Raw genomic sequence first — 115,343 nt, 5'->3', positions numbered from 1 at the left:
GATTTACGAGCTGGTCAAGTCGTGCCCCCCGCTGGACGTCAATTCCGCCTATGCCTATCTGCTGCTGGCGACCCAGTTCCGTGACAGCTGTGCGGTTGCCACCAACGAGGAAGGGGAGATCGTCGGCTTCGTTTCTGGCTACGTGAAAAGCAATGCCCCGGACACCTACTTCCTATGGCAGGTAGCGGTGGGCGAGCAGGCCCGCGGAACCGGACTTGCACGGCGCTTGGTCGAGGCCATTCTGACGCGACCAGAATTCACCGAGGTACACCACCTCGAGACCACCATCACGCCTGATAACCAGGCCTCGTGGGGATTGTTTCGACGCTTGGCAGATCGCTGGCAGGCCCCGCTTAACAGTCGCGAGTATTTCTCCACTGATCAGCTAGGTGGTGAGCACGATCCCGAAAACCTCGTGCGCATCGGTCCGTTCGATACCACACGTATCTAGCTCCATCACTTGATGGCGAGGCGTGTACCGACGCTTCGCCATTCTCTCCTCATTCAGATTCACTGCTTACGAACCCGACAGGAGGTCACCAATGCAGACCCAGATCCTCGAACGCATGGAATCCGACGTTCGTACCTATTCTCGCTCCTTTCCGGTCGTCTTCACCAAGGCGCAGAATGCTCGCCTGACAGACGAGACCGGTCGCGAGTACATCGACTTTCTTGCCGGTGCAGGTACCCTCAACTACGGGCATAACAACCCGCACCTCAAGCAGGCGCTGGTCGACTACCTGGCCACCGACGGCATCATTCACGGTCTCGACTTCTGGACGGCCGCCAAGCGCGACTATCTCGAGACCCTCGAAGAGGTGATCCTCAAGCCGCGTGGTCTTGACTACAAGGTCCACCTTCCTGGTCCGACCGGCACCAATGCGGTGGAAGCGGCCATTCGTCTGGCCCGCGTGGCCAAGGGACGTCACAACATCGTGACCTTCACCAATGGCTTCCACGGCGTCACCATGGGGGCGCTTGCCACCACCGGTAATCGCAAGTTCCGTGAAGCCACCGGCGGCATCCCGACCCAGGGCGCATCCTTCCTGCCGTTTGATGGCTACATGGGCAGCGAGACAGATACGCTGGATTACTTTGAAAAGCTCCTGGGTGACAAGTCCGGCGGCCTGGACGTGCCTGCGGGCGTGATTGTGGAAACCGTTCAGGGGGAGGGCGGTATCAATGTCGCCGGGCTCGATTGGCTCAAGCGACTCGAAAAGATTTGCCGCGACCACGATATCCTCTTGATCATTGATGATATCCAGGCGGGCTGCGGCCGCACCGGCAAGTTCTTCAGCTTCGAACACGCGGGCATCACACCGGACATCGTGACCAACTCCAAGTCGCTGTCCGCGTTCGGCCTGCCGTTTGCCCACGTCTTGATGCGTCCCGAACTCGACAAGTGGAAGCCCGGCCAGTACAACGGTACCTTCCGTGGCTTCAACCTGGCCTTCGTGACCGCTGCAGCGGCCATGCGCAAGTACTGGAGCGACGATACCTTCGAGCGTGATGTCCAGCGCAAGGCACGCATCGTCGAGGAACGCTTCCAGAAGATTGCCGCCTGGCTGAATGACAAGGGTTACACCGCGTCGGAGCGGGGCCGCGGACTGATGCGTGGCATCGACGTTCAAAACGGTGAGGTGGCAGACAAGATTACCGCCAAGGCCTTTGAAAACGGCCTGGTCATCGAGACCAGTGGCCAAGACGGTGAAGTGGTGAAGTGCCTCTGCCCGCTGACCATCACCGATGAAGACTTGCTCGAAGGCCTCGATATCCTCGAGCGCAGTACTCACGAAGCGCTTAGCTGAGATCCTCAGGACCGGCTCATCCTGGCTTAGCCCAGAGATAGCCACGGCCTGATAAGATCGAGGGTCATGGTGGCACCAACGTCCCGAGGGATGGTGCACCATGGCCTGTCGAAACCCCCTGACAATGGAGTGTTCAATGATCGTTCGTAACTTGGAAGAAGCACGTCAAACCGATCGCCTGGTCAAGGCAGAAAACGGTAACTGGGACAGCACCCGACTGATGCTCGCCGATGATGGCGGTCAGTGCTCGTTCCATATCACGCGTATCTTCGAAGGCACCGAGACTCACATCCATTACAAGCATCACTTCGAGGCGGTCTACTGCATCGAGGGTGAAGGTGAGGTCGAGACTCTGGCCGACGGCAAGATCTGGCCGATCAAGCCAGGTGATATCTATATCCTGGACCAGCATGACGAGCACCTGCTGCGGGCCAGCAAGACCATGCACCTGGCCTGTGTCTTCACACCAGGACTGACCGGCAAGGAAGTGCATCGCGAGGATGGCTCCTACGCTCCGGCCGATGACTGAACGGTGTGATGGCCATAACAGCCAAGCACAACAGCGGCGCCCCTGGTGGGCGCCGCTGTCGTTTTGAGATCCCAACGTTGGCGCAGATTGAAACAAGACGCCGTCACTGACGTCGCTGCCAATTCGGCCACGACGTCTCGTTGGATCCGTCGCTACGTCAGGCAATTTGCAAATTGTGCCAAAAAGTTGGGCAGCCCCCCTATACTTTGCTTCACACCATCTGATGGAAGCGCTGACCATGCCTGCCCGTTGTCTTGCTGCCGACTACCGCTACCCCCGCCTGGAAGGGCGCCCGTCCCGTCCTTGGCTATCGGTGTTCGCAGCCCCGTTGCTCCTTTCGATCACGGCCTCCGCCCACGCCTCAGAGGGCGCAAGCAGTATCTATGTTCCCGGGGCCTATAACGATTTTGCTGCCGGGCTTGCTCCGCCGCCCGGCGTCTACGCGCGCAATGATCTGGTGCGTTACGAAGGGGAGATCGGTGCCAGACCTTTGGGCGGTAGACTGGATGCGGGCCTTGAGCAGACCCTGTGGTTCAACCTGCTGAAGCTTACCTGGGTCACAGACGTGGAATGGCTGGGGGCTACCTACATTGCTGGCATCAACATTCCCTATGTGTTTGATGTCAGCGTAGATCTCAACGCCGAATTTGCCGGGCAAGAGCGCTTCAGCACGGGCAGCAATGATGGCTTCGGTGACCCGTACCTGGTGCCCATTGCGTTGAATTGGGCCAACGGCGCGCATCACACCACCGCAGCGGTGGGAGTGAATATTCCGGTGGGACGCTACGACGAAGATGATCGCATCAATCTGGGGCGCCACTACTGGGCCATCGACCCGACAATCACCTATAGCTGGCTACCGGCAAGCGGCTGGGACCTGTCACTGACGGCTGGCATCCTGTTCAACTTCGAGAACGATGCCACCGATTATACGACCGGGGACGAATTTCACCTGGATGTGTTGGCCGCCAAATATGTGACGCCGGGTTTCGGCCTTGGCGTAGCCGGTTATGTCTACGAGCAGCTGGAGTCGGACTCCGGGCCGGTGCCCGACCGTCTGGATGATGGCTTCCGCAGCAGCGGAGCAGGGGTGGGGCCGGCCTTCATGAAGAGTGTCTCCCTGGGGCAGACACCGGTCACGCTGATCGGCAAGTGGCTTCACGACGTGTCCTCGGAAAATCGCTTTGACGGCGACACGGTCTCCTTGTCCGCCGCCTGGGCCTTCTAGAGCCCTTGAGCAGGGCTGGAAGGCTGCTTGAGACACGCTTCGGTCCAGAAACTAGCGCACATGCCAATGGTGATAGCCGCGTCACTTACCGAGCACCACATGACACCAGGGCGCTCCTGCTTGCGAGCGCCAGGCTCAGGCCAGGCCGTGCCCATATCGGCTCTGGAATTGCGGATTTACAACTATTGACACCTTGCGTGTTTCCGCTGCCCACCAAAGGTCACTGGTGGTGTCTGGCATCGGCGCGCTGCAGCTTGGACTCGCCGAGGCTCCGTAACTCGCCGAGATAACACTCGCGCTCATATGTCCCGTTGCTGGCTCACGGGAAGACCTTGCACTTTAGTCAAAAGATGTTATTTGCGACTTGCGATCTGGATGCTCAAGACACTACTTTGTCATACATAATATAACAACGTCAGGTGTGAGCCTGGCGCCGGACGGAGGGCCGCAGGGTAGGGGCATTCCTCCGGGCCAGAGATGACAACAACAGCAATAACGTCGATACGAGGTCTCGCCATGTCTTCTGCACGTCATGCCACCAACGCCGCCATTCTTGCTGCCGTTACTGCCAGCGTGGGACTTGTTGCTACCCCCGCCATGGCGGAACAGTGGCGGGGATGGAACATTCACCCACCGGAGTATCCCAATAGCATTGCGCTCGAGACCTTTGCCAAGCAGGTCGATGACAAGACCGACGGCAGGATCACCCCCAAGGTCTACCACAATGCCGTATTGGGAGATCAGCCCGACGCCATAGAGCAGACGCGCAATGGAGCGCTGGACTTCGGCAATTTCAACATGGGACCGATGGGGCCCATGGTGCCTGCGGCCAATGTGCTGTCACTGCCGTTCATCTTTGAAAGCGAAGAGGCCATGTATGAGCTGATGGACGGCGAGATCGGTGACCGCTTCGCTGCTGCCATGGAAGAGCAAGGCTTGATCGCTATTGGCTGGTTTGGCGCCGGATCACGCAGCCTCTACAACACCGATCATCCGGTGCAGACCCCTGATGATGTCAAGGGCATGAAGGTGCGGGTGATGAACAACGACCTGTACGTGGAGATGATCGACGCTCTTGGCGGTAATGCCACGCCGATGGCCTACGGGGAGGTCTATCAGTCGCTGACCACGGGTGTAATCGATGGTGCGGAAAACAATTTCCCCTCCTATGAGTCCAGCGGTCACTACGAGGTAGCCCGCTATTACTCGCTGACCAATCACCTGGTGATTCCAGAGTGCCTGTGCGTGGCCAGAAGTAGCTGGGAGCAGCTCTCGGCCGACGATCAAGCGGCCATCAGGGAGGCAGCGGCGATCGCCACCAGCGAGCAACGGGAGCTGTGGGCCCAGCGCACCGAGGCCAGCCGTCAAAAGGCGCTTGATGCCGGCGTCGAAATCAATGAAGTGCCCGACAAGACGGCCTTCCAGACGCTGATGGAACCGGTCTATGACGGCTTCCTGAGCGATAACCCCGACCTTGCATCTCTGGTCGATGACATTCGCGCGGCGCAGGCCGACTAACCTCACGGACGCGCTGACATCGTCAGCCCAAGGAAGCACTGACGACATCAGCCGAGCGCAATGACACGCAAGGCTCCGGAAGCGAAGAAGTCGGAGCCCATGCGGCATAGGTGAGGTGTTCGAGCACCGCGCAACGCAACAACTCATGCGCTCGGGCGATGACGCCGTGTTTCCTCTGCGATCAGGCTAGGCCGGCCCCTGCATGGGGCCGGCAGGGAGGTATCTGTGTGAAAGCACCCCATCAATCGTCTTCGGCGGAGCCAGTACCCAGCGCCTCGGAAGGGTCAACGTCGACGCGCCGCGGGGCCTTTCCGCCGGCGTCGCCTGAATCCCGCTCGATTCGCTATCAGCGGCAGCCGCCGGATACGCTGGACCGGCTGCTGGATAGCCTGGCCCACGGCTGCATCATGGTGGCAGGGGTCTTGCTGGTGTTTTTGATCATCACCTTCGGCTGGTTAGTGTTTGGTCGCTACATCCTCAATGACACGCCCACCTGGGTGGAGCAATCCGCCTTGCTGTGCGTGGTGTACATCACGTGCCTTGGCACCGCAGCGGGGGTTCGCCACAACGCTCATCTGTCCATCGATCTGTTCAGGGATGCCATGCCCGGACCGATAAAGACGCTGATGCACCATCTTGCTGACCTGTTTGTGCTGGCCTTTGGCGGTTTCATGGCGTGGCAGGGCTGGCTGTTGATGATGACCAACCTGGCCCGGCCGATTCCCATGCTCGGGCTTTCTGAAAGTTGGCGTGCGGCCCCCTTGGTGATCTGCGGCGTGCTGATGTCGCTATTCGCCCTGGTCAACATTGTCCGGCGTCTCGCTGGCCACCCGACATCCACACAGGAGACCTGAACATGGGACTGGCGATCGTCTTTGGGCTGTTCGCACTCGGGCTTGCGGTGGGTGCTCCCGTTGCCTTTGCGGTTGGGTTAGCTGCTGTAGGCGGCTTCCTCTACGAGGGCCTACCACTGTTTGTCGCGTTCCAGCGGATTCTCTCTGGTATCTCGGTATTTTCCCTGCTGGCGATTCCGTTCTTTATTTTCGCCGGCGAACTGATGCTGCATGGGGGAATTTCCCAGCGTCTGGTCAGGCTCGCCTCCGCTGCGGTGGGCCGTGTGCGAGGCGGACTGGGGGTGGTTAACGTCACCTCATCGATGCTGTTCGGCGGCATTTCAGGGTCTGCGGTGGCCGACACCTCGGCGCTGGGCTCCATTCTGATTCCGGTCATGAAGGAAAAGGGCTATGACGCAGACTATGCGGTCAATGTCACCGTCACCTCGTCGGTGGCCGGCGTCGTCATCCCCCCCAGTCACAACATGATTCTGTATGCCGTGGCAGCCGGTGGCGGTCTGTCCATCACCCAGCTGTTCATGGCGGGCATCGTGCCGGGCATCGTGATGTGCGCGCTACTGGCCTTGGCTGCCTATCTGGTCGCGGTGAAACGAGGGTATCAGGGCGAGCCTTTCCCCGGCTGGCAGGCGCTGGTGGTCAGCCTTGCGGCGGCACTGCCAGGACTTCTGACGGCGGTGATCATCGTCGGCGGCGTACTCTCCGGAGTGCTGACGGTGACCGAGTCCGGTGCCTTCGGTGCGATCTACGCCATCGTCATCACCGCACTGGTCTATCGCGAGCTCAACTGGGCCTCGTTCAAGCAGGCTGTCTACCAGTCGGTGCGAACCACCGCGCTGGTGATGATTCTGGTGGGCTGCGCGTCAGCCTTTTCCTATCTGCTCGCACTGTACAGCGTGCCGGAGCTGCTCACCGAGGCGCTGCTGGGCATCAGTGACAATCCCGTCGCCATTCTGCTGATGCTCAACCTGATCCTGCTGGCTCTGGGCATGATCATGGACATGGCCGCACTGATTTTGATCTGTACACCGATTTTTCTGCCCATCGCCACCCAGTTCGGCATGGATCCGATCCAGTTCGGCATCATGATGATGATGAACCTTGGCCTCGGCCTGTGCACGCCACCGGTAGGCGCCTGTCTATTCGTCGGCAGTGTGGTGGGCAAGATCAAGATCGAGCAGACCGTACGTACCATCTGGCCGTTCTATCTGGCGTTGTTTGCTGCGCTGATGCTGGTGACCTATGTACCGGCACTGTCCATGGCGCTACCCAACTGGCTGCAATGAACGCCCCTAGACCCACTGCAGAAGACGTCGGAGCATCGCCCATGAAGATAGCCAAGGTACAGACCCATCTACTGGATCATCCTCTTGACCAGGCCTTCGAAAGTGCCTCCATGCGCTTCGAGCGCCGCCAGCACTGCCTGGTCGAGATCACCTGTGAGGATGGCACCGTGGGGTGGGGCGAATGCCTGGGGCCCGCCCAGGCCAACGCGGGGGTGGTGGCCACCTATGCTTCGTCCCTCATCGGCACCAACCCCCTCGAGCATGAAAAGCGCTGGCTCGAGCTGTACAACCGGTTGCGCGATCAAGGCCAGCGTGGACTGACCATGACCGCGCTCAGCGGCATCGACATCGCCTTGTGGGATATCAAGGGCAAGCACTATGGGGCCAGCATTGCCGAGTTGCTGGGAGGCCGCTTCAGAGAGCGTGTAGAGGCCTACGCCACTGGATCCTTTCGCCGTGACGGCGTCGATCGCGTCAGCGATATCGCGGCAGAGGTCGCCGGCTATGCGGCGGAAGGCTTTAACGGGGTCAAGATCAAGATTGGCTTCAACGTCGAAGAGGACCTGCGGGTCATCGCTGCGGTGCGGGAAGCCATCGGTCCTCGGCGTCGCCTGATGATCGACGCCAACCACGGTTACGATCTGCTCGAAGCACTTGAAGTGGGACGTCAGGCGGCGGCCTTCGGGGTGGACTGGTTCGAGGAGCCGGTACTGCCGGAGCAGATAGCGACCTATCGCGCGGTGCGTGAAGGTCAGCCGCTGCCGGTGGCAAGTGGTGAAAACTGGCACGGCCGCTATGCCATGCAAGAGCCGCTCGCCAGTCGGGCCATCGACATCTGCCAGCCGGATATTTGTGGGGTAGGGGGCTTCACCGAAATGCGCCGGGTGGTGGACATGGCCGCGCTGCACGGCGTGCGGTTGATTCCCCATGTGTGGGGTACTGCGGTGTGTATTGCCGCCAGCCTTCAGGCCATGGCCGCGCTGCCACCCAACCCACCGAGACGCGAGCCTATCGAGCCCATCATGGAGTTTGACCGTACCCACAACCCCTTTCGGCAAGCCGTGGTGCTTAAGCCTTTGGAGCATGATGCCGGCTGGGTGTCGATCCCCGATGGTCCTGGGCTTGGCATCGACATCGATCGCGACGCCCTGACACGTTTCGCCCTCAAGGAGACAAACCTGTGATTCCGGCCAATACCCGTCCACTCGAAGGACGCCACCCTCGGCTGGTAGCCCCGGCAGGTGCTACCGACTGTCACGTGCACCTGTATCTCGAGGGCTTTGAAGCTCAGCCAGGCGGACCGCCGATCAAGGAACTGGCGACGGTCGACGACTTGCGTCGCTATCAACGCTGGATGGGGCTGGACCGTGTGGTCGTCACCCAGTCCAACGCTTACCAGTTCGACAATGGCGCCTTGCTGAGCTCCCTCGACCAGCTCGGCCTTGATAGTGCCCGTGGTGTGGCCGTGGTGGCCCCCGATACCTCGATGAGCACTCTGGAGCAGTGGCACGCGCGAGGCATCCGTGGTGCCAGGATCATGAACTTGCCCGGTGGCGCCGTGCCGATCGCTCAACTCAAGCAGATCGAGCCGCTGATCCGTCCACTAGGTTGGCACTTGATGGTGCAATTCAATGGCCGAGAGCTGGACCAGCACTTGCCAACCTTACAAGGCATCGACTGCCCGTACATCATTGACCACATCGGCAAGTTCATGGATCCAGTTCCCGCTGATGACCGCCGCGTAGACGCGATTCTGCGATTGCTGGATCGGGGCAATGCCTGGTTCAAGATCTGCGCCGGCTACGAATCGAGCGTGACCGGAGGACCCCACTACGAGGACGTGGGCGCGATTGCTCGAAGGGTGATCGCCCACGCGCCAGAGCGAATCCTGTGGGGCAGCAACTGGCCACATGTCGGCGTGCCACGGGAGCAATACCCGGACGACCCTGACCAGCTGGATATTCTGTTGAGCTGGGCAACACAAGCGCAACGTCAGAAGATCCTGGTCGATAACCCGGCCACGCTGTATGGGTTTGCCAGCTGAATGCTTGAGAACAGGCTTGTCGGCAGAGTAACGGTGGATGGACCGGGCCGTGAATGGGCATGAGCATCAGCACGCTCAGCCTGGCCGGGATTGAGATAACCGTCGAGACATTCAACGGGCGTACAGATCAAGGAGACTGACATGCTGAATCGACTACTGGTAACCGGCGCAGCGGGTGGACTGGGCCAGGCCCTGCGACCGCACCTGGGCCGTCTTGCTCGCCACGTTCGGCTGTCCGACGTGGCGGAACTACCAGGCGGGTCAACGGCAGATAACGAGGAAGTCGTGCGGGCAGACCTCGCTGATGGTGCTGCGGTCATGCGCCTGGTCGACGGCTGCGACGGCATTCTTCACCTCGGTGGCGTTTCGGTAGAGCGCTCCTGGCAGGAGATTCTGCCCGCCAACATCATGGGTACCTATCATCTCTACGAGGCGGCTCGGCAGCAGCAGTGCTCGCGCATTGTCTTCGCCAGCTCCAATCATGCCATCGGCTTCTATCCACGCACCGAACGTCTGGATGCCCGGGTTCCGCACAAACCGGACTCTTTGTATGGGGTGTCAAAGTGCTTCGGCGAGGACCTGGCCAGTCTGTATTTTGACAAATTCGGGGTGGAAACCCTCGCCGTGCGGATCGGCTCCTGCTTTCCAGAACCGGCCGACACTCGAATGCTGGCGACCTGGATGAGCGTCGACGACTTCGTGGCATTATTGGAGCGCGCCTTCGTTGCACCCAAGCTCGGCTATACCGTGGTGTATGGCGCATCCAACAACGCCGAGCAATGGTGGGACAACCGCGAGGCGGGATTCTTGGGCTGGGTACCCAAGGACAGCTCGGAGCCCTGGAGAGCCCAGACGGAGGCAAGGGAAGGGCGCCTGGACCCGAACGACCCTGCCGTGCGCTTTCAGGGCGGCAAATTTACCGCCCAGGGCCACCCGGATGATTGAACCAATGGGCACAGTGGCGCATCGCCAAGGCGGGCGACCCTGTACCAAATAATGAGGAATGTCGGCGGTGATCGCCTAAAAGACCCGCCGTCAACACCCTGTTACAATGACGCTTTGCGGAAAGACGTGCGTCCTGCATGCGCACTGAAGAGGAATCGACCATGGCAGCCAAGCCTGTACCCCGAACGGAACCGGTACCGCTCAACGTCAAGAAGCTGACCCGTGAGGGCAGCCTTTCCATGAATGTGGCTGACCAACTGGAGGGGTTGATCACCGCTGGCACCATCTCTGTAGGCGAAAAACTGCCCACGGAGAGCGGTCTGTGCGACTCCTTTGGCGTCAGCCGCACGGTGATCCGTGAAGCGGTGGCCCATCTGAAATCCCTGGGCCTGGTCGAGGCCAGGCGTGGGGTTGGCACCACCGTTATTCGCCAGGCGCCCGCAGAAGCCATGCCAGCGAAGCGCATCAGGCCGACCACCGTAGAAGATATCCTGCACGTGCTTGAACTGCGCTTGAACCTTGAGCCTGCGGCGGCGGCATTGGCCGCCGAGCGCCATGAGCTGGCGGATGTCGATCGGCTTAAAGAATCTCACCAAGCCTTCGTCAAGGCGCGCCAACAGCACAGTCAGGCACGCAACGAGGATTTCGACTTTCACCATGCCATCGCTCAGGCGACGCACAACCCGTTTTTCCCCCAGGCGCTGGAACAGCTGGATCTGAGCGCCATTCCGCGCTCGAAACTCGCGTCCAGCGAAGTCAATGCCGAATCCAGCGTGACCTATCTAAAGCGCGTGGAGGCGGAGCATCAGGACGTGCTTGACGCGATCCTGTCACGCCAGCCCGATGCTGCCAGAGCCGCCATGGCACGACATCTGGAGCGCGCCCGCGAGACCTACCAGCAGTTCAAGGAAAAAAAGTAGGAGGGTTAGGGAGTACGCTCGAACACCAGTGTGACTTCCCCGAGCGTCACACCGAACTTTGACATGGTGGTGCGATTGATCAATCGACCGTCTGGCTGCAGGTACATCCAGTCATCCATGGTGAAGGTGATGTCCCGCTCGCCGACACGAACCTCGAGTGGGTAGCGCATGTGGAAGGCGTGACCCGCCTGACGTGCCATGACAACGCCCTCGACGTCGCTGGCACGGCCTTGCCAGCGTCCACCGTCACCTCGCTCGAAGGTCCACACCCGACGGTCCTTTTCACCGTCCGCGTAGGTGAATCGCTCATCCAGGGTCAGGGTATCGCCGTCGACGCGACCTTCAATGTCGACGGTGAAGCGTCGCTGCACCTCGCCGCTGTAGTCTTGGACCATGCCCCAGGCTCGCGTCTGGCCGTCGAAGTACTCGGCGATATCGAGCCGCGGCGTCGTTCCAGCGTAGCGTGCGACGTCGACATTGGCGCAACTCACCAATATCAGAAGCACGGCCAGCCCGGCGACCCATCGGATTTTACTGTACATTGCAAAGATCCTTGTAAAAGTGTCGTACAGTAAATATAGGGAATAACGGGTGGGACTGCCATCAGTGAGCCATTCTTCAATAGTTCGCATAATCTATATTATGTTAAATACGCAGTGTGAAGGGAGATGTGGAAAGCATCGACCTGGATAGCCCAGACCCGAAAACGCTGGATCCAGAGATACCAGGCTTGATCCAGAGATACCAGGACTGGTGGCATACCTTGAGCTCAGGCATCGCCTTGGGTAGCTGCTTTAAGCCAGCGAATGGCCCGCGAATGGCCCGCGAATGGCGAGACAGCACTGAGCCCTACCCTGGCCCGTCCTTCATCAGGGATCAATGCCAAGAGATCCTTTGCACGCGATCACTTCCGCTCGAAGCTCGATCGCTGGTCTACCAGGAAATCAATCAGTGCTCGGATCTTGGCAGGCATGTGCGCTCGCGATGGCACGTACAGATAGAACCCGGAAAAAGGCTGACACCACGGCTGCAGTACCCGAACCAAGGTTCCGTCCGACAGTTGCTGACGGACGCACAGATCCAGATGCTTCACCAAGCCGACCCCTCTGACTGCAGCATTCAACATGCTGTCGTCATCATTGAAGATCACGTTTCCTTTGGGTTCAAACACCAGGCTTCGCCCGTCTGGCTCTGGTGAGGTAAAACCCCAACGATCGATCGCACCGCTTGACGCGAATCGATAACCCAGACAGTTGTGCTGGACGAGATCGGCTGGCGTCGTCGGGATACCGTGCCGCTTGATGTACTCGGGAGAGGCAACGATGGCCATCTCGATCGGCGGTGTCACCGGCACAGCCACCATATGCTCATCCAAGCTCTCCCCGAGACGCAATCCGGCATCCATCCCTTCGGAGACGATGTTGGAAAAGCCATCGTTCATGACGAGCTCCAGTCGCAACTTTGGGTAGCGAGCGAGAAATTCGTCCATTCGAGGTTCCAGCAACAGTCGGGACGCGACCCGGGATGTATTGATCCGGATGCCCCCCGACGGCTCCGCCTGGGCCTCGCCCACTTCTGAGACGGCCCGCTCAATGGACCCCAGAGCTGGCTTCAGCGAGTCATAAAGTCGCTGCCCTTCTTCAGTCAATGACATGTTCCGAGTGGTTCGATTCAACAGACGAACGTTCAGCTGCTGCTCCAGAGTCTTGAGCTGCTGGGACAGCGCGGCACGCGACACTTCCATCTCGGTGGCGGCCCTGGTGAAGCTGCGATGGCGGGCAATGTGGAAGAACCACACCAGTCCCGGGTATTGCGTGGGATCCAAGGGCATATTGGTAACCGTGACTTAACAGTCATGTCATTATAGAGCCGTTTATCGAAAACAGTAGAGCTCCTAATCTTGTCGGTATTGAGCGGTACACACCCGATGATCCCGATAGGAGCCTCAGCATGAAAAGCGTCAGCATCCCGACCCTCAACGGCCAAGGCACCACCCTCGCCGCGGATATTCATTTCCCTGCCGGCTTCGATGACGGCAAGGCTTATCCCGCCGTAGTGGTCTCGCACCCTGGTGGCGGCGTAAAGGAGCAAACCGCCGGCTTGTACGCCAAGCACCTGGCGGAGGGCGGTGTTGTGGCCATCGCCTATGATGCCTCGTATCAGGGTGCGAGCAGCGGCGAGCCCCGCCAGCTGGAGAACCCCCACGTGCGCACCGAAGACATCAGCGCCGTGATCGACTATCTGACTACCCAGTCTTACATCGATGCCGAGCGCATCGGCGCTATGGGGGTCTGCGCCGGCGGGGGCTACACCGCTAACGCCGCCATTAACGACCGCCGCATCAAGGCGCTGGGTACCGTGAGCGCGGTGAATATCGGCCAGATGTTCCGCAACGGATGGGATGGCAGCGTCGCCGATGCAGATGCCCTGCCGCTGATTCAGCACGGCTCACAGGCCCGTACCGAAGATGCTGGCAACGGTGATCTGGCCACCCTGCCCCTGGCACCGATGCGCCGTGAAGACGCGCCGAACGAGGAACTGGCAGAAGCCTGGGAGTACTACCACACCCCGCGCTGCCAGCATCCGAATGCGCCCGGCTTTATGACGGCTCGAAGCCTCACCCAGATCATCACCTACGATGCCTATCACAAGGCTGAGGCCTTTCTGACCCAGCCCCTGCAGGTGGTGGCCGGCAGCGCGGCGGGCAGCAAGTGGATGAGCGATGACCTGTATGCGCGCGCCGCCAGCCAGGACAAGCGCTTCCATGTGGTGGAGAACGCCAATCACATGTCGCTGTATGACGTACCCGGTTACGTCGAGGAAGCCGTATCGGTGTTGGCCCCGTTCTTCCGGGAAACACTGTAAAGCCAGAGCTTTCCAGAGCTATCCAGACCAATGAGAAGGCGGGCGCCAAAGTGCCTGCCGGGTGCTTCAGCTACCACTCTTCTGTCTGTCAAACCTCACCATTCGTGAAGGAGTCCGTCATGAGCCATGTTCAGAACGTCAGCTACCAGAATCTCGGCTGGGAAACCTCGGCTGATCTCTACCTGCCGCCGGCCTTCGATGAAAAACGGCGCTATCCGACCATCGTCAGCACCCATCCCATCGGCAGCTGCAAGGAACAGACGTCCGGCAATGTCTACGCGAAGGCGCTCGCCGAGCAAGGCTTCGTAGTGCTGGCCTTCGATGCCAGCTTCCAGGGTGCCAGCGGCGGCGCACCACGCTATATCGAAGACCCGGCGATTCGCGTCTCCGACATCCGTTTCGCCATCGACTATCTGGTCACCCTGCCCTATGTCGATGCCGAGCGGATCGGCGCCATCGGCGTATGCGGTGGAGGTGGCTACACCATCCATGCAGCGATGACAGATCATCGCATCAAGGCTCTGGTCTCAATCACGGGGGTGAACTTCGGTCGACTGATCCGCGAGAGCTTCAGCGAGTTCGACCCGATCGGCGCGCTTCAAGCCATGGCCCAGCAGCGCACGGCAGAGGCCCAGGGCGCACCACGTCACATCATCGACTATCTGCCGCCGTCGGTAGAGGATGGCCGGAACAACGGTATCAACGACATCGACGTGCTGGAGGCCACCGACTACTACAAGTCGCCCCGCGGCCAGCAACCCAATGGCGCCACCAGTGGGCTGTTCTCTTTCAACAGCGCCGCGATGGGCTGGGACGCCTTCCTGCAGGCGGAAGTACTGCTGACCCAGCCGTTAATGGTGATCATCGGCGACAAGCCCGGCGGCTTCGGTGCCTATCGCGATGGTTGGGAGATCTATGGCCGCGCCGTCTCAAAGGATAAGCATATTGTCGTCGCCGAAGGCTGGTCGCACTACGACCTCTATGACCAACCCGAACCGGTGCGGCAGGCCCTCGACGCCCTGGTGCCGTTCTTCAGGGAGCGACTGTGATCCCCAAGCGGTAATCCCCTGCACATCGCTCTCCCACGCTCGCTCCGGTGAGAACACCGGGGCGATCCCTCTACAAGGTGCACCTGGTGGCCTTGGACAACCCGCCAAGGCAGGCGAGGAAACCCACGTCCGGAAGGCCATGGATATGTCACAAGACCCTGCCAGGAATGCAATCCCCAATAAGTTATGGCACATCATCTGCACCACACCAGGATGGTTTCCTCGGCATGAAGGGGCCTGACAGTGCTGTAAAAGCCAATTGAGTATGAACCCGGCATCACTGAGCAGACAAGACAGCGCGAATATCGCTCAGTGATCCTGGTTCTGAACGAGAGCTGAAACCGATAATTGGCACAACATTTACCTTAGAGTGCTGATATACCGAGCGTTGCTGACGGCTTGGTCGGTAGCTATGTTCACTTACATGTTGCGAGGACGCCCGTGCTGGGCTGGATATGACGCACGGACTTCGCTCCTGCGACCTTCCCGCGACGCCGCCAGTGCGTCTCGCCTTCACCAACCACGCACCCAGCGGGACTTGAATCCTCCTTTCGCCCATGTGCCAGCATGGACAGCGCAGGCATCGCTCCTTATCATCCCTTCAATTTGGTTCATTCGGATGCGTCATTAGGGCGCAGGCCGTCAGCCAAACCTTTTTGCCGATGCCGATACAAGGACGCTAGCGTCATGCCTCTTCGACCGACCTGTATGATTCCTCTGGCCGCCGCTGTCATGCTGGGAGGCTGTGCTCTGGCACCGGTCGATACACAACCGCCCCCCGAGCCTCTTACGCCGGCAGAATTTCACGCTGAAATGCAGCGGCTGGAAACCCGCCTGGCCGGCCAGTGCAACATTACCGAGGATGTGCTGAGCGCCCAGCGCGCCCAGGACCTGCGCATGACCGCCGATATCCGTGAAGTCGGCAGTCTGCTCCGCGGCGTCCGCAGCGACCTTGAGGCATTGGACCGAGACACCTCACAGGCCAATGTTCAGGTTGCCCAGTGTGAGGCCTCTACCGAGTCTGGCATCGACAACAAGGAGCTGCTCGGGCGCAGCGAGTGGGTCGGCTTGCCCAACGTCGGCACGTATCTGAAGGCCAGAATCGACTCCGGGGCCAACACCTCGTCGCTGTCCGCCACCGATGTCACCACCTTCGAACGAGATGGTGATGAGTGGGTTCGTTTCAAGCTTGGGCTGAACGACAAGGACTCTGTGGTCGAATCGGTGCGAGACAAGTGGATCGAAGCACCGGTCAAGCGCAATGTCACCATCGTTCAGGCCAATGGTGAGGAAAGTCGTCCGGTGGTCAGCCTGCTGATGACCCTTGGTCCCATTCGTGAACAGGTAGAGTTCACCCTCAATGACCGTACCCACCTGAGCTACCCGGTGCTGCTTGGGCGGCGATTCCTGCTCGACATTGCCGTTATTGATGTGGCTCGCCACTACCTGCACGACCGCCCCGAATTCCCAGGAGGGGAATCCGCCAGCGAAGCTGCTGATGAAGAAGCGGCCGATCGTGATGATCAGGAACAGCCCTGACCGAACGCTGTGTGCCAGCCCTCAGCTGGCTGGCCTTTCGCTCCCGTTTAAGGAAGACCCATGTCCAGATTGCCCTTTTATCTGATCGTCGCCCTGCTGATGGTGGTCGGCATCGCTACAAGCATCCATCGCCACGTGGAATTCGAGGTGCCATGGACCCCGGGTGAACAGCGCCAGGTCTGGGAAATCGAGGCTCAGGTCACCTTTGATGGCGATGGCAAGCCGGCCAAGGTGGACATGGCTCTGCCCTCCTCCCAACCGGGTTTCCGGGTGCTGACTGAACACACCGCGTCCCCGGGCTACGGGCTTGCCTTCCTGCAGCAGGATGGCGCGCGCCGTGCGGAATGGTCCACCCGTGAAGCCAGCGGTGACCAGCGTCTCTATTACACGGCCCAGGTCCTGGTGACCGAAGGCGGACGCAAGGCATCAGAGCCGCCTCCGCCTCCGCCCGTCAGCGATGTGGCGTGGCAACGGCCCTACGATACTGCCGCCCAGCAGGTCATCGACCGTGCCTGGGACCGCTCCTCGGATGCCTTCACCTTCGCCCGGGAACTGCTGAGCGAATTTGCGGACAACCGTCAGGGCGAGAACGCCCGTCTGCTGCTGACTCAGTTTGATCGTGTCCCCCTCGCCGTCCGTCTGCTCAACCAGGCGGGAGTTGCCGCGCGTGAAGTCAACGGCCTGATGCTCGAGAGCGGACGCCGCCGCCAGAGTCTGACTTCCTGGATCGAAGTCTACGACGGTGACCAGCGCGCCCTGTTCAACCCTGCCACCGGTGAACAGGGCAAACCCGACAACCTGCTGATGTGGGAAAGCGCCGGCAACGCTGTTCTGGAAGTGGAAGGCGGCAGCGACTCGCGGATTTCCTTCTCCATGCTGGTCCGCAATCAGCCCGCTGCGGCAGCGGTCAGAAGCCAGCTGGCGGAAGACAGTGACACCCTGCTCAACTTCTCGATCCACAGCCTGCCGTTGGAAGAACAGGCGCTGTTCCAGACCATCCTGCTGATTCCCATCGGCGCTCTGGTGGTGGTGCTGCTGCGGGTACTGGTGGGAATCAAGACCTCGGGCACCTTCATGCCCGTGCTGATTGCCCTGGCCTTCATCCAGACATCCCTGCTGACCGGCCTGATTGGCTTCCTGCTGGTGGTAGCGGTAGGCCTGGTGATTCGTAGCTACCTGTCGCACCTGAATCTATTGCTGGTGGCGAGGGTGACGGCGGTGATCATAACGGTCATCGCCATCATCTCCATCTTCACGGTCTTGTCCTATCGATTCGGGCTCAATGCCGGCCTCACGATCACCTTCTTCCCGATGATCATTCTGTCCTGGACCATAGAAAGAATGTCCATCCTGTGGGAGGAAGAAGGCCCCAAGCAGGTACTGATTCAGGGTGGTGGCAGTCTGCTGACAGCGGTGCTGGCTTACCTGGCCATGAACAATCCCTGGATTCGCCATATCACCTTCAACTTCCTCGGGCTGCAGCTGATCCTGATGGCCTTCATCCTGCTGCTGGGCAACTACACCGGCTATCGCCTGCTCGAACTCCGGCGCTTCAAGCCGGTGACGGAGGACTGATTCATGCGTGATTGGACCAGCCCAGGCAAGCTGAGGGCCAAGGGGATTATCGGTATGAACCGGCGCAACATCCGCTACATCGGCCGATACAATAGCCGCAAGCTTTACCCCCTGGTGGACGACAAGCTCAAAACCAAACTGCTCGCTCAGGAGTATGGCATCACCACCCCCGAGTTGATCGGCACGGTGTCTACCCAGTTCGGCGTCAAGCGGATTGGCGACATGCTGGCGGGCCATAATGGCTTCGTCATCAAGCCGGCCAAGGGCAGCGGCGGCAAGGGCATCCTGGTGATCGAACGTGTCGAAGGCCGGCATTTCATCAAGCCAAGCGGCGCCGAGCTCGATATCGAGGACATCGAGAGGCACGTCTCGAACATCCTCTCCGGTCTTTACTCCCTCGGCGGAGCACCCGATGTGGCGCTGGTCGAGGCGCTGATCAACTTCGACACTTCCTTCGCGGCTTACACCTATGAAGGTGTGCCGGATATTCGCGTCATCGTGTTTCAGGGATATCCCGTCATGGCGATGATGCGCCTGTCCACTGCTGCTTCGGATGGTAAGGCTAACCTCCACCAGGGGGCAGTAGGCGTCGGCATCGATATCGCCAGCGGACGAGCTGTTCGCGGCGTCCAGTTTGACCGCGCGCGCACCGACCATCCCGATACCGGGCACGAGTTGGCCAGCTTGCAAATTACCGGCTGGACCACCTTGCTGGAGCTGGCCTCCGGCTGCTTTGAAATGACCGGTCTTGGCTACTTGGGTACCGATATGGTGCTCGACCGAGATCGCGGCCCGATGCTGCTTGAGCTCAACGCGAGGCCAGGCCTGGCCATCCAGATGGCCAACGGTGAGGGGTTGCGTCGTCGCCTGGACCTGATCGAGGCACAGACAACGTCGCGCAATGCAGCCGAACGGGTCGCCTTCGCCCAGCACCATTTTGCTCGCCAAGGAGAGCTGCAGGACAGCCCAGCCGAAGCCATCTGACCCGCCTGCTTGCTGGCTCGCACCTGAGCCAGCAGGTAGACTGACATCTGGATTTGCACTTTTAGGCCCCCATGACCGATACCGCCCTGCTGCAACAGGCTGAAGAACACTGCGCCCGACGTGGTGTACGCTTCACGCCGATTCGTCGCCGCGTGCTCGAGCTTATTGCCGACGCCTGCGGTGGACTGAAGGCTTATGATCTTCTGGACCGGCTGGCCAAGGACCATGCGGCCGCGCGGCCGCCGACGGTCTATCGTGCTCTGGAGTTTCTGATCGAACAGGGGCTGGTCCACCGCATCGAGTCCTCCAATGCCTATGTGGCATGCCCGTGTCCTGAGCATGCTCATCGCTTTCAACTGCTGATCTGCCGTCAGTGCGGGCTCGTGGAAGAACTGCATCTGGACGATATCAATGAGGAGTTGTCCGCACGAGCTCGATCCCTGGGTTTCAAGGTACAGCGTCAGACCATCGAGCTTCACGGCCTGTGCCAGCAGTGCCAATCCCGCGGCGACGATAGCTCAGCCCACAATGGAACCTCTACCCATTCCACCGACAACGGAGCCCCATGAGCGATTTCATGAAACGCCTCGAGAGCGAACCCAAGGACAGCTGCCACTCCCTCGAAGAGGTGCTGAACCACGTTCGTTTCAATGGGGACGGGCTGCTGCCTGCCATTGCCCAGCAGCACGATAGTGGCGAGGTGCTGATGATGGCGTGGATGAACCGCGAGGCCCTGCAGGAAACCCTGAGCACTGGGCGCGTATGCTATTACTCACGCTCGCGCAGCAAACTGTGGCGCAAAGGGGAGACCTCCGGGCAGCAGCAGCATTTGAGAAGCGCTTCGCTGGACTGTGATGGCGACACCCTGCTGCTTCAGGTCGATCAGACCGGACCTGCCTGTCACACCGGACGTCGTAGCTGCTTCTACGTGGGACTGGAGGACCAGCAGGCGCGCATCACCAGCGCCCCGCTGATGGACCCCAATGAGCTCTACAACAAGAAGTGATGCACGCCGTGGCAGTCAATCAAGCACTGCCCAGGTGAGCGATGGTAACCGGGTCGACCCTCACACGGGCGAGACGGGCACTCCGGCACAGCATGGCGCCCGCCCTGCTCCGCCGCCGCCCCTTCTACAGCATCATGCAGGCTGTTGCTGTGGCGAGGAGCATGCAGACGCCTCCCCCTCGGCTCCTTTGCAGCAGACACCTGGAGAGCTAGCACTCCCCCGTCAACAGGGGATCAAGCGCTGGCTGTCACTGCCACTGCTCGGTGTCATCCGTGTCTATCAGACGGTGATCAGTCCGGTGCTGGGGCCACGCTGTCGCTACTGGCCGAGCTGCTCTCACTACAGCCATGAAGCCATCGTCGTGCATGGCCCACTGCGGGGTGGGTGGTTGGCAGTGAAACGCATACTTCGCTGTCATCCCGGTGCCGAGGGTGGCATCGATCCCGTGCCGGGCGGGCCCAGTGAACAGCTGTGTCGCGATGATCCTGAGCTGGATGATCATTTTCGGCCTCGCCCTTAGCGGAACCTATAGGGAGACACTGCATAAATGCCTACGCAGACGAGTCGCGGCGCTTGGCGGGCCTACGCAACACTCCCTTGACTCTGCCAAGCCCGGCGGAGCGACAGCTTTCGTGTATCTCTAGCGCTCGACCTTGCCGGACCGTTACGCCGCCTCTTGCTCGGCGACGCGATAAATCCTCTGCAGCATCGCATTGAGTCCGTTACTACGGGTCGGCGACAGGTGCTTGTCGAGCCCCAGATCCTTGAGAAAATGAGGACTGGTGGCGAGGATGTCGGATGGCGTGCGCTCATTGTAAATCCGCAGCAGCACCGCAATCAGCCCAGATACGATAGCCGCATCCGAAACGGCAGCGAAGTGCAGCAGGTCGCCCTGACGCTCGTGGCGCATCCACACATTTGACTGACAGCCCTGGATCTTTAGCTCATCCCGCTTGTCTTCTTCAGCAAAGGGCGGCAGCGCCTTGCCCATGTCGATGATGTACTGATAGCGATCCATCCAGTTGTCGAACAACTCGAATTCTTCCAGCAGCTCCTGCTGGGCCTGTTCCGCGGTAGTGGTCATGGAAACTCCCTGAAATAGCTCGCGCCAGTATACCTTTACCACGCCCCCGGCGTCGTCCCTCCCGCGGCCACCCTTCTACTGCGAACATGAAGACCTACCGCGGACATGAAGACGACAGCGAGCGTGCTAGACTGTAGCCGCTTTACCCCCAGCGATGAATGCATGGTATCGCTATCGGCGATAAGCCAGGCTCGGAAACGCTCGACCATGCTCCATTGTCGGTAACATCGGATACCTGGCCACAACGTGGTGACTCGCTGTGATGCGTCGACTTGATGTCTCGGTCGTAATACATCGGGCATGACAACCCGGTTATAACGGCCGGGTATTCGCCACTCGTTCTGGCAAGTAGGTGTTAGCGGCCCGGTTTCACGAGCTGGGCTTTTCAGAAACGGGCTTTTCAGAGCTGGGCTTTCAGAACTGGGCATTTTAGAACTGGGCTTTAGCGCCGCCACGGAGTCTATATGGCAGAACACCCTCCCGAAGGACCGGGAAAACGACAGCCCCGCGACCGTCGGCTTGCCGCTCTCGAGAAGCAACTTGACCGCTACCTGGAAGACGCTCGCTCGCGCCATGCCTTGGCTGGCAAGGAAACGCCTGAGCACGAACGTGGGCTGACATCGCAGCAACTGGAAGACATCATCGCGCACCTGGCCGCCCAGCGACGGGCCAAGCGTGCGGCAATCCTGACCAATTTGCTTGACCTGGCGGACCGAGCAGGCACCACCGTGGGTGCATTGTCCTTGATCGCCCTGTTCTTTGCCGACAAGGACAGTCATGCCACCCTGGTCGTGGCCAACACCGCAAAGCCGCTATGGGGTGCCTGTATTGGCTTCGGGCTCGCACTCGTGGCATCCTATGCAAAGGCCCTGCTGACCTGGAGGGATAAGTAATGACCTTTCACATCGCCATGCTGATCATGCTGGCCGCCACACTGGCACTTGCCGTGGCAGCCTACCAGCTAGATCGCGGCTACAAGTCAGACGTCAAGGCACTGACCGAGCACGCCGATCGCTATCTCGCGCGTAAGCGCGGCCATTTCAGGCCCTGAAACCGTTCTGTCAGATTGTTCCTGAAACCAGTCCTCGTAGAACCCAGCCTCTGAAATCCCAGCCAGACGCCTGGCCATGCTGGCCATGGCTAACGCGTCAATCGGTGCAGGGACTGCTGACGGTGCCACTCTTCATCTTCCGAGTGAAGGTAGATCGCCGTTGTGTCCAGGCGTGAATGACGCGCAGTCTCAGCCAGGTAGCGCAGCTCCACCCCGGCCTGGGCCTGATGGGTCAGCCCGGTATGCCTCAGCCAGTGTGGCGTAGCCTCGCGCAGTTGGGCAACGTAGCGCGCCTCACCGCCCTCCTCTTCCAGCGCCTCTGCTGCCTCGCGAAAGGTCTGGCGAATCATCCGATAGAGCTGGTTGTCGCCCAGCGGTGTCTGGCCATCGAGTCGACGCAAGATCGGACCTTGCGCTGTGCCCAAGGCATCTGACACTCCATAGAGCGAGCGGGCTTCCTCCAACAGCTCCTGCATGTCTGGTGGTACCGGAATCTGGGCAAACTTTTGCCCCTTGCCGACGACCTGCCACCACCACCGCCCCTCTCTCGAAACGATGTCATCAAAGCGTGCGGCGCTCATTTCGCTGATGCGCGGGGCCAATAGATAGCCAAAACCCAGTATCAGCCTGCGCCTGAACCAAAGGTAGCGCATGCGCTGCGTCGCCAGTAAAGGCAACGGGCGACTCGCCCAGGACCATAGCCAGTCCCATAACGCACGCTCCAGATAGCGTTCGATCCTGCGCTGGCCATTATTGAGCCTCCGCCGCTTGTCGCGCATCAATCGAAACGGATTGCGCGACAGCCAACCGGCCTCCACCAGCCAGGCCATCATGCCCTGCAGGATCACCAGGCTCTGGCGCCGACTCGACGGTGACAGAGGCCCGCGAAAGGGCCTCCAGCGTGGATCTTGGCGCGGCCTGGTCGGCCCAACCCAGTGCTCCGCAGGCACCGGGTTGGCCAGGAATCGTTCGAACTCGTCGATGTCGGCGCGACGCAAACCCGCGAGGACCTGCTGGCGCTCGGCCAGCCACAGCAGCAGCCGCTCAGCCTCCCGTCGGTAGGCCCTGAGGGTTTGCGGGCTTGCCGCGTACTCCTGCAACCAGCAGGTGACAGCCTCCCAGTCGTCATTAGCCTCGATTAGCGCGCCTGGGCGATCCGCCTCCCGCGCTGCCAGCCACTGAGAAGACTCCGCGCGCCAGGCAGCCATGCCACCTCCGCCAGATCTGTCGTTATCTGCCATTGATAAAGCCCGTCACCACCATGGATTGAACTCCCTCCCTGCCCCTTCCATGCTGCCCCTACAGCGACAATTATTCAAGATAAGGCGCGTAATCTTGATTTTTCAGGCGTTATCATAAATATTATTACGTTTACGTATGTAGTGTAATTACACTAGAATCGTCGCATGCACAGCGCTGAGGCGATGGGCCGCGGTCGCCGCCGTGGCCAATGGACACACTGGATCGTAGTCAGCACCCCCGCATTCAGGCATGATCTGCCGCTGGCGCTAACATGCCCGCTCAAGGAGACCCCGATGGCCCGCACAGGGATTACCTACGACGACGTACAGCGAGCGGTGGACACTCTGCTGAAGCAGCAGGAAGCCCCTAGCGTTCAGAAGATCCGCGAAGTGCTTGGGACTGGCAGCTTCACCACCATCAGCGAGCATCTGCGCGAATGGCGGTCTCGGCGTGAGGAGCGGCGTGATGTGCCACCGCCTCAGGGGATGCCCGCAGAACTCGTGTCACTGGCAGAAGAGTTATGGACCAAGGCACAGGAAGCGGCAGCCGAGAACCTCGCCCATTACCGCCAGGAAGCTGACCGTAACGTCGAGGCGGCACTGGAGAAGGTCGCTACCGCCCACCGTCGCGCGGAAGACGCGGAGCAGCGCGAGAGCGCCCTTGCTGCCCACCTTTCCTCGGTGGAAGCGCGCCTGCAGGAGGCTGCCAGTGAGGCGGCTCACCTGACATCGGCAAAGCAGGGACTGGAGGAGCTGCTGACCAAGGAGCGCGAGCGCCGTAGCCAGCAACAGGATCAACTCGAGCGCCTGCAACAGGACAAGGAGCAGGAAGCAAGGGAATTCCAGCGTGCGCTGGAGGAGCAGCAGCAACAGCAGCGCGAGAAGCTCGCCCAGGAAGAGCAGCGTCACGAAGCGGCAGAGGCACGCCTGATGGCGATGCTGGACGAAGCCCGTCGCGAGCGACAGGCGCTGGAGAAATCCCATGCCCAGCGCTTGAAGCAAGCCGAGCAGCGCCACGACACGCTACAGCAGCAGCTACACGCCCTGCGCGGGGAGCTTGCGGATGAGGAAAAACGGCATCGAGAAACGCAGCTGGAGCGATCTCGTTCGGAAGAGGCGCTGCGCGCACGCGGACATGAAGTGGATTTGCTCAACGAACGCATCGAGGAGCAGCGTCGCCTGATAGCGAGCCACACAGAGCGACTGAAGGGACTGGAAGAAAAGCTCGACGAGAAGATCTGGGCGCTGGCTCGGCAGCAGCGGGAGCAAGATGCTGCCTCACCAAATGATGAATCCAAGCTCAAGCGAGACCAAGGCCGCGACAGCTGACGCGCCCTGTGCTCCATAAAAAAAGCGCCGCTCCAGAGAGCGGCGCTTTTTGCATTCGGCATACAGATGGGTGACGCCGATGCCTCGCCAGCCATCGCGGCCGACGATCAACTGAGCATGACTTACCGATAATAGGCGTTGGTGGTATCGGTGTGATCGGTGACGTCACGGATACCGGCAAGCTCGGGAATCCGCTCCATCAAGGTCTTTTCGACCCCTTCCTTTAGCGTCAGGTCGACCGCGGCACAGCCCTGGCAGCCACCACCGAAGGCCAGCACGGCCACCTGATCGTCGGTCAGCTGGATCAGCTTGATCTCGCCACCATGGGCGGCCAGGCCCGGGTTGATTTCGCTGTACAGGATGTAATTGATACGATCCTCGAGCGGGCTGTCGGCATTGACCTTCGGCATCTTAGCGTTGGGCGCCTTGATCGTCAGCTGCCCACCCATGCGATCCGCATTGAAGTCGACAACGGCCTCCTCCAGGAACGGAATGCTGTTGGCGTCCAGGTAGACGGCGATCTTGTCGAGCTCAAGCCGCTCGTCACTGGGCTCTTCCTCACCCGGACGACAGTAGGCCAGACACGTTTCTGCGTAGGGGGTACCCGGCTGGGTGATAAAAATCCGCACCGCAATACCGTCGACGTTCTGCTTCTCGAGCAGTTCGGCCAGGTAATCCTGTGCGCTGTCGGTGATCTGGATGTTCTCGCTCATGGCTCTCTCACTGGTTCGCCCCGCCTTGACTCAAGGCTCGTGGCCACTGCGGGTTGGATGACTGCATGGTAAGCCCAAGCTGGCCCAGACTCAATCCCGAGTAAAACACTCAAGAATGTCTCGCAACGGTGAACGGATCCGGCATCGCGACAACAGCGCCATTGCCCCTGCCGCCACGGCCAGCGCTTTGGTAAGATGTGCGCCTTTCGAACGGATCCCCCGGCGACTTGCCATGTCTGCGCCAATCACATGGGGGCCGAGCCACGCCAACGCAAGCGGTGGCATATAAAAAATTCTGCGTCAGTCGACCTGACTAGCGTCCAGCTGGAGACCCACCTTCCCATGGCCGTAGCCGCACCAACCGCTCAGACCGCCCGCCTCGTCGACAGCCTTTCCCAGCGCATCCTCATGCTGGATGGTGGCATGGGAACCATGCTGCAGAATGCAGCGCTGAGCGAAGAAGAGTTTCGTGGAGAGCGTTTCAAGGACTGGCCCTCGGACGTCAAGGGTAATAACGATCTGCTGGTCCTGACCTGCCCGGACCTGGTATCGCGGATTCACCGCGACTACCTGCTGGCCGGCGCCGATATTCTCGAGACGAATACCTTCAATGCGACCCGCCTGTCGCAGTCCGACTATGGCATGGAAGCCCTGGTGCCCGAGCTCAACCGCGAAGCGGCTCGTCTGGCCCGCCAGGTGTGTGATGAGGTCGAGGCGGACACTGGGGTAGCTCGCTACGTCGCCGGTGTACTGGGCCCGACGTCGCGGACGGCGTCCCTGTCTCCAGACGTGAATGACCCCGCCAAGCGAAACGTGACCTTCGATGCTCTGCGCGACAACTACCGCGAGGCGGCTCTGGCATTGATCGACGGTGGCGCCGATCTGATCATGATCGAAACGATCTTCGATACCCTGAACGCCAAGGCCGCGATCTACGCGCTGGAGGAGATCTTCGACGAAACCGGCCAGCGCCTGCCGGTAATGATTTCGGGCACCATCACCGACGCGTCAGGCCGCACCTTGTCAGGGCAGACGACCGAGGCATTCTGGAACTCCGTGCGCCACGCCCAGCCGCTGACCGTGGGCCTCAATTGCGCCCTGGGCGCTGAAGAGCTGCGGCCGTACATCGAGGAGCTGTCCACCAAGGCCGACACCTTCGTATCGGCTCACCCCAACGCTGGCCTGCCCAACGAATTTGGCGAATACGACCAGACGCCTGAAGAGATGGCCGCCATCGTGGCCGAGTTCGCACGCAGCGGCCTGGTGAATATCATCGGCGGCTGCTGTGGCTCCACACCGGAACACATTGCGGCGATCCACCGTGCCATCAAAGACCTGACGCCGCGTCAGATTCCACAGCGCAGCCGCGCCTGCCGCCTGTCAGGCCTCGAGCCGTTCAACATCGAACATGACTCGCTGTTTGTGAACGTCGGTGAGCGCACCAACGTCACCGGCTCGGCGCGCTTCAAGCGCCTGATCAAGGAAGAGGATTACACCACTGCGCTCGAGGTGGCACTTGAGCAGGTCGAGAACGGCGCCCAGGTGATCGATATCAACATGGACGAGGGCATGCTCGAGTCCAAGGATGCCATGGTGCGCTTCCTCAACCTGATCGCCGGGGAGCCGGACATTGCTCGCGTGCCGATCATGGTCGACTCCTCCAAGTGGGACATCATCGAGGCGGGCCTGAAGTGCATTCAAGGCAAGGCAGTGGTCAACTCGATCTCGCTCAAGGAAGGCGAAGACGCTTTCCGCCACCAGGCCACCGAGTGTCGCCGGCATGGCGCCGCGGTCGTCGTCATGGCGTTCGATGAAACCGGCCAGGCGGACACCTTCGCGCGCAAGACGGAGATCTGTCAGCGAGCCTACAACGTGCTCGTCCATGACATCGGCTTTCCTGCTGAAGACATCATCTTCGACCCCAACATCTTTGCCATTGCCACCGGCATCGAGGAGCACAACAACTACGCCGTCGATTTCATCGAGGCCACCCGCTGGATTCGTGAACATCTGCCCCATGCCATGGTCTCCGGCGGCGTATCCAATGTGTCCTTCTCGTTTCGCGGTAACAATCCCGTGCGCGAGGCCATCCACTCGGTCTTTCTGTACCACGCCATTCGCGCGGGCCTGACCATGGGGATCGTCAACGCGGGGCAGCTGGCGGTGTATGACGACCTGCCCGAAGCCCTGCGTGAAGCGGTCGAGGACGTTGTCCTAAACCGCCGTGACGACAGCACTGAACGCCTCCTCGATATTGCCGATCAGTACCGCGGCGATGGCTCCAGCGGCGACAAGAAGGAGGATCTGGAGTGGCGCAGCTGGGAAGTGGAAAAACGCATTGAACACGCGTTGGTGAAAGGCATCACTGCCTTCATTGAAGAGGACACGGAGCTGGCCCGCCAGAGAGCCAGCCGCCCTATCGAGGTCATCGAAGGGCCGTTGATGGACGGCATGAACGTGGTGGGCGACCTGTTCGGCGCCGGCAAGATGTTTCTGCCCCAGGTGGTCAAGTCGGCGCGAGTGATGAAGCAGGCCGTCGCCTATCTGATCCCCTATATCGAAGCGGAGAAGAGCGAGGACACCCAGGCCAAGGGCAAGATCGTCATGGCCACGGTGAAGGGCGACGTCCACGACATCGGCAAGAACATCGTCGGTGTGGTGCTTCAGTGCAACAACTATGAGGTCATCGACCTTGGCGTCATGGTGCCTGCCGACAAGATCCTGAAGACGGCCCGTGAGGAGAACGCCGATATCATTGGCTTGTCCGGACTGATCACGCCGTCCCTGGACGAGATGGTGCACGTGGCCAAGGAAATGCAGCGACAGGGCTTTTCGCTGCCGCTGCTGATCGGGGGCGCGACCACGTCAAAGGCCCACACCGCGGTCAAGATCGAGCCCCAGTATGATGAGCCGGTCATCTACGTGACCGATGCCTCGCGCGCCGTGGGCGTCGCGGGTCGCCTGCTGTCTCCTGGCCTCAAGGAAAGTTACGTCAAGGAAGTGCGTGAGGAGTATGAAAAGGTACGCGAGCGCAACGCCAAGCGCCGCCCCAAGGCAGCGGACCTTTCCTACCGTGACGCCTGCGCCCGCAAGCCCGTGCTGGACTGGCAGGGATACACCCCCCCGGCACCGACCTTCACCGGCCTCAAGGTCTTCGACGACTATGATCTTGACGACCTGGTCGCACGGATTGACTGGACGCCTTTCTTCATGAGCTGGGAGCTGGTCGGCAAGTTCCCGAAGATCCTGGACGATGAGATCGTCGGCGAGGCTGCACGCCAGCTGTTCGACGAGGCTCAAGTCATGCTGCGCAAGTTGATCGACGAGGGGCGCATCAAGGCCCGCGGCGTGATTGGCCTGTGGCCGGCCAATACGGTGGATGATGATGTCATCGAGGTCTACGCCGATGACAGCCGCAGCGAGGTGATCGAACGACTGCATCACATTCGCCAACAGACTACCAAGAACCGCGAGGGGGTCTGCTATAGCCTGGCAGACTTTGTCGCCCCCAAGGACAGCGGGACGCCGGACTGGATCGGTGGCTTCGCCGTCACCGCAGGACATGGCGTCGAGGCCCTGTCCAACGAGTACAAGGCCCGCGGTGATGACTACAACGCCATCATGGTTCAGGCCCTGGCCGACCGCCTTGCGGAAGCCTTCGCCGAACTGATGCATGAGCGGGTACGCAAGGAGTTCTGGGCCTACGTACCGGAAGAGCAGCTGGACAACGAAGCGCTGATTGCCGAGAAGTATCAGGGTATTCGACCGGCCCCTGGCTACCCTGCCTGCCCGGACCATACCGAGAAAGCCACCCTGTTCCGCTTGCTTGATGCCCCTGCCAACAGCGGACTCGAGCTGACCGAAAGCTTCGCCATGTGGCCCGCCGCAGCGGTATCCGGCTGGTATTTCTCGCACCCGCAGTCAAAGTACTTCTCTACCGGCAAGATTACCCGCGACCAGGTAGAGACACTGGCGACCCGCAAGGGCATGGCGCTGGACGAGATGGAGCGCTGGCTCTCGCCCGTGCTGTCCTACGACACCTGATGCGCGTGGCGTCAACCTGCAAGCTGCTGCCAGAGCTCAGCCGCTGGAACATGATCCTGCGGCTGGCGCTCCCCATCATGGCGGGCATGCTTAGCCAGAGCCTGATGAACCTGGTGGACGCCGCTCTGATAGGGCGGCTAGGCGAGACGGAACTGGCCGCCGCAGGGGTGGGAGGGTATGCCATGTTCATGGTCACGGCCTGCCTGTTTGGGCTGTCCTCCGGAGTCCAGGCCCAGGTTGCCAGGCGTCACGGAGAGGCGGATGTCAGCGCGGGATCTCGCGATCCTCGTGCAGAACCCCTGGTATCTGGACTGGCGCTGGCCGCCCTGCTTGGTCTGCCTCTCATGCTGCTGTGTCTATGGCAGGCCCCAACCCTCATCGGTTGGCTGAATGATGATGGCGCCGTCTCTGCTCTCGCCGTGAGCTACTTTCGCTGGCGGGTGATAGCGTTGCTGCCGGTGGCCATGATCTTCTGCTATCGAGGCTACTGGAACGGTATCCAGCAGACCGGGCTGTACCTGCGCATCATGCTGATCATGCAGGCGGTCAACCTGGTGGCAAGCGTTGGACTCATCTTTGGCTATTGGGGACTGCCGGCCATGGGCGTGAGTGGCGCTGGCCTGGGCAGCAGCCTGTCGCTGTTAGTCGGTCTCGGCATCTGGGCCTGGCTCAGCCGCCGCGCGGGAACGCCCCGTCGCCCCTGCCCCAGGACACTGGCAACGACGCTTCGCCTCGCCACCCCACACTCCTTTCAGCAGCTCTGGTTTGCGGCCGGCTACGCCGTGCTATTCTGGATTCTTGGCCAGATCGATACCGCCAGCGTCGCGGTCGGCCATGTTCTGGTCAACCTGTCGCTACTGTTGATTCTGCCGGGTGTTGGCCTGGGCATGGCGGCGATGAGTCTAGTGGGGGAAGCGCTGGGCAATGCCTCGCCGGAAAAGGCCCATCGCTGGGGCTGGGACACGGTCAGGGTGGCCTGGCTACTGCTCGCCCTTCTGGCCCTCCCCATGTTGACGATTCCCCACGCCGTCCTGGGCCTGTTCCTGCACGAGCCCGACCTGATCACGCTCGGGGTTGCCCCGTTGCGGTTGACCGCCATGATGATCGTGATTGACGCCGTCGCCCTGGTGTTCACCCAGGCATTGCTGGGTGCCGGGGCCAATCGCACGGTCATGCAGCTGACCCTGGCGTGCCAATGGCTGGTGTTCTTGCCGCTGGCCTGGTGGTTCGGCGTCCATGAAGGTGCTGGCCTATTGGCGGTATGGTGGTGCCAGCTCGGCTATCGCGCCCTCAATTCACTATGCTTTGCCATCATTTGGCAACGTCGCCGATGGCAACAACTGGCGGTATGAGGGTATGCTGACAAGCCTCTTATTACTATTTTCACCCAAACTATAAATATTTATTCTTTTATCGCATAATGGCGTGCAGGTAGAGTAACCCGCAACGTCCCGTCATTCCCTGGCTGCAGGAAAGCGCAGAATGTATCGCTACGACAATCATGACCAGACCCTGGTCGACGAACGCGTCGCACAGTTCCGTGACCAGATGCGTCGCTATCTCGAAGGCAAGATCAGCGAGGAAGAATTCCTCCCGATTCGGGTGCAGAACGGTCTGTACGTGCAGCGTTACGCGCCCATGCTGCGCATCGCGATTCCCTACGGCATGCTGGCCTCTTACCAGCTGCGCAAGCTCGGTGAGCTGGCTGCTCGCTATGATCGTGGCTATGGGCATTTCACGACGCGTACCAACCTTCAGCTCAACTGGCCGAAGCTGGAAGACGTGCCTGACATGCTGGCGGAGCTCGCCAGTGTGCAGATGCACGCCATCCAGACCAGCGGCAACGATATCCGCAACACCACCACCGACCAGTTCTCCGGCATCGCCGGGGACGAGGAAGTGGATCCGCGGCCTTGGTGCGAGCTGATTCGCCAGTGGTCGACCTTCCACCCGGAGTTCTACTACCTGCCGCGCAAGTTCAAGATCGCGGTGACCGGCGCTGCCCAGGACCGTGCTGCCATTCAGGTGCACGACATCGGCCTCAAGCTGTGGCGCAACGACGCCGGGGACGTGCGCATCAAGGTCCTCGTCGGAGGCGGCCTGGGGCGTACCCCGATGATTGGCGAGACGCTCTGCGAAGACCTGCCCTGGCAGCATCTGCTGACGTACCTGGAAGCGGTACTGCGGGTGTACAACCAGTTCGGTCGCCGGGACAACAAGTTCAAGGCGCGCATCAAGATTCTGACCAAGGCCCTGGGCGTCGACGAAATGCGCCGTCGGGTCGAGGAAGAATGGGCGCACCTGAAGGACGGCGTGCAGACCCTCAATCAGCAGGCAGTGGACGACATGGCCGCTCATTTTGTCGATCCGCCCCGCCGTGACGTGGACGCATCGGCCATCGAGGCCTTCGAAGCGTTGCGCCGCGACAACCGCGCCTTTGCCCGTTTCGTGACCAACAATGTGACCGATCACAAGGTGCCTGGGTACAAGGCCGTCACGCTGTCTCTCAAGCGCAGCGGACAGTCGCCTGGTGACGTCACCTCAGAGCAGATGGCGCAGATCGCCGATCTGGCTGACGACTACAGCTTCGGCGAACTGCGTGTGACCCACGAGCAGAACCTGGTGCTGTCCGACGTGGCCGTGGACCAGATTGAGGAGCTGTGGCACAAGCTGGAAGCGCTTGGCTTGGCCAACCCCACCGTGGGCACCCTGGCCGATCTGATCTGCTGCCCTGGCGGTGACTACTGCGCCCTGGCCAACGCCAAGTCAATTCCGGTGGCTCAAGCCATCCAGGAACGCTTCGAAAGCCTCGACTTCCTGTATGACCTCGGCCCGCTGGACCTCAATATCTCCGGCTGCATGAACGCCTGCGGTCACCATCACGTTGGCCATATCGGTATTCTTGGTGTCGACAAGAAAGGCGAGGAGTACTACCAGATCTCGCTCGGTGGCAGCCAGGGCAACGAAGCGTCATTGGGCAAGATCCTTGGCCCCTCGTTCTTCCGTGAAGACGTGCCGGACGTCATCGACAAGGTGCTCAAGGTGTATGTTGGCGAGCGTCAGCCCGACGAAGCCTTTATCGACACCTATCGCCGTATCGGCCTGAAACCCTTCAAGGAGTTTGTCTATGCAGCCTGAAGCCACCCTCCAGGACACGCCCCAGCGTCCGCTCATCAAGGAGCGTCGACTGGCTGAGGACTCCTGGGTTCGCCTGGAAGACGAAGCCTCTGCCGACCAGCCCAGCAGCATCGTGCGCCTGGACATCTGGCTCGCCGCTGAGCGTCGCGACGACCTGGCCCCCTGGTTGCCCAGCGACACGGTGCTGGATGACGATACCGTGGCCGAGCTGCGCAAGGCGCCACTGATCGCCATCGACTTTCCCAAGTTCACCGATGGTCGCGGCTACACCCTCGCGCGCGTGCTGCGGGAACGGTACGGTATCAGCGGGGAAATTCGCGCTGTAGGCGATGTGCTCATCGACCAGCTGTCCTATATGGCTCGCTGTGGCTTCGATGCCTTCTCCCTGCGCGAAGATCAGATCGTCGAGGATGCGCTGAATGCCTTGACCATCTTTTCCCGCCACTACCAGGTGTCTATCGACAACCCGGAACCGATGTTCCTTCGCCGCCAGCGTGAAGCGCGTGAGCGCCAGCGTGACACCGCCGTCGCCTGATACGTCAAACGACGCAGGAGCATTGAACCGCTGATGTGCCAGCACTGATCTGCTGTCACCTAGGGTTCAAGACAACAGCGCCGCCCAATGGGGCGGCGCTGTTGTTTGGTGAAGCTTATTGACGTAGAGGTTGCTTGTTACCGTCAGGGTTGGCAGCAAGTCCCCGCCGAGAGGTACTGGACACTAGGGGCTAAGGACTGAGGACTAAGGACGAGACACTAAGCACCAGAACTAGCCCCGACGTTTTTGCTGGCGTTCCCGGTTGGCCGATCGCGCACGCTCGCTCTTGCGTAGCATCACCCAGGTAGCGCCCAATCCTCCATCCCCCTCTTGCGCAGAAACAAAAGCGTGAACCTCCTCCAGCGTAGGTAGCCACTTGGCGAGACAGGATCGCAGCACATTGGCCGCGCCATCGATCTCTCGGCTGCGCCCGTGAACGATGAGCACGGAGCGAAGATCAGCAGCGTAAGCATCGCGAATAAACTGCGGCAGGCTGGCACGGCACTCGTACAACGGTCTGCGCAACAGATGCAGGCTGGCCTGCACCGGGTAGCCCCCCTGGCGCAAGCGCTCCATCACGCCAATCTGAATGCCATCTCGCCGAAACTCAAGCGGATCATAGGGAGGCACCAGGTCAACGAAGTCGTCACTCAAACCGTCCGCGCCATCGTTGCCACTCAGGGCATGGCGCCGCCTGGCGATCTGTGACTCGGTTGGAGCTGCTGGCCGATGACCTGCATCGGCACGATTCTGGCTGCGGCGCAGTGGCTGGACATCCCCCATCATGGTCTTGAAGTCGATATCGTCATGGCCATGGTCAGTTCCGCTGGCATGGAAGGAATCGGTCATGGGGCACCTCCTCGTCATCGGGTCTTTATCCTAGCAAGCCAAAGTCGATCATCGATAGACTATCGTGCAAACGCCCTGCCATCGTCGGCGCCAGGCGTCTTCTTCCCGTGCAGAACGTTGTGCACGGCTTCCTGGCCACGCTACAGTGCCAACGCTCATCCCTTTGCGGTCACTGCTTATGTCGTTGCTGTCACGCTGGATCCCTCGTCTGTGCCTTGCTCTGGTCATGGCCGGCATCCTCGGCCTTGGCTGGCTGTGGTACACCTACAAGAGCCCACTTGGCTACACGCCACCAGCGCAAGCGACAACCGTCAGTTCGGCTCGTTCAGAGCTCGACTTGGCGGATGAACATCGGGTCTTTGTCTACGGCACCCTGCGCTGGCCGTGGGTGCGCTGGCTGATTACCGGTGACGACCTAGAGACAAGCCCTGCACTATTGCGTGGGTTTGAGCGGGTTGGCCTGGACCTTGAGCCCGCGCCACAGGCCTACGTGCCTGGTCAGCTGTTACAGGTCGACGGCGACGAATTACGCGCCCTCGATCGCTACGAGCGGCTGGGCCAGCGCTACGAGCGGGTCAGGGTGGCGCTGGCCAATGGTACGCCGGCCTGGGTCTACCTGCGTCTGGATCCTCACTGACGCGCAAGTTCGTCGAGACGATGCGCTCACCCATCTCGCCGCCCAGGTCCTTCGGTGCGGGATACGCACAGCGTTGTGGGGCCCGGTGCCGGGGCATTACAATGTGAGCCCTTTCTCCTGCCGTCGGAGCTGTCATGGCCACTCTCGTCCTGCTGCATAACCCGCGCTGTTCCAAGTCGCGTGAAGCCCTTGCCCTGCTCGAGGAGGCCGGGATAGAGGCGCAGGTCCGGCGTTATCTGGACGATCCCCTGAACGGCCAGGAGCTGCGCGAGCTGATCGCGCGTCTGGATGGCTCTCCTAGGGACCTGGTCCGCACCAACGAGACCGAGTGGAAAACGCTGGGCGCCGATCGTGACGACCCGGAACAGGTTATTGCGGCGATTCAGGCTCATCCGCGTATCCTCCAACGGCCGATTCTCGATGACGGACAGCGTGCCGTGATCGGACGACCACCCGAAGACATCAAACGCCTGTTCTAGCACTCCGCGGCCATTGATCTCCGCCTTTTTCATGGGGTGAACGCCCTGCCCTCAACGCCGTTTACTGGTCAACTCAATAGGAAACCGCATGTCGGATTTGCCCTACGTACTGGTCCTCTACTATTCACGCCAGGGCGCCACACGCGCTCTGGCAGAGCGGATTGCCGCCGGCGTGGAGTCGGTCGCGGGAGTGGATGCAAGGATCCGCACGGTTCCTCCGGTGTCGCCCACCTGTGAGGCGGTAGATCCGGAGATTCCCGAGGAAGGTGCTATCTACGCCGAACTCGATGATCTGCGCCATGCCAGCGGCCTTGCTATCGGCAGTCCTACGCGGTTTGGCAACATGGCTGCGCCGCTCAAGCACTTTCTCGACAGCACCAGCGAGTTATGGCTGTCCGGTGCACTGATCGACAAGCCGGCCACCGCCTTCACCTCCACCTCCAGCCTCCACGGTGGGCAAGAAACCACGCTGATGACCATGCTCGTGCCGCTGCTGCACCATGGCATGGTTTACGCTGGCCTGCCCTACAGTGAGACGGCTCTCACCCGCACTCAAGGCGGCGGCACTCCCTACGGTGTCAGCCATCTCGCTGGGGTCCGCAGCGATCGTCCGCTGGATGAACACGAGCGCGAACTCGCCTTTGCCCAAGGCGAACGAATCGCCAGGTTGACGCTGGCGCTCTCGGCTGCCCGCAAGGCGGCATCATGAGGGCCTGGCTCGAGGAACTGGAACGACGCAAGGGCCTGGATCAGCTCACCACGAGAGCACGCCAGGTAGTGCTGGTAGGGTTTATCGCACTGCTGGCCATGATGATCTATCGAGGGTTCTCGGTAGAGGCCGACGGCAATCGATTCGGGCCGATGATCGCCTTCGTCCTGCCGTTGATCCTCTTTCTGCCTTCCATCCTTACGCGGCGACCGCGTGGACACGCCTGGCTTGCCTTTGTCAGCCTGCTGTACTTTGCTCAAGGAGTCATGGTCGCAAGCCTGCCAGGGCTGGGTGGTCGCGGCATCCTGGAGGCTGTGGTGGCGCTGGTATTGTTTGCTGGCTGTACCGCCTACGCCCGCTTTCGTTCGCGCCAGCTACGCCAAGCCTGAACCAGTTGGCATCTCCCCATGCGTCCTGGTTGGCCGTTGGCGTGGTGCAACCCGACGGCCTGGGTGTGCGCTGCCTAAACGATGACTTGGCAAGGCGACAGCGACTTTCGTGGATGCGATGATTCGGGTAGCGGCCAGCCGAACACAACTCACGTTCACTGCTTAATTGGATACCACTGGAGACACTCATGACCCGTGATATTGCGGACATCCGACGCGACTATGAAGGCGGTATTCTCGACGAAGGCAGCGTACCGAACGACCCCTTCACCTTGTTCGACGAGTGGTTTGCCCTCGCGCTGGATAGCGAACCCCAGGACGCCAATGCCATGACACTATCTACGGTAGATAGTCAGGGACTGCCCCATGCGCGGATTGTGCTGCTCAAGGGCATCGATGCCAACGGCATGGTGTTCTACACCAATTACCACAGCCATAAGGGCAGCGAGCTGGCCAATGTTCCCCATGCCGCACTGACCTTCTGGTGGCCCTCTCTGGCACGTCAGGTACGGGTGGAAGGACACGTCGAGCGCGTGGCGGAAGAAGAATCAGACGACTATTTCTCCAGTCGGCCCCGGGGCAGCCAGCTGGGTGCCTGGATCGCGACACAAAGCGTGGTGATTCCTGACCGCGGCTGGATCGAACAGCGCCAGCAACGCTTCGAAAAAGCCTACGAAGGTCAGGACATTCCTCGACCCGTACATTGGGGCGGCTATCGCGTCGTACCGGAGATGATCGAATTCTGGCAAGGGCAACCCAGTCGCCTGCATGATCGCGTGCGCTATCACCGCCGCGATGATAGCTGGGAGGTGGCTCGCCTGGCTCCGTAGAAAGAAAGCAGGCTGCTCTAGGAAGCATCTGTCGAAGAGAGTCTGTCGACAAGAACCTCGAGAGCAACCCTTCTTGAGAACTCAGGCCCACCGGCGCATGGAAGGATGCTGCGCCGGTGGCGGCGTGATCATTCCACCGGCCGTTCCAGGCGGTGCCGCTGCCAGTCACTGGTGGGCTCGTTGAGTCGCAGAACGGCATCCACCACCTGCTCCTCCATGTTGAAGCGCTGACGGAACCCCAGATGTTTCATCAGTGCCCGCATGGGATGATTGTCGATCATGATCTTGCCGAACATTTCCAGGGTACCGACACCCTTGCAGTAGCGGATCATCTTCTCCATCAGCCGACTGCCAATACCCAGCCCCTGAAGATCATCACGAATGATGATAGAAAATTCGGTGCGAATGTTGTCGGGGTCATTCCACACGCGCACCACCCCCAACATTTCCTTGCTGCCATCCTCGCACAGACGCTCTGCGATAAAGGCCATCTGGCGGTCGTAGTTGATATGGGCCAGGCGTGACAGGTCGCCTTGGCTCAGGTCGGTCTTGTTATGGAAGTAGCGAAAGCGAATACTCTCTTCCGACAGCTGACGGTGGAACTCGGTGATCAGCGGCGCGTCCTCGGCACGGATGGGGCGAAACTCCACTTCCCATCCATTGCGTAGTGTGACCGATTCTCGCAACTCCTCCGGATACGGCATGATCGCAAATCGCGCGGGCTGACCCAGGTCCATGGCGAAATCCACCGCCACCATGCCATCACGGTTGAGCAGCAAGGGGTTGATCTCTAGCCCCCGCAACCTGGGCAGGTCGGTTGCCATCTGCGACAGCGTCACCAGCACCTGGCAAAGACGCTGCGTGTCACGTTCGGGATCGCTTGAGTGCTCACGAATCAGCCGGTAGGCATGGGTGCGGCCTACCATGTCGGCCGCCAAGGTCATGTTGAGCGGCGGCAGCGATACCTGTCGGTCGGCCAGGATATTCACCTTGTAACCGCCGATGCCAAAGACGATGAGTGGGCCGAACACCGGGTCGCGAGTGATCCCGGCACACAGCTGCATGGAATGTTTGCCCCGCTGCATGGGCTGGAGACAGAATTCGCGCACCTGAAAACCTGGGAACTTCTCGGACACTTTCTCGCTGAGACGATCCATGGCGGCTGCGACGTCCTCGGGTGTGGCGATGTCCTGAATCAAGCCAGCCGACAGTTTGTGAGGATGCTGGCGGTAGCGGAATGGCCGACTGTTGCCATCATGTACCACCTTCAGGGCAAAGGGCCCCTCCACGGCTCGGGACAATTGCGCCGCGTTATCTGTGCTGTCGGGATAGAGGCTCTTAGCCACCGGCAGGCCATAGGCCTTGAGCACCTCGGCCGTCTCACTATGGGCAAGACTTTCCCTGCCCTCGGCCAGCACCCGATCGATCAGTTGATGACAGCGCTGGCGCACCTCTGCCGCAGTGGAAATGGGAAGACTTGGCGGCGTCTGCTGCAATAGCGATTGGACTCTCTGATAGTCCACCATGTGCATGAATGCCTTGACCGCCTTCTCAGGAGACAGGTAAGTGGGGATACCGGCTTCATGACAGAGATGACGGGCGTCGACAGCCTGTTCGAAGCCCATCCAACTGGTCAGCAGATTGCGCGGGAAACGTCGCCTTCCACCAATCAGCGCTTCGGCGGTGGCCCGGGAGGGCGCCAGGCGCGTGGGGGCATGAACCACCAGCACCGCATCGACGTTGGGATCCGCTGCCACCGCCTCCAACGCTGCCACAAAACGCTCTGGGGTGGCATTGCCTCCCAGGTCCACCGGATTTTCACCTGGCTTGCTGATATCCAGGTCCTGTTCGCGCAGCGCGCGTTGGGTATCATCCTCGAACTCGGCCAGGCGACCGCCGGAGCTAATCAGCTTGTCGATGGCGAGCATGGCCGGGCCTAACCCATTGGAAACGATTGCCAGCCGATCCCCTTTGAGAGGGCGCATCCGCGACAGGGTTTCCAGCGCATCATAAAGCTCATCGGAATCGTTGACCCTGACCACCCCCGCCCGGGCAAAGGCCGCATCGAAGACCTGATCGCGATGGGTGATACCCGGTGTCGGTGGCAGTCCACTCATGTCACTTTGCGCCGTGCGACCACTCTTGATGGCCAGGACCAGGCGACTGCGCGACGCATCTCGCACGGCAGTCATGAAGTGCTGGGCATCATGCACTCGCTCCAGGTGCAGCAATATCGCCTGGGTCGGCGAATTCTGATTGATGTAGTCAATCAGGTCAGGAAGCATCACATCGATGCTTTCACCCAGCGTCAGCAAGTGTGAAAAGCCAATACCTCGCCCCGCCGCCCAGTCGATCATGGCGTTGGCCAGCATGCCGGACTGCCCGAGATAGGCGACCTTGCCCCTGGGAACCGTGTGGCTCGAATAGGAGGCATTGAGGTGCCTTCCGGGCACGATCAGCCCCATGCATTCGGGTCCCAGCACGCGAATACCGGAGGCCCTGGCGGCATCGAGCATGCGCTGGCGAAGCGAGGACTTGCCGCTATGCTCATCATCCAGTTGGCTGCCTCCGGACAGCACCAGCGCAGCCCGAACGCCACTTTCGCCAAGGCGGGAAAGCAGCTTCGGCAAGCTATTGACCGGAGTGCACAGAATGGCCAGATCGACGATCTCGGGTAACTGCGATGTCCGCGCGACACAGGTGACCCCATGCACGCTGGCGTAGCCCTTGGCATTGACCGCCCAGAGTTTACCGGTGTATCCCCCATCGAGAAGGTTGCGAATGACCTGGCCTCCCGTGGAGTGCGTCTTCTCGGAGGCGCCCACGACGGCTATCGACGCGGGATCGAAAAAACGGCGCAAAAACTGGGTGCTCACGGCAAGACCTCCTGGGCGAATCGTACCCCGATGGGTGGCACCTGGCGTGCCACCCAAGCCAATAGTGGTGGAGTGTGGCGCGGTGCCCTCCGCGCGTCCACCCTTGGGTGTCACGTCAAGGGGTGTCGCCACGGTGGGCGCGTTCGACCATTGGTGACTGTCTTCCCAGGCCGTCTCACCCTTAAGGTGGCGCCATGACCGCCGGAGCCTCGCATGATTACAGCCTACTTGACCCATCCGCAGTGCCAGCGCCACGACATGGGACCAGAGCACCCGGAGAGCCCGCTGCGACTGGATGCCATCAGAGCTCAGCTGATGCGTGCAGGTGTGCTGCAGCATGCCATGCAGGCCGATGCTCGCGAGGTCACCCGGGAACAGCTTGAGCGCGTGCATGGCACTTCCTACCTGGCGCGCCTCGACGCCGCTCTGCCTGACGCCGGCCACGCCCACCTGGACGCCGACACCTTGATGAACCCCGACAGCCTGCAGGCAGCAAGCTTTGCGGCTGGGGCGGTCGTCAAGGGCGTGGACCAGGTCCTCAAGGGCAAGGCTGATAACGTGTTCTGCGCGGTGCGTCCGCCAGGACACCACGCCGAAGCCGATGAAGCCATGGGTTTCTGCTTCTACAACAACGTCGCTGTCGGTGCGGCCCACGCCCGAGCGGCCCATGGCGTGCAGCGCATCGCCATCCTCGATTTCGACGTGCACCAGTGCAATGGCACTATCGATATCTTCAAGAATGATCCCGATACCCTGATCTGTACCAGCTTTCAGTCGCCCTTCTATCCCTGGCGGTATCTCGACACTCCCTACCCCAATGTGGTGCACACGCCACTGCCTGCCGGCACACAGAGTCTTGAGTTTCGAGCTACCATAGAGCGTGACTGGTGGCCTGCGCTGGACCGTTTCAAGCCCGAACTGGTGATCATCTCGGCAGGCTTTGACGCCCATCGCGACGATCCCATGGCCGAGCTATGCCTGGACGATCAGGATTACCACTGGATTACCCAGGGCATACTCGCCATAGCGCGCCAGCATTGTGAAGGGCGCGTCGTCTCAGTGCTTGAAGGAGGCTACGACCTCATCGCTCTCGGCAGATGCGCTGAAGCCCATATGCGCGCCCTGCTGGGACTGGCCTACTCACCTTCCGCCGCCACCTGACGGCGCGCCTCCCTCCCTCTCACGGGGCTGCAAGTTACGGGCTGTGGCTTAAGAGCGGCGTCTTACGGGTAAAACAGGCAGAAGCGAAACAGGGAGGGGCTGTGTTAGCCTAAAGGAAATCAGATTTCCTATCGTGAACACCGCCATGGCGCAACATACCGATCAGGAGGCAGCGCTCGAGATTGCCTCCGGCCGCAAGGCCTTCGTTGAACCCCTCCGTCTTGGTGAGCGGCTCAAGGAAATACGCCTTGCCAACCAATGGACGTTGGAAGATGTCAGCCAGCGCACGGGGCTGGCCCGCTCGACGCTTTCCAAGATCGAAAATGATCAGATATCCCCGACCTTCACCGCCGTCCAGAAACTGATCGGTGGGCTTGGCATCGACTTGCCACAACTGCTGTCACCCCCACGCCAGCAGTCGCGCACCATGGGCCGACGCGATATGACCCGTCGCGGCGATGGTCAGCGCCACCCGACGCCGACCTACGAGCACGAGCTGCTCAGCTGCGAACTGGCTCAAAAGCGAATGATCCCGTTCAAGACGATCGTGCGGGCGCGTCGGTTCGACGAGTTTTCCGAGTGGGTACGTCATGACGGCGAAGAGTTCTTGATGGTGCTGGACGGAGAAGTCCTGCTCTACTCGGAGTTTTATGAGCCGCTGGCGTTGGCCGAGGGGGACAGCATCTACTTTGACAGCGACATGGGCCATGCACTGGTCTCTACCAGCAAGGAAGACGCCACGATCCTGTCCGTCTGTACGCGACGGGAAGCGGTGAGCGGTTAAATTCTGGTCGGCGCCAAGGCGCTAGTTGCTGGTCCGTGTGGTGACTTGAGCATCGTGGCATGCGTGAAAAGAGCCAAGGTCTCGTCAAGGAGCGCTTCTTACTCACTACCGCCTACATCGACCTACTGCCGGCGCTGAAGATCCCCCGGCCGGGGATCAGGCTTGGCATCATGGATAAACCGATCTCGCCCATGGATGATCTGCAGTCTGCGCCCCTTGGCGCGGGCAATCAGCAGCACCCCAAACCTCTCGGCAAGCTCGACACCTTTCTGGGTAACGCCTGAGCGGGATACCAGTATCGAAATGCCCATCTGCGCCACTTTGAGCACCATCTCGGAGGTCAGTCGCCCGGTGGTGTAGAAGATGTCGGGTACCTGCCCATCCCCCGGCGTTAACCACTCACGCCCGGCCAGAGTATCCACGGCGTTGTGGCGCCCCACATCCTCGACGAAGTCCAGCACCTCCTGCTGGCGGCACACCGCACAGCCATGTACCGCGCCCGCACTGCGGTAGGTGTCGTTATAGGCCCCTAGTGCCTCCAGCAAGGCGTAGATCACCGATTGACGTACCGGCTCACGCGACAGTGCTGCCATCGAGGTCTGATCCAGCAGGCGGCCGAACACCGTGCCCTGGCCACAGCCAGTGGTAACGGTACGCTGGCCCAGGCGCTGCTCGAGATCGTCGGGCTCCTCTCGCGTCACCACGGCCGCAGCCTCTACCTCCCAGTCCACCATGACAGCGTCCAGGTCCTCACGCCGCTGTATCAAGCCCTGATTGCGTAGATACCCCACCACCAAGGCCTCAGGGTCGGCACCAAGGGACATCAAGGTGACGATCTCCCGTCGATTGAGGTACACCGTCAAGGCCCGCTCTGCGGCGATCGCCTGGCGACGGGGATGACCAAATTCATCGACAACCTCGATCTCGAGTGTCGCTGGCAACTGCGCGTAGCTTCTCTGGACCTTATGCTGGCTGCTGGGCTTGCTGAATGACATGCAGACTCCTGGAGGTAGGTGGCAGCCATCGTAAGGGCGTGAATCAAATGCCTGTTAACGGCATAATGCATGTTGGGTATCATTGAATGAGCGTTCGCTGATACTGTCGTTCCCCAGAGGCAAGGATGCCGCACGGAGACAATACACCATGACTGAGATGTCCAACAGGCGACAACTCAGCCTTGACCTTGGTCACCACGACCGTATGGTCAAAGGCTTTCGCCAGCGCAACTGGGAAATCACCGGCCTTGAACCCGGAAACAGCGGTCCCTGGGTGCTGACGCTGGTGCTGAGCATGACCGAGCGTGCCGCCTACCGCTTCAACCTCGAGTCCCAGACCCCACGCCTGTTCGTTCGCGCTGGCCACAGCGACCTGCCTCCCAAGCCCGACGCGGTCACCGCGAGCCAGGATGTCGCTGCCAACTGGATGGACGGTGAACACCGAGTGCTCGCCACACCCATGCCCTTGGCCCTGCAGGCCTGGGTCGAGGCCTATCTGGCAGCCCATGGCGAAGCGCCGGCAGAGGGGCGCAAGAAGAAGCGCAAGGGCGCAGGCCGTGCCCGGGAGAACACTGCATGAGCCGCCTGTCGCGCTGGTCTCAGCGCAAGCTGGATGATCACGAAGCGCCTGACCACTTAGCGTCCGTGGATGAAACGCAGCGAACCATTGGGGCCGGCACGGCGGCCGGCATTGCGGCTGGCAACGAGCCGGAAGATGCCCCCAGTGATCGTATGTACGCTCCCGGGCACGCCGCTGTGCCAAGCCCAGCGCAAAGCCCGGCGCAAGCGCAACCGACGAAAGCTGCAGAGGGCGACGCCAGCGAGTCTGCTGCTGGCGCTGACGCCACCGCCCTGCCCGATCCAGAGACGTTGGTTCCAGGCAGTGATATACGCGCCTATCTTGAGCCTGGCATCGACAAAGCCTTGAAGCAGCGTGCCCTGCGGCAGCTTTTCAGTGCCGAGCGCTACGGCATTCGCGACGGTCTGGACGACTACGACGATGACTTCCGACAGCGCCTGACACCGCTGGCCAAGGAAACCGCCCAGCGCTTGCGCCGCTGGTGGGATAACGTCGACGACGCGACTGACGATCGGACTCTCGATGCCGATGCCGACAGTGTTGATCAAGACAGTGCTGATCAAGAGGCTGGCGACCAGCAGGCTTTTGACCACGGCATCGCCGAGAAAGACGCCGCTGGGCATGCGCAGGACCAAGCTACCAACGAGGGTGGTGCCACTCCTTCTCGCCCACGCACAGGCCGGGAGGAGTCTACCTCAGCATGCAGTAAGTCTCACTGCGAGACGCTCAGCGAAGACACAGCGAGGGGCGACGACCGGGACCTCTCGGGAGATACATCTCAACCCTGACCTCATCAACGTTTGGCCCACGTCTTCGACCAAGGGCGGTTGGCGAATTTGAGATTGACCGCTCACACTGAGTCCTAGACACATAAGAAAAAAATGATAACGACCAATACGTTCTCGACCGTGGAACAGCATGAACCAAAGAATTGCGACGATACCGGTAGACCAGGAGGTCAACCGGAAAGCCCGTGAGCGCGCACTTGCCGCCAGCTCATGGCCAGTCAACCTGGCAGCCTCCTCCGTCGGCTATCAGAGTCATGGCCATGTGCTGGCCATCGGTGACAGCCGTGCCCTGACCGCCCTGCTGGACCGCCAGGGAGACGCATCATCCCTGGCCAGCCTGACGCTGGTCGTCACCGACGCCGGATATCAAGCGCTCACGACCCATGCTGATCTGCGTGCCCATGCCGATCTGCGTGTCTTCGTGCAACCACTGCTGGGCAAACACCCTACGGACCTGCACCTCGAGGGCTACCTAGGCAACTTCAGGTTGTGGCTGCCGACACCCGATGGGCCTATCAACCTGGCCAAGGCGCTGCTGGAACGTGACGGCCATGACCTGGTCATCGACCTATGCGCAGAGCCCAGCCTGCCTCGTGAGCTTCCTCCTCCCGGGTACTTTCACGCCCCTGTTGCGGGGGAGCAGCGCGACACCCTCATTGATGGTCTGGCTGACTGGGTAGGCGACTTCGAGAAGCCTCGCTACTTCCAGATTCACAACGATCGCTGCGCCCACTCCACACGTGGCTTTGAAGGCTGTACTCGCTGCCTGGAGGTTTGCCCAGCCGACGCTATCCACAGTGTTCCTGGAAGGATTGGCGCGCACATCGAGATTGACCCTCAGCTGTGCCAGGGCGTAGGTAGCTGTTCCAGCGCATGCCCCACCGGTGCCATCGAGTTTCGCCAGCCTCACAGCCTACGTCAGCAGGACACCTTGCTGGCGTGGCTCGATGGGTATCACAACGCTGGCGGCACGTCGCCGGTCGTGCGCTTCGTCCAAGCCGACTACACCGATCATCAACAACCCGACGCGCCCCACGTGATCGACGTGGCCCTGGAAGATCTTGGCGCCGCCGGTGCTGACCACTGGCTATCGCTGATCGCCGCGGGAGCGTGTGAAGTCCGCATTGTCGACTACCCCTCCATGCCGCCGCGCCTCGCCGCTCATCTGGAGGATCAGCTGGCTCAGGCTCGCGGACTGCTCGCGGCACTTGGACATTCTGAACAGCGACTCCAGCGTTTTGCCGCCAACGACCCGCTCAGCAGCGATGCTTTGCCCCGCCATGCGGGTTTGCCCACCCGCCTGAGCCGCCTTGACGACGACGCCGACAGTGACGGCGATGATGAGCAGGGCAAGCGGCGACGCCTCAACCGAGTGCTGGAGCACCTGGCGCTCCATGGCGAGCAGGATGGTCAACGACACAGCATGCCAGGCGGCAGCCCTTTCGGGGGCATCGACGTCAATAGCGATGCCTGCACCCTATGCATGGGCTGCGTCGCCAGCTGTCCCACGGACGCGCTGGCCGCGGGCGGGGACACACCTAGGCTCGACTTTCGTGAGGCCGACTGTGTGCAGTGCGGTCTATGCGCAAAGAGCTGCCCTGAGTCCGCCATCACGCTGCAGCCCGGATTCTTCGCCAGCCCAGCGCGAGCGGACTGGCGCGTGTGCCACGAAGACAGCCCCTTTCACTGCATCTCCTGCGGCACCGCGTTCGCCAATCGCGGCACCATCGAGGCCATTCAGCAAAAGCTCGCCCAGCATCCGTACTTCAGCGGTGATCAGGCACGCCGTCTGGAGATGTGTCAGGACTGCCGCGTCAAGGATGTATGGCAGGAGATGGCGACCAACCCGGAGGCTCAGCTCAAGGTATGACGGCTCAACACTCGCCCACCGACATCTCGCCCGGGCAGGACGATGAGGCCCGGGCCCTCAGAGCGGACATCTACGCCCTGCTCGCCGCCTTGCTGAGAACGCCACCCGACAACGCACTGCGTGAATGGCTGGCTTCTCTCGAGACATCGACAGACGACATACGTTTCGCCCAGGCCTGGCAGCGCCTGGCGAATGCCGCCGCGGACAGTACCAGCGAAGGGCTGAAACGCGCTCACTTCGTTCACCTGGTCGGCGTCATCCAGGGCGATGTGCTGCCTTACGCCTCCTACTATCGTGAAGGCGGCTTGATGGAAGCGCCATTGGTCGCCCTGCGCCAGGAGCTGCGCACGCTTAACCTGGAACGCTCTCCCGATGTGAGTGAGCCCGAGGACCACCTGGCCGCCCTGTGCGAAGTCATGGCCATGCTGGTGGCGGAAAGCCATCCCCACGAGGCCGGTTTCTTCCATCGCCACCTGGCGCCATGGGCCACTGACTGTGCACGGGATCTCGCCGCCGTGGCATCGCCCTTCTATGCCGCCATCGGCGCGCTGGCGTCACTCTTCTTCGAACGCGAACGCAGTCAGTTGCAGGCTACGCCCCACCCCTCATCCCAGACCCTCGGCATGGCAACCCCAGACGTTCGTCGCCAGCCCCAAGGAGCAGGAGATCAAGCATGAGTGCTACCCCCGATACACAACGACGTCGCTTCCTGAAGGTGCTTGGCGGGGGCACGATTGCCGCTGCCGGGGCAGCGGTCGTGGTCAGCCAGACGGCTCAGGCGACAGCAGAGGACAACGCCGACGCCTCATCGGCCAAGCGTGACCCAGCGTCTTCCGGCAATTACCGGGAGACAGAGCACGTGCGTGCTTTCTATGACTCTCTACGCGACTGATACCCAGGAGATCCTGCTATGCGTCTGACACGCACCTCTCACACTCCCAAGGCATCCGGGCTGGGTATCTCGCGGCGACAGTTCCTCAAGCGCAGTGGAGCCGCCACCGGCGGTGTTGCCGGCCTAGGTCTACTTGGCAGCCCGATGATGCGTCGCTCCGAAGCCGCCGAGAAAACCCCGTACAGCGACGCACCGGTAGAGACACGCCGGACGATATGTTCACACTGCTCCGTCGGCTGCGGCGTCTATGCAGAGGTTCAGGAAGGCGTCTGGACCCACCAGGAACCGGCCTTCGATCATCCGATCAATCGCGGCGCCCACTGCGCCAAGGGCGCCTCGTTGCGTCAGCATGGCCACTCGACGCGACGCCTGAAATACCCCATGAAACTGGTCGCCGGCGAATGGCAGCGGCTGTCCTGGGATGAGGCCATCGACGAGATCGGCGCCAAGGTGCTGGAACTGACGGATCAGCATGGGCCAGATAGCATCTACTGGCTGGGATCTGCAAAGTTCAGCAATGAACAAGCCTACTTGATGCGCAAGTTTGCGGCGCTGGCGGGCACCAACAACACCGATCACCAGGCCCGTATCTGCCACTCCACGACGGTGGCGGGCGTTGCCAATACCTGGGGCTACGGGGCGATGACCAACTCGCTCAATGACCTCCAGAACAGTCGTTCGATCCTGTTCATCGGCTCCAACCCCAGCGAAGCGCATCCCGTGGCCATGCAGCACGTGCTGCTCGCCAAGGAGCGCAGCCAGGCCGAAATCATTGTGGTGGATCCTCGCTTCACCCGCACCGCAGCGAAGGCCGATCACTACGTGCGGATTCGTCCCGGCTCTGACGTCGCCTTTATCTGGGGACTGCTGTGGCATATCTTCGAAAACGGCTGGGAAGACCGTCAATACATTGAGCAGCGCGTCTATGCCATGGACGAGGTGCGCAATGAAGTGGCCAACTTCCCGCCCAGCGAGGTAGAGCGAATCACCGGCGTGCCCGAAAATGTCATGCGGGATACCGCAAGGACATTGGCTGACAACCGCCCGGGTTGCATCGTCTGGTGCATGGGAGGCACCCAGCACACCACCGGCAACAACAATACTCGCGCCTACTGCATTCTCGAGCTCGCCCTGGGCAATATCGGCAAGTCAGGTGGTGGTGCAAACATTTTCCGTGGCCATGACAATGTTCAGGGCGCTACCGACCTGGGACTGATGTCCCACTCGCTGCCCGGTTACTACGGTCTCGCCGAGGGCGCGTGGCAACACTGGGCCCAGATCTGGGGGCTGGACTACGAGTGGCTCAAGAGCCGTTTCGACCAGACCGAGTACGCCGACGGCTACCCGATGAATTCCAGCGGGATCACGGTGTCTCGCTGGATTGATGGCGTGCTTGAGGACGATGCTGATATTTCGCAGCGCACCAGCCTCAAGGCGATGTTCTACTGGGGACATGCCGTCAACTCCCAGACGCGTGGCACCGAGATGCAGAAGGCCATGCAGAAGCTGGAGATGATGGTCATCGTCGATCCTTATCCGACTGTGGCTGGCGTCATGCATGACCGCACCGACGGCGTCTATCTGCTGCCGGCCGCCACCCAGTTCGAAAGCTACGGTAGCGTGACGGCCACCAACCGCTCTGTGCAGTGGCGTGACCGTGTGGTAGAACCCGCGTTCGAAGCCAAGCCCGACCACGCCATCATGTATCTGCTTAGCCAACGTCTTGGCTTTGCCGACGAGCTGTTCAAGAACATCCAGGTCAATGGCGATGAGCCACTGATCGAGGACATCACCCGAGAATTCAACCGCGGGATGTGGACCGTCGGCTATACCGGCCAAAGCCCTGAGCGGCTGAAGGCCCACCAGCAGAACTGGCACACCTTCAGTTTCCGTGACTTGCGTGCCGAAGGTGGGCCGGCTGACGGCGATTACTACGGCCTGCCCTGGCCGTGCTGGGGCACGCCAGAACTTGGCCATCCAGGCACTCCGATTCTGTATGACACCAGCAAGCCGGTATCCCAGGGGGGGCTGACCTTCCGTGCTCGCTTCGGTATCGAGCATGAAGGCACCCCTATTCTGGCGGACAACTCCTTCAGCGCCGGGTCTGATCTCGAGGATGGCTATCCTGAATTCAGTGCCGACATGCTCAAGGACCTGGGCTGGTGGGACGAGCTGACCCCGGAGGAAAAACAGGCTGCAGAGGGCAGGAACTGGAAGACGGATCTGTCCGGCGGCATCCAGCGTGTCGCTATCGCCCACGAGTGCGCCCCCTTCGGCAATGCCAAGGCGCGCTGCAATGTGTGGACCTTCCCCGACCCGATTCCCAAGCATCGTGAACCGCTCTATACCTCGCGACGTGACCTGGTCAAGGACTATCCCACCTGGGAGGACGTGGCCTCCCATTATCGCCTGCCGACGCTCTACCAGAGCATTCAGGAAAACGACGCCAGTCAGAAGTACCCCATCATCATGACGTCTGGACGTCTGGTCGAATACGAAGGTGGCGGCGAGGAAACCCGCTCGATGTCGTGGCTGGCCGAGTTGCAACAGGAGATGTTCGTCGAGATCAACCCTGCCCTGGCCAATGACCTGGGCATCCAGGACGGCAACATGGTCTGGGTCGAAGGTGCAGAAGGTGGACGCATCAAGGTCAAGGCCATGGTCACGCCGCGGGTGGCCAGGGAAGTGGTTTTCATGCCGTTCCACTTTGGTGGCGTGTTCCAGGGAGAAAGTCTTGCCGACCGCTACCCGGAAGGCACGGTCCCCTACGTGATCGGCGAGGCGGTGAATACGGCAACGACATACGGCTATGACTCGGTGACCCAGATGCAGGAAACCAAGTGCACGCTGTGTCGTATCGAGCTCGCGAGCTGAACCGTCGAATCGAACAAGAGATCGGGACCGGTGAACAGCCCGTCCCGACCTCCGGGAAACCAGGAGTTGCAAGATGGCCCAAATGAAATTCATGTGTGACGCAGAGCGCTGCATCGAGTGCAACGGCTGCGTTACCGCCTGCAAGAATGCCAACGAGGTCGAGTGGGGAATCCAGCGCCGGCGCGTGGTCACCCTGAATGATGGTGAACCCTCCGAAGTCTCCATCTCGGTGGCCTGCATGCACTGCGATGACGCCCCCTGCATGGCCGTCTGCCCCACCGACTGCTTCTACAAGACAGATGACGGCATCGTCCTGCACGACAAGGACCTGTGTATCGGCTGCGGCTATTGCCTTTACGCCTGTCCTTTCGGCGCCCCCCAGTTCCCTCAGCAGGATGCCTTCGGCGAACGCGGCAAGATGGACAAATGCACGTTCTGTGCTGGTGGTCCCGCGGACAGCCCGGAAGAAGAGTACGAGAAGTACGGCGCCAACCGTATTGCGGAAGGCAAGCTGCCGCTGTGCGCTGAAATGTGCTCCACCAAGGCTCTGCTGGCCGGTGATGCCCAGACCGTAGCGGATATCTTCCGCGAGCGGGTCGTCCGTCGCGGCCACAAGGACGGCGCCTGGTCCGCTATCGGCAACGGGTCGCCCTCGGCGATCGACGCAATGGCCTACGATGCGACTCAAGACCAGTGAGGAGGCCCCATGAACATGCGTGATGTCTTGAGCCGGCTGGGCCAGGGGTTTCGCTTGCCACGGCTGGCGATAGCCCTTCCAGGAATAGCCCTGCCCGGTTTACTCCTGCTGGTCGCCCTGGCCTTTGGTAGCGCTGCACTGGCTGCCGACCCCAATGCGGAGATTGCGGTCGCCGTGCCCGCCGCTGACGCAGATACCTGGCGACAGGTGAAGGATGGTGAGTCCTTCATCGATACTCGCCATGATTCCACCTACAGCCTGATCAACCAGAGTGGTGAGACCTGGCGTCAATGGCGCAACAAATGGGTATCGCCATTCGGGCTGGTGGCGGTGGGCGGTATGCTGGTCATGATCACGATCTTCTATCTGATCGTGGGGCGCAGCCAGCTCGATGAACCGCGCACCGGTCGCAAGCTGTTGCGCTGGTCGGTCTTAAGCCGAGCACTGCATTGGACCTTGGCCACCCTGTTCCTGATTCTAGCGCTGACCGGGCTCAACATTCTGTATGGCAAGTTTGTGTTCAAGCCCTTGTTCGGGGATGCGGTATGGGCGGCCATGATCAGTGGCACCAAGTTCCTGCACAACTATATCGGCCCCTTCTTCGGCATCCTGCTGATCTTCGTGCTGGCGAAATTCCTGAAGCACAACTGGATCAAGCGCCATGATATCGAGTGGTTCAAGCAGGGGGGCGGCATGATCGGGGACAAGCATCCGGATGCGGGCTTCGCCAATGGCGGGGAGAAGGCGTGGTTCTGGATGCTGGCGACGGCGGGCATGGTGGTCTTTGCCAGCGGACTGGTGCTGGACTTCCCGAACTTCGATCAGAGCCGCGACACGATGCAGTGGGCCAACATCATTCACGCCGTAGGTGCACTGATTCTGACCGCCGTTTCCTTCGGCCATATCTACATTGGCACCCTCGGCACAGAAGGTGCGTTGGAAGGCATGACAACGGGATACGTCGACGAGACATGGGCCAAGCAGCACCACAACTTGTGGTACGAGGAGGTCAAGGATCAGGCCGGTGAAGCACCAGCGGCACAGCCCCACGACGATCAGGCCGACAGCACCCCCTCCTCGTCCTCACCCTCGTGATCATCAAGGGCTATTGTCCATCGCAGTGACGGTCAAAGCTGCACATCGCTTCACACGTCGCCCCGACTCATGTTCGGGGCGACGTGTTTCTTGCGGGCGGGCTTGGCGTTACCATCATGGCATCCGGCTTTGTGCTCGACATATTTTCTGGAGAACCTCATGCAACATCTCGATGAACACACGCGCACTGAAGTGGAAGCGGCAGCCTTCCGTCGTCTCCTGAAGCACCTTGATGACAACAAGGACGTCCAGAACATCGATCTGATGATCCTGGCAGACTTCTGTCGCAACTGCCTTTCCAAGTGGCTGGTAGCAGCCGCCGATGAGCGCGGTGAAACCATCGACTATGAAAGCGCCCGCGAGTACGTCTACGGGATGCCCTACAGCGAATGGAAGGAACTCTACCAGGCAAAGGCCACGCCAGAGCAGATGGCCGCCTTCGAGGCACGCCAGCAGACCAAGCGTGACAAGCAGCAGAGCAAGGAGAGCCCGAGCTCATGAGCCACGATGCCATGATCGGATTGAAGATCGCCGTCCTCACCGTCTCCGATAGCCGAGATGAAGCGACCGATCGCAGTGGACAGGCATTGGTCCAGCGCCTGGAAGATGCCGGTCACCAGCTGGCCGACAAGCAGATCGTCATCGACGATATCTATCGTATTCGTGCGGTGCTGTCCCAGTGGATCGCGGACCCGGAGGTTCAAGTGGTGCTGACCACGGGCGGCACCGGGTTTACCGGCCGTGATTCGACGCCAGAAGCCGTCAGTGTGCTGCTCGACAAGCGAATTGAAGGCTTCGGCGAACTCTTCCGCCAGCTGTCCTGGCAGGAGATTGGAAGTTCTACCGTCCAGAGCCGCTGCCTGGGCGGCATGGCCAATCGCACGGTCATTTTCTGCCTCCCTGGTTCTACAGGGGCTTGCCGCACCGCCTGGGATGGCATCCTTGCCGAACAGCTGGACAGTCGCCACAAGCCCTGCAATTTTGCCAATCTCGTGATTGCGGAGCGCGGACAGCATGACCATTGAGCCGTCGAGCAGGCTGGCACCGATGCAGGACGCCCTGGACACCCTGCTGGAGGGCGTAAAGGCCCTCCCCGAGGAGACCGTCAGCTGCGACGTCGCCGACGGCCGAGTGCTGGCCAGGGACGTCAAGGCCGTGCTGGACGTACCGCCTTTCGACAACAGCGCCATGGACGGCTATGCCCTGCATCATGAGGATGCCGGCCGGCGTCTACCCGTGGCGCTGAGGATGGCGGCAGGATCGCCCACGGCGAAGCTTGAACGAGGCACCTGTGCACGCATCTTTACCGGTGGCGTGCTGCCACAGGGCGCGGACTGCATCGTGATGCAGGAAAAGGTGGAGCGTGACGGCAATATCGCGATCATGCCAGCGACGATTCCTGCCGGCGACAACGTGCGCAGGCAAGGGCGTGATGTCACCAGTGGCGATACCCTGCTGGCGGCGGGCACGCGCCTGGATGCCGCTGCCCTGGGGCACCTGGCAGGCCAAGGCATCGTCGAGGTGGCTGTCCACCGCCGACCCCGTGTCGCCCTGCTGTCGACCGGTGACGAGATCATTGACCCGGGCAAGACGCTAGCCCCCGGTCAGATCTACAACTCCAATCGTGCCATGCTACTCAGCTTGCTGCAGCGGTTCGGTGCCGAGGTGGTACTGACCCGCAGCGTGCCAGACACTGCCGAGGGTACTCGCGCTTGTCTGTCTGAAGCTGCCGCGATGGCCGATCTGGTGGTGTCTACGGGTGGGGTCAGCGTAGGCGAGGAAGACCATGTCAAGGCAGCCCTGGAACAGCTGGGTCACCTGGATCTATGGCGCCTCGCCATTCGCCCTGGCAAACCCCTGGCGTTGGGCCAGTTGCCGAATGCAACAGGACATGCGACACGCTTTGTAGGTCTGCCTGGCAATCCAGTCTCCAGCTACGTCGGTGCCTGGCTATTCTTGCGCCCACTGCTCGGCAGCATGCAGGGTTGCCAGCAAATGGCTGAGCTACCGCGCCTTTGGGCACAAAGCGATTTCAGCACCAGCACGGGGCCACGCCAGCACTACATGAGGGTTTCCCTCGACTTCCGTCAGACTGGCATTGCGGCGAAAGCCTTCGACGACCAGAACTCAGGCGTTCTATCTTCCTGCATCAATGCCGACGCCTTGGCCGTCATTCCACCGCACACCGAGATAAGCCCTGGAGATGCTGTCGAGTGCCTGTGGCTACGAACGTCATGAGAGACGTGGGGAGACTTCCCAGTGGCGACGGGTATCCCGCCACAGGATGGCGAAGTCTTCCCGCAGGACGTCGTAATCCTGCTCCAGGTGCGGCACCAGTTCCGCCAGCCGATTGGGACCCGATAAACGCGTACCGATGCCGGCAATCGCGCGGGTGGTGAACGCCAGGCTGGAATAGCGCCGCAACCAGTCCTCACGCACCATCACGGGCACCATCTGGGCCAGCCGCTGCGGCGCACCATGCCGCTCGAACAGTCTGTAGCAGCGATCAATCAGCTCGTCTCGCTCGCGCCACTGATCGCCGCTCAGCTCATCAGCGAGAAAGTGGTCCCACATCATGTCCAGCGCAATACCGGCAACGCGACGCCCATCTGCTGGCGCACGAGCCCTTGCGGCAGCGACTCGGGGGTGATGATCGACAAAGGCATCAACCTGGCGATGATGGAGCACGCCTTCCGCGACTGGTGCTGGCCACGCAGACAGGTCGGTCCCCTTGACGCCGTCGGCAATCAAGTTGCCGAGCAGAAAGCCGTCACTGCCCTCGCGGGCCAGCCAGCCATGAGCCAGGAAATTCACAGCCGAGCCTAGAGGCAATTGGTCGGTTTAGGCAATCCAGCAAGGCGGGCACCTAGCTTCGGCGGACTGCCCGGAAATAACCGCATGAGATAGATCGAGCTAGCCTTGTCCTGGCCAAGGGCCTTGCCCACCGCCTTTACCAGCGGGCGCATGGCTGGCGACTGCTCGTAGCGCCCGTAGAACTCGCGCAGCACGTGGAGGATCTCCCAATGCTCCTCGGTAAGCACCAGGCCCTCCCGCCCTGCCAGCGCCTCGGCGACTTCAGGAGTCCAGTCGTTAAGATCAACAAGGTAGCCCTCGGGATCGAGTCCGATGGTGCCCGTGCCAAGGTTGAGCTCCTCAGCGGTCTGTGTCGTTGCCATGATGACGCTCTCCTGCTGGACGACGCTGATGACGGTGAATACTGAACGCCATGCCTGCATGGCGCTAGATAACAATAGGTGGGGGCACTGACAGCGAGCATAAACCCCGCGAATCGCCAGGGATGGCAGCTGGCTATCACCAGACTTACTGACTCAGTACCAGCTCACCACCTTGGTGGCCTGCTCCGTCAAGGCGACAAACTCCTGGATATCAATGACGGTGATGCTATCGGAACAGGCATCGACGAGACCTCGCGACGCCAGATCTTCTCGCAGCGCGAACAGTCTGCCAGTGAGCTGAGGCCAGCGCCCAGCCTGGGCTGGCAGGCACCCCAGGACACCATCCTCTATGAGCAACAGGCAATCTGCCTCGGTCATGGCGGCCAACGCCTGAAGGTAGACTGACGAATCTAGCGGCGAGCGATTGAGGGTATGCAGAATCATTGTTGCTCCACAGGGGCGACAAATGGCAATGGTGCAATAGATGGGTGAGGTCGATGGGTACAATAGATGAGCCGTGACTCAACCAGCAGGATCGCTTCCGTCGTCCATAGACAGTGAACGCCTCGCAGGTCTCAGAACGTCATTACCAGCGAATGGCATGCCATCAACTGAGCGACACCGCCACTGTCGACAGCGGTGACGTCGATGGCCAGAGCGTCTGCCGACATGTCGAGGGCTTCCAGACTGGCACTGTCGGCATAGCACCGATCGATGTCATACATCTCGAGCATGTCCAGCGTCGGCAGAGTTCCCTTCTGGTCCAGCGGGCCTTTGCCCTGACCTGGCATCAAGGCGGCCACGCCACTGCCCATGAACAGAAGCGATACACGGCGCCCAAAGGCGGCAGCCACCAGAGCAGCATCAAGCCCTTCCTTCAGCGCGATACCTGAATGAGGACCATGGCGAAGAATCACCAGCAGTTCTCCCGCTGCCCCCTCGTCGACTGACGTCGTTACCGTCATACCCACTCCTCCGGGTTTGTCCCTGGCCGTGACTCCGATCGCGTCATGCGCCGAAGGTGATTAGACGGTCACAGTCAACACCAAGGTCGATCAGCTGCCCCAGTCCGGTGAGCGTGAAAGGTGGCGCAAGGCTGTGCCCGTTCTTGCCATGTCGCGCCGCCTCAGCGGCATCGATGATGCCGCGTCGAAGAGCCGCCGCAATGCACACCTCGAGCCTGACGTCATGGTCACGCTGAAGATCTATCCAGCCATCGACAATCTGCGGCTCGTCCTGGGGCGGGGTCGCCAGGCTCGCCGCATTGTGAACGCCATCAGCGTAGAAGAACACGGCTTCCAGGCGGTGACCACGCGCTATCACCGCCTGGGCGAAACGCAGTGCACTATGGGCTGCCTGAGAGCTGTAAGGCGCACCCAGCAACAGGATGGCGTAGCGCATATATCTCTACCCCTGGACAGCGTCATCAATCACTGGCATCGGGTCTATGGCGACACGCAGCCAGCACAAAAAAATGGCCCCGCATGAGCGGGGCCACCATTCTACGATACTTGTGCCATTCCGTCCCGTCTGGATCAATCCTGGCTGACAACGCCCAGCAGTGACAGCAGGCTGATGAACAGGTTGTAGATCGAGACATACAGGGTGATGGTAGCGAGGATATAGTTCGTTTCGCCGGCCCGATGAACGATCTCGCTGGTTTGATACAGGATCGCTGCCGAGGAGAACAGGACAAAGCCCGCAGAGACCATCAGGGACAGCGAAGGAATGTTGAAGATCAGCGCGGCAACCATGGCCAGGATCAGCACGATGGCACCCGCCATCATGAAGTTGGCCAGGAAGCTGAAGTCCTTGCGGGTGATCAGCGCGACCGCCGACAGACCGAAGAAGGTCAAACCGGTCATGCCCAGCGCGGTCATGATCAGTTCAGGGCCATTCGACAGCGTCAGGTAGGCGCTGAGAATAGGACCAAGGGTGAAGCCCATGAAGCCGGTGAAGGCGAATGTCGCCAGTAGCCCCATGGCGGAATTAGCGGTCTTGTGAACCAGGAACATCAGGCCGTATGCGCCAATGAAGAACACCAGAATGTTCATCTGCTGAACGCCGAGGGCCACTGCCGCCCCCGCTGTCACCGCAGAGAACAGCAGTGTCATCGCCAGCAAGCCGTAGGTATTGCGCAAGACCTTATTGGTCGCAGCTACCTGCGTCTGGGTCTGACGACTCACCTGTGACTCTTGATAAGCCATGTATCCGTAGCTCCCTGTTTGTGGACATGCATTCGACACAGCATGCCCATGGGAGGTTCCCGGCGCAAGACGTCTACCTGCGCGGTTTCAACGAAGGGAATTCACCTGAATGGCGCTGCATCCCCGCCACACTTGGCTCGAACAGCGTTTCCTATTGGCGACAAAAAATTGCTTAGCTGCACATTTCTTGCGCAGTTTCCCCCTTGCCAATCGCCTGGGCTAAAGATTAATGACCTGGCTGACGAGGGCTCCTCGGGTAGGCCGTAACACATTGATCGCACACAACTGTTGACGTGAGAAGAAAAGCTGGTAAAGTACATCGCCGTGAGCCGGAGGGATGGCAGAGCGGTTGAATGCACCGGTCTTGAAAACCGGCAAGGGTTAACGCCCTTCCAGGGTTCGAATCCCTGTCCCTCCGCCACCTCGAATTGCCAAACGCCGAATCTGTCCTGCAGATTCGGCGTTTTCGTGATGGTATACACACCTGGATCGTCAGCACGATCAACTCCTTTCTCACCATACCGATGAAGCTCGAACCAACCCGTCTAGCATTCAGCGGTGCCCCGCGCTTGTCTTTTGTCTCTAACCGCTACTCTCTTCTCCCTTCTCTCTTCTCTCTTCCCACTTTGCTTATTGTTGTTTCTTGTCGGTGTCTCTGTCCTCACCTGTCTCTGCCCTCACCTTCGACCATTGAGCCGGCACCCAGGTTGACGCCTGGCGCCTGAGCAGCAGCTGCCTATAGCGCTCCCAAGCGCTGCGCCTGGCAACCGCACTGACGTGATATCATTAGCAGACTAGGCATTAGCAGATGCCAGGGGATGAGCGGCCCGACTGCTGAAGCGCCGCGCCCCCTGGGGGCAAATGATGCGGACGGACTGAACCTTTTCGTACCGTCATACTCTTATTGCTCAATAAGATATCGCTTAATGAATACCCTAATCATTACTCAGCATACGGCGCGTGACATCACCGTTGAAGGCTCAGTAAACTTTTGACAATGCTGATGGCTTACAGCACGTAGACTGCGCGCCTTCGCAAAAAGAGCAGAATTACCCATGAAGCACTTTCGCGTCGAGAGCTACCAGACCAAGGCGCTCAAACGTACCCGATGGGCCGTCGTCGCCTTTTCTGACTCATCACCAGGAGCGACACGCCAGGTGATCTCACGCCATGACAGCCAAGACGCGGCGCGGTCGGCAGCGGCCGCCCTTGCCTTCGAGGACAGGCTACCCACCCGCCCTGACGATAAAGCGTAAAGAGCGCCCTATTGGCGCGGTATGGCCACCGCCGACCAGCCCAGGATCGCTACAGGCAACGCGACCCGCCAGACAACGTGGGGCCCATGCCAGAGCTGTCAGGCAAAGAGAAAGGATATAGAGGTGGCACTATAGCGGCCGAGCAGAACACCGAGATGGTACCGCCTCTTGATACTGTCTCTTGGCAGCGGCCATATGCTCTCTTAGCCCACTGATGCGGGACTGATGGCCGGGATGCGTGGACAGGATCTCAGGCGGTTGACTGCCGCCAAGCGCCGCCATATTGCGCCACAAGGTGATGCTGGCCCCAGGATCAAACCCAGCGCGCGCCATGATCGCAAGCCCCATCAGGTCAGCTTCTGACTCATGCACCCGGCTGAAAGGCAGCGCGATGCCTAGCTGACTGCCGATCCCCAGCGCTTCCATCAGCGGCTCCTGGCCGACATCGCCCTCGCTGATCAGGCCCACCACCAACAGCACCGCCTTGATGCCTAGCTGCTGAGTCAACCGCTCGTTGCCATGCTTAGCCAGCACGTGGGCGATTTCATGTGCAATGACGGCGGCCAGCTGGTCCGGGGACTGCGCGACATCAAACAAACCCGTGTTGACCCCAATACGCCCACCCGGCAAGGCAAACGCATTGGGTGAAGGGGAGTCGAAGATCACCACCTGCCAGTCCTCGGGCGTCTCCACCTCTGGATATTCCAGGCGAGCTGACTTGATGAGGGCTGCGCTGATGCACTGGACCAGCGCCTTGCGCGACACGTCCTGATCCAGAGGAAGCTCATGGCGAAGCTGATCAAAGGCCTGCCTGCCCATATCGCTCATGACGAAACCCGGCACAAGAGCCAGCTGGCTGCGACCAGCCGGCGTTTCGTCGCAGCCGCTCAGCACCACCAGCAGCAACAACGGCAATAGTCGTCTGAGCATGACCATCTCTCCACACGCCTCCCAGGGACGACGCCCCATTGCTCCAAGGCTCTGACAACATGATTCGGACGCCTGCTCACCATCCAGCGGCAGGCTATTCGCCAGGTTTTGTCCGACAAGTCGACGAGCGAAGGTGAAACAAGGCAAACATCGGTGAGAAAGCGCAGTTTACGAGGTGTAAATGAGCATTTAGACCGATGTTTTAACGCCGTATCACCAAGCGCAGGCACTTTCCGTACAAGCCCTAGTACAGGCGCAGCCCCACCTTGGTGATATGGTTTCCCTCCATGTCACTGACCACCCACTGGATACCGTGCCAGTCGACGTCATCGCCCACGACAGGATGACCGCCCAACCGCAGCCCCAAAAACTCCCCTAGCGTCAACGACGCTTCGCCAGGACTCAGGGTCAATCCGTAAGCGTCGGCCACGTCACCCATGCGCGCCTCAGCATCCAGCGTAAAGGTCCCGAAGAAGGCTCGCTGCTGGCGATGCTTCGCATCGCCATTGAACAGACGATTCAGCGCAGGCAGGTCATCGCTCTTGCCGATGACACAGATGATGTCGTCCATGCGCAGCTGGGTACTGCCTTTGGGATGCAACATCACGTGCTGACGAAACAGCGCCGAAATCAATGAGCCCGAGGGAAAGCGTAACAAGCGAATCGGGATGTCTTCGAGATCAGAGTTCTCGACCTTGTAGACAAACATCTCGAAATCGTTTTCCGGCAAGATGCCAAGCGGGCCGCGATGATTGGGCGTTGCACTGTCAGGCACCATGACCTTCATCCGCTTAGCCATCCACGGCAAGGTCCCGCCCTGAATCAGCAGCGATAGCAACACCACCGCAAAGGCCACATTGAAGTAAAGGTCCGCCCGCTCGACGCCGCCAATGACGGGAAAGATGGCCAGCACGATAGGCACCGCGCCGCGCAACCCCACCCAAGAGATAAAGCCGACCTCACGCCAGCGAAAATGAAAGAACGGCTTGAGCGTAAGAATCACCGCCAGTGGCCGCGCCACGAAGATCAACGCCAGCGCCACTACCGATGCGGGTAACAGCACGTCGAACAGCGCCGACGGCGTAACCAGAAGCCCCAGCACCAGAAACAGACCTATCTGACTCAACCATGCCAGCCCGTCGTGTACCGGCAAGATGAAGTTGAGATGACGACCGGGCTGATTACCGATCATCAGGCCCGCCAGATAGATTGCCAGGAAGCCGCTTCCTCCAAGAGCACTGGTCAGGCCGAAGACACAGAACCCCAGGGCCAGGGCCAGCAGCGAGTAGAGGCCAGGAGCCAGGTCAAGGTAGCGCAGCAATTTGCCGATCAGCCAGCCCGCGCCGAGACCCAGTGCAATGGCGACGGCGAACTGCTGAATAAAGAACAGCAGCATGTCCAGCGGTCCACCCAGGTCCCCCACCAGCGCTTCGATCAACACCAGTGTCAGAAAGATCGCCATGGGATCGTTGGTGCCGGACTCGATCTCAAGGGTTGCACCAACACGCTCATTGAGATTCAGGCCACGCCCGCTGAGCATGGAAAACACCGCAGCAGCGTCCGTCGACCCGACGATGGCTCCGACAAGAAGCCCCTGCAGCAGCGACAGGTCGAACACCCACATCGCCAACAGCCCCACCAGACCGCTGGTGATGAACACGCCTGCGGTGGCCAATCCCAAGGCCGGCCGGAAGCCCACTCGAAAGGTCTTCAGCCGGGTGCGAAGACCGCCATCGAGAAGAATCATCGCCAGCGCCAGATGACCAATGACGAAGGCTAGGGAATAGTTGTCAAAGTCGATGCCAAGCAGGCCATCCTCGCCCGCCAGCATGCCCAGCCCAAGAAAGAGCACCAGAAGAGGCACCCCGGCCAACGCGGAGAGTCGGCTCGCCAGCACGCTCAACGCGATCAAGGTGCCACATAACAGAAAAAGGCTATTGATGGAGTCCATGCGAGTCCCTTGCAAAGTTCGACCACAGTATCTCATGCGGGTCAAACGCTGATCCATCAAGATGTTGATGGATGCCGCTGGTAGGTGAAATTACCGTTGTATACACTAGCCCGCTGGTACGAACGCCTGATCCACGGGAGACACTTGATGGCGAAGTCAATGTCCTGGCGCCATCGTCTAGGCTGGCTCATGGCCACCGCTTTGACACTGGGCTTTATTAGCGCTTCCTGTCCGGCTGCAGACGAGCAGGGCTCAACCGATGCTGCCGTCGCAGTCGACAGCAACGAGGCCGCCACGGCGATCCAGCCGCAGGCTGACAACGATGCTGGGGAGCAGGAAGCGCAGCAGCAAGGGCAGCCCGACGAGAGCACCGCCAGCGCTCAGGACGACCCCACGGATACCCCGCCCGCTGCCGAACACGCCAACAACAGTGCGTCCGGTGCCGAGCGACATGATCCCGCGGCAGCCTATGAAGGCCTGCCCACAGGACCAAGCGTGGATACGCCGTCACGGGCCATCGCGCCATCGATCACCGCGGCGCCGGCAGACCCCATCGCTCCCCCGCCCGTGACCACTCTCAACGTCATTCTCGAATGGACCCCAGGTCCGCAGCACGCCGCACTGCTCGTGGCGCAACACAAGGGACTGTTCCGGCGCCGCGGACTTGACGTTCATCTCAAGACGCCGGCAGATCCGGACGTGGCGGCCAAGCTGGTCGCTGCCTCACAGGCAGATCTTGCCCTGACAGATCAACTCAGCCTGCATGCCGCCGTCGATGACGGGCGTCCGATCATGAGGGTCGCTACGCTGGTGGAGCTTCCCCTCGCGGCGCTCGTCGTGCGTGACGACATCAACGCCGCCTCAGCGCTGTCATTGATCGATCATCGGGTCGGCTACGCCCAGCAATCCGACAAGGATGTCCTGCTTAGAGCCATTCTGCAGCAGGAGGGATTGAACCTGTCACATGTGGAAGCGAAGGACGTGCATTTCAGCATCATTCGCGCCATGAGCGAAAACTGGGTTGATGCGGTCGTTGGCGGCCACGGCATCTCGCTACCACGCGAATTGGGTGACCTGGGAGTGGCGACGCGAGTCATGTCGGCAGCCTCCTTGGGCATACCAATTCACGATGGGCTCATCCTGGTGGCCAACCAGGAACACTATCAGTCACAGCAGGATGCCATTCGTAGATTCATTGACTCGATTGAGGAAGCCACTCGCTGGATCATCGAGCATCCCACCGAGGCGTGGGACATCATGGTGCAACAGCAACCGACCATGGACAGCGCAGCAAATGCCGCCGCGTGGCCCGACATCAGGCGCCGACTCAGCCTCCGTCCGGCGGCCATGGATCACGGTCGCTATCGGCGCGTGGAACGCTACCTGCACGACCAAGGCATAGTGAAGGAGATAACCCCAGTGTCTCGCCTTGGCCGCGACCCAGGCTGACCTTGGGTCTAAGCCCAGAGCCCAGAGCCCAGGGCCTAAACCCACGAGCCCCAAGCCCGGTTGCAAGCGCCACGAAATGACCGAGTGCCTTTTATCCGCCTGGCGCTGGCCGTTATCGCGGCACCTGTCGCTGTTAGACTGACTAGGCTAATGGTTCAAGAAAGCGATCGATGCACTGCTGGAATTCCTTGGCCTTCTCGGTATGCAGCCAATGTCCGGCGTCAAGGGTTTCCAGCGAAGCCTCCGGCAGCACTTCACGAACCGCCGCCAACCTGGCGTCAGCCACATAGTCCGAGCGACTACCGCGAATGACGATGGAAGGCACTCGAATGGGACCCTGACCGGCGGGTTCGGCCATGATGTCTTCGTAACTTCCCTCGATGGCATCCAGATTGACCCTTAGGCAAAGTACATTGCCTTCCCCCCGAACGAGGTTGGTCGCCAGGAACATGCGGGTTGGCTTGTCCTCCACATGCGCAGCCATCAGCTCATCAGCTTCTCGGCGGTCCTTGGGGGCAGACGCCTCCACCGCACGTAGCGCCGCGAACACACTGTCATGTCGGTGCTCGTAGGCTACCGGCGCAATATCGGCCACCATCAGGGACGCGACAAGATCCGGATACAGGCGAGCAAGAGACATGACCACCTTGCCACCCATGGAATGGCCCAACAGGTGGACCTTGTCGGCCCCTGATCCCGTAATAACGTCGGCCAGGTCCTCTGCCATGTCCTCGTAACTCATGCCGTCTGCGTGGGGAGAGCGCCCATGGTTGCGAAGATCGACCGCGATGACACGGCGCTGTTGCGACCAGTGCTTGACGTGGGAGCGCCAGTTGTCGGCGCTACCTAGCAGGCCATGCACAATCACCAGGGGCACTCCCGGCCCACCGCTGTCAGCTACTTCAAGGGCAACCGCCATGTCTGCAACTCCTTCTCTTGCGCAATTCTAGGATCAGCCCCCACCCACGATGGGGGAAAGAAATGGGGTAAGCACAAAGCTTACCCCGTCGCACCAGCGCCGCAAGGCGGACTTGGCCGTACCACTAGCCACGCCGATCTGCTGCGCGCTCCGGCCAGCGGTCGGCACTGCCCGTGGCGACGACCAGGCGCTGGGTCAGCGTCTTGAGCAACACCCCGTAAAGAGGCAGGAAGAACGCCAGACTGATGGCCAGCTTGATGGCATAGTCAACTGCCGCAATTTCCGGCCAGTGCAAAGCCATGAAGGGATCAGGCCCCGCATGGAAGGCAATGGCGAAAAACGCCAGCGTATCGACAAGATTACCGAGCAGCGTGGAAGCCGCTGGCGCTACCCACCAGGCGCCCAAGCGCCGTAAGCGATCAAACACCTGCACGTCCAGCAGCTGGCCGAGCAGATATGCCATAAAACTGGCAAGCGCAATACGCGCGACAAAGAGGTTGACCTCATCGAAGGCAGCCATGCCCACGTAGCTTCCCTTGGGAAAAATCACCGACACCAGGTAGGAGATCACCAGGGCTGGCAGCATGACCCGCAAGATGATCGCCCGAGCGGGCTCCTTACCGAACAGCCTTACCGTCAGGTCCGTGGCAAGAAAGATGAAGGGAAAACTGAAGGCGCCCCAGGTGGTATGCAAGCCAAATACCGTGAAGGGCAACTGCACGAGGTAGTTGCTGGCGGCAATGACGGCAATATGAAAAGCCACCATAAGTGCCAGCAATCGACGGCGCTGATCGGTCGTAAGCGTCAACATAGCGAACCTTTTTGGTAAGGGGTGAGGGAACCCTGGTGATCGAGTCATGGCGACAGACGTCGCGCATGAGGGTGTTGAGAGGCAGCAAACGCAGGCCCTGCTCACGGAAACCGAGCTAGACCCGAGACGCAAACACCCCAAAAGTGCCTGCCGTGCGCTTTTATGCCGGGTGCAAGATTATACGCACATCGCCATGGCCATGCCATGCATGCCACGCGGCAGACAGCCTGGAGGCCGCCTGCGCCCCCACCACACGACGATGAGACAGCGCCTGTTACTGCACGTTGCGATTCGATTCCCTTTAGTCAATATCAGCAACCATATGAAGACCATGGTTACTTAACGAGACAATAATTTGCTAATTCTGCTGTAGCGGTCACAAACAAGCGTTTAAGACGCGTTTACTCCTACAATGCGCTATAATTGAGGAGTTTCTTAATCACTGACGCACTGAAAGGCGAGCCGTCCTGGAGCGACATAAGCCTGACGCAACCCAGGCCTGAAGCTAATTAGGTTCAGAGCACCCCAGGCATACAGCGAAAACGTCTATGGGCTTGTGTTGCAGCCCCAAGCGGGAGCGGGATGGCAACGCTGTTCATCCGCGCTCACTTAATCAGGGTGACAAGACATTTATGCGAAACACTGCAACCTCTTGCAACGCCCCACCCGTCCAGAACCTGCTGGACCGCAAGCCAGCGCCGGGTGTCGATATGATCAGTCACCATTGCAGTGGAGAGTGCTGATGAACAGCCAACAACGTGTTGCCGGTCGTCTGCTTGAGGGAGGAGACGCCGTGGTCGATAGGGCCAGTGGCCTGCTCAAGGCGATTGCCAACGACAACCGGTTACGAATTCTCTGCCTGCTGGAAGGACACGAACTCTCCGTCACGGAGCTTAATCAACGACTTAGCCTCAGCCAATCCGCCCTATCGCAACATCTGGCCATTTTAAGGCGCGCGGAACTGGTCACTACGCGGCGCTCCTCTCAGACCATCTACTACTCACTCAATGGTGAAAGTGCGAGCATCATGATCGCCGCGATCGTCAAGATGAACGCCGCCAATGACGATTGATGGCCGCCAGATCGAGACGGACAAAAGGCAGGATGCCAACCGTCTTGAGTATCGCTACAAGGCTTGAGGACCAACGCTGTCACGCAGAGCGTGGCGAAAAACTCAAGCCTTGTGCAGGCGGGTGTTACTCGTCTCCTTCCAGCAATACCCTTTAACGATGCTCCCAGCGGGATGCGTCCAGGCGCTCTTCTACTCTATCAAGGGCCTTGTCCACCACAGCAGAAGAGGAAAAGCCTAGCCGCTGAGCTAGCGTCGGCACTGACGACAGCTTGACGCTAAAGACCCGCCGTTCGGACATCACCTGAGCGAGATAGGCTTCGCTGGTCGCCACTTCATCTGCCAACCCCTTCGCCACGGCTTCCTCGCCATACCAGACCTCGCCAGTGGATACGGCTTCAATATCCACATGGGTACGACGCTCAGCCACGTAGGACTTGAACCTCTCGTGAATATTCTCGAGATCCTGCTGAAGCTTGTCTCGTCCCTCATCGGTATTTTCGCCTAACACCGTCACCGTTCTTTTGTAGCGACCGGCGGTAAACAGCTCGACGTCAATATCGTGGCGCTTCAACAGTCGATGGACGTTAGGAACCTGTGCCACGACACCAATGGAACCAATGACGGCGAAAGGTGCCACGATGATGCGCTTGGCGTTGCACGCCATCAGATACCCGCCGCTGGCAGCCACCTTGTCGACACATACCGTGGTATTGAGGCCCGCAGCATTGAGCCTGTCCAGCTCTGCAGCAGCTTGCCCGTAGGCATGGACCACTCCGCCTGGGCTCTCGATACGAACGATGACATCATCCCCCTCACGGGCAGTATCGATCAGCAGTGAGACCTCCCTGGCCAGGCGGTCGACCCCACTGGCCTTGAGATTACCGTGAAAGTCCAGGACCCAGGCAGTAGACCTGCTATCGTCACCTTGGCCTGCCGCTTTGGTCTCGTCCGATGACCTCTTGAAGGGCCAGAGCCCCCGCCGGCGCTTGGGCGACATGGCCTGAACAAGCCTCGCCCTCAGCCGGCGCTGGCGCTGGCCCAAGTCGACAATCTGCAGCTGCTCTCGCCCTTCGCTCTTCTGGCCGCGTGATCCAAGCGCAATCGCTCCCATGACAACCAGCGCGACCAGCAGCAACTGAACAAAAAACGTCACCAATTCACCCAACCACTCTTCCATGACATCCTCCTGCGACACTCATGACGTGAGACGAGACCGAACAGGCAGAATCATGCTTTACAACCACCAGCATGCTCGGCAACGACAATCTCGACCTTGATTAAAACATCCGTTTGAAATACGCTTCCATACAGATTCCCAGACCCAGGATGCAACATGTCAACCACCCTCGAGTCCCTGCGCTCTCGCTTCAACCCGGATGCTGCCAAGGGCATGAACGAAGTCTTCCAGTTCCATTTCAGCGATGTCGAAGACTACTACGTGGTCATCGATGATGGCGCGCTGGATATCCAGCAAGGCGAGCATGACGACCCTTCTGTCAGCCTGAGCATGAGCAGTGAGACGCTCAAGGGAATCATGCAAGGCAACATCAACGGCATGACGGCCTTCATGACCGGTAAACTAAAGGCAACCGGCAACATCATGCTGGCGACACGGCTTACCGACCTGTTCCCGAGCTGATAGCCCGCGGCCAGCAGACAAGCTGCTGGCCGCTCCGCGCGACTGTCATTCTTCGACGCCGACCTGGACTGACAGGCGCTTACACAGCTCATCCCTAAAGCCGTTCATTTCTCAAGCCGCTCATTTCTCAAGCCGTTCACCCCTCAACGAGTTCATCCGCCAAGTGGCTCAGGCCCTAACCACCCCGGCCGTCGCGCACCTCAGCCAGGTGCAGCTCTATCAGTTCGCGGGAAATCGAGTAGAGAGGGGGAAGCTGGGGTAGTGTGCGCGGTGTAAACCAGGCGGCATCCTGAATTTCATGGCCATCAATCCGGATTCTTCGGGTCGAGGCTTCCACCAGATAGCCAAGCATCAAAGAATGCGGAAATGGCCACGCCTGACTGCGAATGTAACGTAGCCGTCCCAACGAGATACCGACCTCTTCATGCACTTCACGATGCACGGCCTGCTCGGCAGATTCGCCGGGCTCGATGAATCCCGCCAGAGTGGAATATCGCCCAGGGGGAAACCTGGGACTGCGAGCCAGCAGCAGCGACTCACCATGGGTCACCAGGGTAATGATACACGGTGAAATACGAGGATAGTTGCGATGACCGCAATGGTAGCAGTGCATCGCAAATTCGTGCTCGAGCCGCGTGGCGGCCTGGCCGCAGCGCCCGCAGTAGCGGTGGTTGGCCATCCAGGCCCCCACCTGAAGCGCGGTCGACACGAGGGCGAACCATGATTCGGGTAACTGAGCCAACCATCCACGGCCGTCGATCCAGTCATCCCCTGGCTCGGATTCCAGACGCAGTCCAATCGGGTCGTCGTTCCACCAGCAAAGGGGTTGCACCTGGTCGTCCCAGTCCTGAATCAGCCCCAGTGGCGTATCGTCGACGCCAGGGGCGATGCGTCCTTCCGACAGCCTGATCACTCGGCCGCGCGCTATTCCCTGCGGCAGCTCCCGACGTAGCATCAGTGACTCTCCTCCTTGGGCTGACCCAGGCCAGCATACTCCGGTGCCAAGTGATCCCAATGACACTGGCCCGCCTTGGACCTCACGGCGTCGAGCTTCGCCAGGTGCGCCTGCTGCTCATCCTCATCGGGACGAATCACCGTCAGCCGCCCTGCATCCAGTGACAAGCGGCGCACTGACAACTCACCCGGAACTGCCGCCTGCTGATCCTTGTCATCTCCGGCATCCAGCGTCAGCGCGGTCTGGCCGCCCGTCATTGCCAGATAGACGTCGGCCAGAATCTCAGCGTCAAGCAAGGCCCCGTGAAGCACCCGGTGACCGTTGTCGATGTCATAGCGCTTGCACAGCGCATCCAGGCTGTTGCGTTGGCCGGGATGCAGCTCCCGCGCCATCGTAAGGGTATCCAGCACGCCGCAATGCTGCCTGACCGGACCAGGATAGAGATCGGGCCGAGTCGCCTTCAGCAGCGAGAATTCATGATCGATGAAGCCCACGTCGAAGGGTGCGTTATGGATAACCAGTTCAGCCCCCCGTATGAAGTCCCAGAACTCGGCTGCCACGTCGGCGAAGACCGGCTCGTTGGCGACTCGCTCATTGGTGATACCGTGAATCCCGATGGCTTCGGCATCGATATCACGTTCTGGATTGATGTACTGATGATAGGTGTTACCGGTGAGGCGACGATTGATCATCTCCACCGCACCGATCTCAATCATTCGGTGACCATCGCGGGTCTCGATACCGGTGGTCTCAGTATCCAGCACTATCTGTCGCATGGGGATTTCCTGAATGTGGTAACGCCAGCGCCTGCGGGGTCAGGCGCCGCTCAACAAGTCGTCGATGGCTTCGTTGACCAGCCTGTCGGCAGCTTCATTGCCTGGGTGGCCGCTGTGCCCCTTGACCCAGTGCCACTCGATCTGATGACGCTGGGTCTGGGCGTAGAGCTCGCGCCAGAGATCAGCATTCTTGACCGGTTGCTTGGCAGCTGTCTTCCAGCCACGCTTGATCCACCCGTGAATCCACTCGGTAATGCCCTTGCGCAGGTATTCTGAGTCTGTCCACAGCGCGACTCGGCATTCCCGCTTCAACACGCCGAGGGCGCGTATCGCGGCGGTCAGCTCCATTCGATTATTGGTGGTGTCATGCTCGGCGCCCTTGAGCTCCTTGCGATGGTCGCCACTCTCGAGCAGCGCGCCCCACCCTCCTGGCCCTGGGTTACCTCGACACCCTCCGTCCGTATAAATAGTGACGACAGGGAGTGAGTCCGGTGTGGTCAACGCATTTCACCCTTTTTTCTGCTTCTGATGTTGTCGGACGCTAGGCTCCAGACAGGTGGTACCCAGGTGAGCACCACCGACCTGCAGGCCAAACAGCGGCCGCCGTCCTTGTGTGCACGCCAACTGAGAGCGACAGCGCGCCTGAATGATGTAGCAGTCGCCCATCGGCAGGTTATAGCGCCGACCCAGGGTTTCCAGCATGGTGTTGCGCCCGGACAACCCCGGCAGACGAAAGCGGCAGTAGTCTAACCGGTCGATCTCGACATCGACAAACTCCAGCCAGTCCCTGAGCGTACCCGGTGTTCGCCAGTGGCCCTGACCTGGCAGATGGCGTCGCTGCCGTGGGCTGAGCCTCATCAGCCCGGACACCGACAAGGGAGACCACCCGAGCAGCACCAGCCTGCCCTGCGGCGCCAACACACGCACGGCCTCCTGCAGCAATTGATGAGGATGAGCCACGACCTCAAGCAGATGATTGAGCACTACTAGATCAACCGCCCCATCGGGTAGCGGGAGGCGCTCGGGCAGGCATACCAGCGTGCTGGAACTTTCCGCCAACTCCCTGGTCGGAGACCATCGTATCCAGTGACGCACGGCGGTCATGTCGACCAAAGGTTCGGCCAGAGATAGCTCGAGACCATGCTGGCCGCACCAGCGCTCCGCCAGAGGACCCAAACAGGCCCTCTCGCAACGGCGGACAGCTTGACCACTGTCACTGGACCAGTAGCGTCGAGCGTGCCGTATCAGGCGCGCGAGCTCCATCGGCTCCGACGCATTTGACATAGTGGACTCGTGCCTCCAAAGTGTCTGATTTTGCAGGGCGAAAAGCGAAGTTTACTGAAGACATCAGCTGCCGCCTGTCGCCACTAGCAGAGCGCCTGCAAGCTAACTAGACGTGTGCGCCTGCGGCATTAAATCCAGTGGCTATCGACTCTGCGGCTTTCGAAGGAACCTGACGACCATGCTAAGCGTGACACCGATTCCTGCCTTTAGCGACAACTATATCTGGCTACTGCGCCAGGATTCGAGTCAAGAGGTCTGCGTGGTCGATCCAGGCGACGCCGAGCCCGTCATTCAGCTGCTTGAACGGGAAAACCTGACGCTGGGATGCATCCTGGTGACCCATCACCACCACGACCATACAGGCGGCATCGCCGAACTGGTCGAGCGCTATTCACCCCGCGTGGTCGGACCCAGAGCGTCGGGCTCGGACGCTCCCACGGTCGAGGGCATTACCGAGATCGTCGGTGATGGTGATGAACTACGCGTGATGGGGCGCCTGTTCGAGGTGATGGCGGTTCCGGGGCACACCCTCGACCACATCGCTTTCTTCACCGCTGGCATCCCCTCTCTACTGTTTTGTGGAGACACCTTGTTCAGCGGTGGCTGTGGCAGATTGTTCGAAGGATCCCCCGAACAGATGCTGCGCTCCCTCGAGCGGCTGAATACGCTACCAGCCGAAACCCTGGTATTCTCGGCCCACGAATACACCCTGGCCAACCTTGCCTTTGCGCAGGCGGCCAATCCAGGCAACCCCGAGGTTGCCCGTGCCCTGACCGACTGTCAGAAAGCACGTGAACTGGACCGACCCACGCTGCCAACAACGATGGAACGTGAGCGCCGTATCAATCCTTTCCTTCGTTGCGATGATGAGGATGTCAAGCGCGCTGCATCAGCTCATGGGTCGACCGACAGCACGGACGCCACCTTTGCCACGTTGAGAGCCTGGAAGGATGACTTCTAAGGTCGCCATCAACTAGGCGTTCCATGTACATCGCCCCATGACAGGTTCGTGAACCCTTTCATGAACCGGGAGAACTCTTACGCATGACATTTCACACGACCCGTAGACGACTTCTTGGTGCGGCCAGTAGTCTGGCGCTCCTTGGCTCGTTGATGGCCGGTGCCTATACCTCGCAAGCCTCACCGCTCCCACCCGGTGGAGCACTGCCCTATAACAGCGGCCCCGGCAGCACTGCGGCCGCCCAGGGCGGCGCTGCGGCGCACCAGCATTTGACCACTCACTTCTGGGACGCGCTGGAACTGGAACCGCAGGATGCCTGGACCAGCCTGCGCGGAGATTTTCAGTGGAACGATGTGGCCGTCAATGCGCGTGTGCAGGAGTGGATCGACTACTACCAGAAAAGTCCCCACAACGTTGCTGAGATCACCGAACGCGCCCGTCCTTGGCTAGCCTGGATCACCCAACAGGTGGAATCCCGCGGCCTCCCCGGCGAGATCGCCTTGATCCCGTTCGTGGAAAGCTCATTTGATCCCAAGGCACGCAGCCACTTTGGCGCCGCTGGACTGTGGCAAATCATGCCGCGTACCGGCGACGCGCTGGGGCTGAAGCGCAACGGTGCCTGGGATGGCCGCAATGATGTCGTAGCATCGACTCGCGCCGCCCTGGACTACATCGAGATGCAGGCCGATCAGTGGTACGAAGGCGATCTGATGCTGTCTCTGGCTGCCTACAACGCTGGCGCTGGTACGGTCAACAATGCCCGCCGCGCCGCGCAGGCAAGAGGCCTGGCCGGAGACTACTGGGACCTCAATCTTCCCGCCGAAACGATGGCCTACGTTCCCAAGCTGATTGCGATTTCTCGTATCATCGATAGCCCCGAGCGCTACGGCGTGACGTTACCTGACATCAGCGGTTCCGCGGCCTTCGCCAAGGTCTCGGTGACAGCTCCCATCTCGCTCAGCAAGGCCGCCGCCCTCGCCGGCGTGACCACAAGCGAGCTGGCCGAGCTGAACCCTGGGCTGAAGTCACGCAACGTCAATCCTCGCCACACCCGTCAAATTCTGGTCCCTGCCGAGAGCGCAGCGACCCTGCGCAGCGCCCTCACCAACATCAACGATGTTCAGGTGGCCAGCGCAGACTCGGCAGACACCCATGTGGTCGAGAGCGGCGAGACCCTCACGCGCATCGCCATGCTCTACTCTGTGTCACCTCGTGACCTTGCCCAATGGAATGGCATCGATAATCCGCAGGCTTTACAACCGGGCCAGCAACTGACACTTTCCGGAAGATAAAGCGGACGCCATTCTGGCGTCCCTCAGGACAAGGATTTCAGCGCGATGCGACAGGTGGCGATTGGCATGAGCCTCGCGAGCGTGCTGCTGGCCGGACATTGTGCGGCCGCAGACGTATCAACCGTTCCCACGGTGCATGCCCTACCTCTGTTCGGTGAGCCGGCACTGCCGGCTGACTTTGACCACCTGCCCCATGCCAACCCCGATGCTCCCCATGGAGGCAGCCTGGTTCGTGCTGCTCAGGGCAGCTTCGACTCGACCAATCCCTTTATCGTGCGCGGCACTCCCGCCTCGGGGCTTACCCAGATATATGACACCCTGCTGGAGTCGAACCCTGGTGAACCTTTCACCATGTATGGGCTGCTGGCCGAAGGCATCAGGCTCGATCCGGATCGGCGCTGGGTCGAATTCGACTTGCGCCCGGAAGCGCGTTTTCATGACGGTGAACCGGTTGATGCCGACGATGTTGTCTTCAGTTTCCAGACGCTGACCACCCAGGGACAGCCGTTCTATCGCGCCTACTACAGCGACGTTACCAGCGTGACCGCGGTTGATCGCGATACTATCCGCTTTGAACTTGGAGACAGCGAGAGTCGAGAGCTGCCGCTGATCCTGGGGCAGATGCCGATCCTGCCTGAGCACTTCTGGCAAGACCGTGATTTCGAGGCCGTCACCCGCGACGCCTTACTGGGATCGGGGCCCTATCGTATCGCCGAGGTAGATCCTGGCCGCCGAATCGTCTATGAGCGGGTCGATGACTACTGGGGGTGGCAGGTTCCGGTCAACGTGGGACGCCACAATATCCAGCGACTGGTGTTTGACTACTATCGCGACCAGACGGTGGCGCTGGAAGCCTTCAAGGCCGGTAACCTCGACTTTCGACTGGAGAACTCCGCCAGCAACTGGGCGACCGCCTACGAGTTTCCTGCGCTCAAGGAAGGGTTTGTCAAACAGCTGCAGGTGCACGATGGCCAGCCAGCGGGCATGCAGGCCTACGTGATGAATCTGCGCAAGGACAAGTTTCAGGACGTGCGCGTGCGCGAGGCCATCACCATGGGCTTCGACTTTCCATGGCTGAATCAGAATCTGTTCTATGGGGCATACGAGCGCACCGACAGCTACTTCGAGAATTCCGAGATGGAAGCCAGTGGCCTGCCTTCCGCCCAGGAGCTTGCCTTGCTGGAGCCCTTTCGTGACCAGCTACCCGAGCGGGTCTTCACCCAGCCATTGCCCATGGAGCAACCCGAGGCCTTACGCCCACGTCTCGCTCATGCCCTTCAGCTGTTGACCGAAGCCGGCTTCGAAGCCCGAGATGGCACGATGGTCAATGCGCAGACCGGGGAACCGCTCAACATCGAAATCCTGCTCTACAGCACCCAGTTCGAGCGCATTGCTCAGCCGTTGCTGCGCAATCTTGCAAGGCTGGGCATCCAGGGCAACATTCGCACGGTGGATGTCAATCAGTACCTCAACCGCCTGCGCAACTTCGATTTCGACATGGTGGTGGGCAGCTATCCACAGTCCCTGAGTCCCGGCAACGAACAGCGCGAGTTCTGGGGAAGCGAGTACGCAGATCGCCCCCAGAGCCGCAACCTCATCGGATTGAAGGACCCGGTCATCGATGCCCTCGTGGATCGTCTTATCGCCGCGGAATCGCGCGAGGCACTGGATACGGCCGCGCATGCCCTCGACCGGGTGTTGCGCTGGGGGTTCTATGTGGTTCCGCAGTTTCATCTGGCCGCACACCGTATCGCGCTGTGGGACAAGTTCGCCTGGCAGGAGCCCTTTCCCGAGTACACGCTCGATCTCAGTGCCTGGTGGGTCGATGGCGAGCGCGAAGAGGCCGTCGAGGCGCGCCAACGCAGCCGCTGACGGGCTGGCGAGATACCGTCCACTGGGAGCCCAGCATGAAGGCGGCATAAAGGGGGCGCCGACGTTGATTCTGGCGAGTTGCTGAGTGACGCTCAACGCATCACCGTGGCAGCATGACGAGAACCTGTTCTGCAAGGAAGTGCCGTGGGTGCCTACATACTGCGCCGACTGTTGTTGATGATTCCCACCCTGCTGGGGATCATGCTGCTCAATTTCATGATCGTTCAGGCCGCCCCCGGCGGCCCCATCGATCAAATTCTGGCCCGTTTCGAGGGCTTCTCCAGCGAGGCCAGCACACGTCTGCAAGGCGGAGGTGGCGAGACACTGACCAGCGGAGAGTCACGCGGCAGCCGCGGGGTGCCCGAGCAGTTCATTGCTCAACTCGAACAGCAGTTCGGCTTCGACAAGCCCGCCCATGAGCGCTTCTTCGACATGATGGTGGACTATGCCACCTTCGACTTCGGCGAGAGCTTCTTCCGCGGCGAAGCGGTCACCACACTGATGCTGGAGCGTCTGCCGGTGTCGATATCGCTCGGTCTGTGGACGACGCTGCTGGTCTATCTCATTTCCATCCCCCTGGGGGTACGCAAGGCGCTGAAACACGGCTCCGCCTTCGATGTCTGGACATCGGGGCTGGTCATCGTGGGATATGCCATTCCGGGGTTCCTGTTCGCCATCCTGTTGATCGTGCTGTTCGCGGGCGGCAGCTACTTCGATGTCTTCCCGCTGCGCGGGCTGACCTCACCGGATTTCGCGGAGCTGGGAACCTGGGACAAGGTAAAGGACTATCTCTGGCACATTATCCTGCCGGTCAGCGCCTCGGCCATCGGCAGCTTTGCCACCCTGACCATGTTGACCAAGAACAGCTTTCTCGATGAGATTCATCGCCAGTACGTGCTGACGGCCAGAGCCAAGGGCGCTGGGGACCGCAGGGTGCTGTACGGTCACGTCTTTCGTAACGCCATGCTGATCATCATCGCCGGCATGCCTGCCGCCCTGATTGGCATCTTCTTCACCGGCTCGCTGCTGATCGAGGTGATCTTTTCCTTGAACGGCCTGGGGCTGCTCGGCTTTGAGGCCGTGATGCAACGTGACTACCCGGTCATCTTCGGCACCTTGTATCTGTATACCCTGATAGGCCTCCTGTTAAAGCTGGTGTCCGACCTGACCTATGTCTGGGTGGACCCTCGCATCGACTTCGACACTCGGGAGTCCTGACCGTGCCGACGCTATCCCCCATCACCCGACGCCGACTCAGCGTATTTCGTCACCAGCGCCGCGCCTGGTGGTCGCTGTGGGTCTTTGGATTGCTGTTCGTCCTGAGCCTTGGCGCGGAGTTGGTAGCCAATGACAAGCCGTTGCTGGTGAAGTACCAGCAGGAATGGTATTTCCCGTTGGCCGTGGATTACCCCGACACCGCCTTTGGTGGCTTCCTGCCTACCCCCGCCGACTATCGCGATGCGTTTACCCGGGACGCCATCGAGGCGGACGGCTGGATCCTGTGGGCCCCCATCCCCTACTCCTATGACACCCTGGATATGGCGCTGACCCACCCTGCCCCCTCGCCGCCCGATGCCCGCCACTGGCTAGGCACCGATGACCAGGGGCGGGACGTGCTGGCTCGCGTCATCTATGGCTTCCGCCTGTCGGTCATCTTTGCCCTGGTGCTGACCCTGGGCTCCCTGGTGCTGGGGGTGCTGGCAGGCGGGGTCCAGGGCTACTTTGGAGGCAAGGTCGACCTGGTAGGCCAGCGCCTGACCGAAATCTGGTCCGGGCTGCCCGTGCTGTTCCTGTTGATCATCCTGGCGAGCCTGGTCGAACCGAACCTGTGGTGGCTGCTGGGGATCATGCTGCTGTTCTCGTGGCTCGGCCTGGTGGACATCGTGCGAGCGGAATTCCTGCGTGCGCGCAATCTCGAATATGTCCGGGCCGCAAAGGCCATGGGGCTACCGTCGCATCTGATCATGTGGCGACATGTCCTGCCCAATGCCATGGTCGCCACCCTGACCTTCATCCCGTTCCTGTTCACCGGTGCCATCACCACCCTGACAGCACTGGATTTCCTGGGCTTTGGCTTACCACCGGGCTCCCCTTCCCTGGGCGAGCTGGTCGCGCAAGGTAAGAACAATCTCCAGGCTCCCTGGCTTGGCATTACCGCCTTTCTGACGCTCGCCATCATGCTGTCATTGCTGGTGTTTATCGGTGAGGGCATCCGTGATGCCTTCGATCCCCGCCACGTGCCCTCCTCGACAAGCAGCGGAACAGCCCAAGGAAGCGAGACATGAGCAGCGATACGCTACTGACCCTAGATCGCCTCAGCATCGACTTCGACGGACATAATGTCGTCAATGAGCTGTCCCTGGAGGTCAGGCGCGGGGAAACCCTGGCGCTGGTCGGGGAGTCTGGCTCGGGCAAGTCGGTCAGCGCACTCGGCGCCTTCAATCTGCTCTCCGACAATGCCAGCGTCTCTGGGGGCCGCTTCCTCGAGCAGACCGATCTCAGCAGGCTTACACGGGCGCAATGGCAAGGCCTGCTTGGCAACAGAGTCGGCTTCGTCTTTCAGGAGCCGATGACGTCACTCAATCCGCTGCACACGATTGGTCGCCAGCTGGCCGAAACCTTGAGATTGCACCAGGGCATCAAGGGACGTGCGGCACGTGCTCGCTGTCATCAACTACTCGAACAGGTACAGCTGCCCCGTGCGGAAGAGCTACTCGACGCCTGGCCCCATCAACTCTCCGGGGGGCAGCGCCAACGGGTGATGATCGCCATGGCCATCGCCAACGAGCCACAGCTGTTGATTGCCGATGAGCCTACCACGGCGCTGGATGTCACCGTGCAGCAGGATGTCCTTACACTGTTGGCTGAGCTTCGCGATCGCCATGGCATGGGCATGCTGTTCATTACCCATGACTTGAATCTGGTGAAACGCCACGCCGATCGCGTCTGTGTCATGCACCGAGGCGTGGCCCAGGAAACCGGCGATGTCGACGAGGTCTTCAGCGCTCCCCGTAGCCAACATGCAAGAGAACTGCTGGAGGCAGAGCCCGCGGGACAGCCTGCCCCCACCGCAGCAGATGCCAGCCTGCTGATGCGTGCAAAAGGGCTCAGCGTTACCTTCGAGCGCCCGCGGCGGCTGCTGCAACGGGCGCGGCCAGGATTTCAGGCGGTAGCGCCGCTGGACCTCGAAATTGCCGAGGGTGAAACCCTGGGCATCGTTGGCGAGTCGGGTTCGGGCAAGACCACTCTGGCGAGCGCCCTGCTAAGGCTTACCCGCAGTAGCGGGTCCATCCAGTTCGATGACCAGCGGCTTGATCAGCTGAGCGGCAACGCCCTGCGCAAGCAGCGTCGCCAGCTGCAGATGGTGTTTCAGGACCCCTATGGTTCCCTGTCACCCCGCATGCCGGTGGCCGACATCGTCAGTGAGGGGCTGCGCTACCATCACCCCGAGCTTTCCCCGACAGAAGTTGCCGAGCGGGTTCGCCGAACGCTACGGGAGGTCGAACTGCCACAAGACGTAGCGCGACGTTACCCCCATGAATTCTCGGGAGGCCAGCGCCAGCGCATCGCCGTGGCCAGAGCCATCATCCTTGAGCCTCGTCTCATCGTGCTGGATGAACCCACGTCGGCGCTGGACCGAACCGTTCAGAAGCAATTGATTGATCTGTTGCGACAACTTCAGGAGCGACATGGCTTGAGCTACCTGTTCATCAGTCATGACCTGGCAGTAGTGCGAGCCATGGCGCATCGCGTCATGGTACTGAAGGAGGGAAAGGTGGTCGAAGAAGGCCCTTGTGCCGACATTCTCTCCCGCCCGAGCAGTGCCTATACTCGTGCCCTGGTGGACGCCGCCGGACTCTCAACGGGTTACGACCCCAAGTAACGAGCGTCAGGAACGGCCGACGGTAACGAACGTCAGTAACGGACGGTAACGAGCGTCAGCTACGAGCGTCAGTAACGAGCGACAATGACGGCCGGCACTCGCTTGCCATGATGTCGCCGTACCACCCCACGGGTGCCGTTCAACGGTGATAGCGGAGTGCCCTGCTCCATCCTGGGATAGACCGCAGCATCATCGCTTGCTGTAACGGTCGACTTGCCAACGCTTGAAGGGAAAAGCTCCGTTACGTTTGCTGCCACGAAACAAGATAACGGTATAAAAAGCTAGAAGCGTAAAAAAGCGTTAATGGGAATGTCAGCCTCATCAAGTGAACCAGAGGATACCTCGTTCTATACTGGCCGGATCAGCCGTTACAGGTCCTGCCATGCGCCGCCTTTGTCTTGTTCTCCTCTTCGCCGTCGGGTGGCTCGCCAGTGGGCAGGCACTCAGCGACGCGTTGGCGCTCAATAGCCAATGGGAATACCGTTGGGGCGACTCTCCTCGAGACAGCAGCGGACGCCTCGTCTGGCTAGATGAAGCTGACACCTCCTGGCAGCCCCTGTCGGGTGTCGGTAATCCGCCGGGGCGCGGCCACAACAACAGCCTCTGGATTCGCCATCAGTTACCTGACGGTGCCTGGCATCAGCCGGTCCTGTTTATCTCGAGCTTGAACCTGGTGGGGGAAGCCTACGTCGACGGCTTGCAGATCTATCGCCATGGCTCACTGGAGGGCGGAGCCGCCGGGGAATTCGCCGGCTGGACCTGGCACGTCATCGACCTGCCGACTCCCGTCGCTGACAAGATGCTGTATCTCAGAATCAAGTCGACCTACAAGGATATCGGCCTGTGGGGCAAGGTGGTGGTGATGGAGAGGGCCGATGTTCTCCCTACCATCCTGTCGGAGACACGTGGGGAGATCATCATCGCCCTCAGCTGTCTGATCCTTGCTCTGCTCGCGCTGATCCTGATCCTGACGCAACCCGAGCGCTGGCGCCTTGGCAGTATCGGGCTATTCTCGCTGGCGGCGGGCTCCATGGTGCTGGCGGAAAGTGATGCCAGCCAGTTGCTGCTATTTGCGCCGCTGGCGTGGGATTATGTGGCCGCCTTGGCCTACTTCTCGTTGCCAATCGCCATGGCGCTGATCCTGGAGCACTGGTTCCCGCAGATCCCGCGCAGGGGCCTTCGCCGACTGTGGCTGTGTCTCGTCGGCTATGCAGCCGGAGCACCCGCACTGGCCATGCTGGACATCGTCACCCTGCCCACCACGTTTCCGGTCTTCGATATCCTCCTGCTGGCCGCCCTCGCCTACATGTCACGCTGGCTGTTCAGGTACCGCAGGACCTTCGATGGCAACCAGCGCCTGATCGTCGCCAGCTATGCCATCTTCAGCATGGTCACCGTTATCGATATGGTCGTGGCCCACGGTTTTGTGTCCTGGGTGAGCGTTCCTGTGCACCTTGGTGCACTGGCCTTCATTTTCGCCATGGTGGTCATCGCGGCACGCCACTACGCACGCTCGCAGCGCAAGCTGGAGCACCTCAACAACCAGCTGGAGCAAGAGGTCACGGCACGCACCCGACAGCTCGAGACCTACGCCGAGCGTGAGCGTCAGCGAGCCAGGTTGCTCGCCAACGAGCACAGCAAGACGCATCGTCTTGCCAACTTGATCGACTCGCTGCAAGCCTGCACGTCCCTTGAGCAGGCGCTCGACCTTACCCAACGGGCCATGCCGGACATCCTTGCCCCCATGAGCGGGGCTTTCTATCGGCCCCAGGACGAACCCGACACCATGCACCTCGAGCTATTCTGGCCCACCAGCCACTGTCCTCCGGCGTGTCTGGATGGCTCGACTATTCCACCGCTGGAGGCACGTGGGGACGACGATCTGCCGGACTTCGAGGACCTGCTTCAGCAAATGCGCAGCGAACGCACCGTGCCGGTGAACGGGACCTCCGTTGATGAGCTGCCACGCTGGACCTTTCCCCTGGATGTCACCGGTCCGGGACGACAGCCCCGTCGCCTCGGCGTGATCTGTGTGATACCCCAGGGCCCTCTCGTGCGTCGACCACAATACTGGGATCGCACCTATCACTTTATCGAGCTTGGGGTGAGCCGACTGGCGCTGGTGCTGTCGAGCATCGCCTTGCAGGAGGAGCTGTCGGCCCTGTCCTACCGGGATGACCTGACCGGGCTCAATAACCGGCGCTACTTCGAGGAGCTATTCGCCCACGAGAGCGCCATATCACTACGTAAACAAAGTCCGCTGGCGGTGGTTATCCTGGATATCGACCACTTCAAGAAGTTTAACGACCAGCATGGCCATGCCGCGGGCGATAGCGTGCTGGAAGGAGTCGGCAGGATGCTCGCCAACAGCTTCCGTGACATTGACGTGGTGTGCCGGTTTGGCGGGGAAGAATTCGTGGTACTGCTGCCCGGGGCGGCCGCGGAAGATGCTCAACACCGGATGCGCCGAATGTGTGAGGCACTGGCCAGCGCCAGCTTCCGTCATGAAGGAAACAGCCTGGGCACGGTGTCCGTCTCCTGTGGCATTGCCAGCTTTCCTGCCACCACCCAGGATCCCCATGAACTACTGGAACTCGCCGACAAGGCCCTGTACCAGGCGAAGAACGCGGGGCGAGCCAGAATCACTCTGGCCACCCCTCAGTGAGAGCGCTCCCAGCTTTAACAGCCCTTAAAACAGGGCTCGCTCCGCGTCAGTCAGCTCACGCCATTCACCCGGAGCGAGCTCAGGATCCAGCGTCAGTGCTCCAATAGCGTGACGATGTAACGCTTCGACGTGGTTGCCGATCGCGGCGAACATACGGCGGACCTGGTGGTAGCGTCCTTCGACAATGGTCAGTTCGACCTGGCGCGGGCCATGGCATACCAGAGTGGCAGGACGCGTGGGAAGCTCCTCCCCATCCAGCAGCACCCCTTCGGCAAACTGCTCGATCGCTTGCTCGGGATCTTCCAGGTCTCGTGCCAAGGTCACCTGGTAGCGCTTGCCACTGCGGTGACGCGGGGAGGTGATGCGGTGGGACCACTGGCCGTCATCACTCAATAACAATAGCCCGGTGGTGTCGACATCCAGTCGCCCCACCGGCTGGAGCCGTTCTGCCTTGGGTAGATCAATGGCGTCCACCGCTCGCGGGTACAGGCCTCTCCTGGCCGTACACTCTACGCCAACAGGCTTGTGCATCATGATGTAGCGCAACCCCACTAGCGCCAGCGGCTGGCCTTGCCAACTGACGCTGTCATCCTGCGCTAACTGGCGCGCGGCCTTCTTCTCTACTTCCCCGTTCACCGTGACCTCCTCGCGCATCAGCGCACGCTTGGCAAGGCTGCGAGTGAGATCGGTGGTTTCGCTGAGAAAACGGTCAAGGCGCATCAGTAGGTCTCATGGTCAAGGGTAAAATCGTCGGCATCTTGCCATGCCGGGAACTTCTCGCGAAAGGCCGACAGCGCTTCCCTGTCGAGCACACCGGTCCGGACGAAGGCTCGATCACGGGGCTCATCGATCAGCGCATCTCCCTTGGCATCAATCAGCATCGAATCTCCGGCATAGCTTAACCCCTTGGCGTCCTCGCCCACACGATTGACCCCGATCACCGCAGCCAGGTTTTCCACCGCCCGCGCCTGCAGCAGTACGCGCCATGGGTGACGCCGCGGTGCTGGCCAGTTGGCCACACACAGCAGGGCATCATATTCGAAAGGTGCACCTTGGGTTGCCTGCTGCCGCAACCAGACCGGGAATCGCAGGTCGTAGCAGACGCTCAGCAAGATACGAAATCCGTTGAGCTCAACGATGACCCGCTCACGGCCCATGTCATAGCGCTCATGTTCGCCCGCCATACGGAACAGATGCCGCTTGTCATACCAGTGCAGGCCACCATCGGGTTGCGCCCATATCAGGCGATTGAGATAACGCCCTTCATCCACTATTGCGACGCTGCCGGTCATCACACAGTCACGCTGCTTGGCCTGTTCACGCAGCCACTGGACCACCTCGCTAGTTGCCATGGGCTGTGCCATGTCGCGGGAATTCATGGTAAACCCGGTGGCGAACATCTCGGGAAGCACAATCATGTCGGTTTCCCGGCCACCCAGATCGGCCAAGGTGTCTTCGAGCATCCGGCAATTGCTGGAGGGGTCTTCCCAGCGCAGGTCGCACTGAACCAGAGTGGTACGCAGCTGTGACATGGTGATCTCGTCAGTGAAGTTCGTCTGCCTAGACTAAACGACATCGCCGCCGAGACCAAAGCCACCATGCCGCCGACAAGAGTGTGCTAATGTGGCTGGCCGATGCACGCCCTGCATCGATCCCTATCCTGTGTTATGGACGCTCTTTCGATGAAAGGACTCTCCCCCGCTACCGGATCACTCCAGGGTGTCGGTTTTGCGCTTCTCGCCTACGGCATGTGGGGCACCTTCCCCCTGTTCTTCGCCTTGTTCGATGGGGTCAGCGCGCTGGAGATCCTGGCCCATCGCGTGATCTGGTCGTGCCTGTTCCTGGCCCTGGTCATTACCCTGCTAAAGCGCTGGGGGGCCATCGCCCGACTGCGCCACGCGCCGCGCCAGTGGCTGCCAGCGATGGCCTGCGCGCTGTTGATCGGGCTTAACTGGGGGCTTTACATCTACTCGGTCGAGACACATCGGGTCCTCCAGGCCAGCCTGGGCTATTTCATGACGCCGCTGGTCAATGTGATGCTCGGGGTACTGGTCCTGAAAGAGCGGATCACGCTGGTCCAGGGCGTCGCCATCGCCCTGGCCGTGGCCGCCATCTCACTTCAGCTGTTCCAGTTGGGGTCGTTGCCCTGGCTGAGCCTGAGTCTTGCCGCCTCGTTTGGCACCTATGGCTTGCTGCGCAAGCAGCTGGCCTTTGATGGCCTGTCGGGGCTGTTTCTCGAGACCCTGCTGCTGCTGCCGTTGGCGCTGCTGCTGCTGCCGCTGCAGCCAAGCCACTTCATCCCTGAGCTCATTGCGGCTCCCCCCTACACGACTGCCTTGCTGGTCGCCTCCGGTGTGTTGACCGCCCTACCCTTGCTGGCGTTTGCCGGGGCGGCGAGACGGCTGACCCTGAGCACCCTGGGCTTCTTGATGTACCTGAACCCAACGCTTCAGTTCCTGATTGCGCTATGGGTGTTCCATGAACCCATCGTGCCGGCGCAGCTGACGACTTTCGCGTTAATCTGGATCGCACTATTGCTCTACTCGTGCTCAAGCCTGTTTCAGCCCCGTCGATCCACCAGGTAGGCTAGCCTGTTGACCGACGAGGGACGCTGCAGGCAGGTGCCGTACACGTCTGCCACTTCCCCCAATTCCATTGGCGGAGCAAAGAAGTATCCCTGACCTTCCTGGACGCCTAGCATCACCAGCCAACTGGCATCTTCAATGGTCTCGACACCCTCGGCCACCACGCACAATTCCATGCGGTGACAAAGCCCGACCAGGGCCGCATAGGCCTGACGGGCTTGATCGAAGCGACGTGCGGCATGCAGCAAGGAGTAGTCCAGCTTGATCGACGTCAACGGCAGTCGCTGCAACAAGTTGAACGCGGTGTAGCCTGAGCCAAAGTCGTCCAAGGCGATGCCAATGCCACGCTCCCGTAGCGCCAGCATCTGACGCTGCACCTGCTCGACATCGTCGACATTTTCATGTTCCACCAACTCAAGCTCCAGACATTCGGGTGCAATCCCGCGTAGCGCCAGCTGCTGTGACACGTAGTCAGGGAAGTCTTCAGCCAGCAGGCTGCTGAGATGCACGTTGACGGAGACACAGTGCAACCACTCCGTCGGGGCCACCAATGAAGCGAGCCAGTCCAGCGCTTGCTTGATCACCCAGCGGTCGAATCGCTCGGCCAAGCCCAGCATCAAAATGACCGGCAAGAAGTCCGCTGGTGGTATGTCTCCGGCCTCGGGGTGTCGCCACCGAATCAGCATCTCGACCCCCACCAGGGAGCGGTTGGGCGGGGCCAGTTTGGGTTGAGCCACCAGCCGCCACTGGGTGTCGGGTTCTTCGATCAAGACACCGACCTGGCGGCACAGCCAGCGTAGATGGGTTTCCTGGTAGGGACCAGCGGCCACCACCCGCAGTATCGGGCGCACCCAGCCTTCTGCTTCCAACCGTTGCATGCCCTCATCGAGGGCGCTCAGGCAGGCGTTCAGGTTACTGATATGCGCAGGCACCAGGGTCACACAGGCATACCAATGCAACACCTTTTCATTCGCCGCCTGCTGTCGCTTGCACACCAGCGCCAGATAGCTATCGAGCTGTGACTCAACGTCCGGACCGTGAACGTGTGCAGGTATGGCACCGATGATGCGCTCATCCTTTCCGATATACAGGCGCCAGCCCTTGGGCAGGTGCGCAGAAAGAGCATCCAGACTGGAACGTAACAGTGCCTCGAGACACATGTTGCCCAGGCGCCGCCGATAGCGGATCACTTCTGGCGCAGCGAGCAGGAATAGCCATTCGATCTCTGCACAGCGAGGGCCTTGATAGTCTGATTCGAGGGCCATCCGCGTGGGCAGCTGGAAACGATCATCCACCATCAGGCGGCGACGTCGCCTGAGCGATGAAAAGCGAGACAGCAGCAGCATGACCGCCACCAGCAGGCCGGTCAGGGTGACCGCCACCATTCCCACGACCGCCTGCTGATAGCCGCGGGTCAGCTGTTCCAGACGCCCCCTGACACCGACCCATTGAAAGGCGACATGTTCCTTACCATCGAACAGCTGATACCAGCGTGCATGGATAAGATAGCGCTGTGCCATGATCGAGGAGCTGGCGGGCACCAGCTCAAACGCTGGCGTCAGCGCGACTTCCACCGCCGCGTGGGCCAGGAACTCGATATCAAGGATGGCGCCACCGGCGCACCCCACCGCCATCTGAAAGGCAAAATGGCAGAACACGGGTACCTTCTGTCGGGCCAGCGCCTCAAGCCGCTCCGCCGTGCTGCCCGGCCCTTCGTTCCAACCGGAGTCACGCCCGCCCTGCATGTAAAGCCGTGTCCCGGGCGGACTGCGCGCAAGCCGCTCAAGGACGACCTCGGGCGTCCAGCCGTGGATGACATCCACCAGCTGGACATCGCGCACACTGCCGACCACCTCGGTCATGTCATCAATGACGTTGTAGGCGTGCTCCGTATTTTCCCCCAGCAAGATCAGGTGCAATGGCGCGCCAAAGGTATCCACCAACATGTTCAGGGACTGGGCCATGACGGGATAGGACTTCAAGGACTTGACGCCTGCAGCTTCGGCTTCGACCCTGAGCAGGTCATCGTTCAAACCCAATGCCACCACCTTTTCGGGCCATGGTAGAGCGTCTCTATAGCGAAGATAGAAGGCCATGGCCGGGTCATCGGTGAGAATCAGACTCCCCCTGGGATCCAGACTGGCCTGCTGCAGTCTCGCTAACAGCGCTTCATCGGCCAGGTGCCCGGGCAGACGCAGCGCATCAAGATACTCCACCTGGAACCGGCCGGCCGTCGCCGTCTCGTGAGCAAAGCGTGCTTCCACGCTGGCCACGATATCGTCGTTCCAGCGATACCCCTGATGATAGGACGTCAACAGCAGCAGCGAGGCGTCACCCGCGGCCTCATTGGCGCGTGACGGGGCAGGACTTACCGCCAGCAGCAACCCGGCCGCCCACAGGATGACCAACAGCATGATCCGACGTCGCCCTGGTCGCGTCATTGCTGAGGTGACTGACATGGAGACAAACTCCGTTAGTCCACTGCAAGCAGCAGAGCGGCCTGCTTAGAGCCGGTCCATCGACAGGATCAGCGAGAGAGGGGCTAGCCACACAAGACCTATCCACACAAGACGGCTCGTGGTGCCCTGTGATGAGCTTAGGGCCCACGACCACCAATCTCGCACTCTCATCCGAGGTAACGCTGATCATCAAAGGGGATAGCCGTCAGCCGAAAGGCCAAGGGTGACGCCGTCATTCGCATCAGACTTTGACGTCGTACCCACAACTGCGCACCATCTGAGCTCACTCAGGAGTCTTGCCTACCATGCCCCTACCCCATTTACTGCTGGTCGGTGCCGGCCACGCGCACCTTTACCTGCTGAGACAGAACGCGCTGCTGAAGCGTTTTCGAATCACCTTGGTGGACCCAGGTGGGTTTTGGTATTCAGGTCTCGCCAGTGGGGTGCTGGCCGGCGACCATCGGCCTTCGGAAGACCGTATCGACCCCGCGCTGCTTTGCCGCCAGAACGGCGTGGACTTCATACGTGCCAGGCTCGTGGCACTTGACCATGAGCAACAGCGAGGAAGGCTGAGCAATGGCTCCTGGCTATCCTTTGACTACCTCAGCCTTAACCTGGGCTCGGCCCCTCTCGCTCCTCTGCCAGTGCATTCGACGACGAAAGGTTCACCTCACTATTGGCCAGTCAAGCCGATACCGCGGCTGTTGCAGTGTCGGCGCAGCCTGGAGCGACGCTTTCATCATCTGCCTCTGAGCCTTCACGTGCTCGGCGCTGGCGCCAGCGGCATTGAAGTCGCCTGCGCGACCAGGGCGCTAGCCCGCCGGCACGGGGTAGCCGACATGGCGCTGCCCATTCACCTGCACCATCGCAGTAACGGCCCCCTGGCACAGGCGTCCGCGGGCGCACAGCGCTATGTCCGTGACTGTCTCGATCGGCGCGCCATCACGCTGCGGGTCCATCCCCGCGCAGAGACGACCTCACTGCCCCCGCTGGTCGATGACGAGGCCAGCGATATCATCGATGCCAGGGGCCTCGCTCCGCCCCAGAACCTGGCCCATCTGGGTCTCCCCACTCTAGCGGGACGCGGCATCGCGGTAGCGGCTGACCTGAGGATCGACGGCAGCACCACCCAGTTCGCCGCGGGCGACTGCGCCGCCATCATCGACCAGCCGCTGCCACGTCTTGGGGTGCACGGCGTGCGACAAGGACCCATTCTCGCGCACAACCTGCTGGCCAGCCTCGCCGAGGAGCCACTCAAGCGTTACCATCCCCCAAAGCGGGCACTATCGATCATCAACCTGTGCCATGGCGAGGCCTTGGCTCTCTACGGGTCATACTGGTGGGGCGGACGACTCGCCAGTCGCTGGAAGCGGCATCTGGACATGGGGTTCATGCGGCGGACCAGGTCCCCGGCGTGACCTATAGCCATGGCCGATGAGGGTCGATCAGACAAGTCGCTACGCCGCCACTTCACCAAGACCAGGACGTCAATCTGCCCATGCTCAAGCGCTACATTCCTATCCTGGCCTGGCTGCCACACTATACGCCGCGACTGTGTGGGAGCGACCTCCTGGCAGGGATCATCGTCACTGTCATGGTGATTCCCCAGTCACTCGCCTATGCCATCTTGGCTGGACTTCCCGCGGTCGTCGGACTCTACGCCAGCCTGCTGCCGGCGGTGGCCTACGCCGTGCTCGGCACCAGTCGCTCTCTCGCCGTTGGCCCGGTCGCCATCATCGCTCTGATGACGGGGGCGGCGCTGTCCAATGTGGCAACCCAGGGGACATCCGCGTATATCGAAGCCGCCTTGGTCCTGGCCCTGCTGTCCGGCCTCATGCTAACGCTGATGGGCTTTCTGCGTCTTGGCTTCTTCGCCAATTTCCTGAGCCACCCGGTCATCGGAGGGTTTCTGTCGGCGTCAGGCCTGCTGATCGCGATCAGCCAGCTGTCGCACTTGCTCGGCATTGATGCCGGCGGCTACACCGCATTGGCGCTGATCACCCATCAGGTACAGCAGTTGGATCACATCAACTGGCCGACCCTGGCGGTAGGCGCCTCGACCCTGCTGTCGCTATGGCTGATGCGCGGATACGGCGTGGCCGCCCTGACCGCGCTGCGGCTACCTGAGGGCCTGGCCAGGTTGCTGGTCAAGGCGGGTCCGGTGGTGGCGGTGGTAGTGACGACGCTCCTCAGCTGGCAGCTTGACCTGGCCCGCTACGGGGTCGCCACCGTAGGTCAGATCCCCGCTGGTCTACCCTCCCTCGCCATGCCGAACATTGATCTGCCGCTATGGCACGCGTTGCTGGTACCCGCCATGCTGATCAGCGTAGTGGGCTTCGTCGAATCGATCTCCATGGCCCAGATGCTGGCCGCCAAGCGCCGTGAGCGTATCGCACCCAACCAGGAATTGATCGGCCTGGGGGCAGCCAATCTGGCCGCTGCCTTCAGTGCGGGCATGCCGGTCACGGGAGGACTGTCACGCACGGTCATCAACCAGGAGTCCGGTGCCCGCACGCCCATGGCTGGACTGTTTGCGGCGCTTGGCATTGGCACGGTAACCCTGGCATTGACGCCGCTGCTCGAGTACCTGCCGATTGCAACGCTTGCCGCGACCATCACCGTGGCGATTCTCACTTTGGTAGATATCCCACTGCTGCGTCAGACCTGGCGCTACTCACGCAGCGACTTTTCAGCGTTGGCGGTGACCATGCTGCTGACCCTGGTGGAAGGTGTCGAGGCCGGTATCATCGCGGGGGTCAGCCTGTCCATCGCCTTGTTCCTGTATCGCACCAGCAAGCCCCATAGCGCTATCGTGGGGCGCATCCCCGGCAGCGAGCACTTCCGCTCGGTCACCCGTCACGAGGTCGAGACTGTCAGTCACCTGGCGCTGTTTCGCGTCGATGAGAGCCTGTACTTCGCCAACGCACGTTATCTGGAGGACACGCTCTACTCGCTGGTGACCCAACGCCCGGAGCTCAGCGATGTCGTGCTGATCTGTTCCGCCGTCAACCTGATCGACGCTTCCGCGCTGGAGAGCCTTGACGCCATCAACGCCAGGCTCAAGGACTCACGGGTCACGCTGCACCTGGCCGAGATCAAGGGGCCGGTCATGGACCGTCTGAAGCACTCCGACTTCCTCGATGCCCTGACCGGGCGAGTGTTTCTGAGCACCTTTGCGGCCTGGTCCGAACTGCGGCGCCCACGAGACTGAGACACTCTGAACCAGCCCCCCTGAACGACACCCGGGGCGATGGCTAACCCGTCGGCACACCCAAGGCCTTAGGCGAATGTCGAGCGCTGCGCCATTCAGGTAAGATGGCGGCGTGATACATGGACGGGCCACGAGATGGAAGACTCACCCAAGCAGAACCTCGCCATCAGCGCCTACCGCTGGCTGAAGCAAGACATTATTCGGGGCACCTTCGCGCCCGGGGAAAAACTCCTCATGGCGGGACTCAAGGAGCGTTATGAGCTGGGCGTCGGTCCCTTGCGGGAAGCGCTCTCCCAATTGGTCGCTGATCGCCTGGTGGTGGCGATCAGCCAGCGCGGCTATCGCGTAGCCCCCATGTCCCTGGCGGAGCTGGCAGATCTCTACGACGCCCGTGCCCAACTTGAGGGACTGATGCTCGAACTGGCCATTCAGCGTGGCGATGATCGCTGGGAAGCCAATATCATTGCCACCGCCCATACCCTGGCCAAGGTGGAAAGCGTCAGCTCCTCTGATGAGCTGCTGGATCTGTGGGACAAGCGCCACAAGGCGTACCACAGTGCCATTGTGGCCGGCTGCAACTCACCTCACCTGATGCAGGTGCGCGAAGCACTGTTCGACCAGGTAGAGCGCTATCGACACCTGTGGCTGCGCGAGACCGTTTTCTCGAGCCAGGCCCTGGCCGCCAAACGCGATGAGCACGCAGCACTGACCGAGGCAGTGCTGTCACGACACACTCAGAAAGCGCGACAGATGATGCGGGACCATTTGATGACCCCGGTACCCATCATCACCGACGTGATGGCCAAACGTGGACTGAGCTGAAGCCTGACTCCCCCCGACTGGGCCGGCGCTGTTACCTCGGAGGTGAGGAAGACAGCGGCGGCTGCAAGGTCCATCATCGCTAGGGACGCGCTGCGTGCATCAGCTGAGCGGCGAAAGGCGCCCACAGCGCAGAATCCGGAGCCTAGGCGGTAGAGATGGGGAGTTCGAGCAGCGCGTAACGCAGCGAATCGGCGGTGCAGGCATTCATTGTTTCCTTAGGGCTTGTCACCGCAGTGTCATCGGGTAATCCTATGCTTTCCATGAACATGTATGACGCTTGCGTCGCCACCGGAGAGACATCATGCCCCACTTACTGAGATTTTCACGGGAGCTGGAGGCTCGCCTGGACCTACTGGCAGAGCGCACGGGCATGACCAAGGCGGCTCTGATCGAGCGTCTGGTCAGCGAGGGTGCCGAGGTACTTGAGGCAGAGCTGGCACAGCACGGCGCCGGCAGCGAGCGCGCCGAACGCTCCATTGATCAACTGCTGCGAGAAAGCGGGCTAGGCGCCTGACCTTTCGCCAGCGTCGTCCTTTCCCGGGACTCTTGCGCTCGCGCCAGAGCGGCACGGGGGTCTCGGGGATAGTAGCGTTCGGGCTGACGGGCCACATGGGGGAAGAACCGGGTATCCTTGTACGGCATCTTCATGAATCCTGAGATGCCCAACCCTTCTATCAGTTTCACCGCATCCACAATATCTTCCAGACAGTCCCTGAACTGCTGCTCTCTCGACGGATCCAGCAATCGGTAGTGATGATGAATTTTCAGGTGTGAAGGCAGCACCTCGAAGATGATCATTCCGGTGTGATGAATATCATTGAGCGCCTGCAGCGAACTGATGATGGCGTCGGGTAACACCAGTAGCTCTTCAGGATCGGGACCATCTTCAAAGTAGCTGTGCAGGCGAGAGCGATCCTCCAGCTCAGGGACGGCACTGACCTCGTAGGACAGGGCAAGCCCCGGGTCCACCACGAAAGGATGTTCGGGAGAGCTGCGTTCCAGATGCAAGGTGTCTCTTGCGTTGAACAGACAGCTTTTAAAGATGCCCCGGCGGTGTATCGCGCGCGCCAGCGTGACCATGTTGTTGACGGCGGCCACGAACGCCACTTTCACCTGCGGGTCATGTACGTTCAGCGACGAGTCGATGTAGACGCCATCCGCTTCCCAACGAACGGCGAGTCCTCCCACGACAGGGTATTTGCCCAGCCGGCTGACCGCTGCCAGAAACGCCTTCTCCGTCTCCCCCATGCCCTGCATGAAGTTACGGTAGTAGCGGTCAAGCTGGACGTCGTTGACGTCGGCCAAGGTCTCCTCGACCCCCTCTTCCCGCAGAAAGGCCTTGCGTGAGCTGTAGACCACCGTGTCAATCTCCCGTCGGGCGGGACGACTCCACACCGGCACCAGCGGTGATTCCTGTGGCAAAGGGAGCTCCAGCATGACCAGGCGTCCCATCCGCGGCATCTCGGCGATAAAGTGATCACCCGCCTTGAGCCTGACCTCCGGATCAGGGTCAAGCATGCCATCCAGGGTCCTGGCAAACTCCATCGGAAGACCCAACGACGTGGCCGGAATAGCGCGATGACCAAACCGGCAGGATTGTGCGGACGCCAGCGCATAAAGGGTCCCGGCGGCACCCTGCTCGTCAAATCGCGGCGATGAAAGGGCCCCTCCCAGCTGCTCTTCACCGATGAAGTAGACGTCGCCTAGACGGGCATTGGTCTGCTGCAGGTTGTCTGACATCAGTTCCATCACATTGGCGCTGACAAACTGGCGTCGGGCATCCAGCTGAGCAAAGACCGAAGAGCCCCAGTCGATCAGCGCCACCGTCTCGTCGCGGGCATCGAAGACCAGGTTGGAGGGTTTGATATCGCCATGCACGACTGGCCGCCGTGGCGCCCCCGCGGGAGATGTCTCCCGTCGCAGCTCACGCAGGATATCGGCCAGCTGAGTGGCAATCCGTATCACCAGACGCGGCGACAGGCGCCCTTGTTGCAGCGAGACTTCTTCGAGATTGATACCTGGTGCACGCTCCATCACCAGGATGGGCTGATGCCGCACCCGCTGATAGGCCACCAGGGCAGGCACTCGGGGATGGACCACCTGCTCAAGCATGAAGGCTTCCTCCTCCAGCCTGTCCTGCAGGTGCTGGGGCAAGGTTACCCGGGTGAACTTGAAGACGTAGTGGTGCTGTTCGGCGCTGATGCCGGCGAAGACAAACCCGTAGGCACCCTTGCCGATCAGCTCGATCTGTCGATAGCCCAGCTGCTCCAGCTGCTGCTGACACAGCGCGACCCATTCCTTCAGCTTGCGTGCATCGTCCTGACTCAACAGGTAGATGGACTGATCTTCCGGAATGTAGAACTGCTGCAACGGTGCTGGGGCCATGGTGCTTCCTCCACCCTACCCCAGGCGCCAGGCGCGCCTCACGCCTGGCCCCAGGTAGCCTACAGTGAACCTGATCAGGCCAGGTGCAGCAACATGCTTTCAGGGGCTTCAAGATACCCCTTCCAGGCGTTGCAGAAGCGTGCAATGGTGCCACCGTCAAGCAAGCGATGGTCGCCCGCCCAGGTCGCCGTCATGATGGCGCGCCGCATCACATTGCCCGCGTCATCAAAACGCGGTAGCCACTGGGTCTTGCCGATGGCAACAATCGCGGACTCGGGTACGTTGATGATAGGCGCCGCATAGGTGCCCCCGATCGCGCCAATGTTGGAGATACTGATGGTCCCACCCTTGAGATCTGACGCGGACACGCGCCCTTCCCGCGCCGCGGAGGTAAGTCGCTGTACCTCACCGGCAATCTCGAGCAGCGTCAGGCGTTCACAACCCTTGATGTTCGGTACCATCAAGCCGGCCTTGCCATCTACCGCCATGCCCACATTGCACTGGCTGGGGTAAAGAATCTGCGTGACCTGATCATCAAGTCTCGCCTGCACAATCGGGTAGTCCTTCAATGCCAGCGCCAGCGCCTTGATGAAGAATGGCATCACTGTCAGCCGTATCTCTTGCTTCTCCGTGACAGGTTTCAACCTCTCACGCAGCGCCAGAAGCTCGGTGACATCGATCTCCTCCCCATACTGAAAATGGGGAACCGTGCTGGCCGCCGTGACCATCTGCTTTGCCATGGCTGCACGCACGCCGCGCAATGGCTCGCTGCGCTCCACCGCCGACGACTCAGAGCGGTCCGCTTGGACGGGCTGATGCGAAGCGTCACGCTGTTGCTTGTCGTCCACCTGCTGCCCCTGCTCCAGGAAGGCCAGTACATCATGCTTGAGCACGCGACCGTCGCGACCACTGCCCGGCACCTCTTCCAGACGAAGTTGATGCTCCCGCACCAGCCTGCGCACTGCCGGACTGGCCGGCACTCGGCCGAAGGCTCCGCGCCCAGCACCCCGCGCTTCATGAGCGCGCTGCTCGCGAGTGGCCGCGCCAGCGATGGTTGCTGATGCGCTCGATCCCTCAGCGATGGGCCGGGACTCGGCGCTGTCAGCGGGAGCTGCCTGCGCGGCTGGCCCAGCGGGCCCTTCTTCCACGCCATCGGCAAGATACCCGAACAGCGGCGCATGTACCTTCGCCATGTCGCCCTTCTCTGCATACAGCGCCTCGACCACACCGTCCTCGGGGGCGGTGATCTCGACCATGGCCTTGTCGGTCATGACGTCGACCAGGCGCTGGTCTTCACAGATCGAGTCACCGACAGCAACGTGCCATTCGACCACCTCACACTCGACGATGCCCTCACCAATGTCCGGCAGCACAAAGTCCACCCGGCGTCTGTTCGACGCTGTGGCAGCAGGCGCAGTCTCTGCGGAGCAGGCCGCGTCCTGCTGTCCATTGAGCGCATCACCGCCCGCCTCGTTGGCATCGCCAGCAGCAGCCTCCGAGTCACCCTGATAGGCAAACAGCGGAGCATGAACACGCGCCATTTCCCCTTTGGCCACATGCAGGCGAGTGACCACGCCAGCCTCGGGAGCGGTAATCTCCACCAGCGCCTTGTCGGTCATGACCTCGACGACCGGCTGATCCTCTTCGATGCGATCGCCCTCGGCGATCTTCCACTCCATGACCTCACACTCGACGATCCCTTCGCCGATGTCAGGAAGCTTGAATTCCGTCATTTCGTGACTCTCCCGGCGCCGTCTCAGTAGTGGAGTGAGGCGGTGATGGCTTCATAGATCTTCAAGTGATCGGGCAGGTACTCTTTCTCCAGGATCAGCGGAAATGGCGTATCCAGCCCGGTCACCCGTCGAATCGGCGACTCCAGATAGAGGAAGCAGCGCTCCTGGATCGTCGCCGCAATCTCGCCGGCGAAACCACCGGTGCGAGGCGCCTCATGGGTAATCACCAGCCGGCCGGTCTTGAGCACGGATTCGACCACTGTGTCCTCATCCCAGGGAAGAATGGTGCGCAGGTCAATGACCTCACAGGAGATGCCTTCCTTCTCTGCCATCTCGACCGCACGCTCGATGACCTCCATCTGGGCGCCCCAGCCCAGCACTGTGACGTCGGCTCCCTCCTTGATTACCTCAGCCTCCCCGATAGGCAGCTGATAATCGCCTTCAGGCACGTCACCGGTCGAGGCGCGATACAGGCGCTTGGGCTCGAAGAACAGCACAGGATCCGGATCCCGGATCGCAGCCAGCAGCAGTCCCTTGGCCTCATAGGGATTACGGGGTACGACAATCTTTAACCCCGGGGTGTGGGCGAAATAAGCCTCAGGGGACTGGGAGTGATAGAGCCCGCCTGAAATGCCGCCGCCGTAGGGAGTCCGAATGGTCATCCCACCGACATTGAACAGGTCCCCTGAACGAAAGCGAAACTTGGCCGTTTCATTCACTATCTGGTCGAACGCCGGAAAGATGTAGTCGGCGAACTGGATTTCGGCCACTGGCACCGAGCCCTGGGCAGCGAGACCGTTGGCAAAGCCGATGATCCCCTGCTCGACCAGCGGGGTGTTGAAGCAGCGCGCCTTGCCGTACTTTTCCTGCAAATGACTGGTAGCACGGAAGACCCCGCCAAAGCCTCCCACGTCCTCGCCGAAGCACAACACGTTGTCGTCTTCGGCCATGGCAATGTCGACTGCCTGGTTGATGGCCTGCAGCATGTTGATGGTAGGCATGTCAGTCTCCTCCCTGGCTGTCATCATCCTGGCCTAACGCAGGATCCAGGGAACGTGCTCCCCGGGGGTACGCATCGGGATAGCGACGGACGTGCCGCTTCAACTCATCAAGCTGACGCTGCAAGGCAGGCGTCACATCGGCATATACATCGGTGACCATCGAGTCGATGGGAGGTGGCGGCCGCTTCTCAGCGCGCTTCATGGTGTCGAGCACCTCACGCCGCAGTTCGTCCTGCAGCGCCTTCTCCTGCTCTTCGTCCCACCAGCCCTGGGCTTCGAGCCACAGCTGCATGCGACGGATAGGATCCTTGGCGCGCCAGGCGTCCTCTTCCTTGCGCGAGCGGTAGCCGGAGGGATCATCCGAAGAACTGTGGGCCGCCAGACGGTAGGTCATGGCTTCGATCAATACCGGCTTGTTGTCTTCCACCGCGATCTTTCTGGCCAGCTCGGTAGCCCGGTAGACCGCCAGCACATCATTGCCATCGACCCGGATCACATGCATGCGATAACCCAGGGCTCGAGGTGCCACCCCATCGGCGGCAAACTGTTCGACGGATGGGGTAGAGATGGCATAGCCGTTATTGCGGCAAAAGAAGATGACCGGCGCTTCATGCACTGCAGCCATGTTGAGGGCTGCGTGGAAGTCGCCCTCTGACGCGGCACCCTCACCAAAATAGACAATGGTGCACAGGCCATCGCCGGCCAACTTTTGCCCATAGGCAAAACCCGTGGCTTGGGGAATCTGAGTCGCCAGCGGCGACGAGATGGTCATGTAGTGCAGCTTGCGCGACCCATAGTGGATCGGCATCTGGCGTCCCTTGCCATAGTCCAGCTCGTTACCGAACAGCTGATTCATGAACTCATCAAAACTGAACCCACGGTACATCAGGGCGCCCTGCTCACGGTACTGGGCCATGATCATGTCAGCGTCATCCAGGGCCGCGGCGCTGCCGATGACAGCGGCTTCTTCCCCGGTGCATTGCATGTAGAAGCTGAGGCGTCCCTGGCGCTGAGCCGCCAACATACGCTCGTCCAGAACCCGCGTGGCCAGCATGGCACGATAGATACGCAATGCCTGGTCACGCTCCAGTGCCGGGCCTTCGGCGCCGTCGTACAGGGTGCCGTCCTGAGAAAGAACGGCATAGGTCGCAATCGAGTATTCGTCGCCAGCCAGGAAGTCCGGGCTATGCGTTTGTGCGGTCGTTGTCATCGCGCTGTTCCTTTGCCCCTTATGGGGGCAGTGTTGTCGTTATTTCTTCCCCCTACCAGGGGATCGCCCATAGTGGGGTCAACGCACGTTGTTGACGTTAACGTAAACTGATTCACGTGACTAGCCACGACTTTGGTCGAAAATCTAGGCGATAACAGCGGTCGCTAGCGTGATAGCCAGAACATCATGCTGGTAACCACCCAGCCTTCAGCAATAGCTCCGGCAGCCTACGAACAGACGCACCGTCCAAACAGCCTGCAAGGCAGGCCGTCGGTGCGCCAGCGGGAGAAGAAGAACGTCTAACGGTAGGGAGACGTCTAACGAGCGTAGAGCGTCTAACGCGAGGAAAGTCGTGCGAACACGCTATCGACTGCCAACGCCAGCAGTGCGATCAACAAGGCACCCTGCACGATGTAAGCCGTATTGCCGTTCACGATGCCAGAGATGATGGGATCACCGAGGTTGCTCGAACCGACCGTGGCTCCCAGGGCTGCCGTCGCGATATTGATCGTCACGGAGGTGCGAATACCCGCCAGGATGACCGGCGCAGCAAGCGGAAGCTCCACCTGGCGTAGGATTTGGCCGCCGGTCATGCCCATCCCCCGGGCCGCCTCCAGTACCGAAGGTGAGATACCCTCGATACCGGCCAGGGTGTTACGCACGATGGGCAACAGACCGTAAAGCAACAGCGCCACCACGATGGGCAAGGTGCCAAAGCCAAGTACCGGTACCGCCAGCGCCAGCACCGCCACGGGGGGGAACGTCTGGCCCAGCGATGCCACTTGCGCGACCAGTGGCAGGAACTCTCGCCCAGCCGGGCGGGTCACGGCAATCGCGCCTAGCACGCCCAACAGCGTGGCCAACGCAGCTGCGATGGTCACCACCAACAAATGACGGCCCAGCAAGACGAGAAAGTCCACCCGAGCGTAAACCACGTCTCGGCTGTCGGGCTCAAGCCAACGAAAGACGGGTTCGAACAAGGACATGGCCAGACATCCGACCAGCAATAGCGCGCACCAGACGAAAGGCATCAGCCAACGTCGTGTCAGGACATCAGTCATTGACGCGGGCTCCCACCAGGCGCCGGAAGTTAAGCTCACCGATCGGGATGTCGTCGTCATCGACAACCGCCAGCCGCTCGACTCGCCGCCACAGCATGACCGACAGTGCCTCGCGAAGCGAAGCGGTCTGATCGATGCGTTCACGAGCCACTCCACCTGCCCCAAGGGGCACCATTCGCTCGCTGACGGGCAACAGCGCAGCCTCTTTGAGACCACGGTCTTCCCCACCCAACAGCGAAGCGACAAAGTCATTGGCAGGCTCGCGCAGTAGCTGCAGCGGATGGCCCTGCTGAACGATGCGACCTTCATGCATCACCACCAGGCGATCCGCCAGCCGCAGCGCCTCATCCATATCGTGAGTCACGAAGACAATGGTCTTGCCCAGCCGCGCCTGGAGATCCCGCAGCTCCAGCTGCAGTGTCTCCCTGGTGATCGGATCCAGGGCGCCAAAGGGTTCGTCCATCAGCAGAATGTCCGGGTCCGCTGCCAATGCCCTGGCCACGCCCACTCGCTGAGCCTGTCCCCCGGACAGCTGGTCCGGATACTTGTCGGCGTAGTCGGCCATGGACAGGCCAAGCAGCGACATCAACTCCTCTACCCGAGCATCGATGCGCGACTTCGGCCACTTGAGCAGACGCGGCACCAGACCAATATTGCGAGCGACCGTCCAGTGAGGGAACAGCCCAGTGCTCTGAATCGCATAGCCAATACGGCGCCTGAGCACGTCCTCGCGAAAACTGCGAATGGGCTTTTGGTCGATGTGAATCTCACCCTCGCTATGTTCAATCAATCGATTGATCATCTTCAACGTGGTCGACTTACCGCAGCCTGACGTCCCCACCAGACAGCAAAACTCACCGCCGTCTATTTTCAGCGAAACATCATCCACCGCCACGGTATGATCGAACCGCTTAGTGATATGAATGAGTTCGATCATCGTGTGACTCCCCGACCAAGACGCCGTGAAAGATTACCCAACACACCATCGGCCAGCATGGCCATGACCAGGATGGGAAGTGCTCCGAGCAGCACCAGGTCCATAGCCGCTTGCCCCAATCCCTGGAAAATAAAACGTCCAAGCCCGCCGGCACCGATCAGCGCGGCCACCGCCGTCAGGCCGATAGCCTGCACCGTGGTAATCCGCACGCCTTCGAGCAGCACCGGCAGCGCCAATGGCAAGCGCACCTGCCAGAACATCTGCCCTCGACTCATGCCCATGCCTCGTGCAGCCTCAATCACCCAACGATCGACACCCTCCAGCGCCACAAAGGTATTACGCACCATCGGCAACAGGCTGTAGGCCACCAGAGCCACCAAGGCCGGCGCCCAACCGATGCCACTGATACCGAGCTGATCCAGCCACGGAAAACGCTGCGCGGCCCAGGCCAGGGGCCCTAACAGCAGTCCAAACAGGGCCAGGCTGGGAATCGTCTGCATGAAATTGAGCACCCCAAACCCGGCGCGCTGCAGCGCTGGAAGGCGACGCATCAACAGGGCCAGTGCAGCGCCCAATGCCAGGCTAAGCGCCACCGTCGCCCCGACCAGCAACAGGTGTTCCCCCACCGCTAGCCAGAAGTCGTCCGCCCGCCCCCGATACTCCTGCCACAGGGCGAGACGATCGAGACCAAGAGGAAGACATAGCGCGGTGACGATCAGCGGTACGCAGAGGCAAGCAATGTACAGCCCTACAGGCCAGCGCTGGCGAGTCCTCAGATCCAACAGCGCCAGCAACAGCACGAACAGCGTGCACCAGGCTCCCGCCCCGATGCCCAAGCGCGCCTGTGGCAGCTGCGGGTCGACAAGTTGATGAACGCACAGCACTAGCCATAACGGCAGGCCCAACAGTGCCAGCAGCACGAGTCCCAGTGAACGCCATCCAGGATCGGGCTGGCGCGCGACCCAGCCCGCCAAGGCCATGGGAAGACTCGCCAGCACAGCCATCGCCGGCCCCGCCACTTGCCAGGCATAGACAGCGTCACCCGGGACGATGCGGTTGGGAGCGCTACTGGCCACCGGCAAGCTCCACCATGCGAGCAGGCCCAGCGCCATCAATGTCAGCAACACAATATTGCCGCCACGGCGGCTTGCCACTGTCGTGATAATGGATCAGTCCTCGAGGGTCGCCAGATAATCTGCTGCCACCTTGGCAGGATCGAGGCCATTGACGGCCACATCCCCATTCAGACGCTGCAAGGTTTCCAGGCTCAGCGACTCGAATACGGGAGCCAGAGCTGCGGCGATCTCAGGGTGGTTATCCAGGGCGGCACGCCGAATCACCGGAGCTGGCTGATACACCGGCTGCACCCCCTTGGTGTCCGTCATCACGACCAGGTCCAGCGCCTGCAGGCCCCCATCGGTGCCATAGGTCATCGCTGAATTGACGCCGCTGGTCTGTTGCGCCGCAGCCCGCATGGTGGCAGCGGTGTTACCACCGGAAAGCACCAACAGGTCGTCATCGTCGAGGGAGAATCCGTAGGCCGCTTCGAAGGCAGGCAGGGCGAAGGCAGATTCAACGAAGTCGGTACTGGCGGCCAGCTTGTAGTCGCCGCCGTCATTGATAAAGCTCGCCATGTCCTCCAGGGTCTCGAGTCCGTTTTCCCTGGCGACGTCGCCCCGCACGCTGATCGCATAGGTATTGTTGGCCGACGCGGGGGTAAGCCATTCCAGGCCCAACTCGGCATCCTTGGCCTTCACCGTATCGTAGGCTTGTTGCGCATCGTGCCACACGGGGCTGTCGGTCATGTCATGAAAGAAGGCGCCATTGCCGGTGTATTCCGGGTAAATGTCGATCTCGCCATTGAGCAGCGCCTCACGCACGATGCTGGTGCCGCCTAGCTGCAGTCGATCCTCGACCTCCAGGCCTGCCGCCGACAGACGCTGCAGGATCATCTGGCCAAGAACGGACCCTTCGGTATCAATCTTGGACGACACCACCAGAGCATCATCTGCGTAGGTCTGCGTGGCCACGGCAGAGCTCAACATCGTGGCCACCACTGCGGCCGACACTAAGGGACGCTTCATTATTCTCACCTGATTCCATGTGAATGTATGCTGAAGTATATGGAGATGACCCAACGCCTGCAGGACGTTCTGCCAACGTGAGTCCACCATGCCACCACGCCAGACCGCAAGCGCCAATCGGCCGGGACACACGCCCCGCCAATCCTCAACGCCGCATTCCCCTCAGTCGGGTGCGGTCAGCTCGCTGACGCCGACCGGCCGTGATCTGGCCTGGTTGCTGGAAGCACCAGACCTGGTGCGCTCACGCTGGGGTGGCCGCCCGACCCTTGACGAGCTGGGCCTTCACACCCGCAAAGCCCGCCACCAGCTGCTGTTGCAGGCACTTGACCCGCTGCCCATTGCGACCACGGACACCCACTTGGGGTCATTACCTCGGCTTGGACAATATCATGAAGCGCTTTGGCAGTTTTTGCTGGCCACGGCACCGGGCACCGAACTGGTGGCACACAATGTGCCTATTCGAGAGGACCGCCGGACCCTTGGCGAGCTGGACCTGCTCTACCGTGATACCGCCGGCGGCCTGATCCATCTGGAGGTCGCCATCAAGTATTTTCTCGGCCTGCCAGAAGGGCCAGGCCGCCAGGATGACACCAGCAGATGGATCGGCCCCGGGGGGCTCGACAGCCTGGCCCTGAAGCTGACCCACCTGGAGCGTCATCAACTTGCGCTACTGTCCACACCACACCGGCGACAGCTGTTGAATGAAGCACTGGCGAGCAGCAAGGGACGTTCAGGCGGTGCTACGAACCCAACCCCCGTCGAGGACACCATCAAGGCCCGTCTGGCCATGCCAGGCGTGCTTTTTTACCCATGGCAGCATCACATGCCGCCTCCTCGACAGGCGAACGATCATGTTCTCGAGGGTATCTGGTGTCATTGGCGTCACTGGGGCGAGCTATGCCGCCAGCATGACACGCTGCGCTTCGGCGCATGCCTGACCAAGCCCCATTGGTTAGCGCCACCTCCACCGACACAATGGATGCCGCGCAGCACCCTGAGTCGATCCCTGGCCGCCCACTTCGCCACCTACGCCTTTCCCGTGCAGGTCATGCTGTGTGATGACCCTGCCCGTGTGGAGCAGGACATTCTTGCCATCGATGGCGGCGGGCAAGCTGCCTACAAAAACGCGCCGTCCGCGTTGAGCGGACGACGCATCTTTGTGGTCGACGACAGCTGGCCTCACCAGGTACCACTACCACCGCGAAGCCCGGCCTGACGCCACTGTCGCCAGGCCGACAGTCAGCTGCGATCCACCACCCAGTGGGTGCCTTCACGGGAGTCCTTGAGAATGATCCCCTGAGCCGCCAGTTCATCGCGGATACGATCCGCCTCAGCGAAATCGCGAGCCTTCTTCGCCTCGGCGCGCGCAGTGATCCGGGCATTGATCTCATCGTCAGACAGATCGACAGCCCCCCCTCTCAAGAACGCAGCCGGCTCCTGCGTCAACAGGCCCAGTATTCCCCCCAGTCGCTTCAACTCGAGGGCCAGACCGGCCACATCAGCGCTCGTGGTGCTGGCATCGCTCTGCTCCGCCTCCTTGCGGGCACGATTGAGTTCGCGCACCAGCTCGAACAGCACAGACAGGGCCTCGGGCGTGTTGAAATCGTCATCCATGGCAGCGGTAAAGCGCGCGGCATAGTCACCCGGCCCCACTTCGATTTCTGCAGGAAGCTCGATGCCATCAAGCGCGGTATAAAAGCGCTCGAGGGACTTACGCGCTTCACCCAGGGCGTCGGGCGCATAGTTGATAGCACTGCGGTAATGGCTTGCCACCAACAGGAAACGCACGACCTCGGGGTCGTGTTGCTCGAGCACCTCGCGGATCGTGAAGAAGTTACCCAGGGACTTGGACATCTTCTCGCTATCGACCCTGACCGCCCCGGCATGCATCCAGGTGTTGACGTAACGCTGGCCGGTTGCCGCCTCGCTCTGCGCGATTTCGTTCTCGTGGTGAGGGAAGGTCAGGTCCGGCCCCCCACCATGAATGTCGAAGGTATTGCCCAGGCAGCAGGTGGACATGGCAGAGCACTCGATGTGCCAGCCGGGACGACCTTCGCCCCACGGCGACGTCCAGCTGGCCTCGCCGGGCTTGGCCCCTTTCCATAGCACGAAGTCGAGAGGATCTTCCTTGTGCTCGTCCACCTCGACGCGGGCGCCCGAACGCATCTCATCCAGATTACGGTTGTTGAGCTTGCCGTAATTCTCGAACTTGCGTACCCGGTAATAGACATCACCGTTGCCCGGAGCATAAGCAAAGCCCTTGCCGATCAGCACCTCGATCATGGCAATGATCTCGGCAACATGACCGGTAGCTCGCGGCTCCTGGTCAGGACGCTGAACGAACAGGCGGCCCTCGTCCTCATGCATGGCATCGATCATGCGCTCGGTCAGCTCGCCGATGCTTTCGCCGTTCTCCTCGGCGCGACGCAGGATCTTGTCATCGATATCGGTGATATTGCGGACGTAGGTGACATCATAGCCACGATGACGCAGGTAGCGACTGATGACGTCAAAGGCCACCATCACGCGAGCGTGGCCAAGATGGCAGAAGTCATACACCGTCATGCCACAGACATACATCCGAACCTTGCCGGGCTCAATCGGTGTAAAGACTTCCTTGGTACGGGTCAGCGTGTTGTAGATCTGCATGTCAGCCCTTCTTCTGCATCTTGGCCCAGGTGTCTTTCAGACCGACCGTGCGGTTAAACACCAGGTGGTCTGGACGGCTGTCGTGACGATCGGCGCAGAAGTACCCCACTCGCTCGAACTGGTAGCGGTCTTCATTGTCGGCATTGGCCAAGCTCGGTTCACCAATCCCCTTCACGGTCACCAGCGACTCTGGGTTCAGGTGATCGAGGAAATCCGCGTCCTTGTCCTTGTCTGGCTGCTCGACCAGGAACAGGTTGTCGTACAAGCGAACTTCCACAGGAACGCCATGACGCGCGCTTACCCAGTGGATGACGCCCTTGACCTTACGTCCCTCCGGGTTCTTGCCCAAGGTATCGAAGTCAACACTGCAGCGCAGTTCCTCGATCTCGCCCTCCGCGTTCTTGATAACCTCATCGCAACGTATGACGTAACTGTTGCGCAGGCGGACTTCCTTCCCGGGCGCCAGACGGAAGAACTTCTTGGGCGGCTCTTCCATGAAGTCGTCGCGGTCGATCCACAGCTCCCGGTTAAACGGGATCTTGCGCACCGGCATATCTTCACGGGCGGGGTGGCCAGGCACCTCGTAGACTTCCTCGTGGTGCTCGTCCACGTTCGTCAGCACCACCTTGAGCGGGTTGAGCACGCACATGGCGCGAGGTGCATTGTCCTCGAGATCCGAGCGGATGGCGTGGGTCAACATGGCAATATCGACCAGGCCGCCGTCAGCGCGGGTCACCCCGATCATCTCGCAGAACTTGCGCAAAGACGCAGGGGTATAGCCCCGCCGACGCATGCCGGAGATGGTCGGCATGCGCGGATCGTCCCAGCCCTCGACGATGCCATTGTCCACCAGCAGCTTGAGCTTACGCTTGGAGGTCAGCGTGTAGTTGAGGTTGAGTCGAGCGAACTCGATCTGGCGCGGCTTGGTCGGCACTGGCAGCTGATTCAAGAACCACTCGTACAACGGACGGTGGTCCTCGAACTCGAGGGTGCAGACAGAGTGCGTAATGCCCTCAATGGCATCGGACTGACCGTGGGTGAAGTCGTAGGAAGGATAGATCTTCCACTTGTCTCCGGTCTGGTGGTGATGGGCATGCCGAATACGATAGAGGATCGGATCGCGCAGGTTGATGTTGGGCGACGCCATGTCGATCTTGGCCCGCAATACCTTCTCGCCTTCGGCGAACTCGCCCTGGCGCATACGCTCCAGCAGATCAAGATTCTCGTCGGCACTGCGGTCGCGATACGGGCTTGGGCGGCCAGCCTCGGTCAGCGTACCGCGGTATTCGCGAATCTCGTCTGGTGACAGATCGTCGACATAGGCCTTGCCTTCCTGGATCAGATACTGCGCCCAGGCGTACAGCTGATCGAAGTAGTCAGAGGCGAAGCGAATGTCCCCCGCCCACTGAAAGCCAAGCCAGCTGACGTCTTCCTTGATGGCGTCAATATAGGCCTGTTCTTCCTTGGCCGGGTTGGTGTCATCAAAGCGCAGGTGACAGTCACCACCGAATTGCTCCGCGAGCCCGAAATTGAGACAGATTGACTTGGCGTGGCCGATATGCAGAAAGCCATTGGGCTCCGGGGGAAAGCGCGTCACGATCTTCTGCGACTGTCCGCTCTCGATTTCCTCGCGAATCTGGTTGCGAATGAAATTCGGCGCGCTGCTTGTCTCGGTGGTCATGTTGATGGATCAACCTCTGGTGGTGTACGGGCGTTGAGGGGCTAGCGGTCGCCCCCCGACTTCGCGCTGCGAAGCAAAACCGCTATTATAGCGTCACGCTAGGGCACGGCGCCAAGCCGTGCAGAGAACGAGAAAGGTGCCGACAGGCACAACATACCCAACAGGACCACTCAATGATCATCTTGCAGACCAATTTCGGCGACATCACGATCGAGCTCAACCACGACGAAGCGCCGAAAACCGCTGCCAACTTCGAGCAGTACGTTCGCGAAGGCTTTTACGATGGCACCCTGTTCCATCGCGTGATCGACGGCTTCATGGTCCAGGGCGGTGGCTTCGACAGCAACTTCGAGCAGAAGCAGACCCACGCTCCGATCGAAAATGAAGCCGACAACGGCTTGAAGAACGTGACTGGCACCCTCGCCATGGCGCGGACCCAGGACCCCCACTCTGCCACTGCGCAGTTCTTTATCAACGTTGCCGACAATGATTTCCTGAATCATACCGGCAAGAACATGCAAGGCTGGGGCTACTGCGTCTTCGGCCGCGTGGTCGAGGGCATGGAAGTCGTCAATCGCATCAAGGGTGTCTCCACCACTCGTCGCGGCATGCACGCTGACGTCCCGGCCGAGGATGTGATCATTCAGCGCGCCTATATCAAGGACGACGCCTAAACACCCACCTCAGCCCCTCCAGGCCCACTCTTGGCCTGGAGGGTCAAGGATTACGCCATGGGCAAGACGACACTTCTGATCTCGGATCTCCATCTGCACCCCGGTGCGCCTGACATTACCCGTGGATTTTTGGCGTGGCTCGAGGAAAATCGCGGCACCGACGTCGATCTCTATCTGCTTGGCGATATCTTCGACGCCTGGATCGGCGATGACCTGATGCTGCTGGGGGATGCTGACCCCAGTGGCCATGCCCGCCTCGCCTGCGAGGTCGCCGACCAGCTCAAGGCAGCCAGCGATCGGGGCACGCGCATCTACCTGATGCACGGCAATCGAGACTTCCTGCTCGGCAGCGACTTTGCCGAACGAGCCGGTGCCACCTTGCTGAGTGACCCTCAGCGGATCGAGCTTGGCGGTGAACCGACGCTGTTGATGCATGGTGACAGCCTCTGCACCCGGGACGAGGCTTACATGGCCTTCCGGGCCAAGGCAAGGGATCCCCAGTGGCAGGCTTCCATCCTTGCGATGCCGATTCCCGAGCGATTGGCGCTGGCCAGCCAACTCCGTCAGCAATCCGGTGAAGCCAATAGCACGAAGGCCGCCGACATCATGGACGTGACACCTGACGAAGTCCTGTCGGCGATGCAACAGCATGATGTAAAGCGCCTGATCCACGGCCACACACACAGGCCCGACGTGCACCCACTGACGCTCACCGCGGCGGATGGCAGCAAGACCCAGGGCCAACGCATGGTAATCGGCGACTGGTCGAGCAACGAAGGGTGGGAAGTACGCATCGACGGCGATGGCGCTCCTGCTCTCAATCGCTTCACCTTCTGAGCAAGGCACCGATCGTGCGCAGGCCCCGCCTGTCTGCACCGGCGAGATACCACTGGCGGCACCAACACGCCGCCAGCGGCTCCCATGGGCAAGAAACGCTGACGCCCTCCCTTACTTCGTCACACGACAGGCCTCAAGCGCCGAGCTCAAGGCGTCGATATCCATCGGCAGATCAACGGGCCAGATGAGCTCTAGCCGCGAGTCTTGCTGCCACTGTCCCCAGCGCTCTCGCTGCTCCCCTGCTGGCAACACCAACCAGCCAGCGAGGGTACGCATGACCCCCTTGCCACGACATGGCGATGGCAAGCCCTGCCACCAGTCATGCAGACCTTGCTCCTCAAAAGATTCATCAGGGTGCCAGCACCAACTGACCGAACGATAGCCTAGTCCTTGCCCCTCACGGCGAGTCCCAGGACCCGCCAAGGGCAAGACTGACTCGACATCCTCGCTTGGCAACCGCGCCACCAGTGCGTGTTCAGCGGGCCTCGCTCCCCCACGCGCACCCGCAAGCGGAGTGCGTGGCGCAAGATCCAGCAACCAACTCAACGGCAACCCGTGGTGGTCACTCTGGATGACGACGTCTGGCACCTGGGACTGGCATTCTCGCCAACGCTCAAAGACCGCACGATCGTCTGAACGGACAAGATCCGTCATTGACAGCACCCAGGCATCGGCCACGCCTAGCTGCTGCTTGAAGGTGTCATGTGCCACCACCCGAGCGTCAGCAACTCGACGGGGATCTAGGACCGCCACCACTGCCTGCAGCGTTAGCGCGTCCGCCAAGTCACCGGATCTCAATACCTCGAGCAACCCCGCGGGGTGACCCAGGCCGGACGGCTCGATCAACAGTCGATCTGGACGCTCACGCCGGAGTGCCTGAACCAGCACCGAGCGAAACACCGTGGCGACCTGGCAGCACAGACAGCCTCCAGGTACTGCCTGGACATGTACACCCGGCGTCTTACCAAGCAGCGCCTGATCGACCCCGACCTGACCAAACTCATTGACCAGAATGGTCCAGCGCTCATGCTCGGGCTTCTGCTCGATCCAATGCCGAATCAATTGACTCTTGCCACTGCCAAGAAAGCCCGTGACAACATGTGTCGGCACGCTTTTCAGTGGTTTCATGGTTAACACAAGGTCTCCTCAAACCCATGGGCAGCTAACGAAGATAACGGTATAAAGCATGGCCAGAGCCCTCTCACGACTGTCACCTTGTCACGGTCCATCGCGCTCGCGCACCACCGCAACGAGGTGACAACCCGCCGTGACCATCCACTGTCGCACGGTTTAAACACCGGGACGATGATGCTCTTCGATGGATCAACCCTCCATAGAAAAGGAGCACCCTAGGGTGCTCCTTGTTCTCCGTCGCGGCGGGGGCCGTATCACCCGTCTCCCACCACCTTGGCTCAATAGCGCTCTATATCGCCCACCTCCTCGAGGTGGCTGAGCAGCCCATCAAGAATCGCCTGGGCGCGAAGGCGCTCGGCCATGCTGGAGACAAACTGCTCCATCTGCGGGTTGCCCTGTGCTTCGCCGATGGCATCTAGCGCTATCAGGGTGACCTGATCACCATCCACTGCACGACCGTAAACGACACCACCTTCTTGGGGATGAGGCAGTTTGAAGGCCGTCGTCAGCACGGCGTCCGGCACGCTGGGCGCGTCCTGCCGGCTGATCGCATCAGCCTGCTGCCAATCAAGTTCCAGCGACTGCCCGCCCTGCAGTTGAGCAACACGCTCGGATGCCAAATCGATCAGCGCATCACGAGTCTTGGCGCCACGAACGGCCGCTTCGACGTCGCTGCTGACCTCTTCCAGCGGCAGCGTGGTGGCATCGCGATGATCCAGCGCCCGCAGAACCAGGCGACGCGAGCCGTCCAACTCGATGACTTCACTATTGAAGCCTTCGTCCAGCACTTCCTCGGAAAACGCCTGATCCATGACGCCGGGCTCCGCCAACACGCCCTCGGCGCTATCGCGGCTGACCCAGTCCGTGGTGACCAGATCCACCCCGATGGCGTCCGCTACGCTTTGCAGATCATCTGCGGCAAAACTCTCGTCGATCAGCTGCTGAGCCTTGTCGTTGAAGTCGTCCCTGACCTGCTCTTGAGCCAAGCGATCACGGAGTCGATCACGCTCTTGCTCGAAGTCAGGGCGGTCCAGCTCCGTCACCTTGATCAGGTGCAGACCATTGTCGGTTTCCACCACGTCAGATACCTGGCCCTGCTGAAGGGCAAAGGCCGCCTGCTCGAAGTCATCACCAAAAATGCCGCGGGTGATGACACCCAGGTCACCGCCGGCATCGCTGGTCGTGGTGTCATCGGAAAACTCTGCGGCCAGGGTCTCGAAATCCTCTCCCTGAGCCAGACGCGACTGCACGTCGGCGATTCTCGCTTCGGCTTCATCCCGCGTGCGCTCGTCACCAAACGTCACCATGATGTGAGAAACGCGACGGTCCGCGTTTTCGGCGCTGGCTTCCCATGCCGCGCGGAGCTCGTCTTCGGAGACCTCCACGTCCGCCGCCATGGCCTCCTGATCAAGCAGCACGTAGGCAAGCTGGACTTGCTCAGGGCGCAGGAAGTCCTGCTGATGCTCACTGTAATAGGCAGACATCTCAGCATCACTGACGCTGACCTGCTGGTCCAGTTCACTGGCATCCATGGTGTGATAGCGGAAGGTACGCGTCTGACGCTGCAACTGGGCAAGACGCTGCTGCTCAGCGGGCAAGGTGAAGTCGCTGGCGATCAACCCCTGCTGAATATGGCCACGCATCACGTCTCGGCTCAGCTGCTCGCGGAACGACAGCGGTGTATACCCAACACTGGCAAGGCGCTGACGGAATAGCTCCTGGTCGAATTGACCATCGGCATTGTGAAACTCGGGGCGACTGACGATCAGCTGATCCAGCTGATTGTCGGACACCGCAAGACCACCGGACTCCGCGTAGCTGATCATCAGGCGATCGCTGATCAACCCTTCAAGCACCTCACGACGCAGCGCTCTCTCCTGGTCAGCCGGCACCTGGTTGGCCCGCATGGCACGCTGAACGTTAACCTCGACCTGCTGACGATTGATTGGCTGGCCGTTGACCTTGGCCACTTCGTCACCGGACTGGCCAAACAAACCGATCAGCGACTCTACGCCGAACAGCGCCATGGTAACGACCACGGCCCCGATAATGATCTTTGCGATCCAACTTTGGGATCGGTCGCGAATACTCTGCAGCATGAAAGCCTCTGCGAAAGGTTGGGGGTTACGCTTGGCCTGGCAACAACGGTCAAGGTACCACACCCAAACTCATGAAAAAGGCGCACCGCGATAGCGATGCGCCCTTGGCGAGAGAAGTGTCAGCGGATGACACTACGCTCGTGTCAACGTTGCGAGGATTGGCCCAGGGCCAGTCACTCGTCAATCAGTTGACGGAATCCTTCAGAGCCTTGCCGGCCTTGAAGCTAGGCACCTTGGCAGCGCTGATTTCGATCGGCTGACCCGTCTGCGGGTTACGACCGGTGCGTGCGGCACGATCCTTGACGGAAAAGGTGCCGAAGCCAACCAGTGAAACGCTGTCGCCCTTCTTCAGGGTTTCGGTCACGGACTCGACCATGGCATCCAGCGCACGGGAAGCAGCAGCCTTCGGAATATCGGCAGACGCGGCAATGGCATCAATCAGCTCGGACTTGTTCACACTTCACCCCTTGACTATTACAGAAAAAGATACAAAACGGCGATTTTTTGGCCGACAGGCACGATCGCAGCATGGCGACAATTTATAGCAATGCGACGAAAGACCTGTCAAGCAACCTTCCTTGCCAATCCGCATGATTCCGGCATTTCCAGGCCGGAATCATGGAAAAAATGTCACTAGTGTGTACTGACCATTGAGTGAGTTGCAGTCGAATCCGTCGAAACCGAATCATCGGAATTATGATCCGTGTTTTTTGACAGCGCGACCTCCAACACCTCATCAATCCAGCGAACCGGATGAATCGTCAGGGCGTCCTTGATGTTATCAGGGACTTCCTTGAGATCTCTGCGGTTCTCTTCCGGTATTAGCACCGTCTTTATACCACCACGCCTGGCGGCCAGCAATTTCTCCTTCAACCCACCGATAGGCATGACTTCGCCACGGAGATTGACTTCGCCCGTCATGGCCACATCACAGCGCACAGGACGATTACAGAAGGCGGACACCATCGCGGTGACCATGGCGATGCCAGCACTGGGACCGTCCTTGGGAGTCGCTCCCTCAGGCACGTGGATATGCAGATCTTCTTTCTCGAAACGCTCCGGATCGATCCCCAGCGCTTCAGCACGGGCCCTGACGACGGTCTGGGCAGCACTGACGGACTCTTTCATCACATCGCCAAGGGAGCCCGTCTTGTTGATGCGCCCCTTGCCAGGCGTTACTACCGACTCGATGTTGAGCAGCTCGCCGCCTACCGATGTCCAGGCAAGGCCGGTCACCCGCCCCACTTGATCCTGCTTGTCGGCCAGACCGTAGCTGTAGCGTCGCACGCCAGCGTAAGTCTCGATATCCTCTGCCGCCAGCGTCTGGGAGCCCAGCGCCCCTTCCTTGCCTTCTTTCTCGAGACGCTCACGCAGCACCTTGCGGCTGACCTTGGCAATCTGCCGCTCCAGCTCACGAACACCTGCCTCGCGGGTGTAGTAGCGGATCAGCTCAAGGAGCGACGCTTCACTGTACACCAGCTCGTCTTCCTTGAAGCCATTGGCAGCAAGCTGCTTGGGCACCAGGTAACGGGTGGCAATCGCCAGCTTCTCGTCCTCGGTGTAGCCCGGCAGGCGAATCACCTCCATCCGGTCGAGCAGCGGCCCGGGGATGTTCATCGAATTCGCGGTACAGATGAACAGGGTCTCAGAGAGGTCGTAGTCGAGCTCGAGGTAGTGATCGCTGAAGGCGTTGTTCTGCTCGGGATCAAGCACTTCGAGCAGTGCCGACGCCGGATCACCGCGGTGATCCATACCGACCTTGTCGACCTCGTCAAGCAGGAACAGCGGGTTCTTCACCCCTGCCTTGGCCATACGCTGAATGGGCTTGCCAGGCAGCGAGCCAATATAGGTACGGCGGTGGCCACGAATCTCGGACTCGTCACGCACGCCGCCCAGTGCCAAGCGCACGTATTTACGATTGGTGGCTCGAGCGATCGACTTGCCAAGGGAGGTCTTGCCCACACCCGGCGGCCCAACCAGACACAGCACCGGTCCCTTCAGCTTCTTCACACGCTTGTGCACCGCGAGGTACTCAAGAATGCGCTCCTTCACTTCATCAAGACCATAGTGGTCTTCATCCAGAACCTTCTGCGCGTTCAGCAGATCGTGCTTGACCCGCGTACGCTTCTTCCAGGGCACTGAGACCAGCCAGTCGAGATAAGAGCGCACCACCGTCGCCTCGGCGGAGGACGGCGACATCATGCGCAGCTTGCCCAGCTCCTGGTTGGCCTTGTCGGCAGCCTCTTTCGGCATACCGGAATCCTTGATGGCCTGCTCGTACTTGTCCGCCTCATTCGGCGCGTTCTCGAGCTCGCCCATCTCCTTCTGAATGGCCTTCATCTGCTCATTCAGATAGTACTCGCGCTGGGACTTCTCCATCTGGTCCTTGACGCGCGAGCGAATACGCTTCTCGACCTGCAGCAGGTCGATTTCCGCCTCGATCAGTGCCATCAGGTGCTCGATACGATCGCGCACGCGATCCATTTCGAGCAGCTCCTGCTTGTCACCGATCTTCAACGACAGGTGGGCACAGATGGTGTCCACAAGCCGGCTGGGATCTTCGATGCCAGACAGTGAATTCAGCACCTCGTTGGGTACCTTCTTCGACATCTTGACGTACTGCTCGAACTGATTGAGCAGCACGCGTACCAGCGATTCCTGCTCGCGCTCGCTCAGTGGCTCGCTGGAGCGCAACACGACCTCAGCCCGAGAGTGGCCGTCCTCGGCAAGGGAGATGTCGCGAATGTCTGCGCGAGACTCACCCTCGATCAGGACCTTCACAGTACCGTCGGGCAGCTTCAACAACTGCATGATCTCGGCAACGGTACCAATGGCGAACAGGTCTTCGTTGTCCGGATCGTCCTTGCTGGCCTCGCGCTGAGCAACCAGCAGGACCCGCTTGTCATCCGCCATGGCAGCTTCCAGTGCCTGGATCGACTTTTCTCTGCCGACAAACAACGGGATGACCATCTGCGGGTATACCACTACGTCACGCAGTGGCAAAAGGGGCAGACTCATAGTCTGTTCGGCGTTCTGCTGCATCGCAGACGTTCCTCAAACTTAGCGGGTGAAACCTGAGGGATGGGGGCACCCCCGAGGTATTGCAAGGGGAAACACCTGCCGGAATGCTGTGATACCTGCCACCGGCAGTCGTAGCCCGTCGACCAGAAAGCGAAAGACTAGGCTCGCAGGACACATCTCCTGGAACAATCACCTAAGACAATGCCCTTGAGACCATGCCCGGATATCAGGCCCGGCAGACAAAGGGGCCGCATCAGCGGCCCCTTTGTCGGCGTCGCGAGTCGACAGCGGCAGGTTAGCCGTCGGTACCATCCACCCGCGCGGCTTCCTCGGTATCTTCGCTCTGACTGTAGATCAGCAGCGGATCGCTCTCGCCACTGATGACAGACGCGTCGATGACCACCTTGCTGACGCCCTCAAGGGAGGGAATCTCATACATCGTGTCAAGCAATACGGACTCGAGGATAGAGCGCAGTCCACGTGCTCCGGTCTTGCGAGCCATCGCCTTGTGCGCCACTGCGCGCAGGGCGTCCTCTCTGAAGTCCAGCTCGACGCCTTCCATATCGAACAGGCGAGCATACTGCTTGACCAGAGAGTTCTTGGGCTCCGTGAGGATCTGTATCAGCGCATCCTCGGTCAGCTCGGTCAGGGTGGCAATCACCGGCAAACGTCCGACGAACTCGGGAATCAGACCAAACTTGACCAGATCCTCGGGCTCAACCTCAAGCAGCAGGTCACCCACTCCCTTGGACTCGTCCTTGCTCTTGACCTCAGCGTTGAAGCCGATGCCACCGGTCTCGGCGCGATCACGTATCACCTTGTCCAGACCGGCGAACGCACCGCCAACGATGAACAGGATGTTACCGGTATCCACCTGGAGAAATTCCTGCTGCGGATGCTTCCGACCACCCTGGGGTGGCACCGAGGCCGTAGTGCCCTCGATCAGCTTCAACAAGGCCTGCTGGACACCTTCACCGGAGACATCGCGAGTGATGGACGGGTTATCGGACTTTCGAGAAATCTTGTCGATCTCATCAATGTAGACGATACCGCGCTCAGCCTTGTCGACATCATAATCACACTTCTGCAGAAGCTTCTGAATGATGTTCTCGACGTCTTCACCGACGTAGCCAGCCTCGGTCAAGGTGGTGGCGTCGGCGATGGTGAACGGCACGTTGAGCAGGCGCGCCAACGTCTCGGCCAATAGCGTCTTGCCGCTGCCGGTAGGACCAATCAGCAGAATGTTCGACTTACCGAGCTCCACGTCGTCCTTGCCGCTATGACGAAGACGCTTGTAGTGGTTATAGACGGCCACGGACAGCACCGTCTTGGCGCGGTCCTGACCGATCACGTAGTCATCGAGAGTATGTCGAATTTCGCGTGGAACGGGCAGACGCTCCTCGTCGCTCTCGGCATCGGCATCGAGAACTTCCTCGCGAATGATGTCGTTACACAGATCGACACACTCATCGCAGATATATACAGACGGACCGGCAATCAGCTTGCGCACTTCATTCTGGTTCTTGCCACAGAATGAGCAATACAGAAGCTTACCGTTGTCGTCCTTGCCTTTGCCGTCGGCCATTCGCGTACCTCTCTGGCAGCGGCAGCCCCGCAGGGCCACCGGTAATCACGTAGTCATCGCGCAAGCTATCACGCTATCAGGATGCAGGACGCTTATCCAGCACTGCGTCGATCAGGCCGTACTCGGCAGCCTGTGCTCCGTTCATGAAGTTGTCGCGATCGGTATCCTTGGCGATGGTCTCGATATCCTGGCCCGTATGGTGTGCCAGGATCTGATTCAGTCGCTCGCGGATCCCCAAAATTTCACGGGTGTGGATCTCGATGTCCGACGCCTGCCCCTGATAGCCACCCAGCGGCTGATGAATCATCATGCGCGAGTTGGGCAAGCAGTAGCGCTTACCTGCGGCACCACCGGCCAGCAACAGGGCACCCATGCTGGCGGCCTGTCCGATGCACACAGTCGACACGTCGGGCTTGATGAACTGCATCGTGTCGTAGATCGACATCCCGGCGGTAACCGATCCACCCGGAGAATTGATGTAGAGGTGGATGTCCTTGTCGGGATTCTCGGACTCAAGGAACAGCAGCTGCGCCACCAGCAGGTTGGCCATGTAGTCTTCTACAGGCCCCACAAGGAAGATCACCCGTTCCTTGAGCAAGCGCGAGTAGATGTCGTAGGCGCGCTCGCCGCGAGCGCTTTGCTCGACCACCATGGGCACTAGGCCGCCAGCAGCATGTATATCGAACTCGGTGTTCATGGAGATGTGTCCTCGCATCCGTGTGTGGCAAAACGACAAAGCCGGCCCGATCGGGCCGGCTCGGCAAGACGCTTAGGCGTCCTCGCCCTCTTCTGCCTCTTCGCCCGGCTGCTGCTGTGCCGCAGCGAGAGCCTGCTGGTAGGACATTTCCACGTCCTTGACCGTCGCCTGATCGAGCAGCTTGTCGACCGCCTTCTCTTCCAGCAGTGCAGACTTGACCTGGGTCTTCATCTGCTCATTGCCCATGTAGTACTCAACGACCTGCTCCGGATCCTGGTACTGCTGAGCGAGCTCTTCAACCTTGGCCTTGATCTCATCATCAGAGGCTTCGAGCTCGTTGACCTTGATCACCTCAGCCAGCAACAGTCCGACCTGAACACGGCTGCGCGCCTGATCAGCAAACAGCTCATTCGGCAGCTGGCTGACATCAAAGTCTTCGCCAAGGCCGAACTGCTGGGCTGCCTGACGCTTCAGGCCGTCCACTTCCTGCTGCACCAGGGCATCGGGAACAGGAATGTCGTTGGCCTGCTTCAGCGCTTCGAGCACCTGCTGCTTCACGCGGTTCTCCACCGCCTGGCCAGCTTCACGCGTCA

General features: G+C 60.7%; 105 protein-coding genes and 1 tRNA gene (2 of these 106 cut by a window edge). 63 read left to right on the top strand and 43 right to left on the bottom strand.

Annotated features, from left to right (window positions below; translation table 11 throughout):
* The 11 genes from ectA to KUW18_RS14835 all read left to right on the top strand — a co-directional run.
* Positions 1 to 451 carry the 3' portion of a diaminobutyrate acetyltransferase gene (ectA, locus tag KUW18_RS14885; protein ID WP_206938721.1) on the top strand. It extends 128 nt beyond the left edge of the window, so the window shows 451 of its 579 coding nt (coding positions 129-579); its start codon lies beyond the left edge, outside the window; it ends in the stop codon at positions 449 to 451.
* Between the two features lie 91 nt (positions 452 to 542).
* Positions 543 to 1,808, top strand: coding sequence for a diaminobutyrate--2-oxoglutarate transaminase (gene ectB, locus KUW18_RS14880; protein WP_206938723.1), 1,266 nt, complete (start codon positions 543 to 545; stop codon positions 1,806 to 1,808).
* Between the two features lie 136 nt (positions 1,809 to 1,944).
* The gene (locus KUW18_RS14875) at positions 1,945 to 2,337 is read left to right on the top strand and encodes an ectoine synthase (protein ID WP_206938725.1); all 393 of its coding nucleotides are present in this window, start codon (positions 1,945 to 1,947) and stop codon (positions 2,335 to 2,337) included.
* Positions 2,338 to 2,575: 238 nt separating this feature from the next.
* Positions 2,576 to 3,565 carry a transporter gene (locus tag KUW18_RS14870; RefSeq protein WP_206938727.1) on the top strand — a complete coding sequence of 330 codons (990 nt, stop codon included), beginning with the start codon at positions 2,576 to 2,578 and terminating at the stop codon, positions 3,563 to 3,565.
* A 516-nt stretch (positions 3,566 to 4,081) separates the two neighbouring features.
* A complete protein-coding gene (locus KUW18_RS14865) occupies positions 4,082 to 5,083 on the top strand; it encodes a TRAP transporter substrate-binding protein (RefSeq protein ID WP_206938729.1) in 1,002 nt (333 codons plus the stop codon).
* Between the two features lie 227 nt (positions 5,084 to 5,310).
* Positions 5,311 to 5,937: a TRAP transporter small permease gene (locus KUW18_RS14860; protein ID WP_315900677.1), complete on the top strand. Its 627-nt coding sequence runs from the start codon at positions 5,311 to 5,313 to the stop codon at positions 5,935 to 5,937.
* Between the two features lie 2 nt (positions 5,938 to 5,939).
* Entirely contained in the window at positions 5,940 to 7,220 is a 1,281-nt protein-coding gene (locus KUW18_RS14855; protein ID WP_222561752.1) for a TRAP transporter large permease, read from the top strand.
* Positions 7,221 to 7,261: 41 nt separating this feature from the next.
* Entirely contained in the window at positions 7,262 to 8,404 is a 1,143-nt protein-coding gene (locus KUW18_RS14850; RefSeq protein WP_206938733.1) for a mandelate racemase/muconate lactonizing enzyme family protein, read from the top strand.
* The gene (locus KUW18_RS14845; protein ID WP_315900676.1) at positions 8,401 to 9,264 is read left to right on the top strand and encodes an amidohydrolase family protein; all 864 of its coding nucleotides are present in this window, start codon (positions 8,401 to 8,403) and stop codon (positions 9,262 to 9,264) included. Before KUW18_RS14850 ends, KUW18_RS14845 begins: the two co-directional genes overlap by 4 nt.
* 141 nt (positions 9,265 to 9,405) lie before the next feature.
* Positions 9,406 to 10,209, top strand: coding sequence for an NAD-dependent epimerase/dehydratase family protein (locus KUW18_RS14840; RefSeq protein WP_206938735.1), 804 nt, complete (start codon positions 9,406 to 9,408; stop codon positions 10,207 to 10,209).
* A gap of 161 nt (positions 10,210 to 10,370) precedes the next feature.
* Positions 10,371 to 11,129, top strand: coding sequence for a FadR/GntR family transcriptional regulator (locus KUW18_RS14835; protein WP_206938736.1), 759 nt, complete (start codon positions 10,371 to 10,373; stop codon positions 11,127 to 11,129).
* 5 nt (positions 11,130 to 11,134) lie between these two features.
* On the opposite strand, the gene KUW18_RS14830 is transcribed toward KUW18_RS14835, so the two are convergent.
* Complete coding sequence (locus KUW18_RS14830) at positions 11,135 to 11,671, bottom strand: DUF3833 domain-containing protein (protein WP_206938738.1); 537 nt, start codon at positions 11,669 to 11,671, stop codon at positions 11,135 to 11,137.
* Positions 11,672 to 12,033: 362 nt separating this feature from the next.
* Positions 12,034 to 12,960: a LysR family transcriptional regulator gene (locus tag KUW18_RS14825; RefSeq protein ID WP_222561751.1), complete on the bottom strand. Its 927-nt coding sequence runs from the start codon at positions 12,958 to 12,960 to the stop codon at positions 12,034 to 12,036.
* 119 nt (positions 12,961 to 13,079) lie between these two features.
* On the opposite strand from KUW18_RS14825, the gene KUW18_RS14820 reads away from it, so the two are divergent.
* The 8 genes from KUW18_RS14820 to yidD all read left to right on the top strand — a co-directional run bounded on the left by KUW18_RS14820 (position 13,080) and on the right by yidD (position 20,667).
* Positions 13,080 to 13,994, top strand: coding sequence for an alpha/beta hydrolase (locus KUW18_RS14820; protein WP_206938742.1), 915 nt, complete (start codon positions 13,080 to 13,082; stop codon positions 13,992 to 13,994).
* A 119-nt stretch (positions 13,995 to 14,113) separates the two neighbouring features.
* Positions 14,114 to 15,043, top strand: a complete 930-nt coding sequence (locus tag KUW18_RS14815) for an alpha/beta hydrolase (protein WP_206938744.1) — start codon at positions 14,114 to 14,116, stop codon at positions 15,041 to 15,043.
* 687 nt (positions 15,044 to 15,730) lie between these two features.
* Positions 15,731 to 16,582 carry an ATP-dependent zinc protease gene (locus tag KUW18_RS14810; protein WP_206938746.1) on the top strand — a complete coding sequence of 284 codons (852 nt, stop codon included), beginning with the start codon at positions 15,731 to 15,733 and terminating at the stop codon, positions 16,580 to 16,582.
* A gap of 60 nt (positions 16,583 to 16,642) precedes the next feature.
* The gene (locus KUW18_RS14805; protein WP_206938748.1) at positions 16,643 to 18,157 is read left to right on the top strand and encodes an inactive transglutaminase family protein; all 1,515 of its coding nucleotides are present in this window, start codon (positions 16,643 to 16,645) and stop codon (positions 18,155 to 18,157) included.
* A gap of 3 nt (positions 18,158 to 18,160) precedes the next feature.
* Positions 18,161 to 19,141: an alpha-L-glutamate ligase-like protein gene (locus KUW18_RS14800; RefSeq protein ID WP_206938750.1), complete on the top strand. Its 981-nt coding sequence runs from the start codon at positions 18,161 to 18,163 to the stop codon at positions 19,139 to 19,141.
* Positions 19,142 to 19,212: 71 nt separating this feature from the next.
* Positions 19,213 to 19,710, top strand: a complete 498-nt coding sequence (locus KUW18_RS14795; protein WP_206938751.1) for a transcriptional repressor — start codon at positions 19,213 to 19,215, stop codon at positions 19,708 to 19,710.
* The gene (gene hisI, locus KUW18_RS14790; protein ID WP_206938761.1) at positions 19,707 to 20,147 is read left to right on the top strand and encodes a phosphoribosyl-AMP cyclohydrolase; all 441 of its coding nucleotides are present in this window, start codon (positions 19,707 to 19,709) and stop codon (positions 20,145 to 20,147) included. The genes KUW18_RS14795 and hisI overlap by 4 nt, the downstream gene beginning before the upstream one ends.
* Positions 20,148 to 20,379: 232 nt before the next feature.
* Positions 20,380 to 20,667: a membrane protein insertion efficiency factor YidD gene (yidD, locus tag KUW18_RS19820; RefSeq protein WP_315899984.1), complete on the top strand. Its 288-nt coding sequence runs from the start codon at positions 20,380 to 20,382 to the stop codon at positions 20,665 to 20,667.
* A 144-nt stretch (positions 20,668 to 20,811) separates the two neighbouring features.
* Here yidD and KUW18_RS14780 read toward each other — a convergent pair whose 3' ends face one another.
* Positions 20,812 to 21,231, bottom strand: a complete 420-nt coding sequence (locus tag KUW18_RS14780) for a SufE family protein (protein WP_206938771.1) — start codon at positions 21,229 to 21,231, stop codon at positions 20,812 to 20,814.
* A 464-nt stretch (positions 21,232 to 21,695) separates the two neighbouring features.
* Here KUW18_RS14780 and KUW18_RS14775 point away from each other — a divergent pair, with 464 nt between their 5' ends.
* Together KUW18_RS14775 and KUW18_RS14770 are read left to right on the top strand one after the other, a co-directional pair.
* The gene (locus KUW18_RS14775; RefSeq protein WP_206938773.1) at positions 21,696 to 22,124 is read left to right on the top strand and encodes a hypothetical protein; all 429 of its coding nucleotides are present in this window, start codon (positions 21,696 to 21,698) and stop codon (positions 22,122 to 22,124) included.
* Entirely contained in the window at positions 22,124 to 22,282 is a 159-nt protein-coding gene (locus tag KUW18_RS14770; protein WP_206938775.1) for a hypothetical protein, read from the top strand. The genes KUW18_RS14775 and KUW18_RS14770 overlap by 1 nt, the downstream gene beginning before the upstream one ends.
* An 89-nt stretch (positions 22,283 to 22,371) precedes the next feature.
* Here KUW18_RS14770 and KUW18_RS14765 read toward each other — a convergent pair whose 3' ends face one another.
* A complete protein-coding gene (locus tag KUW18_RS14765; protein WP_206938777.1) occupies positions 22,372 to 23,490 on the bottom strand; it encodes a tyrosine-type recombinase/integrase in 1,119 nt (372 codons plus the stop codon).
* 327 nt (positions 23,491 to 23,817) lie between these two features.
* Here KUW18_RS14765 and KUW18_RS14760 point away from each other — a divergent pair, with 327 nt between their 5' ends.
* Positions 23,818 to 24,852, top strand: coding sequence for a DNA-binding protein (locus KUW18_RS14760; protein WP_206938796.1), 1,035 nt, complete (start codon positions 23,818 to 23,820; stop codon positions 24,850 to 24,852).
* Positions 24,853 to 24,974: 122 nt separating this feature from the next.
* Here KUW18_RS14760 and nfuA read toward each other — a convergent pair whose 3' ends face one another.
* A complete protein-coding gene (gene nfuA, locus KUW18_RS14755; RefSeq protein ID WP_206938806.1) occupies positions 24,975 to 25,565 on the bottom strand; it encodes a Fe-S biogenesis protein NfuA in 591 nt (196 codons plus the stop codon).
* A gap of 342 nt (positions 25,566 to 25,907) precedes the next feature.
* On the opposite strand from nfuA, the gene metH reads away from it, so the two are divergent.
* From metH to KUW18_RS14735, 4 genes are all read left to right on the top strand, one after another.
* Positions 25,908 to 29,609: a methionine synthase gene (gene metH / locus KUW18_RS14750; RefSeq protein ID WP_206938811.1), complete on the top strand. Its 3,702-nt coding sequence runs from the start codon at positions 25,908 to 25,910 to the stop codon at positions 29,607 to 29,609.
* A complete protein-coding gene (locus KUW18_RS14745; protein WP_206938812.1) occupies positions 29,609 to 30,961 on the top strand; it encodes an MATE family efflux transporter in 1,353 nt (450 codons plus the stop codon). The genes metH and KUW18_RS14745 overlap by 1 nt, the downstream gene beginning before the upstream one ends.
* A 130-nt stretch (positions 30,962 to 31,091) precedes the next feature.
* Positions 31,092 to 32,747 carry a nitrite/sulfite reductase gene (locus KUW18_RS14740; RefSeq protein WP_206938814.1) on the top strand — a complete coding sequence of 552 codons (1,656 nt, stop codon included), beginning with the start codon at positions 31,092 to 31,094 and terminating at the stop codon, positions 32,745 to 32,747.
* The gene (locus KUW18_RS14735; RefSeq protein WP_206938816.1) at positions 32,737 to 33,282 is read left to right on the top strand and encodes a DUF934 domain-containing protein; all 546 of its coding nucleotides are present in this window, start codon (positions 32,737 to 32,739) and stop codon (positions 33,280 to 33,282) included. The genes KUW18_RS14740 and KUW18_RS14735 overlap by 11 nt, the downstream gene beginning before the upstream one ends.
* Positions 33,283 to 33,513: 231 nt before the next feature.
* Here the strand turns inward: KUW18_RS14735 and smrA are convergent, their stop codons facing one another.
* Positions 33,514 to 34,131: a DNA endonuclease SmrA gene (smrA, locus tag KUW18_RS14730; protein ID WP_206938818.1), complete on the bottom strand. Its 618-nt coding sequence runs from the start codon at positions 34,129 to 34,131 to the stop codon at positions 33,514 to 33,516.
* Between the two features lie 178 nt (positions 34,132 to 34,309).
* Between smrA and KUW18_RS14725 the strand changes: the two genes are divergently transcribed.
* The 5 genes from KUW18_RS14725 (at position 34,310) to pdxH (ending at position 37,175) form a co-directional block, all read left to right on the top strand.
* Positions 34,310 to 34,768, top strand: coding sequence for a gamma-glutamylcyclotransferase family protein (locus KUW18_RS14725; RefSeq protein ID WP_206938820.1), 459 nt, complete (start codon positions 34,310 to 34,312; stop codon positions 34,766 to 34,768).
* Positions 34,769 to 34,902: 134 nt separating this feature from the next.
* Positions 34,903 to 35,247, top strand: coding sequence for an arsenate reductase (glutaredoxin) (gene arsC / locus KUW18_RS14720; protein WP_206938822.1), 345 nt, complete (start codon positions 34,903 to 34,905; stop codon positions 35,245 to 35,247).
* Between the two features lie 88 nt (positions 35,248 to 35,335).
* Positions 35,336 to 35,956 carry an NAD(P)H:quinone oxidoreductase gene (gene wrbA / locus KUW18_RS14715; protein WP_206938824.1) on the top strand — a complete coding sequence of 207 codons (621 nt, stop codon included), beginning with the start codon at positions 35,336 to 35,338 and terminating at the stop codon, positions 35,954 to 35,956.
* On the top strand, positions 35,953 to 36,345 hold the full coding sequence (locus tag KUW18_RS14710; protein WP_206938826.1) for a DUF2069 domain-containing protein: 393 nt from the start codon (positions 35,953 to 35,955) through the stop codon (positions 36,343 to 36,345). The genes wrbA and KUW18_RS14710 overlap by 4 nt, the downstream gene beginning before the upstream one ends.
* A 188-nt stretch (positions 36,346 to 36,533) precedes the next feature.
* The gene (pdxH, locus tag KUW18_RS14705) at positions 36,534 to 37,175 is read left to right on the top strand and encodes a pyridoxamine 5'-phosphate oxidase (protein ID WP_206938828.1); all 642 of its coding nucleotides are present in this window, start codon (positions 36,534 to 36,536) and stop codon (positions 37,173 to 37,175) included.
* 128 nt (positions 37,176 to 37,303) lie between these two features.
* Here the strand turns inward: pdxH and KUW18_RS14700 are convergent, their stop codons facing one another.
* On the bottom strand, positions 37,304 to 40,051 hold the full coding sequence (locus tag KUW18_RS14700; protein WP_222561750.1) for a bifunctional acetate--CoA ligase family protein/GNAT family N-acetyltransferase: 2,748 nt from the start codon (positions 40,049 to 40,051) through the stop codon (positions 37,304 to 37,306).
* A gap of 213 nt (positions 40,052 to 40,264) precedes the next feature.
* Between KUW18_RS14700 and KUW18_RS14695 the strand changes: the two genes are divergently transcribed.
* A complete protein-coding gene (locus KUW18_RS14695) occupies positions 40,265 to 41,212 on the top strand; it encodes a histone deacetylase family protein (protein WP_206938832.1) in 948 nt (315 codons plus the stop codon).
* A 145-nt stretch (positions 41,213 to 41,357) separates the two neighbouring features.
* Complete coding sequence (locus tag KUW18_RS14690; protein WP_206938834.1) at positions 41,358 to 41,996, top strand: helix-turn-helix domain-containing protein; 639 nt, start codon at positions 41,358 to 41,360, stop codon at positions 41,994 to 41,996.
* Between the two features lie 122 nt (positions 41,997 to 42,118).
* Here KUW18_RS14690 and KUW18_RS14685 read toward each other — a convergent pair whose 3' ends face one another.
* On the bottom strand, positions 42,119 to 42,991 hold the full coding sequence (locus KUW18_RS14685) for a formate dehydrogenase accessory sulfurtransferase FdhD (RefSeq protein ID WP_206938836.1): 873 nt from the start codon (positions 42,989 to 42,991) through the stop codon (positions 42,119 to 42,121).
* Between the two features lie 148 nt (positions 42,992 to 43,139).
* Between KUW18_RS14685 and KUW18_RS14680 the strand changes: the two genes are divergently transcribed.
* The 11 genes from KUW18_RS14680 (at position 43,140) to glp (ending at position 54,025) form a co-directional block, all read left to right on the top strand.
* Entirely contained in the window at positions 43,140 to 43,571 is a 432-nt protein-coding gene (locus KUW18_RS14680) for a DUF3305 domain-containing protein (RefSeq protein ID WP_242520581.1), read from the top strand.
* Positions 43,568 to 44,359, top strand: coding sequence for a DUF3306 domain-containing protein (locus KUW18_RS14675; protein ID WP_206938838.1), 792 nt, complete (start codon positions 43,568 to 43,570; stop codon positions 44,357 to 44,359). The genes KUW18_RS14680 and KUW18_RS14675 overlap by 4 nt, the downstream gene beginning before the upstream one ends.
* Before the next feature lie 130 nt (positions 44,360 to 44,489).
* A complete protein-coding gene (locus KUW18_RS14670) occupies positions 44,490 to 46,229 on the top strand; it encodes a 4Fe-4S binding protein (RefSeq protein ID WP_222561749.1) in 1,740 nt (579 codons plus the stop codon).
* On the top strand, positions 46,226 to 46,906 hold the full coding sequence (locus KUW18_RS14665; protein WP_222163792.1) for a molecular chaperone: 681 nt from the start codon (positions 46,226 to 46,228) through the stop codon (positions 46,904 to 46,906). The genes KUW18_RS14670 and KUW18_RS14665 overlap by 4 nt, the downstream gene beginning before the upstream one ends.
* A complete protein-coding gene (locus KUW18_RS14660) occupies positions 46,903 to 47,121 on the top strand; it encodes a twin-arginine translocation signal domain-containing protein (RefSeq protein WP_206938867.1) in 219 nt (72 codons plus the stop codon). The genes KUW18_RS14665 and KUW18_RS14660 overlap by 4 nt, the downstream gene beginning before the upstream one ends.
* Positions 47,122 to 47,139: 18 nt before the next feature.
* Positions 47,140 to 49,995 (top strand): formate dehydrogenase subunit alpha, encoded by a 2,856-nt coding sequence (locus KUW18_RS14655; protein WP_222485915.1) that lies wholly within the window; start codon positions 47,140 to 47,142, stop codon positions 49,993 to 49,995.
* Between the two features lie 73 nt (positions 49,996 to 50,068).
* Entirely contained in the window at positions 50,069 to 50,692 is a 624-nt protein-coding gene (gene fdh3B / locus KUW18_RS14650) for a formate dehydrogenase FDH3 subunit beta (RefSeq protein ID WP_206938871.1), read from the top strand.
* 9 nt (positions 50,693 to 50,701) lie between these two features.
* Positions 50,702 to 51,787: a formate dehydrogenase subunit gamma gene (locus KUW18_RS14645; protein WP_222561748.1), complete on the top strand. Its 1,086-nt coding sequence runs from the start codon at positions 50,702 to 50,704 to the stop codon at positions 51,785 to 51,787.
* Positions 51,788 to 51,946: 159 nt separating this feature from the next.
* A complete protein-coding gene (locus KUW18_RS14640) occupies positions 51,947 to 52,288 on the top strand; it encodes a DUF1244 domain-containing protein (RefSeq protein ID WP_206938875.1) in 342 nt (113 codons plus the stop codon).
* Entirely contained in the window at positions 52,285 to 52,812 is a 528-nt protein-coding gene (moaB, locus tag KUW18_RS14635; protein ID WP_206938882.1) for a molybdenum cofactor biosynthesis protein B, read from the top strand. The genes KUW18_RS14640 and moaB overlap by 4 nt, the downstream gene beginning before the upstream one ends.
* Positions 52,802 to 54,025 carry a gephyrin-like molybdotransferase Glp gene (glp, locus tag KUW18_RS14630; protein ID WP_206938883.1) on the top strand — a complete coding sequence of 408 codons (1,224 nt, stop codon included), beginning with the start codon at positions 52,802 to 52,804 and terminating at the stop codon, positions 54,023 to 54,025. The genes moaB and glp overlap by 11 nt, the downstream gene beginning before the upstream one ends.
* Here glp and KUW18_RS14625 read toward each other — a convergent pair.
* From KUW18_RS14625 to KUW18_RS14600, 6 genes are all read right to left on the bottom strand, one after another.
* Positions 54,020 to 54,601, bottom strand: coding sequence for an ACP phosphodiesterase (locus KUW18_RS14625; protein WP_206938884.1), 582 nt, complete (start codon positions 54,599 to 54,601; stop codon positions 54,020 to 54,022). The genes glp and KUW18_RS14625 overlap by 6 nt on opposite strands.
* 8 nt (positions 54,602 to 54,609) lie before the next feature.
* Positions 54,610 to 54,963: a TusE/DsrC/DsvC family sulfur relay protein gene (locus KUW18_RS14620; protein ID WP_206938885.1), complete on the bottom strand. Its 354-nt coding sequence runs from the start codon at positions 54,961 to 54,963 to the stop codon at positions 54,610 to 54,612.
* A gap of 153 nt (positions 54,964 to 55,116) precedes the next feature.
* Complete coding sequence (gene tusB / locus KUW18_RS14615; protein WP_206938895.1) at positions 55,117 to 55,407, bottom strand: sulfurtransferase complex subunit TusB; 291 nt, start codon at positions 55,405 to 55,407, stop codon at positions 55,117 to 55,119.
* 131 nt (positions 55,408 to 55,538) lie between these two features.
* On the bottom strand, positions 55,539 to 55,928 hold the full coding sequence (locus KUW18_RS14610) for a DsrE family protein (protein ID WP_222561747.1): 390 nt from the start codon (positions 55,926 to 55,928) through the stop codon (positions 55,539 to 55,541).
* 43 nt (positions 55,929 to 55,971) lie between these two features.
* A complete protein-coding gene (gene tusD, locus KUW18_RS14605) occupies positions 55,972 to 56,364 on the bottom strand; it encodes a sulfurtransferase complex subunit TusD (protein ID WP_222561746.1) in 393 nt (130 codons plus the stop codon).
* A 134-nt stretch (positions 56,365 to 56,498) separates the two neighbouring features.
* A complete protein-coding gene (locus KUW18_RS14600; RefSeq protein WP_206938901.1) occupies positions 56,499 to 57,170 on the bottom strand; it encodes a Bax inhibitor-1/YccA family protein in 672 nt (223 codons plus the stop codon).
* A 331-nt stretch (positions 57,171 to 57,501) separates the two neighbouring features.
* Between KUW18_RS14600 and KUW18_RS14595 the strand changes: the two genes are divergently transcribed.
* Positions 57,502 to 57,591: transfer RNA gene (locus KUW18_RS14595), tRNA-Ser, on the top strand.
* Positions 57,592 to 58,555: 964 nt separating this feature from the next.
* Here KUW18_RS14595 and KUW18_RS14590 read toward each other — a convergent pair.
* Entirely contained in the window at positions 58,556 to 59,356 is an 801-nt protein-coding gene (locus KUW18_RS14590) for a M48 family metallopeptidase (protein WP_222238512.1), read from the bottom strand.
* A 244-nt stretch (positions 59,357 to 59,600) separates the two neighbouring features.
* A complete protein-coding gene (locus KUW18_RS14585; RefSeq protein ID WP_222163784.1) occupies positions 59,601 to 61,307 on the bottom strand; it encodes a potassium/proton antiporter in 1,707 nt (568 codons plus the stop codon).
* A 147-nt stretch (positions 61,308 to 61,454) separates the two neighbouring features.
* Between KUW18_RS14585 and KUW18_RS14580 the strand changes: the two genes are divergently transcribed.
* A complete protein-coding gene (locus tag KUW18_RS14580; protein WP_222163783.1) occupies positions 61,455 to 62,756 on the top strand; it encodes an ABC transporter substrate-binding protein in 1,302 nt (433 codons plus the stop codon).
* Positions 62,757 to 62,898: 142 nt separating this feature from the next.
* Here KUW18_RS14580 and KUW18_RS14575 read toward each other — a convergent pair whose 3' ends face one another.
* On the bottom strand, positions 62,899 to 63,675 hold the full coding sequence (locus KUW18_RS14575; protein WP_222483287.1) for an alpha/beta fold hydrolase: 777 nt from the start codon (positions 63,673 to 63,675) through the stop codon (positions 62,899 to 62,901).
* A 124-nt stretch (positions 63,676 to 63,799) separates the two neighbouring features.
* A complete protein-coding gene (locus KUW18_RS14570; protein ID WP_206938933.1) occupies positions 63,800 to 64,486 on the bottom strand; it encodes a 7-cyano-7-deazaguanine/7-aminomethyl-7-deazaguanine transporter in 687 nt (228 codons plus the stop codon).
* Between the two features lie 742 nt (positions 64,487 to 65,228).
* Between KUW18_RS14570 and KUW18_RS14565 the strand changes: the two genes are divergently transcribed.
* Complete coding sequence (locus KUW18_RS14565) at positions 65,229 to 65,558, top strand: ArsR/SmtB family transcription factor (RefSeq protein ID WP_206938942.1); 330 nt, start codon at positions 65,229 to 65,231, stop codon at positions 65,556 to 65,558.
* A gap of 151 nt (positions 65,559 to 65,709) precedes the next feature.
* Here the strand turns inward: KUW18_RS14565 and sohB are convergent, their stop codons facing one another.
* Complete coding sequence (gene sohB / locus KUW18_RS14560; RefSeq protein ID WP_222561745.1) at positions 65,710 to 66,735, bottom strand: protease SohB; 1,026 nt, start codon at positions 66,733 to 66,735, stop codon at positions 65,710 to 65,712.
* Between the two features lie 156 nt (positions 66,736 to 66,891).
* Here sohB and KUW18_RS14555 point away from each other — a divergent pair, with 156 nt between their 5' ends.
* A complete protein-coding gene (locus KUW18_RS14555; RefSeq protein ID WP_222163780.1) occupies positions 66,892 to 67,197 on the top strand; it encodes an SCP2 sterol-binding domain-containing protein in 306 nt (101 codons plus the stop codon).
* A 175-nt stretch (positions 67,198 to 67,372) separates the two neighbouring features.
* Here the strand turns inward: KUW18_RS14555 and nudC are convergent, their stop codons facing one another.
* From nudC to KUW18_RS14535, 4 genes are read right to left on the bottom strand one after another with little or no spacing between them, the layout of a single operon-like run.
* Positions 67,373 to 68,152, bottom strand: coding sequence for an NAD(+) diphosphatase (gene nudC / locus KUW18_RS14550; protein WP_222163779.1), 780 nt, complete (start codon positions 68,150 to 68,152; stop codon positions 67,373 to 67,375).
* The gene (dnaQ, locus tag KUW18_RS14545; RefSeq protein WP_206938950.1) at positions 68,152 to 68,928 is read right to left on the bottom strand and encodes a DNA polymerase III subunit epsilon; all 777 of its coding nucleotides are present in this window, start codon (positions 68,926 to 68,928) and stop codon (positions 68,152 to 68,154) included. Before dnaQ ends, nudC begins: the two co-directional genes overlap by 1 nt.
* A gap of 39 nt (positions 68,929 to 68,967) precedes the next feature.
* Positions 68,968 to 69,429, bottom strand: coding sequence for a ribonuclease HI (rnhA, locus tag KUW18_RS14540; protein ID WP_206938954.1), 462 nt, complete (start codon positions 69,427 to 69,429; stop codon positions 68,968 to 68,970).
* Positions 69,430 to 69,435: 6 nt separating this feature from the next.
* Positions 69,436 to 70,212 carry a class I SAM-dependent methyltransferase gene (locus tag KUW18_RS14535; RefSeq protein ID WP_224852104.1) on the bottom strand — a complete coding sequence of 259 codons (777 nt, stop codon included), beginning with the start codon at positions 70,210 to 70,212 and terminating at the stop codon, positions 69,436 to 69,438.
* Positions 70,213 to 70,390: 178 nt separating this feature from the next.
* On the opposite strand from KUW18_RS14535, the gene gloB reads away from it, so the two are divergent.
* The 7 genes from gloB to KUW18_RS14500 all read left to right on the top strand — a co-directional run bounded on the left by gloB (position 70,391) and on the right by KUW18_RS14500 (position 80,885).
* The gene (gloB, locus tag KUW18_RS14530; protein ID WP_222238520.1) at positions 70,391 to 71,173 is read left to right on the top strand and encodes a hydroxyacylglutathione hydrolase; all 783 of its coding nucleotides are present in this window, start codon (positions 70,391 to 70,393) and stop codon (positions 71,171 to 71,173) included.
* 83 nt (positions 71,174 to 71,256) lie between these two features.
* Complete coding sequence (locus KUW18_RS14525) at positions 71,257 to 72,465, top strand: transglycosylase SLT domain-containing protein (protein WP_222561744.1); 1,209 nt, start codon at positions 71,257 to 71,259, stop codon at positions 72,463 to 72,465.
* A gap of 66 nt (positions 72,466 to 72,531) precedes the next feature.
* Complete coding sequence (locus tag KUW18_RS14520) at positions 72,532 to 74,337, top strand: extracellular solute-binding protein (protein ID WP_222561743.1); 1,806 nt, start codon at positions 72,532 to 72,534, stop codon at positions 74,335 to 74,337.
* A gap of 144 nt (positions 74,338 to 74,481) precedes the next feature.
* A complete protein-coding gene (locus KUW18_RS14515; RefSeq protein ID WP_222485884.1) occupies positions 74,482 to 75,555 on the top strand; it encodes a microcin C ABC transporter permease YejB in 1,074 nt (357 codons plus the stop codon).
* Positions 75,556 to 75,557: 2 nt separating this feature from the next.
* Positions 75,558 to 76,622 (top strand): ABC transporter permease, encoded by a 1,065-nt coding sequence (locus KUW18_RS14510; protein ID WP_409995523.1) that lies wholly within the window; start codon positions 75,558 to 75,560, stop codon positions 76,620 to 76,622.
* The gene (locus tag KUW18_RS14505; protein WP_206938976.1) at positions 76,619 to 78,220 is read left to right on the top strand and encodes an ABC transporter ATP-binding protein; all 1,602 of its coding nucleotides are present in this window, start codon (positions 76,619 to 76,621) and stop codon (positions 78,218 to 78,220) included. Before KUW18_RS14510 ends, KUW18_RS14505 begins: the two co-directional genes overlap by 4 nt.
* Before the next feature lie 382 nt (positions 78,221 to 78,602).
* Positions 78,603 to 80,885 (top strand): GGDEF domain-containing protein, encoded by a 2,283-nt coding sequence (locus KUW18_RS14500; RefSeq protein ID WP_206938984.1) that lies wholly within the window; start codon positions 78,603 to 78,605, stop codon positions 80,883 to 80,885.
* A gap of 24 nt (positions 80,886 to 80,909) precedes the next feature.
* Here KUW18_RS14500 and KUW18_RS14495 read toward each other — a convergent pair whose 3' ends face one another.
* Positions 80,910 to 81,605, bottom strand: coding sequence for a pseudouridine synthase (locus KUW18_RS14495; protein ID WP_206938990.1), 696 nt, complete (start codon positions 81,603 to 81,605; stop codon positions 80,910 to 80,912).
* Positions 81,605 to 82,417, bottom strand: a complete 813-nt coding sequence (locus tag KUW18_RS14490; RefSeq protein ID WP_206938995.1) for an amidohydrolase — start codon at positions 82,415 to 82,417, stop codon at positions 81,605 to 81,607. The genes KUW18_RS14495 and KUW18_RS14490 overlap by 1 nt, the downstream gene beginning before the upstream one ends.
* A gap of 150 nt (positions 82,418 to 82,567) precedes the next feature.
* On the opposite strand from KUW18_RS14490, the gene rarD reads away from it, so the two are divergent.
* Positions 82,568 to 83,470, top strand: coding sequence for an EamA family transporter RarD (gene rarD, locus KUW18_RS14485; RefSeq protein ID WP_206938997.1), 903 nt, complete (start codon positions 82,568 to 82,570; stop codon positions 83,468 to 83,470).
* Here rarD and KUW18_RS14480 read toward each other — a convergent pair.
* Positions 83,446 to 85,929, bottom strand: coding sequence for an EAL domain-containing protein (locus KUW18_RS14480; protein ID WP_206938999.1), 2,484 nt, complete (start codon positions 85,927 to 85,929; stop codon positions 83,446 to 83,448). The genes rarD and KUW18_RS14480 overlap by 25 nt on opposite strands.
* Positions 85,930 to 86,234: 305 nt before the next feature.
* On the opposite strand from KUW18_RS14480, the gene KUW18_RS14475 reads away from it, so the two are divergent.
* The 4 genes from KUW18_RS14475 to KUW18_RS14460 all read left to right on the top strand — a co-directional run bounded on the left by KUW18_RS14475 (position 86,235) and on the right by KUW18_RS14460 (position 90,476).
* Positions 86,235 to 87,347, top strand: coding sequence for an NAD(P)/FAD-dependent oxidoreductase (locus KUW18_RS14475; RefSeq protein WP_222561742.1), 1,113 nt, complete (start codon positions 86,235 to 86,237; stop codon positions 87,345 to 87,347).
* An 80-nt stretch (positions 87,348 to 87,427) separates the two neighbouring features.
* Positions 87,428 to 89,140: a SulP family inorganic anion transporter gene (locus KUW18_RS14470; RefSeq protein ID WP_222561741.1), complete on the top strand. Its 1,713-nt coding sequence runs from the start codon at positions 87,428 to 87,430 to the stop codon at positions 89,138 to 89,140.
* Between the two features lie 135 nt (positions 89,141 to 89,275).
* The gene (gene csiR, locus KUW18_RS14465; RefSeq protein WP_206939004.1) at positions 89,276 to 89,962 is read left to right on the top strand and encodes a DNA-binding transcriptional regulator CsiR; all 687 of its coding nucleotides are present in this window, start codon (positions 89,276 to 89,278) and stop codon (positions 89,960 to 89,962) included.
* A gap of 301 nt (positions 89,963 to 90,263) precedes the next feature.
* Positions 90,264 to 90,476, top strand: a complete 213-nt coding sequence (locus tag KUW18_RS14460; protein ID WP_206939008.1) for a ribbon-helix-helix protein, CopG family — start codon at positions 90,264 to 90,266, stop codon at positions 90,474 to 90,476.
* Here the strand turns inward: KUW18_RS14460 and KUW18_RS14455 are convergent.
* From KUW18_RS14455 to KUW18_RS14420, 8 genes are all read right to left on the bottom strand, one after another.
* Positions 90,443 to 92,347 carry a protein kinase domain-containing protein gene (locus tag KUW18_RS14455; protein WP_222561740.1) on the bottom strand — a complete coding sequence of 635 codons (1,905 nt, stop codon included), beginning with the start codon at positions 92,345 to 92,347 and terminating at the stop codon, positions 90,443 to 90,445. The two genes, KUW18_RS14460 and KUW18_RS14455, sit on opposite strands and share 34 nt — an antisense overlap.
* 74 nt (positions 92,348 to 92,421) lie before the next feature.
* A complete protein-coding gene (locus KUW18_RS14450) occupies positions 92,422 to 94,080 on the bottom strand; it encodes a dihydrolipoyllysine-residue acetyltransferase (RefSeq protein ID WP_222561739.1) in 1,659 nt (552 codons plus the stop codon).
* A 23-nt stretch (positions 94,081 to 94,103) separates the two neighbouring features.
* Positions 94,104 to 95,081 (bottom strand): alpha-ketoacid dehydrogenase subunit beta, encoded by a 978-nt coding sequence (locus tag KUW18_RS14445; RefSeq protein WP_222561738.1) that lies wholly within the window; start codon positions 95,079 to 95,081, stop codon positions 94,104 to 94,106.
* Position 95,082: 1 nt separating this feature from the next.
* A complete protein-coding gene (locus tag KUW18_RS14440) occupies positions 95,083 to 96,291 on the bottom strand; it encodes a thiamine pyrophosphate-dependent dehydrogenase E1 component subunit alpha (protein WP_206939022.1) in 1,209 nt (402 codons plus the stop codon).
* Between the two features lie 335 nt (positions 96,292 to 96,626).
* A complete protein-coding gene (locus tag KUW18_RS14435) occupies positions 96,627 to 97,352 on the bottom strand; it encodes an ABC transporter permease (RefSeq protein WP_206939025.1) in 726 nt (241 codons plus the stop codon).
* Entirely contained in the window at positions 97,345 to 98,289 is a 945-nt protein-coding gene (locus KUW18_RS14430; protein WP_222163768.1) for an ABC transporter ATP-binding protein, read from the bottom strand. Before KUW18_RS14430 ends, KUW18_RS14435 begins: the two co-directional genes overlap by 8 nt.
* Positions 98,286 to 99,416, bottom strand: coding sequence for an ABC transporter permease (locus KUW18_RS14425; protein ID WP_315900674.1), 1,131 nt, complete (start codon positions 99,414 to 99,416; stop codon positions 98,286 to 98,288). The genes KUW18_RS14430 and KUW18_RS14425 overlap by 4 nt, the downstream gene beginning before the upstream one ends.
* A gap of 42 nt (positions 99,417 to 99,458) precedes the next feature.
* Positions 99,459 to 100,373, bottom strand: a complete 915-nt coding sequence (locus tag KUW18_RS14420; protein WP_222561737.1) for a glycine betaine ABC transporter substrate-binding protein — start codon at positions 100,371 to 100,373, stop codon at positions 99,459 to 99,461.
* Between the two features lie 88 nt (positions 100,374 to 100,461).
* Between KUW18_RS14420 and KUW18_RS14415 the strand changes: the two genes are divergently transcribed.
* The gene (locus KUW18_RS14415; protein WP_222561736.1) at positions 100,462 to 101,589 is read left to right on the top strand and encodes a DUF1853 family protein; all 1,128 of its coding nucleotides are present in this window, start codon (positions 100,462 to 100,464) and stop codon (positions 101,587 to 101,589) included.
* Positions 101,590 to 101,612: 23 nt separating this feature from the next.
* On the opposite strand, the gene cysS is transcribed toward KUW18_RS14415, so the two are convergent.
* Positions 101,613 to 103,022, bottom strand: a complete 1,410-nt coding sequence (gene cysS / locus KUW18_RS14410) for a cysteine--tRNA ligase (RefSeq protein ID WP_222561735.1) — start codon at positions 103,020 to 103,022, stop codon at positions 101,613 to 101,615.
* Between the two features lies 1 nt (position 103,023).
* Positions 103,024 to 104,703, bottom strand: coding sequence for a glutamine--tRNA ligase/YqeY domain fusion protein (locus tag KUW18_RS14405; protein ID WP_222483308.1), 1,680 nt, complete (start codon positions 104,701 to 104,703; stop codon positions 103,024 to 103,026).
* A gap of 173 nt (positions 104,704 to 104,876) precedes the next feature.
* Between KUW18_RS14405 and KUW18_RS14400 the strand changes: the two genes are divergently transcribed.
* Both KUW18_RS14400 and KUW18_RS14395 read left to right on the top strand, forming a co-directional pair.
* Positions 104,877 to 105,377 carry a peptidylprolyl isomerase gene (locus KUW18_RS14400; RefSeq protein WP_206939037.1) on the top strand — a complete coding sequence of 167 codons (501 nt, stop codon included), beginning with the start codon at positions 104,877 to 104,879 and terminating at the stop codon, positions 105,375 to 105,377.
* A gap of 57 nt (positions 105,378 to 105,434) precedes the next feature.
* On the top strand, positions 105,435 to 106,214 hold the full coding sequence (locus KUW18_RS14395) for a UDP-2,3-diacylglucosamine diphosphatase (protein ID WP_206939039.1): 780 nt from the start codon (positions 105,435 to 105,437) through the stop codon (positions 106,212 to 106,214).
* Between the two features lie 111 nt (positions 106,215 to 106,325).
* Here KUW18_RS14395 and KUW18_RS14390 read toward each other — a convergent pair whose 3' ends face one another.
* The 7 genes from KUW18_RS14390 to tig all read right to left on the bottom strand — a co-directional run.
* Positions 106,326 to 107,342 (bottom strand): CobW family GTP-binding protein, encoded by a 1,017-nt coding sequence (locus KUW18_RS14390; protein ID WP_222561734.1) that lies wholly within the window; start codon positions 107,340 to 107,342, stop codon positions 106,326 to 106,328.
* 284 nt (positions 107,343 to 107,626) lie between these two features.
* Positions 107,627 to 109,447, bottom strand: a complete 1,821-nt coding sequence (locus KUW18_RS14385) for a SurA N-terminal domain-containing protein (RefSeq protein WP_222561733.1) — start codon at positions 109,445 to 109,447, stop codon at positions 107,627 to 107,629.
* A gap of 184 nt (positions 109,448 to 109,631) precedes the next feature.
* Positions 109,632 to 109,904, bottom strand: coding sequence for an HU family DNA-binding protein (locus tag KUW18_RS14380; RefSeq protein WP_206939045.1), 273 nt, complete (start codon positions 109,902 to 109,904; stop codon positions 109,632 to 109,634).
* A gap of 176 nt (positions 109,905 to 110,080) precedes the next feature.
* Positions 110,081 to 112,489, bottom strand: coding sequence for an endopeptidase La (gene lon / locus KUW18_RS14375; protein WP_222238555.1), 2,409 nt, complete (start codon positions 112,487 to 112,489; stop codon positions 110,081 to 110,083).
* A gap of 274 nt (positions 112,490 to 112,763) precedes the next feature.
* Positions 112,764 to 114,053, bottom strand: coding sequence for an ATP-dependent Clp protease ATP-binding subunit ClpX (gene clpX / locus KUW18_RS14370; RefSeq protein ID WP_206939049.1), 1,290 nt, complete (start codon positions 114,051 to 114,053; stop codon positions 112,764 to 112,766).
* 76 nt (positions 114,054 to 114,129) lie between these two features.
* Positions 114,130 to 114,768: an ATP-dependent Clp endopeptidase proteolytic subunit ClpP gene (gene clpP, locus KUW18_RS14365; protein WP_374107016.1), complete on the bottom strand. Its 639-nt coding sequence runs from the start codon at positions 114,766 to 114,768 to the stop codon at positions 114,130 to 114,132.
* A gap of 54 nt (positions 114,769 to 114,822) precedes the next feature.
* Positions 114,823 to 115,343, bottom strand: the 3' portion of a protein-coding gene (gene tig / locus KUW18_RS14360) for a trigger factor (RefSeq protein WP_222561732.1). It continues 820 nt past the right edge of the window; the window shows 521 of its 1,341 coding nt (coding positions 821-1,341); its start codon lies off the right edge, out of view; it ends in the stop codon at positions 114,823 to 114,825.

The organism is Halomonas sp. DP5Y7-2 (assembly GCF_019802025.1).
GTDB classification, from domain to species: Bacteria; Pseudomonadota; Gammaproteobacteria; order Pseudomonadales; family Halomonadaceae; genus Halomonas; species Halomonas litopenaei_A.
The sequence above is the reverse complement of the archived record's forward strand: the minus strand, read 5'-3'. Positions and strand labels throughout refer to the sequence as shown.

Excerpts from the sequence above, each read along its gene's own strand:
- KUW18_RS14645 (WP_222561748.1), top strand. The coding sequence starts at position 50,702 with ATGAACATGCGTGATGTCTTGAGCCGGCTGGGCCAGGGGTTTCGCTTG.
- KUW18_RS14850 (WP_206938733.1), top strand. The coding sequence starts at position 7,262 with ATGAAGATAGCCAAGGTACAGACCCATCTACTGGATCATCCTCTTGAC.
- hisI (WP_206938761.1), top strand. The coding sequence starts at position 19,707 with ATGAGCGATTTCATGAAACGCCTCGAGAGCGAACCCAAGGACAGCTGC.
- KUW18_RS14775 (WP_206938773.1), top strand. The coding sequence starts at position 21,696 with ATGGCAGAACACCCTCCCGAAGGACCGGGAAAACGACAGCCCCGCGAC.
- KUW18_RS14575 (WP_222483287.1), bottom strand. The coding sequence starts at position 63,675 with ATGGCGGTTGCCCTTGAAGTAGCTGACAGCGGTGGGCCGGGAGTGCCC.
- KUW18_RS14835 (WP_206938736.1), top strand. The coding sequence starts at position 10,371 with ATGGCAGCCAAGCCTGTACCCCGAACGGAACCGGTACCGCTCAACGTC.
- pdxH (WP_206938828.1), top strand. The coding sequence starts at position 36,534 with ATGACCCGTGATATTGCGGACATCCGACGCGACTATGAAGGCGGTATT.
- KUW18_RS14795 (WP_206938751.1), top strand. The coding sequence starts at position 19,213 with ATGACCGATACCGCCCTGCTGCAACAGGCTGAAGAACACTGCGCCCGA.
- sohB (WP_222561745.1), bottom strand. The coding sequence starts at position 66,735 with ATGGAAGAGTGGTTGGGTGAATTGGTGACGTTTTTTGTTCAGTTGCTG.
- KUW18_RS14390 (WP_222561734.1), bottom strand. The coding sequence starts at position 107,342 with ATGAAACCACTGAAAAGCGTGCCGACACATGTTGTCACGGGCTTTCTT.
- KUW18_RS14685 (WP_206938836.1), bottom strand. The coding sequence starts at position 42,991 with ATGTCATTCAGCAAGCCCAGCAGCCAGCATAAGGTCCAGAGAAGCTAC.
- KUW18_RS14665 (WP_222163792.1), top strand. The coding sequence starts at position 46,226 with ATGACGGCTCAACACTCGCCCACCGACATCTCGCCCGGGCAGGACGAT.
- KUW18_RS14385 (WP_222561733.1), bottom strand. The coding sequence starts at position 109,447 with ATGCTGCAGAGTATTCGCGACCGATCCCAAAGTTGGATCGCAAAGATC.
- KUW18_RS14460 (WP_206939008.1), top strand. The coding sequence starts at position 90,264 with ATGCCCCACTTACTGAGATTTTCACGGGAGCTGGAGGCTCGCCTGGAC.
- KUW18_RS14765 (WP_206938777.1), bottom strand. The coding sequence starts at position 23,490 with ATGGCTGCCTGGCGCGCGGAGTCTTCTCAGTGGCTGGCAGCGCGGGAG.
- KUW18_RS14725 (WP_206938820.1), top strand. The coding sequence starts at position 34,310 with ATGTCGTTGCTGTCACGCTGGATCCCTCGTCTGTGCCTTGCTCTGGTC.
- KUW18_RS14870 (WP_206938727.1), top strand. The coding sequence starts at position 2,576 with ATGCCTGCCCGTTGTCTTGCTGCCGACTACCGCTACCCCCGCCTGGAA.
- KUW18_RS14770 (WP_206938775.1), top strand. The coding sequence starts at position 22,124 with ATGACCTTTCACATCGCCATGCTGATCATGCTGGCCGCCACACTGGCA.
- KUW18_RS14690 (WP_206938834.1), top strand. The coding sequence starts at position 41,358 with ATGGCGCAACATACCGATCAGGAGGCAGCGCTCGAGATTGCCTCCGGC.
- KUW18_RS14475 (WP_222561742.1), top strand. The coding sequence starts at position 86,235 with ATGCCCCTACCCCATTTACTGCTGGTCGGTGCCGGCCACGCGCACCTT.
- KUW18_RS14855 (WP_222561752.1), top strand. The coding sequence starts at position 5,940 with ATGGGACTGGCGATCGTCTTTGGGCTGTTCGCACTCGGGCTTGCGGTG.
- KUW18_RS14490 (WP_206938995.1), bottom strand. The coding sequence starts at position 82,417 with ATGTCACAGCTGCGTACCACTCTGGTTCAGTGCGACCTGCGCTGGGAA.
- tusD (WP_222561746.1), bottom strand. The coding sequence starts at position 56,364 with ATGCGCTACGCCATCCTGTTGCTGGGTGCGCCTTACAGCTCTCAGGCA.
- KUW18_RS14680 (WP_242520581.1), top strand. The coding sequence starts at position 43,140 with ATGACTGAGATGTCCAACAGGCGACAACTCAGCCTTGACCTTGGTCAC.
- KUW18_RS14505 (WP_206938976.1), top strand. The coding sequence starts at position 76,619 with ATGAGCAGCGATACGCTACTGACCCTAGATCGCCTCAGCATCGACTTC.
- KUW18_RS14875 (WP_206938725.1), top strand. The coding sequence starts at position 1,945 with ATGATCGTTCGTAACTTGGAAGAAGCACGTCAAACCGATCGCCTGGTC.
- moaB (WP_206938882.1), top strand. The coding sequence starts at position 52,285 with ATGAGCCACGATGCCATGATCGGATTGAAGATCGCCGTCCTCACCGTC.
- KUW18_RS14610 (WP_222561747.1), bottom strand. The coding sequence starts at position 55,928 with ATGACGGTAACGACGTCAGTCGACGAGGGGGCAGCGGGAGAACTGCTG.
- KUW18_RS14805 (WP_206938748.1), top strand. The coding sequence starts at position 16,643 with ATGTCCAGATTGCCCTTTTATCTGATCGTCGCCCTGCTGATGGTGGTC.
- KUW18_RS14695 (WP_206938832.1), top strand. The coding sequence starts at position 40,265 with ATGATTACAGCCTACTTGACCCATCCGCAGTGCCAGCGCCACGACATG.
- KUW18_RS14825 (WP_222561751.1), bottom strand. The coding sequence starts at position 12,960 with ATGCCCTTGGATCCCACGCAATACCCGGGACTGGTGTGGTTCTTCCAC.
- KUW18_RS14450 (WP_222561739.1), bottom strand. The coding sequence starts at position 94,080 with ATGACGGAATTCAAGCTTCCTGACATCGGCGAAGGGATCGTCGAGTGT.
- KUW18_RS14570 (WP_206938933.1), bottom strand. The coding sequence starts at position 64,486 with ATGTTGACGCTTACGACCGATCAGCGCCGTCGATTGCTGGCACTTATG.
- dnaQ (WP_206938950.1), bottom strand. The coding sequence starts at position 68,928 with ATGCGACAGATAGTGCTGGATACTGAGACCACCGGTATCGAGACCCGC.
- KUW18_RS14810 (WP_206938746.1), top strand. The coding sequence starts at position 15,731 with ATGCCTCTTCGACCGACCTGTATGATTCCTCTGGCCGCCGCTGTCATG.
- KUW18_RS14655 (WP_222485915.1), top strand. The coding sequence starts at position 47,140 with ATGCGTCTGACACGCACCTCTCACACTCCCAAGGCATCCGGGCTGGGT.
- KUW18_RS14405 (WP_222483308.1), bottom strand. The coding sequence starts at position 104,703 with ATGACCACCGAGACAAGCAGCGCGCCGAATTTCATTCGCAACCAGATT.
- KUW18_RS14500 (WP_206938984.1), top strand. The coding sequence starts at position 78,603 with ATGCGCCGCCTTTGTCTTGTTCTCCTCTTCGCCGTCGGGTGGCTCGCC.
- KUW18_RS14710 (WP_206938826.1), top strand. The coding sequence starts at position 35,953 with ATGAGGGCCTGGCTCGAGGAACTGGAACGACGCAAGGGCCTGGATCAG.
- KUW18_RS14800 (WP_206938750.1), top strand. The coding sequence starts at position 18,161 with ATGCGTGATTGGACCAGCCCAGGCAAGCTGAGGGCCAAGGGGATTATC.
- KUW18_RS14455 (WP_222561740.1), bottom strand. The coding sequence starts at position 92,347 with ATGGCCCCAGCACCGTTGCAGCAGTTCTACATTCCGGAAGATCAGTCC.
- KUW18_RS14580 (WP_222163783.1), top strand. The coding sequence starts at position 61,455 with ATGGCGAAGTCAATGTCCTGGCGCCATCGTCTAGGCTGGCTCATGGCC.
- KUW18_RS14440 (WP_206939022.1), bottom strand. The coding sequence starts at position 96,291 with ATGACAACGACCGCACAAACGCATAGCCCGGACTTCCTGGCTGGCGAC.
- arsC (WP_206938822.1), top strand. The coding sequence starts at position 34,903 with ATGGCCACTCTCGTCCTGCTGCATAACCCGCGCTGTTCCAAGTCGCGT.
- KUW18_RS14470 (WP_222561741.1), top strand. The coding sequence starts at position 87,428 with ATGCTCAAGCGCTACATTCCTATCCTGGCCTGGCTGCCACACTATACG.
- KUW18_RS14535 (WP_224852104.1), bottom strand. The coding sequence starts at position 70,212 with ATGTCAAATGCGTCGGAGCCGATGGAGCTCGCGCGCCTGATACGGCAC.
- KUW18_RS14830 (WP_206938738.1), bottom strand. The coding sequence starts at position 11,671 with ATGTACAGTAAAATCCGATGGGTCGCCGGGCTGGCCGTGCTTCTGATA.
- KUW18_RS14840 (WP_206938735.1), top strand. The coding sequence starts at position 9,406 with ATGCTGAATCGACTACTGGTAACCGGCGCAGCGGGTGGACTGGGCCAG.
- KUW18_RS14600 (WP_206938901.1), bottom strand. The coding sequence starts at position 57,170 with ATGGCTTATCAAGAGTCACAGGTGAGTCGTCAGACCCAGACGCAGGTA.
- KUW18_RS14620 (WP_206938885.1), bottom strand. The coding sequence starts at position 54,963 with ATGGCAACGACACAGACCGCTGAGGAGCTCAACCTTGGCACGGGCACC.
- KUW18_RS14400 (WP_206939037.1), top strand. The coding sequence starts at position 104,877 with ATGATCATCTTGCAGACCAATTTCGGCGACATCACGATCGAGCTCAAC.
- smrA (WP_206938818.1), bottom strand. The coding sequence starts at position 34,131 with ATGACCGATTCCTTCCATGCCAGCGGAACTGACCATGGCCATGACGAT.
- clpP (WP_374107016.1), bottom strand. The coding sequence starts at position 114,768 with ATGCGAGGACACATCTCCATGAACACCGAGTTCGATATACATGCTGCT.
- KUW18_RS14745 (WP_206938812.1), top strand. The coding sequence starts at position 29,609 with ATGCGCGTGGCGTCAACCTGCAAGCTGCTGCCAGAGCTCAGCCGCTGG.
- KUW18_RS14525 (WP_222561744.1), top strand. The coding sequence starts at position 71,257 with ATGACATTTCACACGACCCGTAGACGACTTCTTGGTGCGGCCAGTAGT.
- nfuA (WP_206938806.1), bottom strand. The coding sequence starts at position 25,565 with ATGAGCGAGAACATCCAGATCACCGACAGCGCACAGGATTACCTGGCC.
- KUW18_RS14415 (WP_222561736.1), top strand. The coding sequence starts at position 100,462 with ATGCCACCACGCCAGACCGCAAGCGCCAATCGGCCGGGACACACGCCC.
- KUW18_RS14480 (WP_206938999.1), bottom strand. The coding sequence starts at position 85,929 with ATGTCAGTCACCTCAGCAATGACGCGACCAGGGCGACGTCGGATCATG.
- cysS (WP_222561735.1), bottom strand. The coding sequence starts at position 103,022 with ATGCAGATCTACAACACGCTGACCCGTACCAAGGAAGTCTTTACACCG.
- metH (WP_206938811.1), top strand. The coding sequence starts at position 25,908 with ATGGCCGTAGCCGCACCAACCGCTCAGACCGCCCGCCTCGTCGACAGC.
- KUW18_RS14565 (WP_206938942.1), top strand. The coding sequence starts at position 65,229 with ATGAACAGCCAACAACGTGTTGCCGGTCGTCTGCTTGAGGGAGGAGAC.
- KUW18_RS14445 (WP_222561738.1), bottom strand. The coding sequence starts at position 95,081 with ATGCCTACCATCAACATGCTGCAGGCCATCAACCAGGCAGTCGACATT.
- lon (WP_222238555.1), bottom strand. The coding sequence starts at position 112,489 with ATGCAGCAGAACGCCGAACAGACTATGAGTCTGCCCCTTTTGCCACTG.
- KUW18_RS14815 (WP_206938744.1), top strand. The coding sequence starts at position 14,114 with ATGAGCCATGTTCAGAACGTCAGCTACCAGAATCTCGGCTGGGAAACC.
- gloB (WP_222238520.1), top strand. The coding sequence starts at position 70,391 with ATGCTAAGCGTGACACCGATTCCTGCCTTTAGCGACAACTATATCTGG.
- KUW18_RS14585 (WP_222163784.1), bottom strand. The coding sequence starts at position 61,307 with ATGGACTCCATCAATAGCCTTTTTCTGTTATGTGGCACCTTGATCGCG.
- KUW18_RS14640 (WP_206938875.1), top strand. The coding sequence starts at position 51,947 with ATGCAACATCTCGATGAACACACGCGCACTGAAGTGGAAGCGGCAGCC.
- KUW18_RS14420 (WP_222561737.1), bottom strand. The coding sequence starts at position 100,373 with ATGAAGCGTCCCTTAGTGTCGGCCGCAGTGGTGGCCACGATGTTGAGC.
- wrbA (WP_206938824.1), top strand. The coding sequence starts at position 35,336 with ATGTCGGATTTGCCCTACGTACTGGTCCTCTACTATTCACGCCAGGGC.
- KUW18_RS14865 (WP_206938729.1), top strand. The coding sequence starts at position 4,082 with ATGTCTTCTGCACGTCATGCCACCAACGCCGCCATTCTTGCTGCCGTT.
- KUW18_RS14735 (WP_206938816.1), top strand. The coding sequence starts at position 32,737 with ATGCAGCCTGAAGCCACCCTCCAGGACACGCCCCAGCGTCCGCTCATC.
- KUW18_RS14520 (WP_222561743.1), top strand. The coding sequence starts at position 72,532 with ATGAGCCTCGCGAGCGTGCTGCTGGCCGGACATTGTGCGGCCGCAGAC.
- KUW18_RS14555 (WP_222163780.1), top strand. The coding sequence starts at position 66,892 with ATGTCAACCACCCTCGAGTCCCTGCGCTCTCGCTTCAACCCGGATGCT.
- KUW18_RS14740 (WP_206938814.1), top strand. The coding sequence starts at position 31,092 with ATGTATCGCTACGACAATCATGACCAGACCCTGGTCGACGAACGCGTC.
- KUW18_RS14780 (WP_206938771.1), bottom strand. The coding sequence starts at position 21,231 with ATGACCACTACCGCGGAACAGGCCCAGCAGGAGCTGCTGGAAGAATTC.
- KUW18_RS14395 (WP_206939039.1), top strand. The coding sequence starts at position 105,435 with ATGGGCAAGACGACACTTCTGATCTCGGATCTCCATCTGCACCCCGGT.
- ectB (WP_206938723.1), top strand. The coding sequence starts at position 543 with ATGCAGACCCAGATCCTCGAACGCATGGAATCCGACGTTCGTACCTAT.
- nudC (WP_222163779.1), bottom strand. The coding sequence starts at position 68,152 with ATGCTACGTCGGGAGCTGCCGCAGGGAATAGCGCGCGGCCGAGTGATC.
- glp (WP_206938883.1), top strand. The coding sequence starts at position 52,802 with ATGACCATTGAGCCGTCGAGCAGGCTGGCACCGATGCAGGACGCCCTG.
- csiR (WP_206939004.1), top strand. The coding sequence starts at position 89,276 with ATGGAAGACTCACCCAAGCAGAACCTCGCCATCAGCGCCTACCGCTGG.
- tusB (WP_206938895.1), bottom strand. The coding sequence starts at position 55,407 with ATGATTCTGCATACCCTCAATCGCTCGCCGCTAGATTCGTCAGTCTAC.
- KUW18_RS14820 (WP_206938742.1), top strand. The coding sequence starts at position 13,080 with ATGAAAAGCGTCAGCATCCCGACCCTCAACGGCCAAGGCACCACCCTC.
- KUW18_RS14670 (WP_222561749.1), top strand. The coding sequence starts at position 44,490 with ATGAACCAAAGAATTGCGACGATACCGGTAGACCAGGAGGTCAACCGG.
- KUW18_RS14760 (WP_206938796.1), top strand. The coding sequence starts at position 23,818 with ATGGCCCGCACAGGGATTACCTACGACGACGTACAGCGAGCGGTGGAC.
- KUW18_RS14495 (WP_206938990.1), bottom strand. The coding sequence starts at position 81,605 with ATGCGCCTTGACCGTTTTCTCAGCGAAACCACCGATCTCACTCGCAGC.
- rarD (WP_206938997.1), top strand. The coding sequence starts at position 82,568 with ATGAAAGGACTCTCCCCCGCTACCGGATCACTCCAGGGTGTCGGTTTT.
- clpX (WP_206939049.1), bottom strand. The coding sequence starts at position 114,053 with ATGGCCGACGGCAAAGGCAAGGACGACAACGGTAAGCTTCTGTATTGC.
- KUW18_RS14435 (WP_206939025.1), bottom strand. The coding sequence starts at position 97,352 with ATGACTGATGTCCTGACACGACGTTGGCTGATGCCTTTCGTCTGGTGC.
- KUW18_RS14660 (WP_206938867.1), top strand. The coding sequence starts at position 46,903 with ATGAGTGCTACCCCCGATACACAACGACGTCGCTTCCTGAAGGTGCTT.
- KUW18_RS14430 (WP_222163768.1), bottom strand. The coding sequence starts at position 98,289 with ATGATCGAACTCATTCATATCACTAAGCGGTTCGATCATACCGTGGCG.
- KUW18_RS14590 (WP_222238512.1), bottom strand. The coding sequence starts at position 59,356 with ATGCTCAGACGACTATTGCCGTTGTTGCTGCTGGTGGTGCTGAGCGGC.
- KUW18_RS14675 (WP_206938838.1), top strand. The coding sequence starts at position 43,568 with ATGAGCCGCCTGTCGCGCTGGTCTCAGCGCAAGCTGGATGATCACGAA.
- fdh3B (WP_206938871.1), top strand. The coding sequence starts at position 50,069 with ATGGCCCAAATGAAATTCATGTGTGACGCAGAGCGCTGCATCGAGTGC.